The organism is Chitinophaga hostae (assembly GCF_018224885.1).
Classification (GTDB): domain Bacteria; phylum Bacteroidota; class Bacteroidia; order Chitinophagales; family Chitinophagaceae; genus Chitinophaga; species Chitinophaga hostae.
Genome location: NZ_JAGTXB010000026.1, coordinates 1 through 115,343 on the forward strand (window position 1 = coordinate 1; position 115,343 = coordinate 115,343).

Consider the following 115,343-nt stretch of genomic DNA (forward strand, 5'->3'; position numbering starts at 1 on the left):
CTCCTGTTATATTTACTCTGTAGCTGCGGGCTGCGGATGTGGAGTAGCTGCGGGCGCTTTCTTTTCTTCCGCTTCCACCATCCACTGCGTCAGCTTATATTTTGGCAGTATCTCCTGCAACTTTTTCTTTAACCATTTGGAAACGATCTCAAATACGATGAAACCAATAACAATGGAAATAGTCCATTCCATGGTGCTGTAGGTGTGCTTATCCACCACCGTTTTATGCGCGGTAAGTCCCCATAAATTCCGGATGCTGCGGGTAGTGAAATAATGTGATACCAGGCGGGTAGACAACATGCCGATAACAAACCCTAAGAAGTTGCCAACGTAATTGTTATATACATACTCAACAAATTTCCTGACAAGCTTAAATTTCATATAATCGATTATTTATATGCTAAGCTACTGCCTAAATCGGGAAAATGCCAGTGTTCGAAAAAAAAAATAACAAACATTATAAAAAAAATTGCCGCTGTTTGTCCAATTTTTGTTTCCCCGGTACTTATAGTGATAGAAACATTTATCACTGAAACTTATCATCATGGAAACTACTGTCAATCGTTCAACTGTTGCCTTACGCACACGTACTGTTTTCTTCTGGATTGCGACCGGTATTATCGCATTGGAAACCGGGGTAGGCGCCGGATGGGACCTGCTGAAAATACCTTTTGTACGCACCGTGATGGTGCAGCTGGGGTATCCTGAATATATTCTTATCATCATGGGCGCCTGGAAAATACTGGGAGTGCCGGTGCTGCTGGCGCCCGGGCTTCCAAGGCTAAAGGAATGGGTATATGCCGGTTTATTTTTTATCTATACCGGCGCTGCAGCTTCGCACTTGGCCATAGGGCAGGGCGCCGATGCAATTGGTCCTTTTATTTTTGCACTGCTCACTATTACTTCCTGGGCCTTGCGTCCGGCCAGCCGCAGGGATTTTAAGCCCTTGTACACCGGCTTTGCCACTTTCCGCGGCAGGATCATTACCTACTGGATCACCACCGCGCTGGTAGTTTTCCAGCTGGGCTCGGGAGGGATTGCGGATATCCTCCGGCCTTCGTATGTGGTGGAAGGCATGGTACACCTGGGTTACCCGGTTTACTTCTGTGTGATCCTGGGCGTGTGGAAAGTGCTGGGCGCTATTGCCGTACTGCTGCCACGTACCCCGCGGTTAAAGGAATGGGCTTACGCAGGTGCGCTCTTTGATCTCACCGGTGCGGCAGCTTCCCATCTGGCCGCTGGCGACCCGGCACTAAAACTGGTAGGTCCGTTGCTCTTCGCAGGTTTTGCACTGGTATCCTGGGCGCTGCGCCCGGCCAGCCGCCGCGATTTGGCGGTGAGCTAACCACGATATAACGGTGCTCCCCCTACGATTTTTGCAGCGACGAGTAGTGAATAGTCTGTAACCGTCCATCGCCGGTTACATTAAATACTACTTGTTGCGGGGTATGTTGCCCCTGCAGGGTCAGCGTAATTTTATTCGGTCCCTTTTTTAAGGGCACACGGGTGTAGTAGATCGTATGGGGGAGACTTTGCCAGTTCCGGGTATCCGCTTTTTCCGTCAGCACATTTAACAGGTTCAGGGCTTCTCCCAGTGTTTCGTTTTCATTTTTAACCTGTTGCTCCGCCAGTTTCTTTAACGCAAGCCGGGTTAATGCCAGCCCCATCTCTTTTAAGAAGCGTTCTTTTAAAGTACGGAAAGCGAGTTGGTTCACATCCTCCACTTTTTCCAGCGGCAGCGTATAACTGCTGTCACGCTGTATGCTGGCGCCGGTATAGTACAGTGGCTGTTCTACGTATTTGGGAAATGCAATACGGAAGGCGTCAAAATGCTTCCGCAGCTGATGACAGGAATCCCGTGAAAACAAACCGAAATCAAACGGGATGAAGAGCGTGTTATCCGGATCGGTAAAAACAAAATTCCCCGGACCTCTTTCTGTCAGGGTAAAGAAAAAATTAGCTTCCGCTTTAACGGGCGCCAGTCCGTTTTCCCAGAACACCAGTACTTCTCCGCCGTCTTTATCAGGAACAGGCTGATAACTGCGCCCGAACTGTTTTTCGTAATACGCTAACTCCTGGCTGAAACCCAGCAGGGATGCGGTGCGCAGTAGGTCTTCCTGCAGTTGTAATGGCAAGGGGATACCATAATAGGTTTTATCCGGTTGCCGGAGAAAAATATCGGCGGCATTACGATAGGCAATAAATGCGTTGTTGATATCGCCGCCACTTTCATATACCACGCCCTGTATGATCATGGAAAAAGCGTCGCTGGCATATTTATTTTCCTTATTCTTCTTACGGTCGTTGAGTTCATATCCGCTGAGCGATATCCTGCGCGCCTCTACAGTAGCATCTTCCATCATGTTGAGCTGCATGTAGTTGATCGATTTATAATAATGGATCAGCAGCTTTTCAAAATCTTCCCCACGATATTCCTGCATGGCGGGATTGGTAACAAGCCCCAGCGCCTGATCCCACATTTTATTTCTGCCACCGCTGACCAGCAGAGAATCTGCTGCGTTGAAATAACGGTTGCTTTCCTGGTAATGCCCTTGCAGGAAAGTGGTTTTTCCCTTCTCCATATAAAATAACAACCTGTTACGACCAGCTTTTAAAAATTTATTTTGATCCAGCTGCCCGGAAGCTTCGTCAAAACGTCCCTGGGAAATAGCGCCATAATAATGACTGATGGCGCCATTGTAGGTACGGCAGGAAAAAAGAAGGGTCATTACCAACGACAGTGACAGCCGCCACTTCCATTGATCTGTTATCTTGCTCATCAATATTGCTGTTGGATAAAAGAAGCGCCGGCCATAAGGACCGACGCGTAGTGGTACAGATGGTAGGTATTAGTTCTTTACGTATTTCGCAATCTTCTTATTGCCAATCCACACAACTTCGTTGCTTTGCAGGTCCGTCAGCTCCAGGTCTACCTGGTAGTATACCACCATTTGTTTTTTATGAGAGTCAACAATGGAGTTGATACTTCCCTGTAACATGTAGTCGGCGCCCACTTCCAATCCCCATTTTTTCATAGTCGATACCGCGGCATTTTTTTGCTGATCGGCGCGTTCGCCTCTCAGTTCCTCTCTTTTGGCGCCGCCCTGTACCAGCCGTATTTTTTGAGTGGTTACGAAAGAGCGCTCCATATCTTTTACGAAGGTTTCCGCATCAATATGTTCATGGGTTTTGTTGGATACCATACCCACGATCACCACCGGCTTTTTACCGGCATGTTGTTGCTGGAAATCGGGCAGCCAGTTTTCACCCAACACCCTGGTGGTCATTTCTTCTGCGGCAAGACGGGAGTCAGTGTTGTTCCAGCGTCCGCTGATATCTATTTGTTCTTTTTCATCTACCCTGGTTACTTTCCGCGGAGCACATCCCTGCAGTAAAATACCGGCCATAAGAATCCCTGTAAATGCGGCTGCATTAATTTTAAACATTGGGTGGTAAGTTTTATATTGATATATTATCTGAAAAGAATATAGGCGCCTAAAGCCAGCGAGGTAACGGTGGCAATGTCATTCCACCGGAAGCCGCCAGGGTAGTGCCCATAGGTGGGGTAGCTGTAGCCGTAAGGCCTGTTATAGCCAACGGCATAATCGTTATAAGTATAGTCGTTCCAATAGCTGCTGCGTGCCATCCGGCGATCCTGTCGCCATTGCCGGCGTTGTTCCTTTAATGCCTGCTTTGCCTCGAAGTATTGATAGGCGTGATAGGTTTGCTGCAGCGTGGTGCCCTCATTCCTGGTCAGCGAATCGGCCTTGAACAGGTAAGCGTTCATACTTTCCCGGTAGCGGGGATTCTGATCAGGAAGCAACGCCTGCGCCTGTATGCAGGTAGTGGCCGCCACTAAAAAGAGGGTCGCCAGACCCGGCTGCAGTATGCGTTTCAGTAAATCGTTTTGCTTCTTCATACAATCATCAAAAAGCTCTTTTGAGAACTCCTTTCCATTATAGGACGCATGCGATGTAAGGTCCCCCTATACGGGTGCGAAAAAATTACAACCTATTTATGAAATGATCGCAACAGCTTGTCGATATCCTTATCTGCTATGCCTTTCATGATTTTTTCCTGTTGCTTTACCTGCTGCTTGAAAGCACTCAATACCTTGTCAAGCGCTTTTTCTCCATAGCGTGAGGTAATCATTTCGTCAATGCCCCGGTTTTTTATATTGGTTCTGATCTGCTCCTGTTTATCGACCGTTTCCGTAAGCAGGTCAATGAGCTGTTGTTTATCTTCCCCCTTTATATCATGATACAACAGGTAGGATACTTTATAGAGATGAAAACCTATTTGTACCAGCAGGGCTTTGCCCTTATCAGTAAGACTCACCAGTCTGGCCCGTTTATCTGCCGGATCGTTCTTCTCTGTAATCAGCCCTTTTTTCTTCATCCGGTTCAGGATATCAATGCCGGTCGACTGTTCCATCATACTAAGACTGATAGCATCCGTTTTTTTCGCTTCGCGTTTGAAGTTGATCACGTTTAATAAATAAAACCATTCCAGTTCTATGTCGGGGATTTCTTTGACGGCCATCCGGGCATAGGTGGTATGTAAACCGCTGGTTTTACCTATCAACCCCGCCAGTACGCCATCTGCCTCATGGGCCGCACTGGCTTCCTGCACCGTTTTTTCGGGATGCTTTTGCAGGTACTGCCTGCAGAAATCCGCTACGGTAGGCGCCGTGGTGGTGGTGGTGTAATGATCCCATTCCGTGATCAATGCGACTAGGGGTGTTGTCATATAAAACGGTTTCGTTGTAAATTTTAATCGGTTTCGTTGTTTATTTGACGAAAATATCCTTTCTTTACAAATATAAACAACGAACCCGTTCAATAAATTTTTTCTCTATGAATCATATTACACTGGAACAGTTATTTGAAGATTGCACCGCCACAGATGTACCGGCAGCACAAACAGCGATAAAATACCTGGAGCACACCATTGAAAAGCACACGGGAAATAAACAAACGGCGGAAACCTACCAGGCTTTATTCAGCGGCCGGGAAGATTTATTACACCTGCAGCTAACGGCAGCAGACCTGCGCAGCATCACCCGTTTCCTGTTTTTCCTGCTGATGAATTATCCCGACCGCGCCGTTGCTACCGCCAGGTGCCTGGTAAAATGCTACGATAAAACCATGGCCACCGGCATATGCATGGCCATAGAAGCCTACTGGCAGCAAAGCGACGAAACAACCTGCTACCTGACAGATGCCATCACCTATGCCGGCTCGTTTGAAGAATTTGATGAAAGGGTCATCACCTTATTCAGGAAACTGAAACAAAACGGTTTGCCGGAAACAAGGAAAGTAATGTCCGCCAAGTTTGCATACTACAAAAAGTTCTATGCGTTTGAAGAATAATGAGGTAATATAAATTAATTGTCATATTGACATTAATAAAAAAAGCTGTATTTTTCCGTTGTAGTATCCCGGCGTCCGCTTAATCATACCTGCCGGGAATAACCACCACGATTATGAAAAATACAGCAACAGTCATGCCCGGCCAACGGGGGAAGAAGAGCGTAGCCACGGGTTTCATCCGCATCGTATTCGTATTATGTTTCCTCGGGGGACATATCGTTAACGCACAAACGAAGAGTAAAAAGATATCCAAAGATCTCTTTGGTATTTTCTTTGAAGACATCAGCTATGCCGCCGATGGCGGATTGTATGCCGAACTGGTGCAAAACCGGTCATTCGAATATACGCCTGCAGATCGCAGGGAATGGAATCCCTTCACCGCCTGGGAATATCTTACCAAGGGATATGGATATGGAAGGGTATCCGTGGAAAGCAGCCAACCGCTCCATCCCGGCAATCCGCATTACGCAGTACTCCGCATAGATGATCCCGGTCAGGAAGGCGTTGGGCTCCTGAATAAAGGATTCGATGGTATTGTGGTAAAAACCGGTGCGCAATACCGCTTTTCTGTTTTTGCAAGGTTATTGTCAAACACGGCCATCCCGGTATCAGTACAATTACGGGGTAGAAAAGGAACCGTATATGGAGAAGCCGCCATTACCGTGGGTTCGGCAGATTGGAAAAAGTATACAGCAGTATTGGAAGCACAGCAAAACGATGACAGCGCGGTGCTGGTCGTTGTGGCCAAAACAACCGGCGCTCTGGCCATAGATATGGTTTCTTTATTTCCCGCTAATACCTTCCACGGAAGGGAGAACGGCATCCGTGCCGATCTTGGTCAGGCCATTGCGGATCTGCAACCAAAATTTATGCGCTTTCCCGGCGGTTGCCTGGTACATGGCGACGGACTACAGAATATGTATCGCTGGAAAAATACCATCGGTCCCGTTGAAACAAGGCAGGAACAACGGAATATCTGGAACTACCATCAATCCGGCGGACTGGGTTATTTCGAATACTTCCAGTTTTGTGAAGACATTGGCGCCAAACCATTGCCGGTAGTGCCTGCAGCCGTGAGCTGTCAGAACTCCGGCGGCACCTGGGCCATTGGCGGCACCGGCCAACGCGGATTACCACTGGCGGAAATGCCGGATTATATTCAGGAAGTGCTCGACCTGATTGAGTATGCCAACGGACCGGCAACATCTGCCTGGGGCGCAAAAAGAGCTGCCGCCGGTCATCCGGCGCCGTTTCACCTGGAGTACCTGGCCATCGGTAATGAAGACAAACAAACCGATGCCTTCAGGGAACGTTTCAAAATGATCTATGACGTGGTGAAACAAAAACACCCCGAAATTACGCTGATCGGAACCGTTGGCCCTGCACCGGCAGGGGAGGACTTTGATGCCGGCTGGAAATTTGCCAATCAACAATCCATCCCGGTGGTAGATGAACACTACTATGAAAATCCGGAATGGTTCCTGGCCAATAAAAACCGATATAACAGTTACGATCGTACGAAATCAAAAGTTTACCTGGGTGAATATGCTTCCCGCGGAAATACCCTTTTTAATGCCCTGGCCGAAGCGGTATATATGACGGGGCTCGAACGCAACGGGGACGTAGTGTGTATGGCTTCCTACGCGCCACTGCTGGCAAGAACCAGCCATACCTCCTGGAACCCGAACCTGATTTATTTTACCGGCGACAGCCTGCGGCTTACGCCTAATTATTATGTGCAGCAATTGTTTTCCGGTAACCAGGGTGACAGCTATTATCCAGACGTAGTTTCCTGTTCATCTGCCGACGCTGCTGTGGCAGCTTCCTGTGTAAAGGACAGTAAAACAAACGATTTCATTTTAAAACTGGTAAACGCCGGCAATACCGCGGTAACAGCTAAAGCAGACCTTTCCCGTTTGGGCCGATTCGATAGCAACGCCACCCTGACTACTGTTACAGGCGTCGACGGAAAGGCCATGAATGCGGATAAAACAACAGGTACTTACAAAGTAGGTAAAGTGTTGGCCTATGAAATGGCGCCACATTCTTTGTCAGTGATCCGTATTAAAACGAAAAAATAACAGCGTGGTAATAACAGCACACTAAGATAGCTGCGATAACGCACCAAGGGCAATTTCCGCCACTCCCAGATCCAGGCTGGCATCATCGCCATCGTCGAGTATCCAGGTGGCGGAAAGTCCTGCCCATGCCACGATCCATTCCAACAGGTGTTTGAACGGAATACCCGATTCCGCAGAAATAATACCGGCCTGTTTTATCAGCCGGCCATCGGCCAGCGCCGTGTCTATATTCGGGTTGCAGAGAATATTGGCAAAGTCGAAAGCGCGTTCACCGATCAGGCGTTTGGGATCAATGGCTACCCAGCCGCGTGCATCGGAATGAATAATATTTTCATGATGAAGGTCGCCATGCAAAACGGAAACATCGTTTTGCTCCGCCAGCAACCGTTTTGCCATGGCCTCGCAGGTAACGATTAACGGACCGTACTTATCGCCCGCTTTAAACAGGTCGTTAAACCAAATGTTCAGCGGAATCAGCTCCGGCAACGGTTTGGCGGCAGGTGTATGCAGTTGTTTGGCTACACTGCAGATAATCCGGGTAGCTTCATCATCCTGCCCGGCGCGTATCATGTCGCGCAGCGATGGCTGCGTACTGCTGATCCTTTCCAGTAACAACGCCTGCTCATCGTACCTGAGTACGCCGGCCGCACCTTTGCCACCCCACCAGTTCATCAGCACATAACCTTTTCTTTCTTCTTCCTCCATCGCTATTTTTAAAAACGCGGGAGTACCCTCATGTAAAACGGGTTGCAGCAAACTGCAATGGGTGAAAAAAGAATCGCCATCCGGTTTTAGCTTCCATTCATCAAGGTATTGCTGCCGCTGTATTTCAGCGGTCTTTTGCAGGGTTTCCAATTCTTGCAGCATGGTACGAAATTAAGATGTAAATATACGGAGTTCCTGTTTTCCGCCATGCAGTCGTATTACTAATGTAAACTCACTACCCTGGACATTTTCCAGGTGTCGCCCACCTGTTTCCAGATAATAATAAACTTGCTTGCTTTGGAAGGTGTTCCAACCGGCTCCTGGTTGTTATGGAATTTGTGATAACCGATTTCCACAGCGCCATAGTGATGGATGGGGTATACTTCTATACTCCCGGGCACGATCTCCCTCGTTACCTTGCCACAGATATTTCTTTTTATAGAGGCAATCATCTCCTCCCTGGAGGTGTTCACTCCCGTTCTATCGTGATAGAACTCAATGGTATCGGCTGTCATGGCGTCCATCTTTGGCAGGTTACAGGTATTGTAAGTATCAAAATAAAGACTGTCCATCCGGGCAATCGCTTCGTACAACGGCTCTTCGGAAGGATTGTAAGGCATGGGTACATACCGCGCGGCAGGATCATTGTTAAAATGTGTTTTTACCTGGAAATCCATTTCTGTAGTCATTTTCCATTCACCATCCTTTTTCTTCCAGGTACGGGAAAACTTGGATTCTTCTACCTGTTTCTCCTGCTTACCACTAACGGCCAGGTATAAACGCTGTATGCCGGTTTGAATCGCTTCGTCGTTGTTTACGGCAAATGCCTGCAAACTTCCTTTTACAATTTCACGACGCATACGGTTATTCCTGTTGGCACAAAAACGCTGTATGTTCTCAACAAAATTCGCCCTGCTCTGGTCCATGGTCAAACCATCATACCCGTTGTCATGGTAAAAGACAAAGTCTTTCGATAATACCCTGTCCAGGGCCTCCACCTTGCAGGTGTTAAAGGCAATGTTAAACAGGAGACTATCCTTATTCGCCAGGGCCGTAAAAAGCACATCGGATGCTTTCGCCGATTGTGCTGCCGCCCGCCGTGCACCGGGTAAAAAAACAGCTAAGAATAGTGTAAAATTAACTAATATGACCCTTCTTTTCATGATGGTTGATTTTTAAGTCAATGTGACCATAGGATTATTGTTATGCAAAGATATGTGTTTTTAATAGTAGTATGCAATGCATATTAGCTAAAATAGTTAAATATATTACCAGCGGCGATCGATCAGGCTGAATGGTAACTGCCCGTAACCAGACCGGTCCGCACTATCGGCAACGCTTCTTCGCCTGTATCCATCCCGCAAAAAAAACGTTTGATCACATTTGTAAGCAACTGTATCACATTCCGAAAAAACGCTGACCGGGAAAGCTAACCTTGCAAAAAAAACTACGCTATGAAAAAACTAATCCTGATCTTATGTTTATGTCTTTCCGTGTTGGCGTCATTTAGCCAAAGCCTGGTTACCTTCGGGCAGCGGGACAGTATTTATTCCGCCATCCTGAAAGAAAACAGACCACTGTGGATCTATAGCCCTCCGGTGGACACCACGTGGTTTGTAAAACCGGCTTACCCGGTGGTGTATGTGCTCGATGGCGATTTTCATTTTACGTCCATCTATGCTATGATGCAGGAACTGGGGATCACCAACGGCAACACCGCACTCCCGCAGATGATCATTGTTGGCATCCCGAATACAAACGGTAACCGCACCAGGGATCTCACGCCCACGGCAGATACCACACAAGGTAATTCCGGTGGGGGCGAGGCTTTTACCGCGTTCATGGAAAAGGAACTGCAACCTTATATCAATCATAAATACCCGGTAGCGCCCTATAATATCCTGATGGGCCATTCCCTGGGCGGGCTGCTGGTTACCAATACCCTGCTGAAGCATACGTCTTTATTTAACGCATACGTAGCCATAGAACCCAGCATGTTCTGGAACCGGCATCAGCTGCTGATGGCCGCCGATACCTTTTTGCAACAGGATAAATTCAAAGGGAAACGTTTCTTCCTGGCGCTTTCCCATACCATGAAGCCGGACCTTGATACCCAACAGGTAAGAAATGATCCCGACTTCGGCTCCATTCACACCAGCGACATCCTGCAACTGCTGGAGAAACTGAAGAAATACAGCAATAATCATCTCGCCTGGAATTTTAAATATTATGAAGATGATGACCATAACTCCATACCGTTTGTGGCCCTGTACGACGGATTAAGGGCTGCTTTTCCGGGTAACCGTTTTCCCACCTATCTCTACTTTGGAAAAAGCGATGATATCGACTCCCTGAAAACGCTGATCGTTCGCCACTACCAGTCGCTCTCCGCACAAAGAGGCTACCGGGTACGCCCCTCCGAACAAACTTTCAACGAATTTGGCTACCGCCATCTGCAGGAGAAAAATTTTGAAAAAGCAAAGATGTTCTTCCAGCTGAACATCGACTATTTCCCCGAAAGCTTTAATACCTACGACGGGATGGGCGACTACTACAACGAAATACATAATGTGCCACAGGCCATCGTTTACTGGAAAAAAGCACTCGCGCTGCGCAACAGCCCCGAAATAAAAGAAAAGATAGCAAAGGCAGATCCGCATCATCCATAAAAAAAAGTTTTGCATTTAATAGAAAAAGGTAATAGCTTAGCAATGGTATAGGATAGTATAGTATAGGGATGCACTTATGGTATATCGCCTTATATCATTGCTAAAATTCCACATTCACTAAAAGCTAAAAGCTAGAAGCTAAACGCTAAACCGGCATGCGTGATCTCTACGAACAAATACATGAGCTGGAAGGCATTCCCGGCTTATCAAAACATGAGCAGTTTGTGCAGGGAATCATCAATTCCATTAACGCTAAAACGCTTTCCCGGGGCGACTTGCTGCCATCAGTCAACCAGCTGATAGGAGAACTGGGATTTGCCCGGGAAACAATTGCCAAAGGATACAAGGAACTGGTAGCGCGGGGCATAGTGGAATCTAAGAACAGGAAAGGTTTTTTTGTCAGCAGCGACGACACCGGTCAGCAGCTGAAAGTGGCCTTGTTACTCTATGCCTTCGATACATTCCAGGAGGCCTTCTATAAAACATTCCGTGCCCATCTCGGCGATAATATTCATATCGACGTATTTTTTCATCATAACAACATCGAAATTTTTGAGGCCATCATCGGCAATGTAAAAGGCCGTTATGGCATGTACGTGGTGGCGCCGATTCCCCATCCGAAAACAGCCGATATCCTGAAGGTTATTCCCATGGACAAATTCCTGATGGTAGACCGTTTTGAACCTTTGGCGGCTCCCTGTTCGTATGTAGTACAGGAGTTCGGAGATACTTCGTATACAGCGTTTGCGGCGCTAAGCGACACCATTCAAACTTTTAAGGAAATGATCTTCTATTACCGGCCGGCAACAGATACGCCGATCGAAATATTGAAAGCGTTTAAAAAGTTTGTGAAAGACTATAAAATAAAAGGGGTTATTAAAACCGCCTACGTGCCTGGTACCGTTGAAAAAGGAAAAGTATATTATACCATCAACAATACCGAACTTTGGGCCATCCTGAAAGATTGCGTGGAAAAGAAACTGGTACCGGGAACGGATGTAGGTATCCTTTCCCATAACGATGATGTGATCAAAGAAATCATTTGCGACGGCATTACTACTTATTCCACCGACTTTGGACTAATGGGCGGGAAAGCAGCCGCTTTTGTGTTGAACAGGGAAAAGATCCAGGAGATAGTGCCTACCGTTTTAATCAGAAGAAAATCATTATAGCTGTTGATGCATGTTTCAACCATTATAAGTTTTGTTGTTTTTGTGGTGATTGTAACGGTATTGTCCTGGTACATAACAAGGAAGCACCAGCTGAAAACGGCGTCAGATGTGTTTCTGGGCAGTCGCAGCCTGAACTGGATTGTAATAGGAGGGGCGCTGTTCATGACCAATATCAGCGCCAACCAGTTTATCGGCGAAAACGAATCCGTGTTCATGAACAACATGTCTATAATGGCATGGGGAGTGACCTCGGTTCTTGCCATGCTTTTTGTCAGCGAGTTCTTCATGCCCATTTACCTGCGTATAGGCGCTGTTACCACGCCCGATTTCCTGGCAGTACGGTACGACGGCGCCACAAAAAAAATTGTATCCGTGGTATTCCTCGTCAGCTACCTGGTGAACCTCATTCCGGCAGTACTGTACGGCGGCGCCGTGGCATTCAATGGTATCTTTCATCTCAACGAAATACTGCATATCAGCTACTGGTCCGCCATATGGCTGTTGGCCTGCCTGATTGCGATCACCGGCTACCTCTACAACGTACTCGGCGGCCTGAAAGTGATCACCATGTCCGATACGGTACTGGGCGCCGGCATGATTGCCGGTGGCTTATTACTGCCGTACTTCGGGTTTAAATACCTGGGCCATGGCGATGCAGCGGAAGGACTGCGGATCGTATTGGGTACAGATACCGGCCACCTGAATGCCATTGGCAACCGGTATGATGCTGTTCCTTTCTCTACCATCTTTACCGGTATGCTGCTGGTCAACGTTTACTACTGGGGTATGGAACAATTTATTGTACAGCAGGCGCTCGGATCTGTGAACCTGGAACAAAGCCAGAAAGGGATTGCACTGGCCTGTTTGTGTAAACTGCTGTCGCCCCTGATGCTGAATATCCCCGGATTGATAGCGGTGCATTTATACCTGCATCCCCAGAGTACGGCAGAAATTTTTCCGAGACTGGCAGCAGATGCGCTGCCACCCGTATACACCGGTTTAATCGCAGCCGTGGTGTTTGGCGCAGCACTCAGCACGTTTAACGCCGGCTTAAGCAGTGCAGGTACACTTTTTACCATGAACCTGTACAAACCTTATATGTTGAAAAAGAAGGGAGAGATAGCAGAAAAAAAATTGCTCAGCACCACATGGATCTTCCAGGTGATAGTTACTTTAATAGGTATCGGTATTGCACCGTTTATTATGTTATTCAAAGGCGGGTTTTACAATTATATACAGATGCTGTCCGGTTTTTTCAGCATCCCTATTTTTACCATCATGATCGTAGGTATGGCCACCAGGTACATTCCTGCCGTGGCCGCGAAAGTAGGACTGCTCTTCTTTTTTGTGGCGAATATCTTTTTCCAGCTGATCCTGGACACCGGTTTGCACTATCTGCACCTGCTGGCCATCCTTTTCGTGATCACTGCTTTGCTGATGCTGGCTATCGGTAAAATATGGCCGATGGCGGTTCCCTATACACCGGCCACTACACCCAGCGTTACGCTGCAACCCTGGAAAAACCGACACTGGTATAGCGCCGTGCTGATCATCCTCATGGTGCTGCTGTTTGTTCTCTTTTCCCCGATGGGGCTGGCGAAATAATAAATAAGTCAATCATAAATAACAGATGATAATGGGATCGTTTTTTAAATATTGCCGATGCCTGCTGCTCACAACGGCTTTGGGCTGTATCGTGACACACCTGTATGCCCAACAGAACGGGGCCATCAAAAATATAGCCTTTGGAAAAAATAACAGGATCAGTTACAACCTGCAGAATGGAAAATACAACGTATGGGTAAACGGGAAGATCATGATCAAAGATGCTTTCAGCTGGTACCAGGATAAAGGGCAACCGGATACCGCCGCCAACATCCCGCGTTCATTCTCCGTTGCTCCCCTGAAAGATGCGGCAGGTACCGGTAAGCAATATTCCATTACGGCGATCGTCAATGGTGTCAAACAGCAACAGGTCTTTTATGTGTACACCGGCGATAATGGCTTTTATACTTCTCTCGTATTACAGGGCAATGGCGCGCATTCCCGCTCCATGAGTCCCCTGACAACCGACGCCCTGCAATTTGCCGGTAATGATACTATGCATGCGGTACAGGTGCCTTTTGATAATGATGCATGGGTGAAGTATTATGCCGCTAACCTGGACCAGGCGAATTTTACAAGCGCTGAGGTCACCGCTGTTTTCAACACCAACGATAATAAGGGACTGGTCATCGGATCGGTGGAACATAGCAACTGGAAAACAGGCATCGCAATAAAGGGCGTGGGGAAATTAACCGCAGCTTTGTCTGTTCTCGCCGGGTGGACCGATAGTGCGGGTACCCGCGATGTAATCCGCCATGGTATCGTTTCCACCGGTGATACGCTTTGCAGGTCCCCGAAAATATATGTACTGCCGGCGGGCGACTGGAGAACGGGTATGGAGCAATATGCGAGCGCCAACCGTTATGCAGCACCGCGTTACATTTTTAACTGGGTTGCTGCCAAGCCTTTTGGCTGGAACAGCTGGGGAAGCATGCAAACAAAATTATCGCTCCCGAAAGCCAAAGCAGTGGTCGACTTCTTCGCTGATTCCTGTAAAGGATTCCGCAGTGCGGATCATACCTTGTATATAGATCTCGACTCTTACTGGGATAACCTCACCACCAATGGCATGAGCGGCGATTTCAGCCAGCTGGAGGCTTTCAGCGCCTACTGCAAACAAAAAGGATTTAAACCGGGTATTTACTGGGCGCCGTTTGTCGACTGGGGCAAGTCTTCCCGCAAGGTAGAAGGCAGCGAATACAACTATGATGAAACCTGGACGAAGGTCAACGGGAAATATCATGAGATGGATGGCGCGCGTGCCATGGACCCTACACATCCTGCTACAAAAGCAAGGATTGCATTTCTCATGAAGCGTTTTAAAGCAGCTGGTTTTGAAATGATCAAAATAGATTTTATCGGTCATGCTGCCATTGAAGCCGATGCCTTTTATAACCCTGCCGTACATACGGGCATGCAGGCTTTTCGGGAAGGAATGGAGTACCTGGTAGATCAACTGGATGGTAAGATGCTGGTATATGCGGCCATATCGCCCAATATGGCTACCGGCAGGTATGTGCATACCCGTCGTATTGCCTGCGATGCGTTTAAAAATATTGATGAAACAGCCTACACCATGAACGCCACCAGCTATGGCTGGTGGCAGAATATGTTGTACGATTTTTCAGATGCTGATCACGTAGTATTTGAAGGCGCGACAGCAGGGGCCAACAAAGCAAGGTTGCTCTCCGCCATCGTTACCGGCTCCGTTATTACCGGCGATGATTTTTCTGTATACAGCCACGCCTCGGCGGTTGCTCAGCAATGGCTGCAAAACCAGGAGCTGCTCAATGTAGCCAGGCAGGGGGGCGTATTCCGCCCGGTTGATCATCATAACGGAACACAGGCATCCGGCATCTTTGTAAAAAAATCAGGTAGGTATACTTATGTGGCGCTGATCAATTATACACAACAGGCGGCCGCTTTTGAGCTTCCGCTGCAACAGGCGGGATTGCCTGCCAGTGAAGTATACAGGGCAAAAGAATTATTCTCCGGAAAAATATCTTCAGAAAAAAAATCAATACGCGCTGTATTACCTGGCGCAGATGCAATGATTTATCAGCTGGAAAGCAAATAACACCAGGTATAAAACAGGCAGCAGAAGATGTACCTGCTGCCTGTTTCTTTTTTCCTTATCTTTATAAGGCATTATATCCCGATATACCCCTTACTAAGCTTTTCAGAGTAGCCATTATTAATCCTTAACAGACCCTTTATGTTACGCCACTTTAGTCGTATGTCTGCCTGTGTTACGTGTATGTCATTGATGCTCTTTGTCAGTGAATCCAACGCTCAGCAAGCTTTTACAAGACTGCAACAATCCGCCGACAGCACCTATGGTTATGCTGCTGATAACCCGGTCAGGTTGAAAAACGGGAACACCGATAAGAGTATTATTAACGGGATGAATTACCTGTCCGGCCTGGTCACGGCCAACAAGCAACGCCTGGTACTTGTAACACGCAGCGCTGTGCCGGATCCACGGGGAAAGCAGGCAATCGTGAACGACCGTTTTACCGGCGGACCGCTGAATGGTAAAGCGGGCATCCTCGACAAATATGTGTTCCTGACTGCTGATACAAAAGATACCATTACGCTTTTCATTGATATCTACAACAAAGGAGCCGTGATGGTACCGGTTGGATTAAGGTATGAGCTACCATAGGCCGCCATCTGTTCAATAAAAAAGGGGAATAACAATCGTTATTCCCCTGGTAATGAGCTTTTATTTTACTATTCAACAGGTTGTAGGTACTGTGCATACGCATAGCCCTCTTCTCCGGCATCAGTACGGATCAGCCACCACTGATCGCTTTGTTTGCTGATCATGGAAACGATTTCTCCGTGCGCCGCTTTGCCAACAATCGGCTGGTCGGTACCAGGACCCTTACGGATGTTCAGGTTGGTAGATTCGGTTACTACTTTAAGTTTAGCGCCTGCAACAGCAGTAGCCACATTTATATTCATTACTACATCACCGGTGAGGAAGTTGGGGTCAATCTTTCCATAGATGTCCCACAGCTGATCCTTTACAGCGCCGCTCGGTGCTTCACCATCTATATGCAGTACACCATCCTGTTCATTAACCTGAAGATTGCTGGTGCCGGCAGATTTTGCTGCATCGATCAGCTCTTTGTATTTATCCTGTAATGCCATGATTGTTGTATTTAGGGGTGAACATTATTTTACTTTCAAACCGGAAGCATCTACTTTTTTAGGCTTTAATGCATCCAATGCTATTTTCAGCTTTTTCCAACGGTCAGCTTTTGACTCACCGGTAATAGTAATCACACCGTCTTTAACATCAGCGGTGATGCCAGGAAAATCTTTGACAATAGCATCAACACCGGTTTTCAAAGCGGCATCCGCGGTAGCGGCAGCATCAGGTGCAGGCGGCGGCGGTGGTGGCGGGGCAGCCACTGTAATGTTGTTAACAACACTTTTTACACCCTGGGTTACTTTGGCAGCATTCTCTGCAGCATCCTTGTCTGCCTGGTTGGTTACAGTACCGGCAAGCGTTACCACACCATCTTTTACATCCGCACTAATGCCTGGGGTTGACTGTAATGCAGTGGTTACAGTGGCTTGTATGTCTGCGTCCTTGGGTTTTCCCTTGCAGGAAATCATAAACATCAGTCCCGCGGAGAGGAGCACTGTGGTAAGGTGTTTCAGTTTCATAATCATACTGAGGTTTTAGTGATGAAAAATTACTCTTTAAGTTAAGTATCTTTTTTCACCTGGCAATAATGCTGCCATATGTTGTTTATTTTTTAATAAACACGATCCTCGCATGTTTTTTTACCACAACTCCTGATACAGGTGTTACCCTATTAAGCAGGAGGGTGGTGGTAATAAGCTGTTTATCCTGTACCTCCGACAACTGCCATTTCTCCAGTTTTTTACGACGTGCATCCATAATCACCAGCTGCTTTTCATTTTTACGGTACTCCCAAAAGATCGCTATAGTTTCGTAAGTAATGGTAAAAGGGGTGCCGGGTAACGGTGTCGTATATACGTTGCCGAGCGGCATACCGGGCCGCCATCTCGACAACTGGTCATCCGGGATGGTGATATTACCTTTCAGTACTGCCTTGCGGAATGTACCGGTACGATTGCTGTGTAGTTCATAACAAAAATTGCCGGCTGCCCGCACGCTGTCGGCGTTAATTGCCGGCCAGCCGTTCGGGGTCTGTAATTGTATAATAGATTGCCAGGATCCTGTCAGCGGCTCCTCATCCTGGTGAAGCCCCTCTTTTTTACAGGATATCCCGATGATGACTACAATAAAGAACAAGGACAATTTCTTTAACATAGAAATGCTATTATAGGTCTTAAGCTCACAACATTACATTATTACCCCCGAAAAATTACACTGCTTTCCCATCTTGAAAAGAATTTCAAACTTTTTTAACATTCCGTATGGAATTATCTCTCTGCCTGCATCATGCGGCCGGATACAATAACTCATATCCAACTAATTTCTTATTAATAATATGTATATCAATATGTTGTAAATTAAAAATCATGTTATGAAGAAACGATGTAACGGGTAAGCCGCCCGAATAATACATTATAATTACGTATTATATTGACAAATATAAAAATGTATACCTTGAAATTTCTCCTGCTACTGTTGCTATTACCCTGCTGCCTGGCTGCCCAGCATAATAAGGTGGTAAGCCCGGTTTACTCAGACGAATATCACCGCCTCATTATGGCCGATTCCGCATCGCCGGCAGTTACGCCAGGCTCCCGCTATAACATCCTTACCATAAAAAGATGGTTTGACCCAAAATACGGGATGCAAAGCGTTTCTGTACGCAGGAACACCCTCCGGATGCAACCATACTATCCCAGGGTACTGCAGGTCAGCGGAAGCTACAACGCCGGCATGGCGCTTAAAACAACCAACCGCTTGCCGGCACTGCAAACGGCTTATGTACAGGGACGCTCAGAGCAAGGAGCACTGACATGGCGCGGCCCCGAAACCAACGAACTGTTTAGCTTCGGCCCGGCCCGGGCATCACTCGAATTCGACGGACAGCCCTATCCGTGGGATATCAACGGAAAACTGGTTCCCGCCGGTACAGGCAACGGACATAACGCCACCGCCTATATGAATAATATTTTCAGAACAGGCAGCCTCTTTTCCCAGTCCCTCAGTCTCCAGGCCAACCTGCTCGAAAATCATATCCTGGCCCGGGAATTCAGCATCAACCTGGGACAAATCAGCGAAAACACCTTTATCCGTCATCATACTAGCGATACTAAAAATCTCGATGTATCCCTCGGCGCCAGGATTAAATGGCTGCACGTAGCAGGTAAATATACCTATGCGGCAGACCGCTATTCCAATGCCAACAGGAACGGGTTCCTTAACCGCACTTATCAGCAGGCCATACTTACACCAGTTAGCTTCGATAACGGACAGGGATACACGCTGGGAACCGGTCAGCGCAGCTACAGCCGCCTGGCTGATAATGCCGACTTCCTGTTGCTGGATAACGGCAGCTATTTTAAAGCTGACCGGCAGCAGGCCAGTCTGCTGGTAGAACGGAATGAGTACCGCAAAATGAAATACAGGCTTACACAATCCTTCGATCACAAAACAGAAAACAGCAGTGAAGGTTACAAACCCGGCAGCGCAGCTTTCCCCGGCGGCAACCCGCTGCTGAGAAACAAAGAAGACAAACTATACCAGCTGAAAGCGGCCGTCTCCTCCAATATTTCATATGGCCGTTACGATTGGAGCGGCAGTTTTTCCGCTACTTATATTTTTTCAGCGGCCCAATCAGTCATTCGCTATCAGCACCCCTACAACAATTATCTCTACCAGCGCAGTACCCACGAAGCGATTGCCAGCTACATCACCTGGTATGATATGCGCCAATGGCATATAGGCCTCGAACTCGGTAATAAAGTCTATGTATCCAATACCGCAACACACCATAACTTTTTCCTGCCAATGGCTGACCTCTCCGTGAAATACCTGCCACAACACAGTGCTGGCATAGAACTCTTATTTAAAACATCCTTTTCCCGGTCCGATGCAGAGCTCAATATTGACAAATCACTTTCTTATATCAACCTGTTACGCTATAACACTGAAGCAGCCGGGAGTTATTTTCCCGTGCAGGAAGTAAGCAGCTTTGACCAACTGGCGCCGGTACGCCACCGGAACTGGTCAGGCAGTATCGGCGGCAGCTATAAGTCAAGGGTAACATTTACCGCAGGAGTATTCAGCCACCTGGTGGAGCAGGACCTGCTCCCCGTATACGAAATTCAGCGGTGGGTATTGAAAAATGCCGGCAGCTATCAGACCAATGGTATCGACATAGAGGTGAAATTATTCGACCCCGGAAGCCGTGCTCACAAGCTAACGACTGCGCATACACTGGGTTTTTATGCGTATAAAAATAAGGTGACGCGGGTAACGGAAGGCCGCAACTATATACCCATAGCAGGATTCAGTGACGTGTACACTACCTTCATAAAAGGGCAGCCGCTGGGTGTGATCACCGGCAGTACCTGGCTGCGCGATGCTGATGGCCACAGGGTAATAGGACCGGATGGATTCCCGCTGGCAGCAAAAGATCCGGGCATTATAGGAAATCCTAACCCGGATTTTGTGATGAAACTTAACAGCATGCTGCGCTGGAAGAGATTTATGCTCGATGCCGCACTGGAATGGAAAAAAGGCGGCGACCGATGGAATGGTACACAGGCAGTACTCGATTTCTATGGCAGATCACAACAGTCTGCCACAGATCGCACTATCACCAATTATATTTTCCCCGGCGTACAAATGAATGGCGCGCCCAATAAGATCCCGGTAGATTTTTATAACCCCAAACTCCCGGTAGTGGCTAACCGGTGGGTAAGATATGGCTACAGCGGCGTGGCGGAAGATTATATGGAAAAGGCGGACTGGCTTCGTTTGAATGCAGTAAAATTAAGCTACAGCCAGCCATTCAAACGTGTTATACAAAAGCTGACCCTGAGTGCCTGTATCAATAATATTATGTTGTGGACGCCTTATAGCGGTGTAGATCCGGAACAATTGTTATTTGATCAAACCAGCAGCATGGGCCTCGATTTTTTTAATCTCCCCGCTACTAAAACATATGGTTTTAATGTATCCCTTCAATTCTGATAATATGAAAAATATCATCTGTTGCATCGGCATGTTCCTGTTAACCACGTTTACTTGTATGGCACAGCTGCCGGATTATACAAAGTATAAAGAGAAGATCTACATACATACCAGTCATGTATTTTTTCAACCCGGGCAGGATGTATTCTTTAAACTTTACCTGGTCAACGCGCAGGATCAGAAACCGGGGGTACTCAGTAAAGTGGTGTTTGTGGAGGTATTGGATCCCTCCGGCAATGTGGCCAAAAAGCTAACCTATGAAGTAACGGATGGCTTTACGCAGGGCTCCTATACTTTTGAAGACAACGCCCCAGGCGGTATTTATAAACTCCGGGCCTATACTACCTGGATGCGTAACGAAAAAGACAGCTCCTTTTTTGTAAAGGAACTGACCCTCCAAAAGGTTATCGCACCAAGGGTTTTAATGAAGCTCGATTTTCCAAAGAAAGGCTACGGCCCCGGCGATGAAGTGATCGCCGATTATTCCGTTCGCAACTTGTCCGATCAGCCCATCGGCAACTACCAGGCGGAGTATAAGGTGTCGCTGGGCGGTAAGATGGTGCGCACGGAACAGTTAACCACCAACGCGGAAGGAAAAGCACAACTGAAGTTCAGACTCCCTGATACCCTCAACACCACAGATGGCCTGCTAAATGTTACCATCGATTATGATGCGTACAAAGAAGCCATCTCCCGAAGCATCCCGATTGTGCTGAATAAAATAGATCTACAACTGTTACCCGAAGGAGGATCACTGGTAGCAGGGCTCACCGGCAATATTGCATTCAGGGCCATCAACGAACATAGTAAACCGGTTGATATAAAAGGAGAAGTATGGGATGATGCTGGGAATAAAGTGGCGGCCTTCGAAAGTTATTATGCCGGCATGGGTAAGTTTCCTTTTACGCCGGCTGCCGGGAAAAATTATAAGGTGAAAATTATTTCCCCGCTGCATATCGCGCAGCAGTATGCCTTCCCCGCGTTTACGACGGATGGGGTAGTCATGAATTTTGTGAAAACAGGGGAGAAGTTGTTGCTCCATATAGCGGCCAATAGCGCAGAGGAGTTAACGCTGGCCGGACAAACAAAAGGTGTTGTTTATACTGTTAAAGACCTGAGTGTAAAGAAAGGCCGGCAAATCGTTGAAATCGATCAAACACTTTTCCCCGCCGGGATTGCCAGGTTTACGCTTTCCCGGAAAAATGGACTGCCATTGGCGGAGCGACTGGTTTTCCTTAATAAGCATAACACCTTACAGGTAAAAATATCAACAGACAAGTCGCAGTACCTGCCACGGGAGAAAGTAGTGTTAACCCTTAAAACTACCGATAGCAACGGTACACCGCTGCCTTCCAATTTATCGCTGGCTGTAATGGACGATAAGCTCTGGTCTTACGCAGATGATAAACAGGATCACATTCTCTCCTGGTTATTGATGAGCTCCGAACTCAGTGGAAAAATAGAGGAGCCGTTATTTTATTTTAAGCAAGATGAACCTAAAGCGGGTCCTGCGCTGGACCTGGTAATGCTAACCCATGGCTACCGGTATTTTAACTACCTCCCTGAGTTGCAGGGCACACCAACGTTGAAATATCTGCCGGACGAGGGCTATGTGATAAGTGGCAACATTACCAACCAGCAACAGCAACCGATGAAGGCGACGGTATTCCTGGTGAATATGGCGGCGAAGAATAAAGCCCTGCAAATGAATACAACAGAAGATGGTGAGTTTTTTTTCGCTGGTCTGGATCCCCGGGCCAGCTATTATCTCATTGCCAAAGCTGCCGGCAGAAAGGGAAACGTCAATATTAATATTGAGCAGAATGGGATCGACAATAACCGGATCCGGGCCAGGAAATTGTTGGCGGAAGAAGTCAGCTTTAAAGAATATGCCGGTATACGGCCGGCGGCACAGCAGCAGGAATACGCGAGGGCAACGAAAATCATACAGCGGGAGAATGACTCGTTGATGCATCCCTTTGGTAATAATAAGGCCCTCGATGAAGTGGTAGTGGTAGGCTATGGCGCCCAAAAAAAAGAAGTAAGGACCGGATCTGTTGTAATGGTCGTTGCCAATGATATTCAATTGCAGCCCAATGTGCAAACGGCCCTGCAGGGCGCCGTGGCAGGCCTGCAGGTGATGCGGCAGGCCAACCCGGCAGACAACCGGCAATTCGTGATCAGGGGGAACGCTTCGCTCACGGGCAATAACCAGCCACTGTTTATTATCGACGGCGTGGCCTTTGAGGGCATGCTGGAATCCCTCAATCCTAATGACATTGAATCGATCGAAGTGTTTAAAGACGGCATGGCGCTGGCCCTCTTTGGCAGCCGCGCCGCCAACGGCGTGATCCTGATCAGCACCAAAAAAACAGGCGGCCGTATCAGGCTTGGGTTGAATAAGGCTAACTACTACAATACGAAATATGTTCCGGGTGTCAGCAATCAATATTCCGTGGTAAGAATGTTTTATGCACCGCAATATGCCAGCACGGAAACCACCATGCGGGACGACTTCCGCGAAACCATTTACTGGAACCCGGTGGTGCAAACGGACAAGGATGGTAACGCCACCCTGGAGTTCTATAATTCCGATGCTGCCACCACTTTCCGCGCCGTGGCCGAAGGTATTGCCTGGAACGGGAAACCCGGCCGGGCGGAAGCTACCTGGTCTGCAAAAAATGCATTACAGATCGACGCTAAAATACCTCCTTACCTGACGGTTGGCGATCGTGCCCTGGTACCACTGGTGCTTAAAAATAACGGGACTTCCAGCCTGGAACTGGGTATCAGCCTGGAACTGCCGGCGCAGCTGAGTGCCGGTCAGTACGACAAGAAGGTAGTGCTGGTCCCCGCTAGTTCCAGGCAGGTGCTGATTCCATTGGAAGCCATCGGTCCTGCTCACGGAAATATAAAGTTCACGGTGAACGGCGCCACCGGAACAGAAACTTTGTCGTTGCCGATAACGGCCACAGAAAAAGGATTCCCGGTGTTTAACACGTTTTCCGGCGATAAATCGGCCACGCATTCGTTCTACCTGGGAGCGCCTGTAACGGGCAGTCTCAAAACGGAATTGCAGGTGTTTGCCACCCTGGAGGGACAGCTGCTGGATGGCATAGCATCTATGCTGAAGGAACCTTATGGCTGCTTCGAGCAAACTTCCTCCACTACTTATCCCAATATTTTTATCCTTAAATATCTCCGCGAATCAGGTAACTCAAATCCGGAAGTAGTAGCCAAAGCCATGAAATATATAGAAGCAGGTTACAAAAAACTGATCAGCTTTGAAACATCAGAACGGGGCTTTGAATGGTTTGGACATGCCCCGGCGCATGAAGCACTTACAGCTTACGGACTGCTCGAGTTTACCGATATGCAGGCCTTCATCAACGTTGATAAAGAAATGCTGGCCCGCACAAAAGCGTTCCTGCTGGGCAGAAGAGACGGCAAAGGTGGTTTCAAACTCGCATCCGGCGGGTATGACCGGTTTGCATCCGTTCCCAATGCAGTAGCCAATCCATATATTGTATACGCCCTGACGCAGGCAGGAATAGGAAAGGAGATACAACAGGAATACGACACAGCGGTGCAAAGAGCGCTGGCCTCCGCGGATGCCTACCAGATGGGATTAATGGCCCTCGCTGCCAGCAACATGAAAAACAGCAATGACTATCAACACCTGATGCAGGCGTTGAAAACAAGTTATGAAAAAAATAATTTCGCCGCCACTACAACGGTAGTGAATTCCAGGGATGCATCGTTGCGCGTAGAGTCGTTAGCGTTATATGCTATGGCGCTGCTGCGGGATCAGCACCCCGACATGACTACCATTACATTTGTCATCTCTAAAATACTATCCGGGAAAACATACTATGGGTACGGCTCTACGCAGGGAACCATCCTGGCGCTGAACGCCATTGTGGAATATATGAAACTAAAAGAGAGGGCAGCGGCTGCAGGCGCCATTGATTTTGAAGCAAATGCCCGGAAAGTAGCCGCAGGAAACGATTTTGCTTCTTTGCTGAAACCTGGTGCCAATACATTTTCGGTGCACTATAGCAACGACAAAACAGGCGTTCCTTATAACCTGCAATTATCTTACTACACCATGCAGCCGCCGAACAGCGACAAAGCCGATCTGCGTATCAGCACCAGCCTGGCCGATACCCGCACGAGGACCGGTGAAACCGTGCGAATGAAAATTTCGGTGAAAAACGAAAAAGACATCCTGCAGCCTATGTCTATTGCAAAAATCGGTATACCCGCCGGTCTTTCTTTACAGCCCTGGCAACTCAGGGAACTGAAGGAAAAGGAAGCCGTGGCCTATTACGAAATATTTGATAACTACCTGGTGCTGTACTGGATGGGATTCAGTCGTCATGAAACCAAAACGGTCAACCTGGATCTGAAAGCCGATGTGCCGGGTACCTACAAAGCCAAGGCCAGCAACTGTTACCTGTATTACACGCCTGAATACAAAAACTGGAATGAAGGCACGGAAGTAACAATCCTGCCGTAGCCGGGTATTCCTATACCTATTCCTTCCGCAGCGTTATCCCGAAAGGGAGCGCTGCGGATTTTTTTTACCACCTCACTATCTTCTTATCATCATCAAAAAAAAATCCGGATAACCGAAAAATAGCTAATTTAGTATTTAGATAGTTGTCTAAATATATACCAGTGAATAACGTTTTTAAAGCGCTCAACGATAAAACCCGCCGGGATATCCTGGAACTCCTCAAAAAGGAGGACATGACCGCCGGCCAGATTGCCGATCATTTCAACTTTTCAAAACCGACCATCTCGCATCATCTGGATTTGCTGAAACAGGCGGAACTGCTGACCAGCGTGAAAAAGGGGCAATACATTTTTTACTCCCTCAATACCACCGTGATGGACGAATTATTAAAATGGATGTTACAGTTTACCGCAGCTGCAATGCCCCTTACCCCAAAAAAGAAGCCCGGCTATGAAGGAAAATAAATGGTTAAAGGAAATTCCGCTGATCGTGCTGATGCTTTGCCCGCTGGGGGTATACTGGTACCTGAAGCCCCTGTTACCGGAGCTGCTGCCTTCGCACTATACCATCGATCAAAATGGGCATTGGGTGGTGGATGGGCGCATGTCGCCCATAGGCCTGGTAGGAGGGATGCTACTGGTATCCGTCGTTATTTATTTGTTGCTCCACCTGGCACTGGTTGTAAAAAAATGGCAGCCAGCTATCCAGCAACAATCAGCATTGTTGGAACCGGTGATGTATATGGTGAAGGCCGGGTTGGTCCTGTTATTCACGGCTATTCCTGTATATACGATGCTGACAGGTGCGGGGAAATTACAAGGTGGCGCAGTATGGGGTTATATCGGCAGTATTGTATTATTGATATTACTTAACTGGTTTATATACCGGTTGTATTCCGTGATGTACCGTAACAGTGATGATAAGCCGCTCTCGCATCAGCACTATGTTATTATATGGGTGGGCACCCATATCGTAGTGTCCCTGGCTCCCTTGTGTGCGCTGTTGCTGGCAGGAAAGGTGGATTTCGGGAGAATGATACCGCAGTTTATCCTCGTATTCCTGGCGGTATGCGGCAACCTGATGTATAATGTACGGCCCAATACTTACATGGGCATCCGTACGCCATGGACGCTGAAAAATGAAACGGTATGGCGTAAAACACATCGCCTCGGAGGTGTAGTGATGTTTGTACTGGGTACCGCAGGTTTTATTGCAACGTTGCTTGTAAACGAACAATGGGCACATATCATACTGTTGTTGGTATTGATTGTCAGCACCCTGATATCAACAGTTTATTCTTACGTTATCTATAAAAAATTAATCCACCAATCCTGATCATATGAAACGATTCTTTATCCTCATCTTGTTATGGGGCGCAATGTTTACAGCTACTGCGCAGCAAAAAGAAGCCATCGTAAAGGGCTTTTTTGAACAGATGAACACAGGTAATTATGAAGGCGCCAGGAGGTACATGCAAACCAGTATGCTGCAAAAAGTAAATGCAGATATGCTGAAAGGCGTGTGGCAACAACTGGAGCAGCAGTATGGGAAGTGGGAGGCTGTTGTCTCACAAAAAATAATATTTGATGGCAGAAACTATATCATAACTGCCGGCAATAACTTTGAACGGGCGCAGCTGCAGTTCCGGGTGGCATTGGATAGCACCAATAAAATGGTAGGCTTCTTTCTGATAGGTGCAAGGGATAAACAGGTGGTATATGCCCGCAATGAAATGCCGGATACCATTCAAACTACTGATGGCGGCATATTATATGGTACGCTGACCCAGCCGGAAGGAATACAACATACGCCGGTGGTACTCATTATTGCCGGCTCCGGACCCACCGACCGTAATGGCAACAGCTTATTTGACCTGGGCCCCAACGGATTTTCCTACCGGCAGCTGGCAGAAGGCCTGGCGGCCAACGGCATCGCCTCCCTCCGCTACGATAAACGCTGGGTAGGCCAGAGTACCGGGTTTACGCGGGCGCCGGTTTTTACGACGCTCGACGATTATACCGCCGATGCCATCAGCTGCGTACAACACCTGCAACGCAGCGGAAGATTCCCGGCTGTTTCTGTGATCGGGCACAGCGAAGGAGGCCTTATCGGCCTCATGATGGCAAAGGAGATCTCCTTTAAATGCCTGATCCCCTTGTCTACCCCCGGCGAATGCATGGATAAGGTAGTGCTGGAACAACTGAAACCCAGGCTGTCGGATACACTGTACCGGCAGGCAGCAGGTATCTTAAATGACCTGAGGGAGGATAAGGCGCCTGCCAGTGTCCCCGACCAGCTGAACGCTATTTTTAATCCTAATAACTTTACCTTCTGGAAAAGTACGTTCCATTTCGACCCCTGCGCATTGCTGCCGGCAGCCAAAATGCCGGTGCTCCTTGTTGGCGGTACGGCCGATGTACAGGTAAAACCCGCCCAGGTGACGCTTCTTAAAGCGTGTAAACCCGCTACCAATGCGGTAATGATCAACGGAATGACTCACCTGTTAAAAAGCGGCAGCGCCGTTTCCCCGGATAACAAATCACCCTTACCTTTGTCGCCTGAATTATTGCCGGTACTGGTGTCTTTTATAAAGCAATAATTTTTTTTCAGCGATATAAGGGTATCTCCTTATGAAGGTGTATTAATAACGTACAACAGCAAAGAAGGCCTTTGGAGAAAGATAAACTGGCGATACAGATCGAACAATACTTTCATACCTGGTATGAGAGACTGCATCGATATGCCTTTACGATCCTGAAAGATAATGATGATGCAAAAGACGCCGTGCAGGCCGTATTCCTGAAACTCTGGGAGAAAAGAGACACGATAGACGAGGAGCAATCTGTAAAATCATACCTGTATACAGCTGTATACAATTATTGTCTGAATATTAAGCGACATGATAAAATAAAAGCCCGTTATGTATCGGAAAACAGCGGCATAGCCAGCGATCCCGGCAATGAGTTGATGGGCAAGGAAGTCAACCGGCGGATCATGGACCAGGTAGCCGCTCTCTCTCCCCAATGCCGGCTGGTGTTTACAAAAAGCCGGTTTGAAGGAAAGAAGTATGCCGAGATAGCTGCCGAAATGGGGCTTTCTGTTAAAACTGTTGAGGCACAAATGGGCAAAGCACTAAAAATATTACGGGAAAAATTATTGGATCTGTTGATCAGTCTTATTATTTTCTTTCTCCTGTAAAAATATTATTACCAATGAAGAGTCCCGGTCACATACAAGTCGATGATGAATTACTGGCAAAGTACCTTTCGGGGGAAGCTTCCCCGGAAGAGGCCATGGCAGTGGATGACTGGGCGGATGCTTCCGGGAGCAACCGCGCATTATTTGACCAGGCCATGAAGTTATGGGAGCAAACATCCCCCGGCAATACCTGGCAGCTGCCCGATAAACTGGCAGTGCTGGCCGCTATAAGAAAAACGCAAAAACCGGTTAAAATAGTTTCCGTCAACCGGGGCCGCTGGAGTGCGGCCGCGGCTGTATTGCTGCTGTTAACTGCTGCCGGATTTTACGGGCTGCTGCATAAAACAGTTGCTCCGCCAGCCCCGTTATGGGTAACCCGGCAGGCCGATAAGGCCGAATTACACGACACATTACCCGACCACTCCCTGGTAAGCCTCAACAATTCCGCGGCCATCAAATATGTGTCCGGCTTTGCCGGTAATACACGAACCGTTTATTTAACAGGAAACGGCAGCTTTGATGTAACATCCGATCCCGGTAAGCCGTTTATAGTAAACGCCGGCGACATTGCAATAAAAGTATTGGGAACAGTGTTTAAGGTACAACAGGACAGCAGCGCCATCACAGTAGCAGTAACATCCGGCGCAGTGAACATGTACCGGAATAGCAGCAACCTCACGGTAAAGGCGGGGGAAACAGGTATCTATGACCGGCATCTTCAGCAATTTCGTATGGCCGTTGCAGATAGTATTGCCCAACACGGGAAGTCCTTTAATTTTACCAATGCCAGCCTGAAGTCGATAGCAGCTGAACTGGAAAAAGCATATGGGATTACCGTGGTTTTTAAAAATAAAAGGCTGGAAACCTGCACCATGAGCAGCGCCTTCGACAACAAATCAATTGAATTTATTTTTGAGGTTATATCAATTACGTTGAATGTCCAGTACAGGATTGAAAAAGATACCGTATATATCAGTGGTAGCGGATGCAATTAATCGTACAAAATATATTATAGCACTGTTGATCCCCATCGTAGCCGTATCTGTTTGTAGTGCGCAGCAAAACCGGGTGAACCTGCAACAAAAAATTAAGTTGCCCGCAGTTCCCATCCGGTTTGATTCCCTGCTTAGTATGGTCAGCCGCCAAACGGGGGCCAGGTTTTCGCTGAACACCAGTAAATATCCGCCTTCCCGGATTATTCCCATATCCAAAGGCGTTATGCCGGTAGCACAATTGCTCAATACTATTAATGAACGCACCGGTATATACTATACAGTGCTGGGTGGGCATATTATTTTTGTTGATCAGCCGCCCCGGCCTAATAATGTAAAGACCAAAGTGCGTGCAACAGTTAAAAAACAGCCTGTTGAACTCGTGCCGAAACCATTATCAATGCTGCCTTTGGGGGAGGTGCCGCCACTGCCATCGATCTATTTAACTTATAGCGCCGCAGATACATCTTTTAAAGATGTGGTAAAACAAACGCCTCCCGATCCTCTTAAAAAAACGGATTCCACTTTATTATCTAAATACACCGCACCGGATACCGCCAGGCGTGCGGGCGTGTTCACAGGTCGTTTATCACGGCCCTCCCTGCATTGGGGCTGGGGTAGCAGGCAGGAAGATACGCTGGAACATAACGACCTTGTTTTTAAATGGACAGATTCCGCTGAACACATAAACGCCGCAACAACGAGCCAGGCGGCGAAAGCAGTAACGGCAAAAAATACCAATGCTGCTCAGCGGTCATCCATTATATCCGGCATCAGCACTATCCTGCAAAATACATTTTCCAACCGCTATCAAAGACCCGTTGCGCTGGGCTCAGAAGGCCGCCGTCAACAAGGGCCATTTTCCTTTCTTGTAAATGCCGGCGTTAGCGCCGATGAAGTATATTATGCAAATCCTGCTATACAAATGGGCTTTCCTTTCCTGTATGGCATCGGTTCCTGGAGTACCAATTTTAAGGTATCCGGCTTTCGATGGGGTGGTGGTATCTCTGCACGTGTGGCGGAAGACTGGCGTATACATCTGCAGGTAACTACCGGTAATCAGCAGCAATCATATGATACGATGGATATACCGCGGATGTTAAAGACACAGCATCTGAAAGTAGCGCTGCTGGCCGAACGGCAACTGAATGAACGTTTTCGTATACAGGCAGGCGTAGTATGGAATAACCTGTTGATCCGCTATGAAGGCAATGCTCAACTGATGCCTTCAACTCCACAGCAGATGGATGAGTTCTATAAAGAATTGAATCTTATCCGGCCACCTTATACCATCAGCAACAGCTATGGCGAAGGCCGGAATACCAAAGCCTGGCTTGGATTTCAGCTGGGTGTTTTTTATAACATAAATTTTTATCGCAGGCGATAAGGGTTTTTTGATGTTAGGGTGTATTAGTAATGCTTTGGTATGACGGTGATCGCCGTTGTACTTTTTTAAATCATTTTAAGACGGCATTACCATGATTGCATTACTAAAAACGGCAGAGAGAACCAACAATTCATCCTACATCAATAACTACGTTTTTCAACGGCATGTATTCGCCTACAAAGCTGTGCCGCTACAGTGTTTAAAAGATAAGCAAGTGCTGGAACTGGGCTGCGGGGAAGGGTATGGAATGGAGATGCTGGCGCCGCATACGGCCCATTACCTGTCGGTCGACAAAAAGAAACCTGCTGGTCAACTGCCGGCCAATGCTGCTTTCCAGGTATGTAATCTGCCGGTATTAACAGGTATCGCTGATAACAGTTTCGACACCGTGATCTGCTTCCAGGTGATTGAGCATATCCGCAACGACAGTGCCCTGTTGCACGAAATCAGGAGAGTGTTGAAACCCGGCGGCCGCCTGTTTTTAACTACGCCTAACAGAATGATGTCGCTTAGCAGGAATCCGTTTCATGTAAGAGAATACCTGCCCAGGGAGATGTTTGCATTGATGAATGCGCACTTCCCAAAAGTAAAAGTGGAAGGGATATATGGCAATGAAACGGTGATGGCTTATTACGGGGAAAATCAGCGTGCTGTCGACAACATCGCCCGGCTGGATATTTTCCGCCTGCAATACCGGCTGCCGGCTTTCCTGTTGCGCGGCCCGTATACGCTGCTCAATAACCTGAATCGTTTTCTGCTCCTCAAAAAAATAACAGATGTTACGGCAGGTATTGCGCACGACGATTTTTACCAGCACAGTTTACGCGACGATTGCCTGGACTATTTTGTAACTGCGCTTAAATAATGTCTTAACTATAACGGTCATTTCTCCAGGGATATGCCGTATTGGAGTACCCGCGCTCTTCCCAGAAACCTAATTTATTGGCGTTGAGGAATTCAATACGGTGTATCCATTTGGCGCCTTTCCAGGCGTATAATTCAGGTGTAATCATTCTTACCGGGCCGCCATGTTCTTCCGGCAGGGGAGCCCCTTCATAAGTATGTACCAGCAGCACATCGGGTTTCAGGGCTTCCTCCAGCGATACGTTGGTAGTATAGTCGTCATAACCATAACACAGTATATGCGTAGCCGTATCCAGTGGTTGTACCAGTGCCGCCAGATCGAGCAACCGTACGCCTTTCCAGTTCATATTGAGCTTTGACCAGGTGGTTACGCAATGAAAGTCGGAAGTATCTTCTGTTTGCGGCAATGCCATAAAATCTTCCCAGGTAAGCTCCACCGGGTGCGCCACTGCACCATCTACTATCAGGCGCCATTCGGCGGTTGTTATTTCAGGTTGTATTCCGAGATCCAGTACCGGCCATTTATGCGTAATGGTTTGCCCTACGGGCAATACTGGCATCCCGTGACGGTTCGGATTTCCCGAACCCTTGGGCTTGCTGTCGGCCATTGACGGGGTGTCCTGCATCTTCTGTTCGAAGCGGGCTTTTAGCTTCATCCTCGCTTCCACTATGCGCTTTAGCTTGTCTGCGTCTTCCATGATAGCTTCTTTCTATAAAGGTACGCTTTTAACAAAAGGCGCCGATGTTTGGAAAATTGTAGTTTATTTTTGTATTTTGTACGAACAAAGTATCTATTTGTATGTACAATTAGAGGTATCCACGATAAACAATAAAAATCAGACTGCGTTATGGCCTTCTTTGAGATGATATTTCATGAATTAATTTCCTTCCTCGGCATTTCACAACTCATAGAAGTGTGCAGAACGGGTAACTATAAAGTGCTGTTGACATTAAACGGCATATTTTCGGTGATTTCTCCCATACTGCCTTTCCTGTTGCTGCTGGAAATCATAAGGGCAATTTTTTATAAGCGCTTTAAGATCGAAGATTACAAAATGCCTTTCTTCATCTTTGTAGCCAACCGTTTTATTTCCCGGTTTATTTCTATTGCGGCTGTGGTGTTTTGTATCGGGGTGCTGGAAAAGTATGCACTGTTTAATACTTCGTTGAAATGGTACTGGTTTATATACGGCTATGTGATTTGGGAATTTTCCCACTTTATCTATCATTACTTTGGTCACAAGGTGCGGTTGTTCTGGTGTTTACACTCCACCCATCACGCACCGCAAACCATGAACCTTTCTGTGACCTATGCGCATTTCTTCCTGGAAGCGCCATATGCAGATGTGATCCGCACCAGCATCTGTATCCTGATGGGCGTGAATCCGCCCCTGTTATTTATTATCATGTTCATTGACGGCTTCTGGGGCTCGTTTATTCATGCAGGTGAGAACCTGATCAAAGACGGGCGGCTTGGTTTCCTGAACTCCATCATTCTTACGCCTTCGCACCACCGCGTACATCATGCTAAAAATCCGCTGTACATGGATACCAACTTCTGCAACCTGCTCAATATCTGGGATAAGGTATTTGGTACCTTCCAGCATGAAAAGCGTGATATGCAGATCGAGTACGGCATTTCAAGGGAAATGAATCCCAATAATTTCCTGGATGTATATTTCGGTGAACTGTATTGCCTGTGGAAAGATATTCGTAAGGCGCCGGGTGTGAAAAATAAATTGCTGTACATCGTAATGCCGCCGGGTTGGAGCCATACCGGCGATCATAAAACTGCCAAGGTAGTAAAACAGGCATTCCTGCAGCAGGCAAAGGATCAGTCCATCTGATCAAAGAGGTAGTAGAGCGGGCATTCTTCCAGTACTACGCGCACAGGCCCGGTGTCTCCTTTCTGCCATTTGATGAGGCGGATAAACCCGGCCGCAATTTCAATACCGGTGATATCGCCGTCACTAAAACAACAGCAACCGGTGTTGAAGTAGGAGGGATGCGCCATCGTTTTTACAAATTGTTTGCCTGCATATTCTGCTTGTCTTGCTGCTAAAGCTTTTTGTAAGATGCCTGCCTGTTCGCTGTCACCTTTGCTTTGAGCCTTTTCCAGTTGTTTCGTGAGCCGGTCAATATGATCCAGCGAAGCAAACACGGGTTTATGCGTGTGTCCGGAAATTAGAAAAGTGTTTGGGTACTGCATGCTCCACTCATACATGATGATATTGTGGCGATCAGCCAGGTCAAAGGAATCAGACAGGGTATCCGTGCGTACATCAAAAAAGCGTTGTATCGGTGTCCATATCGCTGCAACAAACCATTTGCTGAAAGCGTTGCCATCGCTGCGCATATCGCCCTGGTGGCCATGCGTAAGCAACAGGCGGTATGTTTTGTCCTGGTAGCTGGTTTGCAGTATAAGCCCTTCATATACTTTCAGCTTCTTTCCGAAAATAGGTTTAAGGAACTGCTGCCGCGGCACCTCGTAATGCCATTGCAGATCATGGTTACCAAACACCCGGAAATACCGCTGCTGTTCCAGGAACCGGGCTTCTTCCAGTAATGATGCCCGGTTTTGCTCAATTACTTTTGCCGGTGCACATTCCCATAGCTCCTCGCAGTCGCCCAGGTTAATGAAGGTGAAATCGTGGTCGTAATAGTAACTGAGCGCACCAAGATAGTTTTGCTCCGCCGGCATAAAATCATCAGCGCCATCTTTACCACCCTTATGTTGATCCGAAAAAATAACAAAGCGGGCCTGCTCCTGGTCAAAAGGGAGCAGCAATCCGGTTGGTTGCTTTCCCTGCAAAATATCTTCCTGCAGTCGCGATAGGGAAGCAAATACCTGTTGCCTGTCTGGTTTGGAGGAAAATCTGTTGGAGAGCCAGATAACAGGGCGTTGGAATAGTTTTTTCAGCGGGTGTTGCACTTTGTGATCATTTGGGTACGGTGGCAGCTGGTCCTGACCACGCACAAAAATGAGCGGTTATCCATAACCGCTCAGATCTTATTTATTTCAAAAAGGCCAGCCTGTTAAAACACTGGTGGCTACTGCGGAGGCAGTTGACCTTTTACTTCTTTCTTTACGTTAACGGCACTCGGACCTTTCTGTCCACGTTCTACTTCAAAAGTAACTTTGTCTTTTTCCCGGATCGGTTCTGTCAGCTGGTTAATGTGTACAAACACGCTGTCCTGCGTTTGCTGGTCAATGATAAATCCATAACCTTTGGACTCATTGAAGAACTTTACCACACCTCTGCGGATCAGTTCCGCCGGCTCTGCCGGTTCGTGCCGGGTAGCGCCCAGCTGGATGTCTTCTACGTTAATTTCCTTTCTTTTGCTCGGATCTGGAGGTGTATCAGTGATGTTACCATTTTCATCAATGTAAGCCATCATGTCTTCCAGACTCTTTCCTTTCCCGCTGTTTGCTTTGCGTTCTTCCTTTCTTTCTGCCTTGTCCTGGCGTTGTTTTGCTTTTTTCTTTTCTTTTTCTTTTTTACCAACTGTTTCCTGGGATCTTGCCATATTTTGATAATATATTTGATGTACTGTAAAGATCGGTTTTTTTTTGCGTAAGCTGCCGGAAATATCACGCGCCGCGGGCTTTATACACACTTATTTGCCCCGGGACTCCCTACAGGGGCTAATCTATCTTTTTTGCACATTCGGGAAACGGGTAACAGGGCCATCACAATACCCGAACATCAGGCAGATTGTTTACATATGTGATTAACATTATCTTTTGTCATATTTCCATAGATTAGCATATTGATTTTTAAATCTGCAACAAAAATGAGCGGCGCCCCAGGAAATAGCTGCTCAAAAATCTAAAACGCTTATGATGAAGAAATCCGCCCTGATTTTTCTTGCCGCCATGGCGGGAAAACAGGCCATGGCCCAGGTCGACGCAGGCCTGTTCCGCTATCCCGATGTATCCCGCTCCCAGATCGCTTTCTCTTATGCCAATGACATCTGGATCGTTCCAAAAACGGGCGGCACCGCCATCAAGCTGATCTCCCCGCCAGGTGTGGAAACGTTTCCAAAGTTTTCGCCGGATGGCAGTAAACTGGCTTTTACCGGCAACTACGACGGTAATAGCGATGTATACGTATTGCCGGTAGCCGGCGGCGTACCGCTGCGGCTTACCCAGTATGGCGGCCCCGATCGCGCAGTGGACTGGACACCCGACGGTAAACAGGTACTTTTTGCTTCCGGCAGGGAAAGCACTAAAGAACGTTTCAATCAATTCTATACCATCCCGGAAACCGGTGGCGCCGCCACCAAACTGCCACTGGCCTATGCAGAATTTGGCAGTTATTCCCCCGATGGAAAAAGTATGGCTGTAACCACCCGCACCCAGAGCTTCCGCAATTGGAAACGCTACAGGGGCGGTATGAAAGCGGAGATACATGTATTCGACTTTTCGAAACAGCAATCGGAAAATATCTCTGCCAAAAGTGAGGCCGGCGACGAATTCCCGATGTGGTACAATAATTACATCTACTTCCTGTCAGACCGCGGTACAGAGCAACGCATGAACCTGTGGCGCTATGATACCAATACCAAAGCATACGAACAGATGACACATTATAAGGACTATGATGTGCACTTTCCCTCTATGGGCCCGGAAGACATTGTGTACGAAGCCAATGGCAAATTGTATGTAATGGCGCTCAATACACAGCAGTCTGCTGAAGTGAAAATCACCATCACCACCGATCTGGCTGCCTTGAAACCACGTACCCTGCATACCGTAAAATATATACAATCCACCGGCATCAGTCCCGATGGACAACGCGCGCTGATCAGCGCACGCGGGGATATTTTTTCCGTGCCTGCGGTCAACGGCTATGTGAAAGACCTGACCCGCAGCAGCGGCGTGGCAGAACGTTACCCCGCATGGTCGCCCGATGGCAAAAGCCTTGCCTGGTGGAGCGATAAATCAGGTGACTATGAACTATGGATCGCCCCTGCAGGCAAAGAAAATGAAGCGCGGCAGATCACCCGCTATGGCCCCGGTTTCCGCTATACGCCGTTCTGGTCGCCCGATAGCAAACAAATCGCCTTTATAGACCAGGCAATGAAGATCTGGGTAGTCGACGTAACCAGCGGCAAAACTACCGCAGTAGATCAGGCGCTGCGTTATTCTCCCGATGTACTCGAGGGCTTCCGGTTCAGCTGGACACCCGACAGCAGGTGGCTCACCTATAGCCGCGATCTCAACAATCTCCACGAAGCTGTTTTCCTCTTCGACACCAAAAACAATCAACGTCACCAGGTAACCAGTGGTTTTTATGATTGCAGCAGACCCGTATTTGATGAGGCAGGAAAATACCTGTACATCCTCACCAATCAATCTTTTAAGCCTACTTATAGCAGCATCGACAACACGTTCATCTATGCGAACAGCACCATGCTGGGCGTTATAGGGCTGGAAAAATCAACGCCCTCCCTGCTCGCTACCCGCAACGACGCCGTAGCAGTAAAAGATGAGAAAAAAGAGCCTGCAGCGGCTAAAGAGAAAGCAAAAAAGGATAAAACAAAAAAGGATACCACCGACAAAGATAAAACAACAGCCACCAAAATAGACCTGGATAACCTGGAAGCCCGGATGGAATTACTCCCGGTGCCAGGTGGCCTGTACACCCGTCTCGGCGCGGCAAAAGGAAAGATCCTGTTCCTCAGCAGCACTGCGCCTACCGAAGAGGAAACGAGTGGTGAATCGACCCTGCAGTATTATGATATCGCCACCAGGCAGGTGAAAACGATTATCAAGAATCCAGGCACCTATGAGCTGTCGGCCGACCGGAATAAAATACTCATCAACAGCGGTCCTTACGGCATCATTGATGTAGCGGAAAATCAGAAAATAGATACGGCCATGCGCGTGGAGGAAATGGAAATGACCATAAACCCCAAAGAAGAATGGAAACAGCTGTTCATGGACACCTGGCGCATGGAAAGGGATTATTTCTATGACCCGCACATGCATGGAGTAGACTGGAACGGCGTGAAAAATAAATACCTGCTTTTGCTGGAGGGCGCCCGTACCCGCGAAGAAGTGAGCTTTGTGATCAACGAAATGATCGGCGAAATGAATGCTTCCCATACCTACAATTCCGGCGGCGACCTGGAAGACAGTAAAGTGGAGAATGTGGGCTATCTCGGTGTAGACTGGCAGGCGGATGGCAACTACTATAAAATAAAGCGCATCATCCGCGGCGCGGCGTGGAATGCCGAAGCCCGCAATCCACTCGACGAACCGGGTATCAATATCAACGAAGGAGATTATATCCTGGCCGTAAATGGCGTTCCGCTTACCACTGCACAGGAGCCATACAGCGCGTTTCAATCGCTCGCCGGAAAAGCAGTGGAACTGACCTATAACACCCGTCCTTCCTTTGATGGGGCCAAAACAGCCATTGTAAAAACCATCGGTAAAGAATACCGCCTCCGTCACCTGGCATGGATAGAAAGTAACCGCAAACGTATTGCTGATGCTACCGATAACCAGGTAGGCTACATCTTTGTGCCCAGCACGGGGATCGACGGGCAGGATGAACTGATCCGGCAGTTTAACGGACAATGGGATAAAGCGGCGCTGGTGATAGATGAACGTTTCAATAACGGCGGACAAATTCCCGATCGTTTTATCGAAATGCTCAACCGCAAGCCACTGGCTTACTGGGCGGTGCGGGACGGCCCTCCTTCAGCCTGGCCGGGGTATGCGCACTTTGGTCCTAAAGTAATGCTTATCAACGGCTGGAGTGGTTCGGGAGGAGATGCATTTCCTGATTACTTCCGCAAAACAGGACTGGGGCCGCTCATCGGCACACGCACCTGGGGCGGTTTGATAGGGATCAGCGGCATGCCCGGGTTAATTGATGGTGGCGCAATCACCGTGCCTTCCTTCCGTATGTTCGATGCCAACGGCACCTGGTTCCGCGAAGGACACGGCGTAGATCCTGATATCGCAGTAGATGAAAATCTCGGAGATATGGCAAAAGGAGTGGACCCCCAACTGGAACGCGCCATTACAGAAATAAAAAAGCTGCTGCAGACAAAGCCTTACAAAGAGCCGGCACAGCCGGCTTACGAGGTAAGGTAATAAGCATACAGCTGACAGCCATATGCGGCTGTCAGCTGTATTTTTTTTCGAGTTCCCGCAATATATTGTTCCCCCAGTCAGCATCATCTTCTGCAACAATAATGGTATTGAAGTGATGACGTTCCCCTTCCATACCTACACCCGGTGAATCATCAACGTGCACATCAATATTAAACGCCGGCGGGTATTTGGAAATCAGTGCAGCCCTTTCCCTTAGCGTTTTATCATGCAGGGATTTGTTGATAATCTTCTCCGGAAAAATACCATAAGAAAAAAACAACCGCCGGATATATGCAGGTGATCTGTAAGACGTAGTATAAACAAATATCCTGTGTTCGCGGGCTTTTAATGTTTTCATAAGCGCAATCGTTCCGGCTCTTATTTTTTCACGGCTGAAAAGCCGCTGCCAGATTCCTCTTCGTTCTGTAGGGAATCGTTTTACACCCGGTATAAGGGTATCGTCAAGGTCAAAAGAAATGATCAACGCAAAGGTTTTAATCGGCCAGTTGTTTTAATACCTGTATCGCTTTCTCCGCATCCCACGCGGCCACAAAAATATGATCATGGTAATACGCCGCCACTACATTACAGCTGATACCTTGCGCCGACAAAGTGATGTGATGCCTGTTGTCATAGCTGCTAAGATAACAACTAAATAAACGTATCTGCCCCGCATCGATGAACAGATGCAAGGCAGACAAGCTATTTTGTGAATTTATTAACGCCCCGGCCGGAAATTCCATCTCAAACCGGTGCTGAAGAAATAATTGGTAGCGAGCCGGTGATTCGATTTGTCATTAAACATCTCGGAAAGCTTTTTGTCTTTGAAGCTGATCTGGCTGAGGATGATGCTGCCACCGGATGCAACAAAGTCTATATGCTTGCTCAGGTGCCAGGTGTTTTCCAGTCCCAGGCTCATTTCTGAATAGCCCATCAGTCTTTTTCCGTCAACGCCGTTTTCCACATCATAGGAGGAACCGTTCATACGGAAGGCCAGCGCAAGATCCGTGTGTTTATTCAGTTTACTGGATACGCTTAATTTTTCAGGGAAGTTAATATCTACCCTGATCTTGTTTTCGGTTTGCCATTTGATCAGGAAAGCGGGCAATATCATAGGTGTACCAAAGGTACTGGTAAGCATGGCACCTATGCCATAGGAGAACCTGCGGTTGGGTTGCTTTACGAATAACACGCCACCATTGATAAAAATATCCTGCTGATCAATTTTTTCCATATCGGTGAAAAGCCCTACGGACAACAGGCTCACCATACCCCAGCGGTTACCGATACTGCGGAAATGCTGCAACGCCAGCTGGGTGCCCAGCAGTTCTTCGGGCAGCACGTGATGCTCGTAGTCTTTATTAGTGAGTGTGGAATAGCTGCCGGAAGCCGCCAGGGTCCAGTTTCTTACCTTCCCGGTTGCTGTATCAACATGGCTGCTCAGCATAAAGATGGCGCCAAAGTTATAACGCACCTGCGAAGTAGTGGAACCGGTTTTAACACTGTCCGGCCGGATATAGCGGGATGCTGGTAAATAATCAACACTGATGCCCATGCCCGGACCATTTAATGAAGTGGCGCCCAGCTGTGCCCACAGGCGCTGTGCTGGCGCGAAAGCCAGTAAAGCGAATAATAAACAGCTGTATCCTTTCTTTTGGTGCAATGATGACCGGCGTACTAATCTACGTCTCATAATGATGTACTTTCTTAAAAATGATTTTTTAGAACTTTAGAATACGACAGCATGCCTGCCTGTTACCCCTACGCGATGCCGGTAATTTTTTCGGGAGATAAAAAAAACAATAGGTATCCTGCCGATGGATACGCGGGTCATTACATTGTCATAATTGTTTTGTATGATTTCAAAGCCAGCGGCACAGGTATTAAATTCAGGAAACATTTAGATAAGAGCGCGTAAACAAATAGTATTAACAGTGAACGATGATACCCACGAGTGGACAATATAATGTCAACCAATGAGCCAATTTCAGTGCGCAAACGAGCGGATGTAATATCCATGAGTGAACAACCCGTTTTTTCTTTTTTAACCAAAATATATAGTGCCATGAAACCTACATTCCACCTTCTCCTTGCAGCAGGATGCCTGTCGCTGATGTCCTGTGCCAAAACCAGCTTCTCCTCCGGCGATGCACAAAAAGATATGAAAAAACAACCGCCTGTTACCGCTTCCGGGCTGACAGATATTGCGGTAGCACTGGGCAGCAATGCATGGCTTACACAAAGCAATGCCGGCGCCGCGGAAGTAGTGGTAGACTATGGCCTTGCCAACTGGACCAGCAGTAACTCGGTATTCAGCGCTTACTTCCGCACCAGTGCCAAAGGCACGTTACATCTGGCTTTGCGCGGAAAAGTGGCCAGCGGTACCAGTCAGCTCAGGATCACCGCTGCTGGTCAGTCTAAAACCATTACTGCCACGGGTAGTACTTATCATACTATCGACGTGGGTGATTACAATCTAACGGATACCGGCTATGTGAAAGTAGACTTCCAGGGAGTGTCTAAAACAGGCGGCTATTTCGCTGATCTGTCAGACCTGTATATCAGCGGTGCTGCTACCACAGGGCGGTTAAATTATATACAAACAGATGTATACTGGGGCAGGAGAGGACCTTCTGTACACCTGGGCTATACCCAGCCCGCCGGTAAAAACATAGAATGGTTTTATAACGAGGTTACAGTGCCTGCCGGACAGGATCCGGTGGGATCTTATTTTATGTCCAACGGATTCAGCCAGGGGTATTTTGGTATACAGGTAAACAGTACTACGGAAAGAAGAGTATTGTTTTCCGTATGGAGCCCGGCAGATACCGACGACCCAAACAACATTCCTGATTCATTGAAAATCGAGCTGCTGCGCAAAGGTCCGAATGTACAAACCGGGTCTTTTGGAAATGAGGGCGCGGGCGGTCAGAGCTACTTGGTATACAACTGGCAGGCAGGTACCACCTATCGTTTTTTAACGCGCGCAGTGCCGGTAGCGAATAACAAAACGGAATTCACTTCCTGGTTTTATGCCCCTGAAACGGGCGCCTGGCAATTGATTGCGAGCTTCCGTCGTCCGCAAACAAATACCTATCTGACAGGTTTATATTCTTTCCTGGAAAATTTCTCTACTGAAACAGGTTATAAAGGCAGAAAGGGACAATATGGAAATCAGTGGGCAAGAGATAATAATGGCACCTGGTATGAGTTAACAAAGGCGCAGTTTACCGGTGATGCTACTGCAGCATCGCAGTCGCGCATGGACTTTGCAGGTGGTGTGGAAACAAATAAATTCTATCTGCGTAACTGCGGGTTCTTCTCCCAGTTTATACCAATCAATACACCATTCACCCGCACGGCATCAGGAGTTGCGCCGGTGATTAATTTTAATACCTTACCATAAAAGGGTGTTTGCATTCACCCCTGGGGCTACAGCTTTTTAGCTGCAGCCCCTTTTGGCTTTTTATATTTTCCGGAAGACAACAATGCCGTTATGTCCTCCAAATCCGAAAGTATTGCTCATGGCTACCTGTACGGGTTTTTCTATGGCTGTTGTCAATACGATCTGCAAGCCCGGAGGAATCGCTGCATCCAGCGTTTGTGTGTTGATAGTGGGAGGAATGATACCCTGTTGTATGCTCATCACGCTGGCAATGGCTTCTATAGCCCCTGCGGCGCCCAGTAAATGCCCCGTCATGGATTTGGTGGCACTGATATGTAAATGTGCAGGAGTGGCGCCAAATAGCCTGGCTATGGCCGCAGTTTCACTGAGGTCACCCACTGGGGTAGATGTAGCATGGGCATTCAGATAGTCCACCTGTTCTTTGTTAATGCCTGCATCTTCCAGCGCCTGCTGCATGGCGCGGAAAGCGCCCAGCCCTTCAGGATGGGTGGCGGTCATATGATAGGCATCCGCCGTCATAGCGGCACCGGCTACTTCCGCATAAATATGCGCGCCCCTGGCTTTGGCGTGTTCATACTCTTCCAGTACCAATGCGCCGGCTCCTTCACCCATTACAAAACCGTCACGGTCTGTGTCAAACGGGCGGGAAGCCGCGGTTGGGTCATCGTTGCGAACCGACATCGCCTTCATGGCGCAGAAGCCACCTACGGATGCCGGCGTAATAGGCGCCTCGGAGCCACCGGTCACAATTACTTTTGCCTTACCTATACGGATATACGTTAATGCATCCATAATGGCGGTATTGGAGGTGGCGCAGGCAGACACCGTGGTATAGTTGATCCCCATTAACCTGTACTTGATCGATATCATGCCGGAAGCCATATTGGTGATCAGCTTGGGCACAAAATAAGGACTGAACCTCGGGTTGAAATCGCCTGTAACATATTCGGTTACCTGCTCTTCAAAGGTCTGCATGCCTCCCTGTCCGGAGCCCCAGATAACACCGGTATCAAACGGATCCATGGCGGAGAAGTCCAGGCCTGAATCCTTGATCGCCTGATCAGCGGCTACCAGCGCATATTGTGTGAATGGGTCCGTTTTACGCAGTTCTGCCTTATCCAGTAACGCAGATGCGTCAAAGCCTTTCAGCTCATTCGCAAAGCGGGTGCGGAACCGGCTGGCATCAAAATGCGTGATAGTGGCAGCACCACTTTTCCCGCTTACAAGGCTATTCCAGAAATCCGTAACATTGTTCCCTACAGGAGATACGGTCCCCATTCCGGTAATGACAACTCTTTTCATAGTATATTATTTTTGACACAGATCTTCCATCAGCTGATCCGCAATCCTGCGGAAAGCTGATGGTCCCATTACCCTGGATAAAAGCAGGGAAGACTGTAAATTGGACATGATGATGAGCGCCCGCGCATCTGCCGCTCCCTTGAAATGGAGCCGTTTATTTTTCCGCCCCTGTTCAAGACAATTGGTCAGCCAGGAAACAATACCATTGGCCATTTCCTGCACCTTTGTTTGCATAGGCGGTGAAAATGTTTCAAAGTCGGTGGCTAGTGAACCCATTAAGCAAATATTACCCTGCCCGTTGTGTTTACGGAATACATCCACCAGCTTCGCCAACTGCTCATCTTCTGGCAGGTGCTTCCATTTCGCCGTGCTGCTGTTGAACTTCTCTATTTCCTGTTCAATCACTTCTACACCCAGGTCTGCTTTAGCAGGAAAATGATAATGCACCGCTGCATTTTTAATGTCGAGCGGATCAGCAATATCTTTATAACTAAAAGCATTGAATCCCCTGGTCCGAACCAGGCGGTCGGCCATGGCCACTATTTTATCTTTCGTTTCAGACATATCAGCGCCGTTTGGGCGGTACAAATATACTTACTTAGTAGTAAGTAAGCAAATGAAACGGAAAATTAGGAATTACCGAGTTGGAAGTTTAGGAAAGTAGTTCCATTTGGGTGGCTGTAATAGGCTGGAGGCAGGGTACCGGTGGCAGGCAGGCGCAGCAAAAATGAAGAACAGGAAAATCAACTTATAATGGCGGAAGGAGAAGCGCTGTTCTTCATTTGGCTGCTTTTGAACTGACCGCGACCGGTGTTACAACGGAATGCCTTTGAAAACCTGCTGCTTTTGGCAACCTGGTGTATTCATCAAAGGATGCCCTGCTTTGATCGCTTTGAATAATCGTGTATTAATGGTGAATTGTTATCGCTAAACTAATGACTTCCCGAAATATCCGTCGGGCAAAATGCATATTCGTAGGAGACCAATGTATATTCGTCTTATCTAGTGGTATTCCCGTTAATTTGACCCTGCCGCCATGAAAAAAGCCGGCGAAGGACGCTTGTCAGTGCCGGCTTTTTCAGTATATATCGCTGAAACGCTTATTCTGCCTTTAAACTCTTTACAGGGTTCATCAGTGCGGCTTTTATCGATTGGAAACTAACGGTTAGCAACGCAATGATCATGGCGGCCAGGCCCGCCACCGCAAATACCCAAAACTGGATACTTACCCGGTAAGGGTATTTTTCCAGCCATTGGTCCATTGTATACCAGGCTACCGGGAAAGCTATCAGGGCGGCGATGCCAACCAGCTTGAGGAAGTCGGCCGACAATAACCGGGTAATGCCCGCCACGCTGGCCCCCAATGTTTTACGGATGCCTATTTCCTTTGTTCTGCGTTCAGCAGTGTAAGCGGCAAGGCCAAATAAACCAAGACAACTGATCACTATGGCCAGGGAGGCAAATAACCGGGAAAGCTGCTGCATCAGGGTTTCATTCTCAAACATCGCGTTGAACTGGTCATCCACAAACCGGTAGCTAAAAGGATAAGCCGGGTTATATTGTTTCATTACCTCACCAATTTTAGCGATGGCCGCTTCGTTGTCATTGCCGGTGTTCATCCGTACATACAGGAGGTTCGCTGCTTCCGGTATGCAATAAAACACTACCGGATCAGGCGCGCCATACATGTTGCCATATACATAGTCTTTTACTACACCCGCTACCCTGGAACGGATCACAGAATCGCCATGTGGGGTCAGCAATGTTTTTCCCACCGCGCTTCCTTTTCCCATCAGCTTTTCCAGCGATTGGGTGATCAGCACATCCATGCCATTAGATGCTGCAACAGGCTTGAAATCATTACCGGAAACGATTTCCATGCCGGAAGTACTAATGTATTCCGGACCAATAAGCCGTTGCGAAATGAGGATTTTATCAGTAGCCGGTTTACCTTCCCAGCTGATATCGTTGGTATTGTTACCACCATAAATGGTCGTGTGATCTGCCAGTGCAACGTTTTGTACAGTGCCGGTAGCCAGTAGCGCATTTTTAATGGCGGGAAAATTTTGTACCATATTCCCTTTGATGGGCATCGAAATCAGGTTGTTTTTATTAAAACCCAGGTTCCTGCTTTTAACATGCTGTATCTGCTGGTAAATGATGGCGGTGCAGATGATGAGTATGATGGATATGCTGAATTGTGCCACCACCAGGCCTTTGCGGATGAACGTAGCGTTGCCGGTTTTTATTTTTATTCCCTTTAATACAAAAACAGGATTGAACGAAGACAGGTACAACGAAGGATAACTGCCCGCTACTACACCACAAACGACCGTGATCAACAGCAACCATCCGATATGTGCCGGGTTATTCAGACCCACTGTCAGGTTTTTATCTACCAGCGCATTAAAACCGGGTAAAACCAGGAACAGTACTACTACCGCAATAACGGCTGCCAGCAAGGACATAAACAATGCCTCGCTGATAAACTGTATGACCAGCTTACTTTTACCTGCGCCCATCACTTTGCGGATACCTACTTCCTTTGCCCGTTTTTCACTGCGCGCCGTGGCCAGGTTCATAAAATTGATACAGGCTATAAACAGGATAATCCACGCAATCAGGGAAAACAGGTGCACGTATTCAATTCGTCCGCCGCTTTGCACACCGTTTTCAAACCGTCCCCGTAAACGCCAGTCCTTCATTGAAAATAAAAAGGCATGGCTAATGGCATCGGGGGCATGATCTTTTATAAAATGCTGCAGCTGACGGTTGATAGCTGCAAGATCTGCATTGGGAGCAAGTTCTGCGTAGGTGCTGACGGAATTAGCCCCCCAGTTTTTCAGATAAGGATTTTCACGGAAATATATTTCATAAGGCGCTACCCAGTCAAACCGTATGCTGGAATTTTCCGGTATATCCTTTATCACACCAGTTACCACATACGGCTGTTTATTATCTACCATGACCGTTTTGCCAATCACATTTTTTGTATCACCAAAAAAGTTCTTTGCGGTTTTTTCAGTGATGACAATCGAATATAATTGGGGGAATGCATTAGCAGCATTACCGGCTATAAACGGAAGCGTGAAAATATCAAACAGGCTGGAATCTGCATACATACCTCCCGCATACAATGTTTTATCTCCAATGCTAAACACGGCATTGGTTAAGCCCTCCGAGGCGCGGCAGGTTTGCCGGATACCCGGTAACTCTGCTTTCATAGCGGCAGCCATGGGGGAAGGAGTGGAAGAAAAAGTCCGTACGCCATCGTATTCCCAGTTCTCCATCACCTGGTAGATCCGGTCCCTTTTTGCGTGCATTTTGTCAAATGTCACTTCATCTTCTATCCAAAGAAAGATGACAGCTGTGCAGGTCAGGCCTATGGCTAACCCAAAAATATTCAGGAAGCTGTAAGTCTTGTTTTTCCAGAGCGTTCTTAGTGTGATCTTGACATAATTTCTAAACATCATAGCGGTACACCTTTTATGCGTATAGTGCGGTAGAGACTAGACTAAGATAATGCCATGGTCTTATGTGTTGATAACTAAATACTTATCATATTATCGCTGTCCGATTTTAAACAAAGCGTGTCCGGTTTTGAACAAGCTTTGTCTCCTAACTACGTGGTCCTTTTGGCTTTTTTCAGCGCTATCTTATATTTATCGGGAGTCCCTGAAATATTGAGATTCATAAAGCGCACCTTTTTATCCTTGTCCCGGATCTCAATGGCATCTACCTGGTCTACACTTACTTCCTCCTGTTTCCTGCCAAATAGCGCCTGGAACCCCACCTGCGTCACCATTTTCATGGGAATACGGAGAAAGTAGTTCATGCGCATATCCAGCGACTGGCTGCCGGAAACTTCGATATAACCCAGGGAGGAGTTGATGTTCATATTTGGAATTTCCAATACGCCGTTTTTAAACGTCAGCTTATTGCGGAGGGTATCAAAACGTACCATGCGCAGGTTCTTGTCTTTGAAGTAACCGGCCATGGCCTGCATAGGACCAAAATCCAGCAACGTGCCGTTATGGATTTCTATATCCATCTGCGATTCAGTTTCACTGAGCACGGGTGTAAGGTCCGGGTGCATACGCACATAGCTTTTGATATGGCCGCTCAGCGTACCTTTCAGGTTGTTGTTTAATACAAAGTCCTGCCCGAAATTATCAAATTTGATGAGTAGTTTGGAGATGTCTACCTGCTCCAGGTAGATACCATTTTTAAAGTACAGTTTTTTCGGATCAGCGGCGTTGAACATACCGCGCATGGCTACACGCCCGCCGGCAATATTTACCGAAATGGTGTCTACCTTTATCTTCTGGTCTTCCCGCATATGAATATTGGCGAGCAGGTTTTTTAACCACAACTTCTTGTACTTGATCTTCTTTATATCCACCTGGGCTTCAAATTCGGAGAACGGGATATTGAATATGTTGAATCCTGCTGCGTGAAGGGAGTCGTTCTCTTTTACGGTGGTACGTTTAGCCGGAGCCGTGCTGGCCACGGTATGCTCGCTGAAATCGTAGTTCATCAGCTCGTCAATGTCGAGCATAGCGGATTTCAGCCGGAAGTAGTTGCTGCGCTTTTGCTTGTTTTTACCCGGGCCAACGGCGTAGCGCATATTCAGATCAAAATCCGTGCGACCTACTTTCCCCGTGAGCGTATCCACTACAATAAAACGATTATTGCCATAACGTATCCTGCCCGTTACATTTTCTATTTTAATTGGATGTTGCTGCAGCGTACCGGAAATATTGGCAATGCGGGCATCTATCTTTTTAAAAACAGTATCATACCTGATGGTCATTTTAGATCGCAGCCACACATTATTCGCCTGCTCGTACCAATAACCGGGCGGGATAAATTTACGTCCCCGCTGACTGATCAGGTCATTCACGGCCAGCCGGTCCGATTTGAAGTCGAAAGCGATTTCGGTATTGCCCTTCCTGACTTTATCAAACCAGATCAGGTAGTTGTTTAGCCGGCCTTTGAAAGCAAAGCTGCTGCTGTCGATGTTCCCGCTGAAATTGGATACCCTTAAACTGGTATCGTTAATCATAACAGCCGCATTAAAATCATGCAGGGCATGCGGGTACTGCTGGAACCTGGCATACAGCTTCTCTACTTTGAAAGTTCCTTTAGGCAAGGGGTTGGGATGCAATAGTTCTTTGACGGAAGTTTCAAATGCCAGGCCTATATTGAAACCTGTGATCACTTCTTTTGATAACACCGGATGCGCAGCATCAAATCTGTAAAGTTCTCCCAGCTGTAAACGATTGCTGGAGGCCCCAAAGCTCACCGCTACCCGCTTATTCTGCTGATGAAATAATGCCGGCACATCACTCACGGCCCCATGTGCGCGTATATCGGAGCTGCCTATACGAAAAGCAATGGAGTCCAGCTGCAATTTTCCCTGCTGTATCTCCGCATGGATATTCATATTTTTAACCGGTAAATGATAGCCGGGAATACGGAACTCGAGGTTTTTTACAGTGAGCTCACTCTGCACGCCTTCTTTCAACCTGGCCAGGCTCTCTTCGGGAATGCGCATGTCTACCAGCTCACGGAAGTTCATATTCAGCTTTATTTCGCCGCTGATCTGCTCCAGGTCTTTGATCCCCAGGAATTCGCCTACAAACCGCAGGTTGAGCTCTGAATACAGTTGCATGATGATCTGCGGATCGGTAAAATTTTTCATTACAAAATTCCCTTTGAAGATGCCGGTGCCCGGTCTTGCATTGAAATTTAGTATATGCAGTTCAGAGGTTTGCAGGTTATGCGCCGCTCCGTTGGTATAATAACCTTTAAAGCCCAGCTGGTCCACTTTACGGTCCACCTTTTTATTCTGGAACCATACATTTTCGCAGCCAAAATTAAACTCCACGAGCGGCATAATGCCTTTGCCTATTTCTCCTTTAACGATGCCATCGAAGAAAATACGGCCGTCATGTTTATACTTTTCCATCATACCGGCCACATCTTTCGGTACCAGTGCCAGCAGGAGATTCATATCGGGTTTATCGCCTTTTAGCTTGAGGTCTGCATAGTGTTCGCTGACGGTTCCCTGCAATTGCAGCGAGGCCTCTTCCAAACGGATAGTGCCGGGAGGGAGGGTTAACAGCTTTTTTTCTTTGTCATAAACGGCGCTTAACTTAAACGCCAGCTGCTTATGACGGAACAGGGTAGAATCGGTTTTTCCTGTCACATCTATCAACAGCTTGCTGTCAAGATCTATAGCGATGCGCGCCGAATCCATGGCAAAAGCAGTTTTTATTTTATCGATATGTGAGGATACCTTCCAACCGGAAGCCCCGTCGAGGTAAGTAACGTCGATGTTTTTCAGGATAACTTTTTTCAGATCCAGGTTCAGTGTTTCCGAAGAATCGGCGGGCGCCGAAGGGCCGCTGCTTTTGAATTCATGCGCTTTGATCAGGTCTACATCACCGTTGACATACCGCTCCATATGTACGCGGCCATTGGCCAGCACAATGATGCGCGCATTATAGTGCTGCTGCAAAACATCGGGCAAACTAAAGCCAACGTATAAACGCTCTACCTGGTACAATGGTGTTCCCTGCATTTTTTTATCTCTAAAAAAACGGACATCATGAAGGGCAATAGAGATATATGGAAAGTTGCTGAAAGGAGAAATACTGCTGCGTGTAATGACCAGCTCTCCCGTAAACTGTTTGTTCAGTTCTTTTACGGCCATCTGGGTGAGCCGCTCCTGTTGACTATATAAGATCCCGCCAGCTATGATGATCAAACCCAGAAATATACCTGCAATGATCAACAACAACCTGATGATTTTTTTTCCCCGCTTCATGTAAAATGCCTTTCTATGCGATAAAAGTATGAAAAAAACATGTCGAAAATTTATCATCTCTAGAACGCCACGCGAATTTTATTATTTTTAACGATTCATATTAATTGTAGTTACATGAAAAGAATAATAGCCCTGTTATTATTGGCAGGAAGTACACAGCTTAGTATCGCGCAGCAGAAAATGCTGGATAAATTATCCGGTAACCCGGTATTCCCGGGCTGGTACGCTGATCCGGAAGGAGTCGTGTTTGGTAAACAATACTGGATCTATCCTACCTGGTCCGATGTATATGAACGACAGGTGTTTTTTGATGCCTTTTCTTCTCCCGATCTTGTTAACTGGACAAAACATCCGCAGATACTGGATACTGCTGCCGTAAAATGGGCCAAACGCGCGATGTGGGCGCCGGCTATCGTGGAAAAAGAGCATCGGTTTTATTTATTCTTTGGCGCCAACGATATACAAAGCAATGCGGAAACCGGTGGTATCGGTGTGGCGGTGGCTGATAATCCTGCAGGCCCTTTTAAAGATTACCTCGGCAAGCCCCTGGTGGATAAGATCATCAACAAGGCGCAACCGATCGATCAGTACGTTTTCCAGGACAGCGATGGTAAATATTACCTCATCTATGGAGGCTGGGGGCATTGCAATATTGCACAGCTGACAGCTGACTTTACCGGTTTTATTCCTTTTGCAGACGGCACCACCTTCCGCGAAATCACTCCCGAGAAATATGTGGAAGGACCTACCATGTTTAAAAAGGATGGTAAATATTATTTTATGTGGTCAGAAGGCGGCTGGACAGGCCCAGATTACAGCGTAGCCTATGCCATCGCTGACTCGCCGATGGGGCCGTTTAAACGGATCGGTAAAATACTGGAACAGGATCCGGCCATCGCCACCGGCGCCGGCCATCACTCAGTGATCAGCATTCCAAAAGAAAACCGCTGGTATATTGTGTATCATCGCCGCCCGCTGCATGAAAAGGCCGCCAATTCCCGCGAAACCTGTATTGACAGGATGTATTTTGATAAAGACGGACATATTAAACCAGTGAAAATTACCCGGGAAGGGGTTACCAAAGCGGTAATCCGTTAGACAATTTCCCTATCGCGTAAATAATATTCCCGATACGAGTATAAAACCGGTGCTGCCTGCTCCAATTTTGCACCATCAAAAAAAAGTAAAATATGATCAGGCAGACCGGCTTTTTATGGCTATTAATGACCCTTCTTTTTTCACCTGCTTTGCTAAAGGCAGAAGAGGAGAATGGAGGGACTATCAGGGGAAAAGTGGTGACTACAGATGGCAGGGCCGCCGCCGACGTGGTAATTCTACTCCAGGAAACCGATGAATCAGCGATATCAGAAACAGATGGGTCTTTTACATTTGCACATATCAAACCCGGAAGCTATCATCTTATTGTAACGCTCATGGGGTATACTCCCATAGAAGAACAGGTGGTAGTGAACGCCGGGAAAACCACTAACATCAGGCTGCAGCTGGCGGTTACCAGTAAGGCCCTCAAAGAGGTAGTGGTAACCGGCAATCATAACAAATTGATTAAAACCTCCAGCGTGGATGTGGCGAAAATGCCGCTGAAAAACCTGGAGAATCCGCAGGTATATACAACTATTACCAAAGACCTGTTACAACAGCAGGTGATATTTTCGGTAGATGATGCACTGAAAAATGCTCCCGGTCTCGCCAGGATGTGGGACGCTACCGGCAGAGGCGGCGATGGTGGCGGTTATTACAACCTCCGTGGATTTATTACCCAGAGTAAACTGCGTAATGGCCTGGCAGGTAATGTGACCGCTAAAATTGATGCTTATAACCTGGAACAGGTTGAGGTGATCAAAGGGCCATCCGCTACCTTGTTTGGCAACAGTCTTACTTCCTACGGAGGACTCATCAACCGCGTTACCAAAAAGCCTTACGATCACTTTGGCGGAGATGTTACCTACTCCATGGGCAGCTATGGTTTTAACCGCATCAGCGCCGATGTAAACACACCGCTGGACAAGGAGAAAGATGTGTTACTGCGGATCAACACCGCTTACAATTACGAAGGCAGCTGGCAGGATTATGGCTTCAACAAAAACTTTGCATTTGCGCCCAGCTTATCTTACCGGGTGAACGACCGCTTGTCTTTCCTCTTTGATGCGGAATTCTCTACCGGCCAGAATACCGGCCTGGGTGTGTTTTTCTTCCCCTATATGCAGCCTGTTGCCGATCTGGGCACTGATCGCGCCGATGGACTGAAAATAGATTATAAACGTGCCTACGCAAAAAATGATTTGTACCAGACTGCCCGAAACACCAATATTTTCGGACAGATGAAATACAAATTATCTGAACAGTGGAACATGAGTACCAACGTGAGTTCTACCAACAGTTTTTCAAACGGTCCTTCTCCCTATTTCTATCTCCTCTCAGATGCAGCTGCCACCGGGGTTGCCGGCGCTAAAGGAAGCAACTATATTTCACGTAACGATCAGTTTACCGACAACAGCAGGGATGCTATCCTGGAAATACAACAGAATTTCAACGGAGATTTTATGATAGGTAGCCTGAGAAACCGGTTCGTAGGCGGACTGGATTACTTTCATCATAATGCCAACCAGTTCTTTGGCGGCGGTACCTATGATACCATCCCTTCCCATGGAGATATTCCAACTTATGCTAATTTCAATCGCCGGAACCTGGATACGTTGTACAATAATCACGGGCTGGCATTTACCTTTCCCATTCGTAATCTTACCAACACCTACAGCGCATATGTATCTGATCTCCTGAACCTGACAGATAACCTGATGGTAATGGCAGCATTGAGGGTGGATTACTTTGATAACAAAGGCAGCTACAATGATGTAAAAGGTATTTATGAAGGAGGCTACAATCAAACCGCATTTTCTCCCAAATTGGGAATCGTTTATGAGCCGTTGAAAGACCGGATCTCTATATTCGGTAACTACCAGAACGGATTTACCAACCAGGTAGGTACATCTGCCGGAGGCAAAGCGTTTAAACCTGAACAGGCCAACCAGTTGGAAGGTGGTGTAAAACTGCAGTTGCTGAACGGCCGTATTAACAGCACGCTCAGCTACTACAGCATCAAAGTAAAAGATGTACTTCGTCCTGATCAGGCAAATCCCAATTTCTCCGTACAGGATGGAACACAGGTGAGTAAAGGGTTTGAGGCAGAAGTAATTGCCAATCCTTTCCAGGGACTTAATATCGTGGCGGGCTTTGCTTACAACGATTCCAAATATGAAGCGGCTGCCAAAGATGTGGAAGGCCTTCGCCCTGCTACTGCCGGTTCACCAACCCTCGCTAACCTCTGGATCAGTTATCGTATATCCGCCGGCGTTGCAGACGGTCTCGGATTTGGATTTGGCGGTAACTATGCAAGCGACAATAAAATATTGAACGACAGAACCGTGGGAACATTTATATTGCCATCCTACACGGTATTAAACGCAAGTATTTTCTACGACCAGCCTCGTTTCCGCGTAGCGTTTAAGATGGATAACATTACCGATAAACATTACTGGATTGGTTATACCACCGTGAATCCGCAGAAGCTGAGGAGCTTTACAGGAAGCCTGGCGTTTAAATTCTAACGATGATTCATGTGATGAATGTGATTATCGTGATGAGATAATCACATTCATCATCGTTTTCCGATACTGAACAAATATTACAGTGGTCGCCACCCCGGCCAATCCCGCCACCAATACCGTGAGCCTTGGGCCTATGAAGTGGGCCAGCAAACCGGTGAGTAAGCTCCCTACCGGTATAATACCCTGAAATGCCATGATGTAGTAACTGATAGCCCTTGCCCGCATCGCCGGAATGGCATGTGTTTGAATGTAGGTGTTGATAGATGCGGTTTGCGCCATCATACCAATACCGGAAAGCATCATGAATACCAGTGCAAGGGGTAACCAGCTGGAGAACGAAAGCAACAATACACTCAGCGAAAATACAAGACTGGCGGTTACCATTACTTTTACGAGATCTTTACCTGGTTTTAGTTTGGCCATGTAAATGGCAGACAGGATAGAACCCAATCCTGCTGCACTTTCAAACCAGCTGAATGTTTTAGCATTGCCATTGAAAATATCTTTTGCAAATACCGGCATCAGCGTGTTAAATGGAATCACCAGCAGGCTGCTGGCGGAAAGCATCAGCAGGAGGGAGGCCAGGTCTTTGTCGCCCGATATATAGTGAAAACCTTCTTTCAATTCTGCCCATATACTCCGCTCTGATTTTATAACAGGAGGTAATATGATCTTCATCATCCAAAGCGAAATCAATACCGGCACATAACTGAGAAAGTTGCTCACAAAACAGATATCTTCCCCGAATGTGCTGAGTATAATGCCTGCTAATGCCGGGCCTGCAATACGGGCGAAATTCGACATCGTGGAGTTAAGCGCTATGGCGTTGGGCAGGTCGTCCCTGCTTTCCACCATTTCCACCATCAGCGACTGCCGGCAGGTAACGTCAAAGGCGTTGATCACACCCTGTACGAGCGACAGGAAAATAATACCCGGTATATTATAGTTGCGCAACAGGATCATCAGCGCCAGGGCGCCCGCCTGCAGCATGGAAATGACCTGCGTGATCATCAGTATGCGGTAACGGTTATGACGGTCGATATAGCTCCCTGCATAGGGCGCCAGTAACAGCGAGGGAATAAGACTCACAAAGCTCACCACGCCCAGTAATACGGCCGAATTGGTGAGACGATAGACCAGCCAGCATACGGCGGTTTTTTGCATCCAGGTACCTATGAGGGAAATTGATTGTCCATAGAAGAAGAGCCGGAAATTCCGGGATTTTAAAGCACGAAAAGTATCCATCTGATTAACATGTTAGGGGCAGTTGCCTGTTTTATAATCTGCTGCAAATTTCGGGAAGATGGGTATATTTGTTAAATAGATTGTTTTAATGATATTCATTGATAAAAACGATTGAAAATGGAACTTCGTCAATTGATGTATTTCGTGAAAGCTGCGGAACTGGCGCATTTCACGGAGGCCGCTGCTGCGTTATACATCACACAATCCACCTTATCGCAACAGATCAAGCAATTGGAAAATGAACTGGGGATGCTGTTGTTTGATCGTATCGGTAAACATGTACACCTGACAGAAGCAGGAAGCGTTTTCCTGTTGCATGCGCGACAGATACTGCTTGACGTGGAGAAAGGGAAACAGGCAATACAGGATCTGCAGAATATGCTGAGCGGCGATTTACGTATAGGCGTTACGTATGCCTTTACATCTTTCCTGTTACCTGCGCTCACTACCTTTCCTGTTAAGTACCCGGGCATTAAGATATACATCGAATATGGCACCACTGAAATGCTGGAGAGTAAGCTCCGGGCTTCAGAGCTGGACCTGGTACTGGCTTTTCATAAGGATATTTTTTACAGAGACCTGGAAACACGGGAGCTGTTCCGCTCCAAAATAGTTGTCGCCGTATCAAAAAAGCATAAGCTGGCAACGCTAAAGAAGATCAATCTGCAAAGCCTTACCGGTGTGGATCTGATTTTTCCATCCAGGGGATTTAGTGCGCGCGACTCATTGGATGAAGTGTTACAGCGGAATAAGATACAGCCGGCGGTAAGGATTGAAATGAACGATGTGCATTCCATTTTGTCGTTGGTGGAGAAAGGGCATTGGGCCACTTTGCTTAATGAGCGGGCATTGCTGGGCTGGAAAAACCTGGTGGCTATTCCCATTGAGGGAAAGGAGTTACAGCGTCGTGCATTTATTATATGGCAGAAAGGAACCTATCATAAAAAAGCGGCGGATCTTTTTATACAGGAGCTGCTGAAGGGCCTGCCTGTATGATTAAATGGCACTCAGCAGCGGTAACATACCGCCGCCGGGTGACCACTTATAAGGGGTTATTGTGCCTTTCGCAAATCAGCGATGGTGCATTTATAATATTGTTCGAACGATGCCGCAAGTTCTTCCCAGCTATTGTGTTTGGTCAGCGTGGAAATGTAGGTCAGCGTATGATTTGTTTCGGTGATCATTTTAAAAGCAATGGCCATATTTTCCTGCAGTATCAGTTCTTCCACTGAAATAAGGAATTCCTGTTCAAAGGGCGTCTCCAGGAATTCGGGTACTACGCCGAATTTGTCGCAGAGCGTTTCTTTGTTACGGGCTTCGGCCGGATGCTGGATAATATATTGTGCAATCTCCTTCAACTGTTGGTGGTGGCTGTCTCTCAGCATCAGGGGAGTTGTAATGCCCAGGTAGCGCAGATAGCTCATGTAAAAGTCGAGCGCGTTTCGCCGGAAGAAATATTCCGCTGCTGTTCCGACCAGTTTACACCGGAGCATCCTGTTAATCACCTGATAGTTGGCGTTGTTGACCTGGAAGGGCAGCCTGTTGGTGGGATTTTTGGCTTCCTTTTTTCCCAGTTTTTCAATGATGCCGAAAACGGGAAATTCTGCCGCCAGTCCTTTTATGTAATTGGTGTTCACATTTACGTTAAAGCTCACTATAAACTCCTTTTCCGAAATCACGGCGTCGGCATTGGCTGCGGGATTTAAAATGGCGCCGCCTTTTTTGCTCAGCAACAGTTTCAGGGGATGGGAAGGATCATTTTCCGTAAACCCGGATACACAGGCAGAAATGTAGTATTCATCAGCAGGCACGGTGGTGAGCGCCACGCCTTCCCTGAGGTGTATCAGGTGATAGAAAATGCTGAGCTCTTGCAGCTCTATTTTCTGATCAATAATGACCCCATTGTCGTCGATATCCGTATAACATTTGGCATAAGGGATCAGCTGAGGGTGAAGATAACTGGGAATGTGTTCATAGGTAGTATAAACATCATCATACCGGTTAATCAGGAGGTACTTTTGGTCTGGTTGCTTCATGGTTACTTGCCTTTGATATTGCTTACTATTTGAAATGCAGCGTACTATCCGCCGTAAAATAATAATCAGTACCGGTAGTGGCTTTGATCCCTTCCAGCAGGAAGCCGATAGGTGTTTTTTTGTCCAACAGGCCGGTAAAGGTTCTGCTGGCGAGACCGGGGTTGTCCAGAGAGGCATGGACCCCGTACCAGCGGAAAATAGCATTACATATTTCATCCAGATGTGTATCTGAAAAACAATAGAGTCCTTTCTGCCAGCCCAGTTCAACCGTGGCATTGAATGGTTGTGTATCGAGTGTGGCGTTTTGTTGGTTGAATACAGCCTGTTGGCCAGGTTTCATCGTAACGGTTTTTTTGCCGGCTTTCATGCGGACTTTACCATCTACAAGGGATACTTTCACGACTGCGCTGTCGTAACTGTTGATATTAAAGCTCGTACCCAGCACTTCCACTGTGCTGTTGGGCAGGTGTACCAGGAAAGGTTTTCCTGCCTGCCGGGCTATTTTAAGATAAGCTTCGCCATTCAGGGTGATTTCCCGGCCGGCGCTTTTGAAAGAGGACGGAAAGTCCATCCTGGTGGAAGCATTGAGTGTTATAACAGACCCATCAGGAAGGGCTACTTCATAGCTTTTTCCCTGTGGCACTATCAGCGAACGAATACCTTCCGGCAGTTCGTCCATGCTGTTGAGAAATAATGTATTGTCCTTATTTGCAATTTGTTTGCCTGCAATATTGATGATACCGGTGGATTTTGTGAGATTGATACCGGGTTGTCCGTTCACCTCCAGCATCACATCCGGGATGACTATTGCGGCCACAGGCGCTTGTTGATGAGGAAAGAACGTTTCCCATTTCCAGACGCCAACCGCAATGAATGCCAGCACCGCTGCCGCCGCTGCCCAGGGCAGTAACATGCGCTGAATGGATCGCTTTGGTTTGAAATCAATTACCTCCAGCCAGGGAGCAGGGGGCGGAGGTATAGGAATCATGGAAAGTTGCTCCCACTTTTCCCGTACGGCTGCATGCTCTTCGATAAGGTCCTCCAGCAATTGATCATCTGTTGCGGAGATGGTCCCCGCAAGCTTTTCAGTCATTAACCTGTATATTTCTTCTGCGCTGTTCATGTACACTATTAACCGTTTTTTTAATTGGCCGGGGTATCTAAAAAAGGATTTTTTTTAAAGATGCCCGCAAAGTTTTCAGCGCGTTGGCTACTTGTTTTTTGACAGTTTCTTCACTGGTGTCCATGAAGGCTGCAATTTCTTTACGTGTTTTGTGCTCCTGGTAAGCCAGTCTGAAAGCGATTGACTGGCGTTCCGGTAACTGACTGATGGCGGTTTCCAGCTGCTCTTTCAGTTCATTGTTCTCAAGCCGGTTTTGAGGATATGTGTAGTTGTCAGACAGCATAATGTCTTTCAACCGTTTTAATCGCGTGTTATCTTTTGATATACTGTTAAGGCAGCGGTTCCGGATGCTGACAAACAGGAAATTTTTAAGGGAGTTGGTAGTACTCAGATCAATCCGCGTAGCCATATTTTTCTGCCAGAAATCAACGAAAAAATCCTGCACCAGTTCCTGTGCCTCCGTTTCGTTCCTGAGTATGGATACAGCAGTTACGTACAGCCACTGACGGTAGGTGGTGTAGAAATGCTGGAAAGCATCAGGACTGCCCGTCTTCAGTTGTGCAAGCAATTCAATATCGTTGATAGATGCACTCATGCTGAGATTTAGTTGATAATGGCAGCCCCGGTGTCCGGCTGCTGTTGTTTCAAGGGTGTTGTTACGCGGTTCATTAATGGTAAAAAAACTGTCAGGTAAGTTGACGCAGGGCATTAATTGCCCCACCAGGTGACCTTCCGAATGACAGTTGATTGGCAATACAATTGCATGCACTACAGCTTATATTCGATCCAATTGGTTGCATGGTTTTTTATTTATAAGCTAAGTTTGTTAACGATTTGTTATTCCGCTACCCGGCGGGTTCAATTTGGGGTTGTCGCAGTAAAATAAAATATTATATCCTGGTGGGGCAATGGCGTCGTTTGCCGTGTGGGGTGGGGGAACCAGCGGAGTATATTTCCCGGCGCCCCTTTGCTGGTTAGCAAAAAAGCGCCGGTATTGCTTTGCAGCTATTTCTTTTTAGCGCCCCTCTTTTTAGGCTTGCCATATTTCAACATCATCTTTTCTTTATGCGACACCTTTTTGTTGGTCTTCATATTCTTGGCCAGCTTCTGATGGAACGCAGGCCCCGCATCTTCCCGCTTCGGCGCTTTTACCAGCACATTGCGCATGTGTACTTTCGGTTTTTCATCTTCCGTTAATACATCCGAAATGGTGAGGTCTTCCGGTAACGGCTGTTCCGGGATGGTATAGTTCATCAGGCTTTCTATCCGCTCCAGGTTTTCCGTTTCCGCATCTTTGGTAAACAGGATGGAAATACCTTTCTTATCCGCTCTACCGGTTCTGCCTATACGATGGATATAACTCTCCGGTACCTCCGGCGTGTCAAAGTTGATCACATGCGTCACCTCCGCAATATCCAGTCCGCGGGCAATAATATCTGTGGCAATCAGGAAACGGTATTCACCCGCCTGGAATTTGCGGACGGTATTGAAACGATGATTCTGTTCCTTGTTGGAGTGGATAATACCCACTCTGCCCGGAAACTCCTTCTCCAGTTGCTCATGCAGGTCATCCGCCAGCTGTTTGGTAGCTGCAAAAATCAGGGTCTTTGTCATACTGGGATCATCCGTAATCAACATCTCCAGCAGATTTACCTTCGTATAAAAGTTAGGCACCTTGTACACGATCTGGTCAATATTTTCCAGTGGAGTGCCGGTAGGTGCAGCTTCAATGCGCTGCGGATTCTCAAAATGAGTCTCAATCATTTTTTCCACGTCTTCCGTAATAGTAGCGGAAAACATCAGGTTTTGCCGTTTAGGCGGCAACAGGTCCATGATATTTCTTAACTGCGTGCGGAAGCCCAGGTTCAGCATTTCATCCACCTCGTCAATGATCAGGCGTTTTACAGATTTTACCTTCAGCGCACCGCTGAGAATAATATCATAAAGGCGTCCCGGTGTGGCCACCAGGATGTCCAGTTTGTCCTTTACGGCTTCCATCTGGGGATTCATATTTACCCCGCCATATACGCCCAGTACGGACACATTCATATAAGTGGTGAGCTTCTTCACGGATTCCACCACCTGCACAACCAACTCTCTTGTAGGAACAATAATCAGTACGGATGGATATTTCTCTTTCGAAAATTTGAACTGACGAAGCGTAGGCAACAGGTAGGCAAACGTTTTACCGGTGCCGGTTTGCGCAATGCCGCACACGTCCTTGCCGGACATGATAACGGAAAATGCACGCTGCTGTATAGTAGTAGGTTGTTTGTAGCCTAATTCATCTAACGCATTTAATAAAGGAGTATTGAGGTTTAAATCACCAAAAGTCATGATACTGCTATAATATAATATGAGCGGCAAAGATAGGATTTTTTGCCGGTTAGCTTTTAATGGTGGCGGTTAACGGCAGCCGCACAGATGAATAGCTTATATTCCCGATGGTTTATGGCTTCCTGAAATTGTTTAAATTAGCTACAAAAACATTTATGAAAAACCTCCACATACCAGCCATTTGCGTGCATGCCTACGGAGGCCCGGAGCAATTACAGCTGGAAGAGGTGCCGGTACCGGCGCCTGCTAAAGATGAGGTACTGATAAAAGTCGTCGCCAGCGGCGTGAATCCTATCGATTGGAAAGTCAGGGAAGGGTTTATGCAACATCCCCTGCCTTACATACCAGGTGTGGAAGCTGCTGGTGTTGTAACCGCCATCGGGGAAGGAGTATTCGGAAAAAAAATCGGGGATGAGGTATACGGGTCGGTCGACGGCTCCTATACATCCTATGCGGTTGTTTCAACGGAAGTACTGTTCAGGAAACCTGCGCATATTTCGTTTGAGGAGGCAGCTACTATGGCTGGCGCCAGAACGGCCTGGGGCGCATTGTTTGATGTGGCGAGGCTCACAAAAGGACAACGGATCCTGATCCACGGCGGCGCAGGAGGTGTAGGACATTTTGCCGTGCAGCTGGCCTATAACGCCGGCGCATATGTGATTGCCACGGCCAGCCCGGAAAATATTGATTTTGTAACGGCATTGGGCGCCAACGAAGTGGTGGACTATAAAGCAGCCCCTTTTGAAACGCAGGTAGATCCCGTTGATATTGTATTTGATACCGTTGGTGGCGATACCACCAACCGCTCTGTTGCAGTGCTCAAACCCGGCGGCCTGCTCCTCTGTATCGTTGAGATGCCCGATCCGGAGAAAATTGCAACAGCAGGTGTCCGCGCTTTATGGGGCGGCACCAAAACACTGGCGTCCATGAAGGAAGTGCATCAGATGCTGGAAAGGGAACTCATCAAACCATATGTGCGCAAAGTATTTCAGCCACTGTCACAGGCTGCCGCGGCACAGGAATACAGTAAAAGCGGGGGCCCCGGAAAAGGGAAAATTGTACTGAAGATCTCTGAAGAATAAATAACAAAAGGACGGAGCTAACCTCCGTCCTTTTGTTGCGGGGAACACCTTATTTTCCCAATATCTTTTTTCTATGTTGTATGCCCCATTTTTGTAAGGCCAGTATCACGCTGTCGAGCGTAGCGGCATAGGGCGTGAGCGTATATTCCACTGTTACCGGCTGGGTATCGTAAACGGTACGTTTTACCAGCTTATGGGTTTCCAGGTCTTTCAGCTCCTTCGACAATACCTTCGACGTGATTTTCGGAATGCTGCGCTCAATATCCCGGAAACGCTTATGCCCCCTGGATACCGCAATAATGATAGGGAGTTTCCATTTACCACTGATCACATCAAGGGCATCTCTTACCGGCATAATCACCTTATGGCAGTCTGTATGACTGTTTTCCGTCACCTCTTTCCCGCAGTCGACAGTTAACTCTTCTGTTTTCATCTGTATGTAGTTGGTTACCTATTGTAAAGCGCTTACTTTAAGGTAACTGGTTACTTTCTGATAGCAAATATATTAACTTTACAGCTTGAACCTAAATAAAAGATATGAAAGTAGAAATATGGTCTGATATCATGTGTCCGTTCTGCTACATTGGTAAACGGCGATTTGAGGCAGCCCTGGAACAGTTCCCGGGAAAAGACAAGATCACAGTAGAATGGAAGAGCTTTCAGCTGAACCCTTCCCTGCAATCGCAACCTGGCAAAGATGTATACGATTACCTGGCCGAAATAAAAGGACAGTCACGCGAGTGGTCCGTTGCTATACACGACCAGATGACCGGCACTGCTAAAGACGCTGGTCTTACTTATAATTTTGACAAAGCAGTCATCGCCAACTCCTTCGATGCGCACCGCCTGATCCAGCTGGCAAAGAAGCATCAACTTGGTGATGCGGCGGAAGAACGCCTTTTTTATGCTTATTTCACAGAAGGCAAAGACGTGAGCAATCATGCAACCCTGCTGGAACTGGGCATTGAAATTGGTTTGGATAAAGCAGAAATAGCAGCCGTATTGGAATCGGAAGAACTGGCAGTAGCCGTTAACAAAGATGTAAACGAAGCGCAGCAACTGGGCATCAGGGGAGTACCGTTTTTTGTACTGGATCGCAAACTCGGCGTATCCGGCGCTCAACCGGTAGACGCATTTTCCCAGGCACTGGAACAGGCTTTTACTGAATGGAAAAAAACACAGCCGCTGACAGAACTGGAAACAATATCAGGCCCGGTTTGTACACCGGATGGCGCGTGTAATTAAATTTTTCTCTCTTACCTTTACGCCACAAATATCCATTTATGGCGCTTCTGAAGAGAATCAACCCTTTTTCCAGACCAAACAACGACACCGGCTTTGGCACGAATGCCAATGGCTATGGTGGCCGCTTTATTAACCGTGACGGAAGCTATAATATACGTCGGGAAGGACGTTCCTTTATGCACCGTTTTAATATTTATCATGCCCTGTTGAACGTGCCCGCCTGGCAGTTTGCGGTGGTCATCCTGCTTTTTTATTTTTCTATCAACTTGTTGTACTCGGGTATTTACTGGTGGTTGGGCGCGGATCAGTTCCAGGGTATCATTGGTAAAACTGCCTGGGAGCGGTTCAAAGAAATCTATTTCTTTAGCACGGAAACCTTTACTACTGTAGGATACGGGCGGGTAAACCCGGTTGGCGACGGTGTTAACGTGGTAGCCGCGGTGGAAGCGATGACAGGTTTTCTTTCCTTTGCGGTTGCCACAGGTCTTATCTACGGCCGGTTTTCCAAACCACGGGCACACCTGCTGTTCAGCGATGATGCACTTGTTGCACCCTACCAGGATAAGTCAGCGCTGATGTTCCGCTTTGCCTCGTACAAAGAAAATCAAACCCTTAACAATGTGGAAGTGCAGGTAACACTGGGCCTTCAGGTACAGGAAAATGGCAATGCCGTCTATAAATTTTATACCCTGCCACTCGAAAGGAAAATGGTGGACAGCCTGGCAATGAACTGGACAGTAGTACATCCTATTGATGAAGACAGCCCCCTGCTCGGGTTTACGGCGCAGGATATGGAAACTGCCGATGTGGAATTGTATGTAACTGTAAGAGGATTTAATGATGTATATGCCAATACGGTGATCCAGCGAACATCTTATACCTACCAGGAAATTTTATTCAACCGGAAATTTGTACCCATGTATCGTGAAAGCGATAACGGGAAAACAACAGTGCTGGAGCTGCATCACCTAAGTAAAACAAAGGAAGCAGAATTGCGGTAAGCAGAAGGCAGAAAGCAAAAAGCAAAAAGCTATTGGGGCGATTGAATAAAGCGGAGGGGAACGCCTTCGGCGTTTGTCTTTGGGCAGGATTAGTATGATTATAATGATTATGCTGATTTTAGCTTTATCTGATCTATGTCTTTATCCTGTTGGTAAACACATTTGAAGAAGAAGTAAGCTTCTTTCAAAAAAAGAAATAAAATCAGTACAATCATTATAATCATACTAATCCTGCCCAAAGACAAACGCCGAAGGCGTTCCCCTCCGCTTTTAAGCCTTCTGCTTATCGGAAATCAGTAATAAACCAATAAAGGTGAACAGGCCGTTAATGATCAGCAATTCCAAACCTATCTGGAAGCTGCCGAAAAGGGATTTTTGATAAATATCCACCACCAGGCAAAGCAATGGAGCTGCCACACAAACCACCGGCACCAGCGCATCCTTTACCTTTCGTTTTGTTAAAATACCAAAGGCAAATAACCCCAGCAAAGGACCATACGTATAGGTGGCTATCTTCAGGATAACACCTATCATACTCGGGTTATTCACCCACTCAAAAACCATTACAAACAGCAGGAATATAAATGCCATCAGGAGATGTATACGCTGACGATATTTCTTTTTCTGCACTTCTGTCCAGTCGGTTCTCTTTTGCATATCAAGGATATCAATGCAGAGGGAAGAGGTGAGCGCGGTCATAGCCCCATCGGCACTGGGGAACAATGCAGAGATCAACGCAATGATAAAGATCACGGAAATCACCGGCGGCATATGTTTCAGTGCCAGTTCGGGGAACAGTTTGTCGCCGGTAGCCGTCACCTGCTGTTGCGCGCCATATAAGTGAAGCAGGCCTCCCAGGAAGAGGAAAAATCCAATTACAATCACCATAATAAAGGCCAGCGTAACCATATTCTTTTTGGAATCCTTTAAAGTTTTTACAGAGATATTTTTCTGCATCATCTCCTGATCCAGGCCGGTCATGGTGATGGTGATGAAGGCCCCCGCGAAGATCTGTTTTAAAAAGAATAGTTTGTCGTTCGGGTCTGTATTAAAAATAGTGGTAAGTCCCCGTTCGTGCATCGCCGTAAAACTTTCGCCAAGGGTCAGGTGCATGGTATGCAATATAAATCCAACACAGATCACCAGTCCTGCCAGCATACAGCTTGTTTGCAAAGTATCGGTATACACAATGGTTTTAACGCCGCCCTCATAAGTATACAGCAATATCATAAAAAGAATAATGAGGGTGGTAAGCCAGAAAGGTACCCCGAAACTGGAGAGGATAGCATCCTGTAATATTCTTACCACCAGGTATAACCTGGCGGTGGCGCCAAGTGTGCGGGAAAGAATAAAGAACGAGGCGCCTGTTTTATAAGAACTTTTTCCAAAGCGGCTGTCGAGATAATTATAGATAGAAGTAAGGTGAAGCCGGTAATACAGTGGTATCAGCACATAAGCGATGGTGATATACCCGATAAAATAACCCAGGGTGATCTGCATGTAAGAGAAGGCATCCTTTCCTACGGCGCCGGGAACGCTTACAAATGTAACGCCGCTGAGGGAAGTGCCTATCATACCAAAGGCCACCAGCATCCAGTTACTGTTACGATTGCCAATAAAAAAAGAGTCATTGTTGGAATTACGACCCGTATACCATGCTACTACCAATAATATGATAAAGTAGGCAACAACGAAGGAGAATAATAAACCTGACGACATAAATCAAATTTGATCAATATACTACTTTACATTTAAGGAGCAAAGCAGCAAAGAGGCAAAGATAACGATCTTCCGGTCTTTGCGGCGATGGGAAATAACGGCTTCATTTATTGACGTGGATCAATTTTTACGGAACATGTTAACATGATCTTTGCGCCATCAAAATAAATGATATGTCTGTTTTAACAATGAAAGCTCCGCCGGCGGCGGAACCGCCGCAACGGCGAACCTGGGCTGTAAAGGCTGCAGTGATCGGCATCTCCCTGATCCTTTTTATGGTAAACCTGGATACAAGTATTGTAATAGTAGGATTGCCGGTACTGATGAAAGCCCTGCAGGCTTCTTTTGCTGCAGCCCAGTGGGTGGTATTGAGTTATATGCTATTGCTCACGGCACTGATTGCAGGCGCCGGCCGGCTGGGGGATATCTTTGGAAAAAAGAAATTATACCTCCTGGGCATCGCCCTGTTTACGCTGGCATCCCTGGGTTGCGGCATCGCGCCAGGTATTGGCACACTGATCGCATGCCGTGCCCTGCAAGGGATAGGCGCCGCCTTTTGTTTATCGCTCAGCTTCGCCCTGGCGGGCGACCTGGTGCCCAAAGCCCATCTGGGCCGCACCATGGGCTGGCTTACGATGATGGTGCCTTTGGGTATTGCTTCGGGGCCTACCTGTGGCGGCATCCTGGTATCTACACTCGGGTGGCAGTCGATGTTCCTGGTGAATATTCCCATTGGGATACTGGCCTATGGCCTGGTGCGCAAATATGTACCGGTAACAGCCAAAGGAAACCCGCAGCAAACCGACTGGACGGGTATGATCCTGCTCGCCGCAGTATTGGTTTGCTACTGCTTAGGCATGACCTTTATGGAGGATCAGGGGCTGTGGAGCCAGCCGGTGTTGCTGCTGCTGGCCGGTTTTACCGGTGGACTGGTACTGTTTGTCCGTTATGAAAAACGGGTGAAGCAACCGTTCCTGGATATGCGGTTGTTCCGCAATCCGTTGCTGAGTGCCAGTTTGATCGCTGCTTTGCTGGTATACACCGTAATCATGGCCACCGTAGTATTATTGCCTTTTTATCTCACCAACGAAGGGCACTATACGCCGCTGGAAACGGGGTTGCTGATGTCTTTTGGTCCGTTGGTAACCGCCGTGCTCAGCGTATTTGCCGGCAAGGCAGCGGATCGCTTTCATGCACGTAAAGTGATGCTGGCCGGCGTACTGGTGATGGTGGCCGGCTGTGTGGCTATGAGTACGCTGTCGCCGGACCAGGGGATCATCGGTTTCTTATGGCGTATTGGTTTGATCCAGGTGGGACTAACCTTCTTTCAAACACCCAACAATACCGCTGTGATGGAGCTGGCCGCACCGGAACAACGCGGCCTGATGAGTGGATTACTATCTTTGTCACGCACCACCGGTCATATAACGGGAACGGCTGTACTGGGAGCCATATTCGCATTACTCATCAGACAGGACTCCGTTACACATGCTATATCTGTGATATTCCTGGTGGCCACCATCCTGACAGGAGTAGCCGCATTATTAATATATTTGGTGCTGAAACAGCAGGGACGCCGAAATAACGCATAAGCATGTACGATCAGCTAACTACTTTTATTCTCAGCAAAATAAATGTAACGGATGCGCAACTGAGCGCGATACTATCTCATTTCAAATCCTTGAAAACCACGCGCCACCAGCTGTTACTGACGGAAGGAGAGCTGTCTAAGAATATCTTCTTTGTGAGCAGCGGATGTGTAAGGGTTTATTTTATAGATGAAAACGGACAGGAAGCTACCCGGTACCTGGCTTTTGAGAATAATTTTGTGAGTGGACTTATGAGTTTTATTTCCCAGCGCCCCTCTCATGAATTTATCCAGGCGGTAATGCCCTCCCAGTTGCTCGCTATTTCCCGCAACGATTTCTATTACCTGCTGGATACCATCCCGGCCTGGGAAAAGTTTTACCGGCACTACCTGGAAAACGCCTACGTAGTCAATACCAGCCGGTTGATGAGCTTTATCACCCAAACCGCGGGAGAAAGATACCGGCAACTGCTCCTCGAAGCGCCGCATATCGTACAACGGCTTCCGAATAAACTGGTGGCTTCCTATCTTAATATTTCCCAGGAAACACTGAGCCGCCTCAAATCAAAACGGTAACAATCCCCGCAAAATCCGGCAGATTGCCGGCCTGACAGGCGTAAAACAGCTGTAAATAAATGCTTGACTTTGGCAAATAATAAATTTGCTTTTGTCAAGTATTTATTTATTTTTGTACTGAAAAACAGTCACCTATGTCCAATGAATCCCAGGTAGTCAGTGATATCCGTAGTTTTAACCGCTTTTATACGGGGATGATTGGTTTACTAAACCAGCATATCCTCGATAGTAATTTGTCGCTCTCGGAAGTGAGGGTGTTATATGAAATCGGGCAGCTGGGAAAATGTACCGCCGGACAGCTCATCAGTATCCTGAAGATCGATGGCGGCTATCTCAGCCGCATGTTAAAGAAATTTGAGAAAAACGGCTGGCTGACCAGGCAACAGTCTACCGCCGACGGACGTACGTTTTTTTTACACCTCAGCGCCTCCGGGAAAAAAATGCTCGCAGGACTGGAAGAAAAATCCACCGGGGAAATACGGACCCTAACGGCTCCCTTGTCGGAGAAACAGCAGCTGCAGGTAGCGGGCGCCATGAAAACCATACAACAGGTATTATCAGCAGGAGAGGGAGCGCCGGTTTCGGATATTCATATCCGTTATAACCTGCTTCCGGGAGATGTAGGCTATCTTATTTATTTACATGGACAGTTGTATGCCCGCGAATCGGGTTACAACCTTGAATTTGAAGCTTATGTATGTAAAACGTTCTATGAATTTCTGCCCACCTATAATCCCGCCAAGGATCGTATGTTCCTGGCCATAGCCGACAACCAGATAGTGGGTTCCGTAGCCATTCTCGGCTCTTCCCGGCACCTGGCCCAGCTTCGCTGGTTCCTGATACATCCGGATTACCGGGGCAGGGGGCTGGGGAAAAAATTACTGGAAGAAGCGCTCCTCTTTTGCAGGGAGAAAGACTACCAGAAAGTATACCTGATGACGACCAGTATGCAGGAAACAGCTATCGCCCTTTATAAGAAAGCAGGTTTCCGTAAAACGGGAGAGAAACACCTGCAGCTCTGGGGACAACAGCTGTACGAGCAACGTTATGATATGGACCTGTTCTAGGCGTATTTATGCAGTAATACAATCTGCCCCAGGTGGTAGGCGTCGTGCTCTGCAAGCCCCTGCAGGTAATAAATAGCTTTGTGTTCAGTGCCCGGAAAAGCATCAAATAATTCCTTCTCCGGAAATTTGCGGATCGACTCCGCCATTTGCGCAAAAGAATGCAATAACCGGTGCCTGGTGGCCTGCCAGTTTTCTTCCCCGTGGTTTTCAGGCATGTAAAAGTCCGGTAAGTCCCCGTCCTGTTCCGGCGCCTCATTATGCATAAATCGTTGTGCACGTTGATGCCAGAATATAACGTGGTTCACAATTTCCCAGATGTTGTTGGACTCCCCAAATGCCTTCGTGGCCTGCTTTGCATCTATGCGGGAAAGATGTTCCATAAAGGTGACGTCTATCCACGGCTGGCCATTATAAAGGTTCTCCAATGACGTAGCTAAGTGTTCCGTTAATAATGACATACAAGATGATTTTTATTTTTTAAAAGATATCCGTATCTCTTTTAAATAGGTATTTACATAACCGGCACGCATCTGTATAAATAAGAAGTATAACCCCGTTAATCATAATAATCGTCTAATAGTGGGGAACCACGAAGCCCGGTAGCCGTAATTTACTGAATTCTTTCCCTTATTTTTAAAGAATATAAAAACCATCGTTATGGATCAGCAGCAACTGGAAAACAACAAGAATGAAGATGCTATGCGGATGGCAATCAGCACCATGAAACAACGTCTGGGATTGATAGAACAGGGCGGGGGAAAGAAAAGCCTGGAGAAAGTGCGGCAACGTGGCAAGCTAACTGCCAGGGAGCGCATTCAGTACCTGGTAGACAAAGATTCGACCTTTACAGAAATAGGCGCCTTTGCTGCCTACGACATGTATGAGGAATATGGTGGCTGCCCGGCCGCAGGTACGGTAGGCGGCATCGGTTATGTAAGTGGCCGGCAGTGTATGATCGTGGCCAATGATATGACGGTAAAGGCAGGGGCCTGGTTTCCGATGACCGGCAAAAAGAACCTCCGTTTACAGGAAATCGCCATGGAAAACCGGCTCCCGGTTATTTACCTGGTAGATAGCGCCGGTGTATTTCTTCCTATGCAGGACGAAATATTTCCCGATAAAGAACACTTTGGACGCATCTTCCGCAACAACGCCCGGATGAGCGCCATGGGCATTACACAAATTGCGGCAGTAATGGGTAGCTGTGTGGCCGGTGGTGCTTACCTGCCTATCATGAGCGATGAAGTACTGATGGTGGAAGGTAACGGCTCCATTTTCCTGGCAGGCCCTTACCTGGTGAAAGCAGCCATCGGGGAAGACGTAGATGCGGAAACGTTAGGAGGCGCAGTCACCCATACAGAGATCTCCGGAATCGCAGACTACAAATTTAAAACAGATGAGGAATGCCTCGACCAGGTGAAACGGATAGTGAGTAAGCTGGGACACCAGCCCCTCGCCGGTTTTGACCGCATAACGCCGGCAGCGCCGCTGAAATCAGGTGAAGAACTCGACAGCGTATTGCCCGCCGATAGCTCCCGGCCCTATGATATGCTGGAAATTATTGAACGCCTGGTAGACGGATCCGCTTTTGACCAGTATAAACAAGACTATGGTAAAACCATTCTATGTGGTTATGCCCGCATAGACGGATGGGCAGTAGGTATTGTAGCTAACCAGCGGAAAATAGTTAAAAGCCGCAAAGGCGAAATGCAGATGGGCGGTGTTATCTATAACGACAGCGCCGATAAGGCGGCACGTTTTATCATGAACTGTAACCAGAAAAAAATACCACTGGTATTTTTACAGGATGTTACGGGTTTTATGGTAGGCAGCAGAAGCGAACATGCCGGTATCATTAAAGATGGCGCCAAGCTGGTAAATGCAGTGGCCAACTCGGTAGTGCCCAAAATCACCATCATCGTTGGTAACTCCTATGGCGCCGGCAATTATGCTATGTGTGGTAAAGCCTATGATCCGCGTTTTATTTACGCATGGCCTTCCGCTAAAATCGCAGTAATGGGAGGCGATCAGGCCGCGAAAACATTGCTGCAGATCCAGGTGGCATCACTCAAAGCAAAAGGACAGGTGATCACACCGGAGGAAGAAGCCCGCTTGCTGAAAGAAATCACAGATAAATATTACGCGCAAACAACGCCCTATTATGCAGCGTCCCGTCTTTGGGTCGATGATATCATCGATCCTGCCGATACCCGCCTCCGCATCGCGGAAGGAATAAAAGCAGCCAATAATGCACCTGTTGAACAGGTATTTAGTGTAGGGGTAGTGCAAGTGTAGCTTTTAGCTTTTAGCCATTAGCTTTTAGCAAGCGGAGCACCGATAGTTGAAAGCTAATGGCTAATAGCGGCGTTACCTTCGCGCTGTTTAAAAGCTAAAAGCTAACTGCTAAAAGCTGTTGTTATTCCTTATCTTCGCGCTGCTTTAAAATTGAACATGGCTGAACTGGTAGTATATACTGATGGTGCATCCCGCGGCAATCCAGGCCCGGGAGGATATGGCGTAGTCCTCATCTGGGGAAATATCCGGAAGGAAATGTCGCAAGGGTATCGTAAAACCACCAATAACAGGATGGAGCTCCTGGCGGTGATCGTAGCACTGGAAGCCCTGAAAAAAGATGGGGTGCCCGTCACCATTTTTACAGATAGCAAATATGTGGTAGACAGTATCGAGAAAGGATGGTTATGGGGTTGGGTAAAAGTGAATTTCAAAGACAAAAAAAATAAAGATCTCTGGTTGCGTTTTATTCCCCTTTATAAGAAGCACCGTATAAAAATGCAGTGGGTGAAAGGTCATGCCAGTAATCCATTTAATAACCGCTGCGATGAATTGGCTACACAGGCGGCCGACAGCGGAGACTGGCTCGTTGATGAAGGTTTTGAAAGCGGCCTGATGTAGAATAACCTGTTTTCTTCCGAACCAACAGGAATGCATAATTGTAATATAAGCGCAATCTCAACTTCCGCTTATGCTATCCTGGTTGATTGAAACGTTACAAAAGTATCCTGAAATAGCCGTGATGTTAACCCTGTTAGTAGGTTACCTCATCGGCAAAGCCCATATAAAAGGTTTTACGCTGGGTACCGTTACCGGTGTATTGCTGGTAGGTATCGCCATTGGTAGCTTCCATATCGCTATTCCTTCGGAAACCAAATCAATTTTTTTCCTGTTCTTCCTGTTTTGTACCGGCTATGGTATCGGTCCGCAATTTTTCCAGGGACTAAAAAAAGACGGGTTACCCATTGCATTATTTTCTTTTATTGTTTGCTGCAGCAGTTTATTGTTCTGTTGGGGACTGGCTTCTTTATTACGCTTCGAAACAGGTACCACCGCGGGTTTGATGTCCGGCGCCAATACCTGTTCTGCTATTATCGGCGTGGCCTCTAATACTATTAATGAACTTGATCTGAACGACGATGATAAGGCCACGCTCATCAACCAGATTCCCGTGGCCTATGCAGTAACCTATATTTTCGGTACCGCCGGTACCAGCTGGTTCCTGTCTGTAGTAGGGCCCTGGTTTATGTCGGGCAGCAGGGCGAAGCTGATAGCCGAAACAAAGGAAATGGAAGGCAGAATATCAGATGCCGCTACAGAAGGAGAGGAAAATATTACCACTGCATATGACCATGTCGCCTTCCGCGCATATCTTGTGAACGGTGAACTGGCAGGAGATGGTAAAACAGTGAGAGAGATTGAAAACACGTTACACGATAAAAAGAGGTTGCTCTATATCCACCGCGTAAGAAGAAACGGAAAAATGGTGGAAACCAGCCCTGATTTTGTTATTAAACCGGGAGATATTGTGGCGATAGGAGGCCAGCGCTCTGCGGCCATTGCGTCGGAGGCTTTATTGGGCAAAGAGGTAGCCGATGCGGAACTGCTAACCTTCCCGGTGCAGTCGGTGAGCGTGATCATTACCAACAAAGCCGCCTGTAATAAACCCCTCGGAGCCCTCGGTTTGCATGCGAAGTTTCATGGTATCAGCATCCGGAAAATTACCCGCAGTGGTATTGAAATGCCACTCAGGAGCGCTACTGTTATACAGAAAGGAGATGTTGCAGAAATGGTAGGTATCCAGGAGGAGTTGGATAAAGCAGTGGCCGTTTTGGGATATAAGGAAAAAGGCGGCGTGGAAACCGATATCGTTTACCTCGCCGGGGGTATTGTAGCAGGAACATTGTTTGGCAGTCTTAGTGTGCGCCTCGGCAATGTACCCGTGGAACTCAGCACCAGCGGCGGCGCACTGATCGCCGGTCTTGTATTTGGCTGGATGCGCGGAATGCACCCCCGCTTCGGTTATATTCCGGCTGCTTCACAATGGGTGCTGACAAAACTGGGCTTACACGTATTTATTGCTATCGTTGGATTAAGCGCCAGTGAAGGTTTTTTAAAAGGGCTAAAGGAAGAAGGAGTGACGCTATTCCTGGCAGGTGTGGTATTAAGCCTGCTGCCGATGATACTGGCGCTGTTCCTGTCGAAATACGTATTTAAATTTCATCCGGCAATAGGTTTGGGGGCCTGCGCAGGCGCGCACGATGAGTCTGCCCCGCTGCTCGCAGTGCAGGATGCGCTGAACAGCAAAGTACCTGCATTAGGATATACAGTCGCCTACGCCGTAGCCAATATCACCCTCACCACTTCAGGTGTTATTATTGTACTGTTAATGCACAAAGGAGGGTAAAATTATCCGTTCATCACATTTTATTTCGCTGAAACCCGCTCGCATACAGGAAACCTATTTTTATGCCCGGTTGGATCTGCAACTTTTTTAACATTTCTTTTGTTTTGTTCTCGTAAAGCATATAGCTTTGCGTCCCATTAGTCTATAGGAGTTATAGGATAATAAGATCGGAAAAATAAAAAGAAAGCTTATGAGAAGGAATACCCAACCATATTTTGTACGCAACCATTGTTGTTGCGATTATTAAACCAATCATCATTAAACCAATAGCATCGAAGAATTTGTCTGCTTAACCACATCGCTGTGACAGCAGGTTACAACAATCATTAACTGTTCCCGAAACGCCGCCTGTTCCCGGCATATAACATCAATGAAAAAAACTGCCAGGCCTGTTTAACAACAGGTATGACTGCTTATTGCCATGAAAAACCAAACTGCTCACTTCAACATTTTATCTATGTTACAACGACTACTGCTAGTACTATTGCTATTCGGCCCGATAGCCGTATTTGCCCAAACAAGGACTGTCACCGGACGTGTTGTTTCCGCAAAGGATAACATACCATTGCCGGGAGCTTCGGTATTGATAAAAGGAACCAGTACCGGTGCTGTTAGCGATCCTGACGGAAATTTCAAATTGCAGGTGAACGACCCTGCAGCCACTACTTTAATTGTACGCTTTATCGGCATGGAACAACAGGAAGTGCCGATCAGCAACAGCCCTCTTAATGTTGCACTCCGCTCGTCCGGAAAAGATTTAGGTGAAGTGGAAATTGTGGTGGCATACGGTGTGGCAAAAAAGAGTTCTTATACCGGTTCGGTATCGCAGATTAAAGGCGATGAACTGGTAAACAGACAGGTATCCAGTGTATCCAAAGCATTACAGGGACTTGCAGCAGGTGTGCAAAGTACTGCTACCAGCGGGCAGCCCGGTTCTGATGCAACCATCCGCATCCGCGGGGTAGGGTCTATCAATGCTTCTGCGGATCCGTTGTACGTATTGGACGGGGTACCTTACGGCGGTAGTCTGAATGCTATCAACCCATCTGACATCGAATCTATCAGCGTATTAAAAGATGCGGCATCCAGCGCACTATACGGCTCCCGTGGCGCCAATGGCGTTATCATCATCACCACCAAAAAAGGCCGTAAGCTGGGAACCACCATCGATGCGCGTGTTAGCCAGGGCTTCTCCAAAAGGGCCGTAAAAGATTATGAGAAAGTAAGCACCGGTCAATATTTCGAAATGTACTGGGAAGCCCTCCGTAATGCCGGTTTAACAAACGGACTATCGCCCGCTACAGCCGCCACGCAGGCGAGCAGCAATTTGGTCAGAAGAGTCGGTATTAACCCTTATGGCGCTGCATTTCCGCAACCGGTAGGCACCGACGGCAAACTGGTGGCAGGCGCTAAAACATTGTGGAATGACGATTGGAACGACGCCATGCAACGCACCGGTCAACGCACACAGGCGGACCTGAGCATCAGCGGCGCTACTGAAAAAAGCAGGTATTATATTTCCGGTGGTTATCTTAACGACCAGGGTATTTATCTCGGCTCCGGTTTCAAACGCTATAATGTACGCAGCAATGTAGAGATCGATGCAAAGAAATGGCTGAAGATCGGGTTAAACCTCGGCGGCGCACATTCTGATCAACAGGCGCCTCCGTCTGAAGACAGCCGCTCCGACAACTACGTGAACTACGGTCGCCTCATGTCCAGCTTCTATCCGATTTATCAGCGCGACAGAACCACAGGCGCCTATCTGCTGGATGCCAACGGGAACAAAATGTTTGACTACGGCAGTTACCGCCCCAGCGCCGCCAATACAAACAGTAACCTGGTGGGTACATCTGCTATCGACAAACATAACCTGTCCAGGGATGACATTTCTGCACGTATTTATGGTGAAGCAAACCTCTGGAAAGGACTGAAGTTTAAAACCAGCTATAACGCGGATTATACCGCCAGAAACCAGCATGAATATACCAACCCCGTTTATGGTTTTGATGCAGAAGTGGGAGGAACCGTGGAGAAGATTTCTACCCGTACCTTCAGCTGGACTTTCAATAACATCCTGACCTACGAACAAACCTTTAACGAAAAACATCACCTGAACCTGCTGGCAGGACAGGAAACCTATAAGTTCACCAACACGTTCATGGATGGTCAGCGCTCAGGGTTCTCCCTGCTGGGCCTCGATGAATTATCGGATGCTTCATTGATCAAAGACCTGCAGGGCTATACAGATACGTATAACCTTTACAGTTACCTGGGCCGTGCAGAATATGATTACCTGGGGAAATACTTCCTGTCGGCATCAGTGCGTTCAGACCGGTCGTCCCGCTTTGCGCCGGATCATGCCTGGGGCACTTTCTGGTCCATCGGCGGATCCTGGAAGGCCACAGAGGAAGACTTCCTGAAAGGCAGCAGCTGGCTGAACCTGTTGACTCTCCGCGCCAGCTACGGCGCACAGGGAAATGATAACCTTGGAGAGGATTCCTATTATAACTATTACCCGCTGCTGAATGTAAACAGTAACCTGGGTGAAGGAGGAACCTACCGCAGGTTTTTATATAACAAACTATTGAAGTGGGAAACCAATCTGAATCTGAATATTGGCGTCGATTATTCGATGTTCAACAACCGTTTCGGTGGTACTATTGAGTTCTTCCAGCGCAAATCAAAAGACCTGCTCTATTCCAAACCGTTGCCACCATCCCTGGGTTATTCTGCGATAGACCAGAACGTAGGCGCACTGAAAAATACAGGCGTTGACGTTACCCTGCATGGCGTACCGGTGAAAACGAAAGACTTTAGCTGGGTGGTAGATCTCAATATGACCCACTATAAAAATAAGATTACCGAATTACCGCAAAAAGAAATCATCAGCGGCACCAAGAAGCTGATGGTAGGAAGATCCATCTATGACTTCTGGATCCGCGAGTGGGCAGGGATAGATGAAAAAACCGGGTTGCCGTTATGGTATATTAACAATGCCGATGGCACCAAAGGTACTACCAGCAACTACAGCGCCGCTTCACAATATTACAATAGCTCCTCTTTGCCGGATCTGTACGGCGGACTTACCAATACCTTCAATTACAAAGGATTTTCGCTGTCGTTCCTGATTGCGTATAGTCTTGGGGGTAAAGTGCTGGATCAGGACTACCTGTTCCTGCTGGGTACCGGTACCTCCGCAGGACGGCCTTTTGCAACGGAAATGCAGCACCACTGGACACCGGAGAATACAAAAACAGATGTACCTAAGCTGACTACCATCCAAACCAACTGGACACAAACGTCAAGCCGCTTTTTGTATGATGCCAGCTATGCCCGTTTAAAAACGGTGAACCTGAGTTACAATCTTCCAAAATCACTGATGGAACGCGCGCATCTTAACAATGTGCAGGTCTATCTGCAGGGAGAAAACCTTTTCACCCTCTATAAGCATAAGGGATTGGACCCTGAACAATCAGTCGGTGGTACTACCTATTATCGTTACCCGGCCATCAAATCTTTATCTGCCGGTATTAACCTGAGCTTCTAAAAATTACGACCATGAAAAAGAACTTATTTATAATCATCATCGCCGTGTTTGCACTGGGATCCTGCAGCAAGGACTTCCTGGAAACCAAGCCTACCAATGCAGTGCCCGACGACGAGGTATTCAATACGGTAGATAATGTGGAAACAGTTATCAATGGTACCTGGGCTTATATGTTTGAAGAGTTTTTTACCTATGCTGTTCCCGGTTACAAGTCTATTCATCTTACCAGTGATGCAATGGGCAGTGATGTTGCAGTAACAACGGTTTACGGTTTGAGAGATTCCTATGGTTTCACAGAAATGACCGACAATACTAAAAACCGTGTAAACGCTTTCTGGACCATTCTTTACAAGGTAATCGACAACTGTAATAACATTATAGCAAGAATCGATAATGCTACCGGGGATGACAGTAAGAAACAACGCATTAAAGGCCAGGCATACGCCCTGCGCGCTAACTGTTACCTGACCCTGGCTTCTTATTACCAGTTTAACAGAACCGGTACAGAAAAAGCAGTGCCCATTTACCTGGAGCCAACCAGTGCCACGTCGGTGGGTAAACCCAAATCTACCATCACACAGGTATATCAACAGGTGATTGCCGATCTGCAGAAAGCCTTGCCATTGCTGAAGGATTATGAACGTAATCCTGCACAGAAATGGAAGATCGATCTGAACGTGGTGAATGGATTGCTGGCACGTGCCTACCTGTATAATCACCAATGGACACAGGCCATCAGCAGTGCAGTGGCGGCGCGCAGCGGCTATCCGCTGATGTCGGGCGACGACTACAACAAAGGGTTTAATGACCTCAATAATGTTGAATGGATCTGGGCTCATGGTCAAACGCCTAACCAGAGCAACGCCAGCTACAACTTCCATTACCTGGATGTGTCTACCCCCGCAGCCTATTACCAGAGCTTTATGGCGGATCCTTATTTCAAGAACTTCTTTGATAGTGCAGATGCACGTTTCCGCTTATTTGACTGGGATACCTTGCCTGACCAGGAAGGTTACCTGCGGTACAAGAAATTCCGCTTCCGTGATGCCAGCGCACTGGTAGGCGACCTGGTACTGATGCGCTCCGCAGAAATGTACCTGATTGAAGCAGAAGCATATACCCGGAACGGCAATAACGCAAAAGGCGCAGAAGCGCTGAACGCACTGCGTACCGCCCGTAATGCGGTGCCATACAAAGGTGGTGGAAGCCTGCTGGATTCCATACTGATAGAAAGAAGAAAGGAATTATGGGGAGAAGGATTTGCACTGTCGGACATTATTCGTACAGGCGGTACCGTAGTGAGGAAGCCTTTCCTTTCCTATACCGGGGAAGACAGTATCATTAACGTGATCCGGGCAGATGGCAGCACTTTAAAAGTGGCTGCACAGGGACACCTGACGCTGAAACAACCGGATGGACAGCCTTTCACGGCATATAGTCCTTACTACCTGTTTGCTATTCCCATTTCTGAAGTGCAGAATAATCCGAATCTTAATAACTAGCGGGAAGCAGAACGCTAGCGGAGGGGAACGCCTTCGGCGTTTATCTTTGGGCAGGATTAATATGATTATAATGATTGTACTGATTTTAGCTTTTTCTGATCTACATCTTTATCCTGTTGGTAAACATGTTCGATAGAAAGTATGCTTCTTTCAAAAAAGAAATAAAATCAGTACAATCATTATAATCATATTAATCCTGCCCAAAGATAAACGCCGAAGGCGTTCCCCTCCGCTAGTAGATCCACGGCAGTATCCTGCTGGTATGCTTCATGTAGTCAGTATATTCTTCCCCGAATTGTGCTGTCAGCATTTTTTCTTCCACATTCATCCGGTAAATAAAAACGGAGAGCACCGGTATGAAAACGATGGCAAGCGCCAGCCAGTTATTCACCGACAGGCCAAATCCAAGGAAAGACAAGAGGGAGCCGGCATAGGAGGGATGCCGCAAAATGCCGTATAGGCCATTCTTTTTTATGTGATGGTCTTTACGGATGGTAACCACTACCGTAAATAACCGGCCCAGCTGAGCAATGGACACAAAACGCAACAGCATGCCCAGCAGTATAACTGATAAGCCTATACGATTCATAAGCGGCCCCGGTGAAATAATGAAAGGTGTTTTAATCGCCACAATGGCGGCGATATTGATACATACAATGATAACGATCCAGATAAAGGCAAGACTTCCTTTGTCCTGCTTCTTTTTATCGGCCTGATCGCCGCCGCGCAGAATGCGGTGAAGCAATATTTCAGATAAAAACCAGACCAGGTAGATGACGGATGATAGCGAGTTCATATAATAAAGGATGTGGGACAGTATATACGTAATATATGTTATATTTTCTGATCTTCAAAAAGGTACGTAATTTGTAACCGCAATTAAAACGTGTGCTATGGAAAACCTGCAAACAATATTGCAATCTCCTACTCCGGTATTGATCGATTGTTTTGCCACCTGGTGCGGCCCCTGTCAGATGGTGCCACCCATTTTAAAAGAGGTGAAAGAAAAGCTGGGAGATAAACTGAGAATTGTGAAGATAGATATCGATAAAAACCAGCAGCTGTCGGCCCAGTGGCAGATCAGCAGTGTGCCCACCTTATTGCTTTTCCGTGAGGGCAGGATGATCTGGCGCCAGAGCGGGGTGGTACCGGCACATCAGCTGTTGCCGATACTGAACCAGCATTTGGGGTAAGCGTAAAGCGTAAAGCAGAAAGCAGAAAGCTACCGGCAAGAATGAACCAAGTGGATGTAAATCTCCGCATTAATCATTCCTGCCGGTAGCTTTTAGCTTTCTGCTTTCTGCCTTACGCTTTCACAAATTGTTCCCTGAATAAAAACTTTGCAGGTCCCTCGCCAGTACATCATAGATGGGGCGGGTAAATTCCATGAAAAGATCGGTAGGAGGTGGAGGTGGCATATCCCGCCCGCCAATGAGCAGTTTATCTTCATCGCTCAGCGCCCTTTCATCACCGCGGAATGTCCCAAACTGGTTCAACCAGGTATAGCTTCCCGGGATGCGGTCGGTTCGCAGCACCTGACCGTTAGTGGTATTGGTAATGCGGTAATCCAGCAGCCCTTTTGATACCACGGTTTTTTTGGTGATATACAGGGTAGCCTTTACCGTTTTATAGATATTGATTTCTTTTCCGCTGGTGTCTTTTGAAGTACCTACTATTATCTCTTTTGAAACTTCGCGTTCTGTGCGGTCTACATAGGTTTGTCCGACTACAAAATCAAAAAAGCGCAGTTCTATGTATTCATCCGGGCGCAGGTTTTCGCTGCGGGCAATTCTTTCATCGTAAAACTGCACAAACTGGTTGATATTGCGCTGTTGCAGGTTCCTAACCAGGTAGTCCCTGAACTGGTCTGCGGAGAACTGGAAATAGGGGGAGCGTACTTCAATTTCGCTGACTACTACATTGATAACGCCCAATTGGTAAGCTTCATCCCGTTTTTGTTTGGTATCGCGGTAACCGGGAATGAGCTTGAGGGCGGCACTAAATTCTTCATAGGCCTGTCGTGCGCTGGCTTTGTCGCCCCTGTTAAGCAGCGACATGCCGCGGTCGTACCGCATCTCCGCCGCATTTTCCTGGGCGCCGGTAATGGCGTCGCGGTAGTCTTTGGGTTGTACCAGCTTTAGCGCAGCAGGAGAGTTGTGTATGCTGTTATAAAGACTTTGGAGTGCCTTGTATTCGTTGCGTACAGCTTCCCACTTGAGTTGGTTATTGGACCGGAGATATTCATTAACCCGGTCTTCCCGGGCCAGCTGGGCCTGTTTATAGGCGTCCGGCAACATCCGGGTAGCGGTGGCATCCTGGGGTTTGCGTTGGAGCTTTTTTACAAAAGCCACTACTGCCTGGTCGTACCGGCCTTTATTGTATAATTTTTCGCCTGATTTGCAGGAAAGGAATAAGGAGTAAAGGAGAATAGCGGCTACACTGAGCAGCGGCTTCCATGATGGCTTTTTCAATGGGATTAATTTTATAAGGATATGTCTTCTGCCTGCTACAGCCCTGTTCCTCTCTATTTGAATTGTCTTCTCAGTTCACGGTCAGCCTCTCTGGCTTTAATGGAATCACGTTTATCGTGCAGTTTCTTTCCTTTACCAACACCTATTTCGATTTTGGCAAGGCTTTTATCTGTGATAAATATGCGCAGCGGTACAATGGTGTAGCCACGTTCCTTGATTTTGTTTTCAATTTTTCTCAGCTCCCGCTTTGTCAGCAGCAACTTACGCTCACGCAAGGGGTCATGATTAGCGGATGTGCCATGGCTGTATTCGGCAATATGTAAGCTTTTTACAAATAATTCTCCTTTGGAAAAATAGCAGAATGAATCATTAAAACTCACCTTATTAGCACGTACAGATTTGATCTCCGTTCCCAGCAATACCATCCCGGCAATATACTTATCTTCTATTGCGTACTCAAAATATGCCGATCTGTTCTTTAATTCTGCCATTATTTAGTGGTTAGCGTTTAGCTGATAGCTGTTAGCGGCTGGCAGGCAATAGTATTACTGTGCCGGGGCCGTCGCTAACAGCTATCAGTTCAAAGCTAGTTTTTGAAAATGGTCAGCAAACTTGCCAACCTCGTCTTAAGTTCTTTTCTATCCATGATGAAATCCAGGAAACCGTGTTCCAGCAGGAACTCTGCGCTCTGGAAGCCAGCAGGTAAATCTTTTTTAATGGTTTCTTTGATGATCCTTGGACCGGCAAATCCGATCAGTGCACCCGGTTCTGCTATATTCAGGTCGCCCAGCATAGCATAAGAAGCGGTAACACCACCCGTGGTAGGGTCGGTCATTAAAGAGATGTAAGGCAGCCTGGCGTTGGCCAGCTGTGTAAGCTTGGCAGCCGTTTTGGCCATCTGCATCAGGGAAAATGCACTCTCCATCATACGGGCTCCCCCGGATTTGGAAATGATCATCAACGGCATTTTGTTAACGATACAATAGTCAATAGACCGGGCAATCTTTTCACCTACTACCGAACCCATGGAGCCTCCAATAAAGTTGAAATCCATACAGGCCACTACCAGGTCGTTGCCCAGCACTTTACCGGCACCCACCGTCATTGCGTCTTTCAGACCGGATTTCTTCTGTGCATCCTTGAGCCTGTCACCATAAGGCTTCAGATCTTTAAAGCCCAGAAAGTCCGTCGGGTAAATATTTGGGAACAGTTCCTCGAACTGGTTGTTATCAAATATAATCTCAAAATACTCTGCAGAGTTGATACGGTTGTGATAATTACATTTATCACAAACGTAGAAATGCTCTTTCAGATCCTTTACAGTGGTGGTTTTTTTACAGTTAGGACACTTGTGCCACAAACCATCCGGTGCTTCTTTCTTTTCACTGGTGGTGGTAGAGATGCCTTGTTTAATTCGCTTAAACCAGCTTGACATATTTTACTATTAGATTAGAAAATAGTGGTGCAAGATACGAATTATCGTATAAAGCCAAAAACATAAGAAGAAAAAGCTTAAAGCATAAAGGAAAAAGCAAAAAGCTATTGTAGCGAAGATGACAATATATCGTATTAAAGTATATATTATCGCTTTTGTCTCCGCTGCAATAGCTCTTTGCTTTTTCCTTTATGCTTTAAGCTAAGCCGATCTTACGCATTCCTGTTGATGCAGTTCAGGTCTCTGAACGCTTCTTCCAGGCGCTTAACAAAGGTTTCTTCGCCTTTGCGCAGCCATACGCGTGGATCGTAGTATTTTTTATTTGGCTTGTCTGCGCCTTCCGGATTACCCAGCTGGCCCTGCAGATAGTCTTTTTTCGCTTCGTAGAAATCATGGATACCTTCCCAGAATGCCCACTGCATATCTGTGTCGATATTCATTTTGATAACACCATAACCCAGTGCTTCTGTGATCTGGTGTTTTGGAGAACCGCTACCACCATGGAATACATAGTATACCGGTTTAGCAGCCGTTTTATATTTTTCCTGGATGAACTCCTGGCTGTTGTGCAGGATCACCGGGCGCAGTTCTACGTTGCCGGGAGAGTATACACCATGTACGTTACCAAATGCGGCAGCTACCGTGAAACGGGGACCTACCTTTGATAAAGTTTCGTAAGCATAAGCTACTTCTTCAGGCTGTGTATACAGTTTAGCGTTATCTACACCGGAATTGTCAACGCCGTCTTCTTCACCACCGGTTACACCCAGCTCGATTTCGATGGACATACCCAGTTTATTCATTCTCTCAAAATATTTATGAGAAATTTCGATGTTTTCAGCAATAGGTTCTTCGGAAAGATCCAGCATGTGAGAGCTGTACAGCGGTTGACCGTGTTGTTTGAAGAATTGTTCGCCCGCATCCAGCAAACCATCGATCCATGGCAACCATTTTTTAGCGGCATGGTCCGTATGTAATACTACCGGTACGCCATAATATTTAGCTACTTCATGTACGTGTTTAGCACCGGAGATACCACCCGCGATGTTAGCCTGCAGCTTGTCGTTCGGCATACCCTTACCGGCAAAAAATTGTGCACCACCGTTGGAAAACTGAATAATAACCGGTGAATTTACTTTAGCAGCTGTTTCCAGTACCGCATTCACGGAGTTAGTTCCCACAACATTCACGGCAGGCATAGCAAATCCGTTGTCTTTGGCATCGTTATACAGCGCATCCAGCTCTTCGCCGAATAATACGCCAGCTCTGTATTTTCCCATACTCTGATATGTGTTTTATTTTTTTGGAAAGCAAATATAAGGAGTTAAATAGAAGATTTATAGCGAAAAGTAAGTGCTTATGTATTAAATCTACCAATAGAAAAACGTATTTTACCCGATCTTAACCTGCGTCAGCATGAAACCATTCTTTGCCCTGTTTGCCTGGATATTATTGCAAATGCCCGCTACTATTGCGTTTGGTGCGAGCGCAAACGATTCTCTCCTTTATTATACTTCTTTTGATGGTACCCGGATTCACTACACGGTAAAGGGTACGGGTAAACCCATATTATTGGTACATGGCTTTATTGCGGATGGGGAATCGTGGAAAAAAACTGCTTTATATGATTCACTCCTGTTGCACGGATACAAGGTAATAACGCTGGATATGCGCGGGAATGGGGCTTCAGACCATCCGCACGATAGTACGGCTTATCTTGGCGACGCTGAAGCAAAGGATATTATGGGACTCATTACTTTCCTTGGGCTGAATAGCTACCAGGTGGTAGGTTATTCCCGTGGCGCCATTATCACGGCCCGTTTGCTGCTGCTAGACAATCGTATCAGGAGTGGTGTATTGGGTGGTATGGGTACCGGTTTTACCGATCCGGCCTGGCCCCGCCGTCAACGGTTTTATGAGGCGCTTTCCGGCAAAGACGTACCGGAACTCGCGGCGATGGTAAAAAATGTTCAGAAAGCCGGCCTGGATCAGCGTGCCTTGGCGCTGATGCAATTTGGCCAACCGGCTACTACACCGCAGGAACTGGCCAGGGTGCAACAACCGGTGCTGGTGATAGGAGGGGATAAGGACAGCGACAATGATACCGGCGGCTCACTGGCAGCCATGATGCCGGCCGGTATGCATGGTACGGTTACAGGAGATCATAACAGTGTAGTCCGCTCGGCACCATTCGCCGCCTGGGTACTGGATTTCCTGCAAAATCATTAAACGACAGTCAGTACGCCGCCATCCACTTTAATAGTAAAGGGTGTCAAAGCAGCGGTGGCAGGCCCATTGCTTACTGCGCCGGAGGTGGTATAACGGCTGCCATGTCCGCAGGGTGCATTACATTCAATTAGTTTGCTGCTGTTGTTGTAGGTCGCTACAGTACAACCCTGATGCGTACAGGTGCTGGATAGCGCGGTAAAGTTACCTGCTGTACTGCCGGCACTGGTACGGATAATAATAACGCCATTAGAGATCTTAAAATCGCCGACGTTTGGAAGATCACTGCTGAGGTTGAGTGTCAAACGGGCATTACCTCCTCCGCCGCCGGGAGGATTCGGAGCAGGATTGTCACTTCCTCCTTTGCTGCAGGCCGCCAGCCCTGCGGTACAAGCTAATACCAGCGTTAATCCAATGTTGGAAACAAAATCTCTTCTTTCCATAAATATGCGTTTTTTGTTGATCGATATCCTGTTTACGCAAACGAAAAGAAGAAGGTTGCCTGATGATTAAAAGGTAAGATTTTTTAAATAGGTACTGGCCTCCAGTAAACGGCTGCCATACCAGGAAAACATTTCGCCGTCAACCAGCATAATGCGCGCAGCCGGCAGTATTGCCCGCAATTCAGCGATATGTTTTTCACGGAAAGGATAGGGCTCGGAAGATAGTAATACCAGTTCACATCCGCTGCTGGCCAACTGCGCCGCAGTTACGGCAGGATAACGCAGCTCCCCCGCAAATACGTTGTGCAGCCCGCATACGCCTAATATTTCATGGATAAAAGTATCGCCACCCGCCACCATCCATGGATCACGCCATATCAGGTAGGCTGTTGGAACCCGGTTTGCCTGTACCGGCAACGCGGCAAAACCCGCTTTTATCTGCGTGAGTAATGCAGTGGCCGCAGCTTCACGATGGGTAATAGCGCCAATACCGGTAATCATTTCATATGCGTCTTCCAATGTTTGGATATTACTCACCCATACCGGGTAATCCTTCATCAGTGGCTCCACATCACTGGCCAGGTTCTCTTCCTTATTGGCAATAATGAGGTCAGGCTTCAGCTGGTCAATAATATGGCGGTGTATATTTTTGGTGCCGCCCACCCGCGTTTTTTCACGGAACCACGTTAACGGATGTACGCAGAATTTTGTAATGCCCACCACCTCTTTGTCGAGTCCCAGGGAATACAATAGTTCGGTTTGTGAGGGTACCAGCGAAATGATCCGCTGTGGCGGACGTGCTAATGTAATGGATCTGTTAAGCTGATCAGAAAAAATCATTGAAAAAGTTTTCGTTGCATTCATTCAAATGCAACGAAAACTAACAACATCTCCTTCGCTGCATTTACTAAAAGCTAAAAGCTAAAGGCTAAAAGCTTCTCTAACGCCCCAGCGCCTGGATAATATCATACTTCGTAACAATATGGTGGTTGCCGCTATCATCTTTGGTAAGTACTGCGCCGTTTTCCCGGTTAATATAGACCGATAGTTTTTCTATCGGCGTATCCTGGCTTACCAGCGGGAACGGCGATTGCATCACTTGCCTGATCAGCGCGTCTTTCAGGTTGGCATCATCAATCAGGCGGTTAAATAATCCGTTTTCAGAAATGGAGCCGATAATGTCGCCGCCCTGTTCTACCGGGATATGTTCGATGTCGTATTTCTTCATGCGTGCAATGGCTTCGCTTACCTTTTCATCGGCGCTGATCGTCACCAGTGGCTGGTTACGGCGACCGTTCACCACATCCTTCACGGTTTTAACATCCAGGAAACCACGTTCCAGCATCCATTGGTCGTTATATATTTTTCCTACATAGCGGCTGCCATGATCATGAAATATAACGACCACTACATCTGTCGGCTTCAGGGAAGTCTTCAGCTGTAAAAGTCCGGCGATGGCGGATCCTGCGGAGTAACCCACAAAAATGCCTTCTTCCTTGGTAATGCGGCGGGCCATTACTGCTGCATCTTTATCGGTTACTTTTTCAAATTTGTCGATCACATTCATATCGTAGTTCTCCGGCACAAAATCTTCCCCGATACCCTCCGTGATGTAAGGGTATACTTCACTCATATCCAGGACGCCGGTTTCAAAATATTTTTTCAGCAGGGAACCGTAGCTGTCGATAGCCCAGACCTGTATATCCGGATTTTTCTCCTTCAGGTATTTCCCGGTGCCCGTTACCGTACCTCCGGTACCTGTTGCCACTACCAGGTGGGTGATTTTCCCGTCCGTCTGTTCCCATATTTCAGGGCCTGTTTGCTCGTAATGGGCATCCCGGTTGGCCAGGTTGTCGTATTGATTAACGTAAAATGAATTAGGCACTTCTGTTGCCAGTCTTTTTGACACCGAATAATAGGAGCGGGGATCTTCCGGTTCCACATTGGTAGGACACACAATTACTTCAGCACCTACTGCTTTCAGTATATCGACTTTTTCCTTGGATTGTTTATCTGTAGTGGTAAAAATACATTTGTAGCCCCTGATAATAGCGGCCAGTGCAAGTCCCATCCCGGTATTACCGGAAGTGCCTTCAATAAGGGTGCCCCCTGGTTTCAGCCATCCGTTTTGTTCAGCTACATCCACCATTTTAACGGCCATGCGGTCTTTTATGGAGTTGCCGGGGTTAAAAAACTCCACCTTAGCCAATACCGTACAGGGGAGGGAAGCGGTTACGCGGTGCAACTTTACCATCGGGGTATTTCCTATCGTTTCGAGTATGTTATCACAATATTTCATATAAAAGTGAGGTTGTATAATTACGAAAATACGGAATTGGGCCCATACATGCAGAGCGGGGAAGATCGCCTCCGGCGATTGTCTTTAGCAGGATTAGATTGATTATAACGATTCTGATGATTTTATTTCTTTTATAGACAGAAGCTTGCTTCTTTTCATCGGTCTTTCAAATGAACAGCTGGATTTATTGATTTTATAAACTACGGGATTATGATTATTAAATTATTAAAAAACTGAAATCATCAAAATCAGTCTAATCCTGCTAAAGACAATCGCCGGAGGCGATCCACTCCGCTCTTTCTCACTATATTTGCGGCGATGAGTGAACGAATTTTTATAACCGGCATAGGCACCGGCGTGGGAAAAACCCTCACCGCGGCCTGTATTACCGAAGCATTGGAAGCAGATTACTGGAAACCTGTACAAACGGGTTTGATGGAAGGTACGGATACCGACACGGTTGTATCCTTACTGTCTAATAACGTGTCAGTTTGTCACCCTGAGGCCTGGCGGCTGCAGGCGCCTGCCTCCCCGCATCTGGCCGCGCGGCTGGAAAATACCAGTATAGACACCAACCGGATCCTGGAGCTGTCGGGACAATACCAGCCGGCCAACCGTCCCCTGGTGATGGAAGGCGCCGGCGGGCTGATGGTGCCGGTCAACGAAACGGTTTTTACGCTGGATCTCATCCTGGCATTGAAGGCCAGGGTGGTGGTGGTAGCACAGAATTACCTGGGAAGTATTAACCATGCCCTGCTGACTGCGAGGATGCTGCAACATACAGGCGTTCCCGTTATTGGATGGGTATTTAGCGGAGCTGAGCATAGCAATGAAGAAGATATAATACGCTGGAGCGGTTATCCCAAAATAGGACATATCCCGCTGACAGAACAGGTAGATAAGGCATTCGTAAAACAACAGGCACAGTTGTTGACTACCCCGCTGCATACTTTATTGGCATGACCACTAAAAAGGATATACGAAAACATTTCCTCGAAAAGCGCCTGAACCTGGACGACGCCACCTCGCTGACGCTAAATGAGCGTCTGCTGGCCAACTGCCGGCAGCTGGATTACGGTCGTTTCAGGCTGGCACATATTTTCCTGCCCATCTCCGAAAAAAAAGAAGTAGATACCTGGCCCCTGGTAAAGTGGATGAGGGAGCAGCAGCCGCAAATAGCATGGGTGCTTTCCCGGTCGGATATGAAAACAGGCGAAATGACCCATCATCTCTGGAAAACAAATACCATCCTTGTAAAAAATAAATTTGGTATTCCTGAACCGGACCAGGGGGAAATAGTACAGCCGGAAGATATAGACCTCGTGTTTGTACCCCTGCTGGCTTTTGACAGGGACGGACAGCGGATAGGCTATGGCAAAGGGATGTACGACCGCTTTCTGCAGCAATGCAGTCCGCAGGTACGTACAATCGGCCTGTCGCTGTTTGAACCCGTTCAGAAGATAGAAGATACCGATCCCTGGGACATCCCGCTGCAAACGGTGGTTACCCCGGATCATATTTATCAATTTAAATAATCAACAGTGCTCAGATATCTTAATTTCCTTTTATACCCCTTTTCACTGCTGTATGGCCTGGTGATGTGGCTGCGCAACCGGTTTTATGATAAGGGGCTCCTTACTGCTGTGGAGTTCGACCTGCCGGTAATAGCCGCCGGCAACCTTTCCGTAGGTGGTACCGGCAAAACGCCGCATGTGGAATATATGATCCGCCTGCTGAAAGACCATCTGAAGGTAGCCACGCTCAGCCGGGGGTACAACCGGCGCACCAGCGGATACCTGCTCGCCGATGAAAAAAGCACAGCGGCAGATATCGGCGACGAACCTATGCAGTTTCACGATAAATTCCCGGATATCAAGGTTTGTGTAGGGGAAGAACGGATGCTGGCTATTCCCCAGCTGCTGGGCGATGAGCCGGATACCCAGGTAATACTGCTGGACGACGCATTCCAGCACCGTTCTATCAAACCGGGGCTGAACATCATGATCACCGATTACAGCCGCCTGTTTACCCGTGATCATGTGGTGCCCTTCGGCCGCTTAAGGGAAGGCCGTGCCGGTTATCACCGTGCCGATTGCATCATCGTATCCAAGTGTCCGCCCGCTATGAGCGTGGCAGAGAAGCTGGCCCTGGAAAAAGAAATTAATCCTTTGCCACATCAGCGGCTCTTTTTCACTACCTTGCAATACGGTGCCTTGTCCGATATGATGACCCATCAGCCGGTGGAAATCCCCAAATCAGCAACAGTATTGCTGGCGTGCGGTATAGCAAGGCCCGAACCATTGCTCGAAGAATTGAAACGACGTTACGAACAGGTATACCTCTTGTCTTTTCCCGATCATTATTATTATGCGGAGAAGGATATTGCAAAAATTAAAAAAGAATGCAGCGATTTGCCAGGCTCCCAAAAGATTGTCATAACTACCGAGAAAGATGCAGTACGCCTGCATTTGCTCAAGGGAGCGCTGACAGAACAAAACCTGCAGATAGCTGTTATGCCTGTGGAGATTTCATTTCTCTTCGGGGAAGCAGAATTATTTAATAACTTTATTTTTGACTATATAGGCCGGCATCTGCCAGCCCCCGGTCAATGATAACTTACGACTAACATGAGTAGAAAAAAGAAAAATAAAAAAGGCGGTAATAGTAACTCCAACCCAAACACCCATCACCATAACAGCCCGAAGAAAACCTTTAAAGGCGTATTGGAAGTGACCCGGTCAGGAATGGCCTTTGTGATTGTAGATGGCCTGACAAAGGATATTATGGTGAAGCAGAAGAACCTGCATACTGCCCTTGACAAAGATGAAGTGCTGGTAGATGTACTCAAAGCAGCCCGTAACGAAGGCCGCATGGAAGGCATTATAACGGACATCCTTAAACGAAATAAAACTGAATTTACCGGCACCCTGCAGGTCAGCAAAAGTTTTGCTTTCCTTATCCCCGAAAAGGGATTGTTTATGCCGGATATCTATATTCCCGCCAACTCCCTTGGTAACGCTAAAAGCGGCGACAAAGCCGTGGTGAAAATAGTGGCCTGGGGCGAAAAATCACGTAAACCGGTAGGAGAGATCGTGGAAATCCTGGATGCCAGCGATACCAACGATCTGGCCATGAAGGAAATCCTTATCGAAGCCGGATTCCCGCTTAACTTCCCTAAAGAAGTAATGGATGAACTGAGTGCCATCCGGGAAAATATTTCGGAAGAAGAAATCGCCAAACGTAAGGACATCCGCAAAATCCTCACCATGACCATCGACCCGGTGGATGCCAAGGATTTTGACGATGCCATTTCCCTGCGCCTGCTGAAAAACGGGAACTATGAAATCGGCGTTCACATCGCAGATGTAAGCCATTATGTGCTGCCTGGTACAGAGCTGGACAAGGAAGCAGATAAACGCGCTACCTCTGTATATCTGCCGGATCGCGTGCTTCCTATGCTGCCGGAAAAGATATCCAACGAACTGTGTTCCCTGCGCCCGCATGAAGATAAACTGACTTTCTCCGCCATGTTCCAGATGAGCAGCAAAGGAGAAATAAAACAACATTGGATCGGCCGTACCGTTATCCATTCCGATCACCGCTTCACCTATGAAGAGGTACAGGAAGTGATTGAAAAAAAGGAGGGACCCTTCAGGAACGAAGTACTGTTGCTGAACAAAATTGCCCAAACCCTGCGTGCGCAGCGTTTCGCCCATGGCGCCATTAACTTTTCCTCACAGGAAGTACGGTTTAAACTCGATGAAACAGGTAAGCCTATTGGCATCGTGGTGAAGGAAAGCAAGGAAGCACACCAGTTGATCGAAGAGTTCATGCTGCTGGCCAATAAAACCATTGCGGCCTATGTAGCTAAATTAAGAATCAATAAACAACCGATACCTTTCCCTTACCGCGTGCACGATACCCCCGATCCTGAAAAGCTGAAGGTGTTTGCCCTGTTCGCCGGGAAATTCGGGTATAAATTTGACCTCAGCACACCTGAAAGTATTGCCGGTTCCTTCAACAATATGTTGTTGCAGGTAAAAGGCAGGCCTGAACAGCCGGTGCTGGAAACGCTGGGTATCCGTACCATGGCCAAAGCGATTTACACAGTAAATAATGTGGGACACTATGGTCTTGGTTTTGAAGACTACTGTCACTTCACATCTCCCATCCGCCGTTACCCCGATGTACTGGTACACCGGGTGCTGGCAGAATGCCTGGCCAACAGCGTACGACCGGATAAGAACATGGAACAGAAGTGCAAGCACAGCTCTGAAATGGAACGTAAAGCCATGGAAGCTGAAAGAGCCGGCAACAAATACAAGCAGGTAGAATATATGCAGCAGTTCATTGGCAGCACCTTCGAAGGGGTGATCAGTGGCGTGGCACATTTTGGTTTCTGGGTGGAAACCGTTGATACCAAGTGTGAAGGACTGATCAGTATTCATAACCTGAATAAACGGGAAGAATTCCAATATAATGAAGGCGAATATGCGCTTGTAGGGCAGGGCACCGGCCGGAAGTTTCGTATAGGCGAAAAAGTGAGTATCCGTGTGGTATCCGCTAACCTGGCCAAACGTCAGCTGGACTACGACCTGGAAGATGAACTGACAGGCACCGGTACTGCAAGGCCCGAGTTTCAGCCTAAACGCCGGGAAGACCGTCGTGATGACCGCAAAGATCGTCGCCGGGATGAACGTCGCGAGGACCGTAAGAAGAAGAAAGAAAAACACCGTGGCGATTATGCACAGCAGAAGCCATGGCAACGTGATAATAGGGAAGCGCCGCAGGTACCCCAGGTGCCAAGGCGTGAGCCGGAACCAGTGCCGGTAGTAGACCAGGTAGTGGTGGAAACACATGTGGTTCCGGTAGCACCGGTAACCACACCGGATCCGATTCCTGCACCAATGAAGAAAAAGGTGAGGGAAACGCCGGCCAAACCTGCACCTAAAGAAACAGTCGCGTCGGCAGAAAAGGCATCAGCGCCTGAAGCCATCCCGGTGGAACAAATACCGGCGCCGGCTAAGAAAGCGCCGGTTAAGCCAGCAGTTATCAAAACAACTACAGCAAAGGCAGCTACCCAACCGGCGCCAGCAGCAAAAGCACCTGTTAAAAAAGCAACAGTAGCGGCACCGGCGAAGAAGGCAGCCGCTAAACCGGCACCAGCTGCAAAAGCCCCTGCAAAAAAAGCGGTGGTAGCGGCCAAACCAGCGAAGAAGGCAGCAGTTAAACCCGCACCGGCAGCAAAAAACCTTGCAAAAAAAGCGGTGGTAGCAGCCAAACCAGCGAAGAAGGCAGCTGTTAAGCCGGCACCGGCGAAGAAAGCCCCTGCTAAAAAAGCGGCGGTAGCGGCCAAACCAGCAAAGAAGGCTGCTGTTAAGCCGGCACCGGCGAAGAAAGCCCCTGCAAAAAAAGCGGCGGTAGCGGCCAAACCAGCAAAGAAGGCAGCTGTTAAACCGGCACCGGCGAAGAAAGCCCCTGCAAAAAAAGCGGTGGTGGCGGCCAAACCGGCAAAAAAAGCAGTTGTTAAACCGGCACCGGCAAAGAAAGCCCCTGCAAAAAAAGCGGTGGTGGCGGCCAAACCGGCAAAAAAAGCAGTTGTTAAACCGGCACCGGCAAAGAAGGCGCCTGCTAAAAAAGCAGCAGTAGCAGCTAAACCGGCGAAGAAGGCAGCAGCCAAAACGCCCCCGGCTAAAAAGGCGGCAGACAAAAACAAATCAAAGAATAAGCGTAAATAATAAAACACGAGCCATCAGTAATGCAATCATTTCAGGATTTAATAGCCCAGTTTAGTCAGCATTTTGAGAAACAACATTTCCCGGAACAACCCGGTAAGTTATACGGCGCCGCTTCGCATATCCTGGAGATTGGCGGTAAAAGAATCCGGCCGGTATTGTGCCTGATGGGCAATGAATTATTCGATACCCTGCGCCCGGACGCTTTTGAAGTGGGAACCGCGGTAGAACTGTTTCATAATTTTACACTCCTGCACGACGATATCATGGACAAAGCGCCGCTGCGTCGTGGTAAAGCCACGGTGCATACCGTGTATGGCGAGTCTGCCGCTATTCTTGCCGGCGACGTAATGCTGATCAATGTGTATGAGCATCTTAATAAGGTAGACCCGCATTACAAACAAAAAATCATTGCTGTTTTTAACAAGGCCGCCATTGAAGTATGCGAAGGACAGCAACTGGATATGGATTTTGAAGGCATGGATCCGGAACAGGTGCAATACGATGACTATGTGTACATGATAGGCCTGAAAACGTCTGTACTGCTGGCGGCGAGCCTGCAGTTGGGCGCTATTATCGGTGGCGCGGGCGACGGCAACCAGCAGCACATTTATTCTTTTGGTAAAAACATCGGTATCGCCTTCCAGATCCAGGACGATTACCTCGATGCTTTCGGAGATCCGGAGAAATTTGGCAAACAACAGGGAGGCGATATTTTAGCGAATAAAAAAACTTTCCTGCTCCTCAAAGCGCTGGAACTATGCAGCCCGGCACAGCGGGAGGAATTGAAATTACTGCTCGAAACCTCTCCGGCCGATAAAGTGGAACGTGTACTGGAGTTGTTCCGCAGTTGTAAAGTGGATGAATGGGCAGAGAAGGAAAAAGAGCGTTTCCAGCAACTGGCGTTCCAGAGCCTCGACAACATCGCCGTACTTTCCAACCGTAAAGCCCCGTTGATGGAATTGGCAAACTACCTCTTAAACCGTCAGCAATAAGGTTTGTATTTAAAATCACATTATATTCGCGCTTGTCTTATTCAGGATGAAGTGATATGATATGCTGATTGCACTGATTTTTTCTGAAAGATTTAATCAGCGCAATCAGCATTCTTATTTCAGCAGAGTAAGATGGTATATTTGACAAATCTAAACACAACTGTAACACGTAATTCCATCGCCAATGTCTAATTCGCTGTTTCGAAAAAAGTCGCTTGCCAACATTATAAAAGACGCCCAGGCCGGTTTGGCGGATGGTCATGAAACAGGAGGAATGCACAAGGTGTTAAAGGTGAAAGACCTTACCGCTATGGGGATTGCTGCCGTAATTGGCGCCGGAATCTTCTCTACCATAGGCGAAGCATCGTTTCATGGTGGTCCGGGCGTTTCCCTGCTGTTTGTGATAACCGCCGTCACCTGTGGATTCTCTGCACTTTGTTATGCCGAATTTGCCTCCCGTGTACCGGTATCCGGCAGCGCCTATACTTATTCCTACGTTACTTTTGGAGAACTCGCCGCCTGGGTTATAGGCTGGGCCCTGATTCTCGAATATGCTATTGGTAATATTGCGGTTGCCATCTCCTGGAGCGGGTATTTTAACAACCTCCTGAGCGGGCTGGGGTTAAGTTTACCGTCCTGGCTGGCCAGCAACTACGACAGTGCCTCACCGGAAGTAATAGCGGCAGCGCCCCATATTGCCGGTATCCCTGTTATCCTCAACCTGCCGGCCTTTATGATCGTGGTATTAGTTACCTACCTGGCTTATGTGGGGATACAGGAAAGCAAACGAAGCGCAAATTTTATGGTGGCCCTCAAAATCCTGGTTATCCTGTTTGTAATTGTGGTGGGCTTCTTTTACGTAAATAAGGCCAATTGGAGCCCTTTTATGCCCAATGGCTTCTCTGGTGTGCTAAAAGGGGTATCGGCGGTATTTTTCGCTTATATTGGCTTTGACGCGGTAAGTACTACTGCGGAAGAGTGCGCCAACCCGCAGCGGGATCTGCCTAAAGGTATGATCTATTCCCTGATTATCTGTACCGTTTTATATATCCTGATCTCCTTTGTATTAACCGGGATGGTGCCTTTTTCCAGTTTAAAGGTAGATGATCCACTGGCCTTTGTTTTTGACCAGGTACATCTGCCATGGATCAGCTATCTTATTTCGGTGAGCGCGGTGGTAGCCACTACCAGCGTATTGCTGGTATTTCAGATCGGTCAGCCGCGGATATGGATGAGTATGAGTCGCGACGGGCTGTTACCCAAACGTTTCAGTAAAATACATCCGCGGTTTAAAACGCCTTCCTATGCAACCATTATCACTGGTTTCCTGGTAGGTATCCCGGCCTTGTTCCTGAATCTGACCATTGTAACAGATCTAACCAGTATAGGTACCCTGTTTGCCTTCATCCTTGTTTGCGGCGGCGTACTGATACTGCCGAGGGAAGAAAAGGCGACGGTAAAACGTTTCCAGTTACCTTATATCAACGGGCAGTTTATTATACCGGGTATCATTGTGTTATTATTCGTCCTGTTTAACCGTGAAATCCTGGTGAAGTTTTCCATGGAAGGCGGCTGGGAAGTATGGAAACACAATATTCCTTTCTACCTGTTTGCTGTGGTAACCGTGGCGATTACTTATTTTTCCGTTACACGCAAACTATCGCTTATACCCGTACTGGGAATGCTCAGCTGTTTTTACCTGATGACAGAAATTGCATTGAAGAACTGGATCGTTTTCTCGATCTGGCTGTTGCTGGGATTAACCATTTACTTTGGATACAGTTATACCAACAGCGCCTTACGGAAGAAAGCATAAAGCGTAAAGCATAAAGCAAAAAGCTATTGTGCCGGAGATACTGGAGGAATAATTACCCTCTTATCTCCGGCACAATAGCTTTTTGCTTTATGCTTTACGCCTTCTGCTTAATTTCGTAACTTCATATCAGCTCTTTGATCCTAAAATTTATATTTTATGAACATGCTACAACGAGTTGAACACTGGGGTGACACACATAGCCCCAACTGGCTGAGTGCCGTAAGGATACTGCTGGGTGTATTTCTGATGGGAATGGGCGTGCTGTTTGTAATGGAACGCGATTCCCTGATCTCCATGATCAATCAGAAGCCGGCCCTTGCCACCTTGTCCATCCTCCTGGGACACTACATCGTATTTGCCCACACGGTTGGCGGGTTATTCATTGCCATGGGACTGCTTACCAGGGTTTCTGTCCTGGTGAATATCCCGATACTGCTGGGCGCCGTTTTCCTGATTCATTCTCCTTCCGGGTTGTTTACCGTGTATCCGTTTATGGCATTATCAATCCTGGTGCTTTTCCTCTTAATTTTCTTTTTAATCGAGGGGAGCGGCCGTATCTCTGTAGATGAGTATATGCGCCGGCATCCGGAAAAACCACGTAGCCGCAAATACGTTGACTTTTAAGAGCAACTACTGGTAACAGTTATGTATAATGCTTCATCAGATAAATCTCTTCCGCGCATATCCCTTCAAAATTCTATTTTTGCACTCAGAAGAATGCAATTATGAAATACCAAATAGGCGACAGGATATTGCTGTTGAGTTCAAAAGAAGAAGGAACGGTTGTAGAACTTGTGAATGATAATATGGTGATGATAGAGGTAAAAGGAACATCATTTCCTGTATATCTCGACCAGATTGATTTCCCGTATTTCCATCGTTTTACCCAGCAGAAGCTGGTGAAAGACAAGCCCAAACTGATCCCCGGGGATGAGATTAAAGTTGACAGAAGTAAGTACGAAGTATTCAAAACAGATAAGGGAATGTTCCTGTCTGTTTTACCGGTATACCAAATGGATGGCCTGGACGAAACGGTGAAGCTGATGAAGTTTCACCTGTTCAACGACACGCCGCATGCCATGCGTTTTTATTTTCAGATCTGGCTGAATAACCAGCTGGATCTGGAAATAAAAAATGAGATCCAGCCGTATAATCATTTCTACCTCGCGGATCTGATCTTCGAATCCCTGAACGATAATCCACGGTTCGAATTTACTTTCTTCCTGAAAGAACCTCAACCCAAGCTGGCCACCTCTGTACAAAAAACCTGGAAAATCAAGCCCCGGCAAATGTTTGTGCAGCTGGAGCAGTTACGTACCAAGGAAGAAGCCACCATTACTTATCCTCTTTTTGATAAATTTCCCGAAAGAGCGCCCGAGCCGCCGGCACCGGTGGAAGCAGCCAAAAAGAAGGCGCCTGTTACTACGCTGGGTTCCGGAAATTTTGCCAGTCTTTTAAGTAAAATTCAACTGCAGCCGGAAACATCTCTTACACCTAAACAGGAGGTAGATCTGCATATTGAAGCACTGGAGAAGAACTGGAAAGGGTTAAGCAATATTGCCATCCTGGCTATACAACTGAATGCGTTTCAGCGTTACCTGGAGCTGGCAATCAGCCATCACCAGCACAACCTCGTCGTTATCCACGGGGTAGGCAAAGGGAAACTCCGGGATGAAATTCATGCGATACTCAAACAAACACCGGAAGTAGCCACTTTTGTAAACCAGTATCATGCAAAATATGGCTATGGTGCTACGGAAATAACATTTAGATAGAAAGAATTAGGAATTAGGAATTACGAATTACGTCTGTCGTAATTCGTAATTCCTAATTCCTAATTCGTAATTCTTTTCTATCTTCGCGCCTCAACTACAAACCGTGCTATCGTTTCACTGCCTTGCGCAGTGGGAAGGAAAGTCCGGACAGCGCAGAGCAACGCACCACCTAACGGGTGGGGCCCGGTGCAAGCCGGGAACAGCAAGTGCCACAGAAAATAACCGCCCCGCTTCGGCGGGGTAAGGGTGAAAATGTGGGGTAAGCGCCCACGGTGCAGGCAGGTAACTGTTTGTGCGGGTAAACCTTGCGTGCTGAAATGCCATGTATACGGTCGATTGAGGGCTGCTCGCCCGATGACCGAGGGTAGGCAGATACAGGCAACGTGCGAACGTTGCCGCAGATAAATGATAGCAGCCCCGTCAACGGCGGGGAACAGAATCCGGCTTACAGGTTTGTAGTTTTTTTCTTCCCTTTTTTGATATGCTAAAATAACCTGCTAACTTCCCATTAATATTAATCTCTATTTTATGAACCAGAAAGATGAAAATACCTGGGGAACCCTCATTCACCTTGGTGGCCTTATTGGTATGGCCGTATTACCTACGGTAGGTAACATTATCGGCGTACTGATACTGTGGCTGATAAAACGTAGTGAATCTGCTTTTGTAGATCAGCAAGGCAAGGAAGCCATTAATTTCCAGATCACGCTCAGCATCGCAGCAGTGATAGTAAACCTGATCAATAATATTGCAAATGGATTCTGGTCACTGACCAATTTCTGGCGTCATACGCGCGGGGAGTTTTACATTTCCTGGGGCTGGACAGATCTGTTGGTGGTGATATGGCTGATCAACGTTATTTTCAGCATCATTGCGGCAGTGAAAGCAAGTAAGGGAGAGTCTTATAAATATCCGCTGAGCCTGCGTCTTGTTAAATAGAGCAAAATGCATAAAGTAAAAAGCTAAAAGCTATTGTGCAGAAGAAATACGGGAAAATTATCCGCCCGAGGTTTTTCTGCACAATAGCTTTTAGCTTTTTACTTTATGCCTTCAGCTATATATCAGTTCTTTTTGATAGCTTTTACTTTCGCTTTGCGTTGTTTCTTACCCTTCACATTTTCTCCTTTTATCGTAGCAGCCAGCTTCAATGCTTCATAGCTGTTTACCATTCCCCCGGTTACTGACAGATCTGCAAAATTCACTTTCTCATCCTGGGATCCTGGCTTGTTCACCATGGTGCTTCCATCAGGCAGTGGGGTGGCACTTTTTTCCAGTACGTATTTCAGTTGCTTTGCGCTGAGCTCAGGATAGTAGGAGAGTACCAATGCTGCTACGCCAGCCACTACAGGGCTGGCCATACTGGTGCCGCTGGCGCTGCCGTATTTATTGCCGCCAGGAATGGTAGAATAGATCTGCACACCCGGTGCAAAAAGATCTACTCCTTTTTTACCATAGTTGGAAAAACCTGCTATTTTATCATTGCCTGTGCCATTACCGCTGGCGCCAACAGTGATGAAGTTGGCAGCAGTAGTCCCATCCAGGTAATTGGGGTTGGGATAGTTCGGAACAGAATCATTGTTGTTGCCATCGTTGCCGGCGGCATGTACAAGTAATACGCCTTTCTCTTCCGCATATTTAATAGCCGCATCCACCCACTCTTTATGAGGTGAAAATGGCTTGCCAAAGCTCATGTTGATGATCTGGGCGCCGTTGTCCACTGCGTAACGAATGGCCAGGGCTACATCTTTATCCCTTTCATCCCCGTCCGGAACAGCTTTTACTGCCATAATACGTACGTTGTCGGCCACGCCGTCCATACCTACGCCGTTGTTCCTGGAGGCGGCTATAATCCCGGAAACATGCGTGCCATGAAATCCGAAAGATCCCATCACATCATTGTTGCCGTACTTATTGTCGTTGATGTCTTCGAGGTTATCGCCTACAATTCTTTCCCTGTTTGCGTTAGGCATTACTTCTGTGCTTTCGGCCTTACGTTTCAGTTCATTCATGTACTCGTCGAATTCCATTTTAAAATCCCCGAAAGTAGCAGGTTCGTCACCGGCGCTTTTCAGTAAGCGGGTCATGAAGTTGCGCGCCAGCAGTACATCCTGGTTGGTAGTTTGAATACTGTCCAGCTGTGCTACGTTAAAGTCATCCTTCCCGAGATAGGTTTTCAGGATAGACTCGCATTTATTAACGTTTTCCTGCAGTTTGGCCATGCTTTTATATTGCATCTTAAACTGGGAAGTAGGTTTTTCTACTTTCGATTGCAATTGTTGCCAGGTGCTGTATTCCTTAGAGTCCTTAGCCAGGGCTGAATCCGGGTTGCCATATTTGGTTTTATAGCGGTAGTATTCGCGGGCAGCTTCTTCCGAATCTTCTTTTAAACTGCTGCCATCTTTACCACCCAGGAAGTTCCATCCATGAATATCATCCACAAAGCCATTGTGGTCATCATCCTTGCCGTTACCGGGGATCTCACGGGGATTGGTCCACAGGATCCCTTTCAGGTCCTCATGGGTGGTATCAATACCGGAGTCAATCACCGCCACAATTACGGGGGTGCTTTTCTTCCCTTTTAACAGTTCCTTATAGGCTTTTTCTGTAGATGTACCAAACACACTGTCGGTATCATAACTCAGCAGATGCCAGTTTTTGGGAACCTGGACTTTGCTTTGCGCGGTAGTATTTGTTGTAAAAGCAGTCATTAATGCAACACACCCTGCCAGGACTGCAACCTCTCGACTAAACAATTTCATGTTCAATAATTTTCCCGATATAAAAAACAACTAAAAATATCTTGATGGTAGCGATAAAGGTATAGAAAAAGTGGTATAACATTAAATATTAATGATAAGCGCGCTATTTGTTGGTTGATTGGGAGATTGGGGGTATGTGAGAAAAGCTAAGGTCCTGGTCCACAGTATGCTTTGTTATACCGTTCTTATCATGATCGGATTGTTTGCCATGCCCGGTTGCCACCTGTCACAATCCGCTTTGCCGATCATCAGGGCTGTCCTAGTTTTGGGTTGTTCGTTACTTCATATATACTCCTCATCTGACCAAATCTTCTTCCGGGATTTTACGGTATCATTTTTTTCAATTATTTATTTAAATCCAACAATCATGTTGAAGACTCTTTTCATGGCCACCTTGCTGGCTACCGGTACACAGGTGCTTGCTACAGAGCCTGAAGTAACCACCATTATTTTCGTGAATGCAGCTGAAATGGAAACATCTCCATCCGCCGATCCTGGTTTAAGCACTACCGGGCAGGAACAGGCAACACAGCTGGTATCTTCCCTGCAGGGAGTGGATATTAACGCTATCTATACCACTTTTCTTAACCGGGCCGTGCAAACAGTTACCCCGCTGGCCCAGTCCCACCAGCAGAAGCTGGATTATTTCCGACTGAACGGCGATCCGGAGCTGACTTCCAGTATCGTTAAAGACATGATCAAGAAAAATAGCGGCAAAACCATCGTTATTTGCAGCGATCCTGAAAATATTACTGCATTGATACGGCAGGCCGGCGTAAGGGGTAAAGACGTTAAAACCCTTTATGACAGGGGCTGTGCACAGGTTTTGGTAGTGAAGCGCACAGGTAACAGTACCCCCGTAGCACAAAAGTTGAATATGAATATTCAAAAAAAAGTCTAATATTTATGTCTGGAAGAGTATTTAATGGCTTCCCGCTATTACTTACTTTTCTCATAAGCATGGTTTCCGTTTAACGAAAAGCGGGGTTCTCTAACCTCGCTACTATTTTTAAAAACCATGTCATCGGTGTATGTAGAGAAGCAGTTTAGGCTGTGAAGGATTTTATCAACCGCTTTTAAAAATCTGATCGGGTAGCATTCCTGTCATGAAAATTAAAAGCTCCGGGGCAAGGGCCTCGGAGCTGGACAAATCAGGAATTATTTCTTCTAAAACATATTGATAACAACGTTAATAAATGAAAACGGAGAACATACTTAGTGTTCTCCGTTTTCATTTTATTTATCCGGCTTAAAGATCAAATTTGATGCCCTGTGCCAGTGGAAGGCTATTGGAATAGTTGATGGTGTTGGTTTGCCTGCGCATATAAGCTCTCCATGCATCGGAGCCGCTTTCACGGCCGCCGCCTGTTTCTTTTTCTCCTCCAAAGGCGCCGCCTATTTCCGCACCGGATGTACCGATGTTAACATTGGCGATACCGCAATCGGATCCTGCCTGGGAAAGGAACTGTTCTGCTTCCCGCAGGTTGAGCGTCATAATAGCCGAGGAAAGTCCCTGTGGCACATCATTCTGCATGGCAATGGCTTCTGCCAGTGTTTTGTATTTCATCACATACAGGATCGGCGCAAATGTTTCATGCTGTACAATGTCGTATACATTTTCAACTGTGGCAATGCAAGGTTTTACATAGCAACCGGATTCATAGCCCGGTCCTGACAATACGCCACCCTCCACCAGGAAGGTACCGCCCTGCTGTTTCACCTGTTCAATGCTGCTGAGGTAGGCGTCTACAGCTGCTTTATCGATCAGGGGACCCACATGGTTGTGTTGATCGAGCGGGTTGCCAATGTGCAGCTGCGCATATGCTTTCACCAGGCGTGCGGTGAAGTTATCGTACACGCTTTCATGGATGATCAGGCGGCGGGTAGAGGTGCAGCGTTGTCCGGCTGTACCTACTGCGCCAAATACAGCGCCGATCAGCGACATGTCCAGGTCAGCATCCTGGGAGATGATAATGGCATTGTTGCCACCCAGCTCCAGGAGGGAGCGTCCCAAACGTTCGCCCACCGCAGCGCCTACTGCTTTGCCCATACGGGTAGAGCCGGTGGCTGAAACAAGCGGTATGCGCTTGTCGTGTGCCATCCATTCGCCGGCGTCACGGCCGCCGGTAACCAGGCAGCAAACGCCTTCCGGAACATGATTGGCGGCAAATACCGCTTCAACAATACGTTGGCAGGCCAGCGCCGTTACCGGTGTTTTCTCTGAAGGTTTCCAGATACATACGTTTCCGCAAACCCATGCCAGCATAGCATTCCAGCTCCAAACGGCTACCGGGAAGTTAAACGCGGAGATGATTCCGGTAATACCCAGGGGATGCCATTGCTCATACATCCGGTGTCCCGGACGTTCAGAGTGCATCGTTAATCCGTGCAGCTGGCGGGACAGGCCCACTGCAAAGTCGCAGATATCTATCATTTCCTGTACTTCTCCATATCCTTCCTGCAAGCTTTTTCCCATTTCATAGGATACCAGCTTGCCCAGTTGTTCTTTATGTTCCCGCAGGGCTACACCTATTTGTCTTACTATTTCGCCTCTTTTAGGTGCAGGCCACAAACGCCATTCTTTGAAAGCCTCCTGGGCCACTGCTACCACCCCGTCATAATCCTCACGGGAAGCGCTTTTCACGGTGGTAATCTTTTTATTATTTACCGGTGAAACAGAGGTGATATCGGCTCCATGTGCGGGCAACCAGTTTTTGCCGGTGCTGATACCACTTTGTTCCGTAGTAATGCCAAATGCTTTTAAGATGTCTTCCATTATTGGTGTATTATTAAACGAAATTAGGAACTTTTTTTTGTTTGGGTGGCGTAGGTGCTTTCGAAGATCTTATCGGCGTTGCCGGCTTCAAAGCCTTCCCGTCTGTGTTCCCGGCGGATTTCACCGGCGGGCAGATGTGCGAATTCAGGCAATACCTTGCGCTCTGCAAACTCCACATAGGATCCGGCAATACGGAACTGGTCGCCGCCTGCAAATTCGGCTGTGATCATACCCGCTACGGTAGCGCTTTGCAGCAGTCTGCCATCAGGGCTGGTTTTGATTTTGCCGCCGGCATCGTTTAACTGAAAACCATGTTTTTCCAGGAATACGTTGAAATCAGCCACCGTATTATATCCCGATGGCAGATTATGCACGCTTACCGTAAAATGGTTGAGGTAGTAACGGTTGTAGATCACCCAGGCGGCATATTCGCTTTCGGCCGCCAGCAGCTGGTAATCGGCCAGGGTGGGCGTGCGCCAGAGGGAACTATGTAAGAAGCTGTCTACCGCAACGGCATCATCAAGATTCAGTGCATTTACCGGGTCAGATTTTACTTCACCGGTATAACTGTGAATGATCTGTTGTGCGGCAGGACTCAGCGCTTCTACCAGTAATTCGCTGATAAAAATGCGTGGATATTGCGGGGCTGGTGGCGCATACCACCAGGCATCCAGCTTTTTGGCAGGGAAGTGATACTTCTCCATTTTCGTATAGCCGTAATGGAGAAATATTTTTTCCAGCGACTGTACGCCCAGCTGGGGAACACCCATGGTCCTGAAGGCGATATGGTCATTCTCGATATCCTCCGCCTGCTGAATGATACCTTCTTTTATCATGGCTGCAATCACTGCCGCCACATCCGGTACCCGCTGCTGATAGCGTTCCATCAGCCCATTTAATACATCTTTTAACATGAGATGAAGCTTTTTAGCAATTAGCTGTTTGTGTTATTAATAAAGAGGCCCATCTTTAGCACAATTTACCAATTGCACGCGTGAAATCACTAATTATAATATACCGCGAAGCGGTTGTTAATCAGATCGCTGAACACAACGTCTTCCTGGCGAACAAACCCGTTGGCCGGTAACAGGCCTTTGGCATGCAGGTCTATTACCGCGCAGGCGGCGCCGGCGGTGGTGAGCTGGATAGCGGTAAAATCCTTGCCCGCTATTGCCTGGTTATAGATTTTACGGGAATAGGAGCGTTGTACGGAGCGGCCGTTGACCATGCCCGAAACAGACACAAAAACCAATACCACATCCTGTGGGGTGAAGGGTATGCTGTCTTCCATAATCTCTTTCAGCACATCTCTTCTTTTATTGAGCTTCAGTTCATTCAACAATATTTTCATCAGGTTGCAATGCCCCGGATAACGTACGGTTTTATAGTCGAGATTATATACTTTACGGTCCAGTATTTCGGCCAGGGCGCCCAGTCCGCCGGAGGTATTAAAGGCTTCATACTCCACACCGTCAAGTGCAAAGCGTTCGTAGCCCTCCATTGGCATTACTTCTTTTCTTTCGCCTTCGTAGATGGCATCGCAGGGGTTGCAGTATTCATTGATCAGTCCATCGGTACTCCAGGTAAGATTGTACATCAGGCTGTTGGTCGGGAATTGCGGTAAGGCGCCTACACGTAACCGAACGGCATCCAGCGAATCAAACTGTTTGGCAATATCATAGGCGGCAATGCTGATAAAACCCGGCGCCAGACCACATTGTGGCATAAAGCTCACATTGGCATTTGCGGCTATTTCACGGATGGCATTGGTTGTAGCTACATCTTCCGTTAAATCAAAATAATGGGTATTGGCTTTGGCCGCAGCGGTAGCAATTTTTACATTCAGGAAAAAAGGACAGGCACTCAGTACTATGTCCTGGTCCTGTAAAGCTTTTTGCAGGGCCTCTGCGTCGTTTACATCCAGTATTGTTTTGCGGATACCGGCGTCTGTACATTTTTCCAGTAAGGCGTTGTTGCTGTCTGCCAGCGTTACTTCATAGTCGCCTGACTGTTGCAAAAGAAAGGCGGCGGTTTCGCCGATCTTGCCGGCGCCGATAATCATTACACTTTTCATAATTTGTTTGGAATTATAGTGATGTGGGAGCATGGTTTGCCCCCGGATACGAAATAAATACATAGCCGTATCCTGTATGTTACGTATAGCCGTTAACGTTATATATCAGACATGTATATTTTCTGACTGGCACAATAAACCAATACAAAAAATAATGACGGCAGCCGGAATTAACGGCATATGTCAGCGAGGCTGAAACATAACACAGCAGGCCGCAAAGCGGCAATACAGGAAAGAAGTGTCGGGAAATTAATAGCCCCTTGTGCTACCTATGGCACATGGGAGCAGGTGCTCCGAAGATAGGAGAGTAGAGAAAGCTGTATGTTTAACAGGTAGTTCATTCAACTTGCAAAAGTGCGAGGCGAATATAGGTAAAAATTGTGAATTACAAATTGTAAATTACGAATTATGAATTACGAATTTGGAGGTTATCTATCCACAACTCCGTAATTCATAATTCGTAATTCTCTTTAATATTGTTCGTTTTCGTTCGGGAAATCCTTGGTTTTTACATCATTGATGTAAGCCTGGGTGGCGCCAAATATCTGGCTGTAAAGGTCGAGATAGCGACGCAGAAAACGTGGTTTAAAATCTTTGTTGATACCCAGCATATCGTGCATCACGAGTACCTGTCCATCTACATAGCGTCCGGCGCCAATACCGATAATCGGAATCTCAACTGATTCCGCCACCGTTTTCGCGAGTGCCGCAGGGATCTTTTCCAGTACAATAGCAAAACAACCTGCTTCCTGCAGCAGTTTCGCATCCTGGATCAGTTTATTAGCTTCGGCTTCCTCTGTGGCGCGTACGGCATAGGTGCCAAATTTGTAGATTGACTGTGGTGTTAATCCCAGGTGCCCCATTACCGGCACGCCTGCGGAAATAATACGTTTTACGGATTCAATGATTTCTTCGCCGCCCTCAATTTTGATGCCATGGGCGCCGGTTTCCTTCATAATGCGTATCGCGGAACTAAGCGCCTCTTTGGAGTTTCCCTGGTAAGAACCAAATGGAAGATCCACCACTACAAAACAGCGTTTAATTGCTCTTACTACAGAAGCGGCGTGATAGATCATCTGATCCAATGTAATAGGAAGGGTAGTTTCATGACCTGCCATTACGTTGGACGCGGAATCACCTACGAGTATTATATCAATCCCTGCATCATCGAAAATGCGGGCCATGGAGTAGTCGTATGCAGTGAGCATAGATATTCTTTCTCCGTCCACCTTCATCTTCTGCAATATATGCGTAGTGATGCGTTTTATTTCTTTATTCACAGACATAAGCAGTAGCTTTTAGCATTTGGCTGTTAGCAATAACCGCAAAGGTGGTAATATAAAAAGATAAAAGGAAATGTTTTTTTAGCGGTTAGCCATTAGCTTTTAGCTTTTAGTAAAAAATGCAGCGGGTATGATCTTTCCGGGGACTAATCTGATTTTACCGATTGTAGGATGATATTTTACAGAATTTAAAAGATTAGTGAAGACAGAAGCGGATACTTGTTTCACCTTCGCCAATCTTTTAAAAACGTCAAAAAAAAATCTATAATCAACAAATTCAGATTAGTCCCCGGAAAGATCATACCCGCTGCATTTTTTACTAAAAGCTAAAAGCTAATGGCTAAAAGCTAGATCGCTATTTCCTCATATAGCGCGTGGATAAGACCGTCGGCTAATCCTATTTTGGGTACGTAAATTTCCGGGGTATCGGCCCAGCGCATAATATTTACGTATATCTGTAACGCTGGTACAATAACGTCGGCGCGGTCTTCCCGCAGGTTATACAGGTGAATGCGTTCTTCTACCGTGAAACTGCTGAATTCCTTGTAGTAGTCTTTCAGGGTGTCCAGCGATAAAGGCTTACCTTCTTTACGTTTGGAGAGAGAGAATATTTTATTGATGTTGCCTCCTGAACCGATAGCGATAACAGGGCCAACATTTTTTAGCTGTTGCTTGAGGAAATCCTTCATCTGCTGCCATTGCGCTTCAGTAACCTGTTGCTGCAACAAACGGATGGTGCCGATGTTAAAAGATTCTTTGAAAATCTGTTTGCCGGCGCCAAAGAGCGTAACTTCCGTACTGCCACCGCCTACATCAATATACAGGTAGGACTTGGTTTTATCCATGTTTTCCGCCACATGGTTCTCATAGATGAACGCTGCTTCTTCCTGACCGGAAATGATTTTAATGTCAATACCGGTTTGCGCTTTTACTTCCTGCAGAATTACCGCACCGTTGCCTGCATCCCGCATTGCGGAAGTGGCGCAGGCCTTGAGATATTTTACTTCGTATACGTCCAGCAGCAGTTTGTAAGCTCTGATGGTATCTATCAGATGAGCTGCTTTTTTTTCTGAAATAATATTGTTGTTAAACACATCAAATCCAAGTCGCAGGGGCACCCTTACCAGGTTTAATTTGGTAAAGTCCATTACTCCGGTACTGTTTGGCGATGCTTCTGAAATGAGCAGCCTGGCAGCATTGGAACCTATATCAATCGCAGCTAATTTCATCTGTCAGTCATTAGATCAAAGCACAAAGTAAAACATTTTAAAGTTACAGGTACTGTTTTTCGTGCAGGTATTTATAGATTTCCAGCTGTGTGCGTATTTTTTTGTCGCCATCCTTGCGGTACAGGTTCCTTTGCTCGTTGTCGAGCACACGGGCTTTGACATTGCCGCTCATCTGTATGTTCATAATGTCGATCAGTTCCTGCCGTATAGCCGGGTCCGTTATGGGCGCAGCGGCTTCTACGCGGTGATCCAGGTTTCTTATCATCCAGTCGCAGGAAGCAATGTATACTTTTTCCTGGCCGCCATGGTGAAAAATGAATACACGGGCATGTTCCAGGTATTCATCCACGATACTGACACCGGTAATATTTTTCTTCCATTTCTTGTTTTCCGTATAAGCACAGCAGATGCCCCTGATCACCATTTTAACATCCACGCCGGCTTTGGCGGCTTCATAGAGCTTGGCAATAAGCGTGGCGTCGGAGAGGGAGTTCATTTTGATGGTGATAGCTGCCTTCTTTTTATGCTTGGCATTTTTTATTTCGCGGTCTATCAGCCGCAGGAAAGTGTCGCGCATATTCAGCGGACTAACCGGTAATGTTTTGCAACCCTCCAGTATTTTGATATCGTGGCGGGGGCTTTCCAGGTAAGTGAACACGCGGTTTATATCTGCAATGATGGCGCGGTTGGTGGTCAGCAGACAGTGATCGCCGTATACCCTGGCGGTTCTTTCATTGAGGTTACCGGTGCTGACAAAACCACACTGGATGGTTTTGGTGCCAATGCGTTTCTTGATCACACAAAGCTTGGCATGTATTTTCATATTCGGAATGCCCAGCAATACTTTCACTCCTTCTTCCTCCAGGCGCGATTTCCAGTCGAGATTGGCGGCTTCGTCGAAGCGGGCGCGCAGCTCCAGTACCACGGTTACCTGTTTCCCGTTACGTACAGCATTCACCAAAGCATTTACTATTTTGGAATTACGGGCAAGCCTGTACGCAGTTATTTTTATAGAAGATACGTTAGGATCTATAGCCGCTTCCCTTAGCAGGTCAATGATGGTATCAAATGAATGATAGGGGAAATGGAGCATTACATCCTGGCGCTGTATCACATGCATTACGCTGGGTGCGTTGAGGAACAGCGGATGTATAAAGGTTTTACGGTGCAAATGGGGTGGGAAGATGGATTCGGGAAAGTCCATAAAGTCCTTGAAATTATGGATACGCGCGCCCGGAATCAGGTTATCTTTCCCGGATAATCCTTGTCTGCGCATCAGGTATTCGAGTAGCAGCGGATCAATATCTTTATCGTACACAAACCTTACCGGCTTGCCTTTACGCCGGTCTTTCAGTCCTTTTTCGATCTGGTGTATAAGGCTGTCGGAAATATCATTATCTATATCCAGTTCCGCGTCGCGGGTTACTTTGATGATGTGTGCGGAAAATTTATCATAGCCAAAATATACAAAGATATTAGGCAAACAGAAACGCACCAGGTCTTCCATCAAAATGATATCATGTTCTCCGGGTTTGGAAGGGAGAATGATAAAGCGGGGGAGTACGCCGGTGGCTATTTCGATCAGGGCAAACTTCTGCCGTACGGAATTATCCTGGCGGGCAAGTACGATGGCGAGGTAAATGGATTTATCACGCAGGATAGGGAATTGCTGTATGCTTTCAATCATCAACGGGATGATGTTGGTGCGTACTTGTTCGTTGAAATAATTGAGTACAAATTTTTGCTGTTCCTTATTGAGTTGCTTTTCTGTCCGCAGGAAAATATGCTGGGCCTCCATTTCGGCGACAATGTCTTTCCATACCAGGTCAAACTCACGTTGTTGCTCAATTACCCGGGATTGAATTTCGTCGAGTATTTTGTCAGGATTTTCTTCGAGATGCATTTTGGCTGATTTGCCGAAAGACATCATTCTTTTGAGGGTGGCTACGCGGACCCTGAAAAACTCATCGAGGTTATTGGAGAAGATACCGAGGAAGCGGATGCGTTCATGAAGGGGAACTGATTTATCGGCGGCTTCCTGCAGCACTCTGGCGTTGAAGGAAAGCCAGCTGATATCCCTGGCAATCATTTTTTTCTTTTCAGCCTGGGGCTTTTTTCTCGTCGTTTTCTTGGCTACTGTTGCATCGGGCATAGTCATAATATCAAGGTTCTCACCAATCGGCAAACGCATATAAACAGATTTACATTCAAAAAATTCACATCATCTAAAATACGATGATACGGTTTTCACTTTAATTGGTGTATTAAATTAAAGTTAAAGAAAAGCGGGGAGAACGCGAAGTTAGTCTTGCCCGGGATTAAACTGATTTCGACGATTTTTAAGATTATACTGCTGCAGGATTTAAAAAAGATTAGCGAAGACAACGCACCTATGCGCTTCTGTCTTCGCTAATCTTTTTTAAATCATCAAAGAAAAAATCCTAAAATCGTCGAAATCAGTTTAATCCTGGGCAAGACTAACTTCGCGTTTCTTTTTATTGTAAACGGGCAATGCCACGAGGCTGACAAAGCCGAGAAATATCACCAGCAGGGTTTGGGCCACCCAGATGATCCAGCCAAAGGCGAAGCCGATGGCAGAGGGGATGCTGTATATTTCCAGCGTTTTTTGTACCAGTGGCTGATAGGCGCCGATGCCGCCCGGCATAACGATCATGCCTACACTACCGATCATGAGTACGGCGAGTGCGGCGCTGATGCCGAGGTGGTTGGTTTCCTGCAGGCAGAAAAAGCCGATATACACCTGTGACAGGTAGCATGACCAGATAAGCACGGAGTGGATAAAGAACCAAACCTTTTTCTTTCCTTCCATTTTGCCGATGGACAGGAATCCTTCGGCGATGCCCCGTATCAGGTTTTTAACGGTGATAGCTACTTTGGATCTGGCAAAGCGGCGGAGCAGCCATCCCAGCAGCACAATAAACAGCGCAAGTACCACGATGCCGATAAGCAGCTGAATACCGTTGGCATGGGCTATTTTGTCCGATACCGGTTGAAAGATAGTTTCATTTACCAGGGAACCAAGGAGATCCAGCTGGGTGATAACGGTGATCACCATGAGCAGGATGAGGCAAACCAGGTCTACTGCTCTCTCTGCGATCATGGTGCCTACCAGTTTGTCGGCAGGTACTTTTTCATATTGTGCGAGGATTCCGCAGCGGGTTACTTCTCCCAGGCGTGGAACGGCCAGGTTGGCGAGGTACCCCACCATAACGGCAAAGAAGGTATTGAGAGTGGAGGGTTGATGCCCGAGGGGCTTCATCAGAAGTTTCCAGCGCACGGCGCGGAACCAGTGACTGGCGATACCGATGGTCATAGTGGGGATGAGCAGCCAGTAATTGGCTTTTCTCAAAGCAACCTTGATCTGTTCCCACTCATCTGCTTTGATATTCCTGGTGAAAAGCCATATCAACAGCACTCCTATACCGAAAAAGCAAACAAACTTAATGACGTTCTTAAGCGTTTTGGGCATCCAAAGTTGTTTTAGGGCGTTAATAAAAACAGTATACGGGCTTACAATTTATTTCCCTCTTTCGGGAAAATGGCAATAGGTGTATATTTTTTGGCTTCTTCAAAATCCATCGTGGCATAGGAAATAATGATCACTACATCACCCGGGGCAACAAGTCGGGCGGCCGGACCATTCATACATATTACACCGGAACCGCGCTTGCCTTTAATAACATAGGTTTCGAGTCTTTCTCCGTTATTAACGTTCAGTACCTGTACTTTTTCGTACTCAATTAAACCAGCGGCATCCATCAGGTCTTCGTCAATCGTAATGCTTCCAACATATTGCAGATTGGCTTCCGTAACTACCGCGCGGTGAATCTTACACTTTAAAATTTCGATTTGCATAATTTATACTGGCTTAAACGCTGTAAAGAGCGTTTGCAAAGCTAGGAAAAAAATATGGAAGATCGAACAAGGCATGCAGCGGTAATGCAGTGTTTGCTGAATGCCTTGTCCGGCAGGCTAGAGGCTGCCCTGCAGTATCATGTTATCGATCAGTCGTACCCCATCGAGCCAGGCGGCAACCGCCACAATAATGGTAGCATTTCCGGGTGGCTGATCCAGTGGGCGCAGCAGGTCGTTGTCCAGTAGAAGAAGATCTACATATTCCGGTTCGAAGCCCTGTTTTTTGAGATCGTCGAAGGCTTCGTGGGCGCCTTCCATAAAATGAAGTCCTTTTCCGAAGTTGTTTTTGATGTGGAGAAGCGCCTGGTAAATGGCGGTGGCCTTTTTCCGGGCGGAGGGAGAGAGCCGGGTATTGCGGCTGCTCATGGCCAAACCGTCTTTTTCACGTTCGGTAGGACAAATAACCAGTTTTACGGGAGAATGAGTAACAATCAGCAGTTTGCGTATGATCAGGCATTGCTGCAGATCCTTTTGGCCCATAAAAAGCTGGTCAGGTTGCACAATATCAAGTAACTTGTGAACGATGCGGCCCACCCCCTGGAAATGTCCCGGACGAAATTTGCCTTCGAGGATCGTTTCCAGGTCGCCAAAATCGTAATGCAGATCACTTTTCAAGCCTTCCGGATACATCTCTTCTACGGATGGTAAAAAAAGAATATCTGTCGATACGTTATTTAATTTTTTAATATCCTCTTCAATAGTTATAGGATATTTTTCAAAATCTTTTGGATCATTAAACTGAGTTGGATTGACAAAAATGCTGCAAACGACCACATCATTTTTTTCCCTGGCCGCCTGAATAAGTGACAGGTGTCCATCGTGGAGAGCTCCCATAGTGGGCACAAAACCAATGCTTTTGTTGCTTTTTCTTACCAGGTCCAGGTGCTTCTTCAGGTCCGAGCTGCGCTTAAATAAATACATAAATCATTGCTTAAAAGGATGTTAAAACTGACAGATTGACCAATATTCCGTAAAAAATCCGTAATTTTGCAAGCCAAATTAAAAATTACTGCATTAATAATCAGCGTTAAATGTCCACAAAGAAAAGAATTCTTTTTATTGCCCAAGAGATGTCGCCGTACCTTGAATTGAGTGATTACGCGGCAATGGTCAATAAAATGGCAATTAAGTCCAATGAGGCGGGCCTGGAAGTGAGAGTGATCATGCCTAGATTTGGAATTATTAATGAGAGAAGACACCGTTTGCACGAGGTCGTAAGATTGTCGGGGATCAACATTGTGATTGACGGGGATGATTACCCGTTGATTATCAAGGTGGCCTCACTTCCCAATGCCCGCCTGCAGGTTTACTTCCTGGATAATGAAGATTATTTTAAGCGTAAGACGGTTTTTGCCGACGAAAACGAAGAATTTTTCGACGACAACGCAGCCAGAGCAGTCTTCTTTTGCAAAGGAGCCCTTGAAACGGTAAAAAAATTCGGATGGCCTCCGGACATCATTCATTGTAGCGGCTGGATGACCTCCCTGATACCGATGTATCTGAAAACGGCCTACAAGAAAGAACCGGTTTTTGCCAATTCAAAAATCATATATTCGTTGACGCCCAACACGTTCAAGGAAAAATTAGGCACCACCTTTGTTAAGAAGGCCACGATCAGCAACCAGATTAAAGAAAAGGATATGGAGCTGTTTAAGGAAGGTACCAATACCGCATTGAACAGAGGTGCAGCTAAATACGCAGATGCTGTTGTACTGGCTGGAGATAAGCTGGAGAAAAAAGTGGTGGATGAAGTGAAAGCGGAAAAAGGTAAGATCATTTTACCTTACAAAAAAGATAACGAGGATCTGGGCGATTATCTGCAACTGTACAACCAGTTGCTGGGTAAGTAGCTATTAAAGTAAGTACGGGCAGTTAACACAATACTCACTAACAACATAACGCGTGAAGATCAATTTCAGGAACCTTAGCTTCTTAGCTACCTATATTACTCTACTGTACGGTGCGACCGGTTGTAACAAATCCACGCTGTTAGGTGGTGGCCTTATTCCTCCGGGCGATTTCGTGAATGCACAGGATACTACCATTTCAGGTATCATTGCCAATAACATCCTCCGGTATGATTCCACTATCAGGAATGGAAATACCGGCTACACACATATACTGGGTTCCATTACCACGGACCCGGTTTTTGGTAAAACACATTCTTTCCTGTATACACAGGTATCTTTACCCAAAAGCGCCTTCACTTTTGAAGGTACCGGGCAAACACTGGATTCGGTGGTACTATCGCTGAGCTATACCGGGTACAGTGGCGATTCGGCGGCTCCGCAAACATTCCGGGTATACCGCATGTCGGATCCTAAATTTACCATTGATTCCAACTATGCTTACGATAAACCACAGGCTTACAACCAGGGCGAGTTGCTGGGTACCGCTACGGTAACCCCGTTGTCGCTCCGCGATTCCGTAAGTGTATATGGCACCAAGGAAACAGCGCAGCTGCGCATTAAACTGAGCAGTGCGTTTGGTAATTCGTTGCTGAGCCAGAAATCTGATGGCGCATTTGCCACAGATTCCGCCTTCCGGGCTTATCTGAAAGGTTTTGCCGTAGTACCGGATACCAACCTGGGTACCAACCGCAACATGATCTATGTGAATCTGAACAGCACGAATACAAAGCTGACCGTATTTTATAAAAATACCGAGAATGATTCGCTGCGGACTGTTATGGCATTTAATCAGTATGCAAGCGCGCATGCCACTTATTTTGCACGTAATTACAATGGTTCACAGGCAGGCCGGTTTATCAATACCAATAATCCTAAAGGCGACAGCATCCTGTTCCTGAATGCCAGTCCTGGCCTGTATACCAGGCTAACGATACCTAACCTGGAAAACTTCCCGGCAGTGTTGATCAACAAAGCAGAACTGGTCATTACACAAATTACTTCTGGTGTAAGTGACATGAATAATATTTTTATTGAACCAGGAAGCTTATCTTTACGGCAGTACGGAAACGGAGACTCCACCAAACTCCCGATGGACTATTACACCAGTGGCGGCGCTGCCTACTACGGCGGTACACGTCAGGTGATAACTAACTTTGGAGGTGTACAGGTTGTTCAGTATACCTTTAATCTTGCCAACACCGTACAACGTTTTATTAAGAAGCTGGACACGAACAACGGCTTCAAACTGGAAGGTCTTTCCTCACTTGACATGGATGTGAATCGTGTGAAGGCGGGTGGAAGCAATCTTTCCCAGTATAATGTTAAGCTCAGAATTATTTACACTAAACCTTAAAACAACTAATCCCGGTTTTTTATGCCTTATTTATTTACATCTGAATCCGTTTCAGAAGGACAT

The 115,343-nt window shown here is 47.2% G+C and carries 95 protein-coding genes and 1 other RNA gene (1 of these 96 running past the window's edge); 50 read left to right on the plus strand and 46 right to left on the minus strand.

Annotated elements, in window-relative coordinates; all coding sequences use genetic code 11:
• Positions 1–12: 12 nt before the first annotated feature.
• On the minus strand, positions 13–381 hold the full coding sequence (locus tag KE626_RS31285; RefSeq protein WP_211977021.1) for a hypothetical protein: 369 nt from the start codon (positions 379–381) through the stop codon (positions 13–15).
• A 163-nt stretch (positions 382–544) separates the two neighbouring features.
• On the opposite strand from KE626_RS31285, the gene KE626_RS34785 reads away from it, so the two are divergent.
• Positions 545–1,345: a DoxX family protein gene (locus KE626_RS34785; protein WP_249207835.1), complete on the plus strand. Its 801-nt coding sequence runs from the start codon at positions 545–547 to the stop codon at positions 1,343–1,345.
• Positions 1,346–1,367: 22 nt separating this feature from the next.
• Here KE626_RS34785 and KE626_RS31300 read toward each other — a convergent pair whose 3' ends face one another.
• The 4 genes from KE626_RS31300 to KE626_RS31315 all read right to left on the minus strand — a co-directional run bounded on the left by KE626_RS31300 (position 1,368) and on the right by KE626_RS31315 (position 4,749).
• Positions 1,368–2,780, minus strand: coding sequence for a COG3014 family protein (locus KE626_RS31300; protein ID WP_249207836.1), 1,413 nt, complete (start codon positions 2,778–2,780; stop codon positions 1,368–1,370).
• A 69-nt stretch (positions 2,781–2,849) separates the two neighbouring features.
• On the minus strand, positions 2,850–3,446 hold the full coding sequence (locus tag KE626_RS31305) for a penicillin-binding protein activator LpoB (RefSeq protein WP_211977022.1): 597 nt from the start codon (positions 3,444–3,446) through the stop codon (positions 2,850–2,852).
• A 26-nt stretch (positions 3,447–3,472) separates the two neighbouring features.
• Positions 3,473–3,919 carry a hypothetical protein gene (locus KE626_RS31310; RefSeq protein WP_211977023.1) on the minus strand — a complete coding sequence of 149 codons (447 nt, stop codon included), beginning with the start codon at positions 3,917–3,919 and terminating at the stop codon, positions 3,473–3,475.
• Between the two features lie 92 nt (positions 3,920–4,011).
• Positions 4,012–4,749, minus strand: coding sequence for a MarR family winged helix-turn-helix transcriptional regulator (locus KE626_RS31315; protein ID WP_211977024.1), 738 nt, complete (start codon positions 4,747–4,749; stop codon positions 4,012–4,014).
• 107 nt (positions 4,750–4,856) lie between these two features.
• Between KE626_RS31315 and KE626_RS31320 the strand changes: the two genes are divergently transcribed.
• Both KE626_RS31320 and KE626_RS31325 read left to right on the plus strand, forming a co-directional pair.
• The gene (locus KE626_RS31320) at positions 4,857–5,372 is read left to right on the plus strand and encodes a hypothetical protein (RefSeq protein ID WP_211977025.1); all 516 of its coding nucleotides are present in this window, start codon (positions 4,857–4,859) and stop codon (positions 5,370–5,372) included.
• A 113-nt stretch (positions 5,373–5,485) separates the two neighbouring features.
• Positions 5,486–7,453, plus strand: coding sequence for an alpha-L-arabinofuranosidase C-terminal domain-containing protein (locus KE626_RS31325; RefSeq protein WP_249207842.1), 1,968 nt, complete (start codon positions 5,486–5,488; stop codon positions 7,451–7,453).
• Between the two features lie 21 nt (positions 7,454–7,474).
• On the opposite strand, the gene KE626_RS31330 is transcribed toward KE626_RS31325, so the two are convergent.
• Both KE626_RS31330 and KE626_RS31335 read right to left on the minus strand, forming a co-directional pair.
• Entirely contained in the window at positions 7,475–8,320 is an 846-nt protein-coding gene (locus KE626_RS31330) for an aminoglycoside phosphotransferase family protein (protein WP_211977026.1), read from the minus strand.
• Positions 8,321–8,379: 59 nt separating this feature from the next.
• Entirely contained in the window at positions 8,380–9,321 is a 942-nt protein-coding gene (locus KE626_RS31335) for a nuclear transport factor 2 family protein (protein ID WP_211977027.1), read from the minus strand.
• A 291-nt stretch (positions 9,322–9,612) separates the two neighbouring features.
• Here KE626_RS31335 and KE626_RS31340 point away from each other — a divergent pair, with 291 nt between their 5' ends.
• From KE626_RS31340 to KE626_RS31360, 5 genes are all read left to right on the plus strand, one after another.
• Positions 9,613–10,827 (plus strand): alpha/beta fold hydrolase, encoded by a 1,215-nt coding sequence (locus KE626_RS31340; RefSeq protein ID WP_211977028.1) that lies wholly within the window; start codon positions 9,613–9,615, stop codon positions 10,825–10,827.
• A 155-nt stretch (positions 10,828–10,982) separates the two neighbouring features.
• Entirely contained in the window at positions 10,983–11,999 is a 1,017-nt protein-coding gene (locus tag KE626_RS31345; protein WP_211977029.1) for a GntR family transcriptional regulator, read from the plus strand.
• Positions 12,000–12,005: 6 nt separating this feature from the next.
• Positions 12,006–13,604 carry a solute:sodium symporter family transporter gene (locus KE626_RS31350; protein ID WP_211977030.1) on the plus strand — a complete coding sequence of 533 codons (1,599 nt, stop codon included), beginning with the start codon at positions 12,006–12,008 and terminating at the stop codon, positions 13,602–13,604.
• 31 nt (positions 13,605–13,635) lie between these two features.
• Positions 13,636–15,681 (plus strand): alpha-amylase family protein, encoded by a 2,046-nt coding sequence (locus tag KE626_RS31355; RefSeq protein WP_211977031.1) that lies wholly within the window; start codon positions 13,636–13,638, stop codon positions 15,679–15,681.
• Between the two features lie 138 nt (positions 15,682–15,819).
• On the plus strand, positions 15,820–16,269 hold the full coding sequence (locus tag KE626_RS31360; protein ID WP_211977032.1) for a hypothetical protein: 450 nt from the start codon (positions 15,820–15,822) through the stop codon (positions 16,267–16,269).
• Positions 16,270–16,337: 68 nt separating this feature from the next.
• Here KE626_RS31360 and KE626_RS31365 read toward each other — a convergent pair whose 3' ends face one another.
• The 3 genes from KE626_RS31365 to KE626_RS31375 form a co-directional block, all read right to left on the minus strand.
• Positions 16,338–16,760: an SH3 domain-containing protein gene (locus KE626_RS31365; RefSeq protein ID WP_211977033.1), complete on the minus strand. Its 423-nt coding sequence runs from the start codon at positions 16,758–16,760 to the stop codon at positions 16,338–16,340.
• Positions 16,761–16,784: 24 nt separating this feature from the next.
• Complete coding sequence (locus tag KE626_RS31370) at positions 16,785–17,282, minus strand: BON domain-containing protein (protein WP_211977034.1); 498 nt, start codon at positions 17,280–17,282, stop codon at positions 16,785–16,787.
• An 85-nt stretch (positions 17,283–17,367) separates the two neighbouring features.
• Positions 17,368–17,916: a hypothetical protein gene (locus tag KE626_RS31375; protein ID WP_211977035.1), complete on the minus strand. Its 549-nt coding sequence runs from the start codon at positions 17,914–17,916 to the stop codon at positions 17,368–17,370.
• A gap of 291 nt (positions 17,917–18,207) precedes the next feature.
• On the opposite strand from KE626_RS31375, the gene KE626_RS31380 reads away from it, so the two are divergent.
• From KE626_RS31380 to KE626_RS31420, 9 genes are all read left to right on the plus strand, one after another.
• Positions 18,208–20,757 (plus strand): SusC/RagA family TonB-linked outer membrane protein, encoded by a 2,550-nt coding sequence (locus KE626_RS31380; protein ID WP_211977036.1) that lies wholly within the window; start codon positions 18,208–18,210, stop codon positions 20,755–20,757.
• A gap of 4 nt (positions 20,758–20,761) precedes the next feature.
• A complete protein-coding gene (locus KE626_RS31385; RefSeq protein WP_211977037.1) occupies positions 20,762–25,276 on the plus strand; it encodes a TonB-dependent receptor plug domain-containing protein in 4,515 nt (1,504 codons plus the stop codon).
• Between the two features lie 161 nt (positions 25,277–25,437).
• Entirely contained in the window at positions 25,438–25,740 is a 303-nt protein-coding gene (locus KE626_RS31390; protein ID WP_211977038.1) for an autorepressor SdpR family transcription factor, read from the plus strand.
• Positions 25,727–26,611, plus strand: a complete 885-nt coding sequence (locus KE626_RS31395) for an SdpI family protein (RefSeq protein WP_211977039.1) — start codon at positions 25,727–25,729, stop codon at positions 26,609–26,611. The genes KE626_RS31390 and KE626_RS31395 overlap by 14 nt, the downstream gene beginning before the upstream one ends.
• 4 nt (positions 26,612–26,615) lie before the next feature.
• Positions 26,616–27,875 (plus strand): serine aminopeptidase domain-containing protein, encoded by a 1,260-nt coding sequence (locus KE626_RS31400; RefSeq protein WP_211977040.1) that lies wholly within the window; start codon positions 26,616–26,618, stop codon positions 27,873–27,875.
• A gap of 71 nt (positions 27,876–27,946) precedes the next feature.
• Complete coding sequence (locus KE626_RS31405; protein WP_211977041.1) at positions 27,947–28,474, plus strand: RNA polymerase sigma-70 factor; 528 nt, start codon at positions 27,947–27,949, stop codon at positions 28,472–28,474.
• A gap of 14 nt (positions 28,475–28,488) precedes the next feature.
• Positions 28,489–29,469, plus strand: a complete 981-nt coding sequence (locus KE626_RS31410) for a FecR family protein (protein WP_211977042.1) — start codon at positions 28,489–28,491, stop codon at positions 29,467–29,469.
• On the plus strand, positions 29,411–30,853 hold the full coding sequence (locus KE626_RS31415) for a hypothetical protein (protein ID WP_211977043.1): 1,443 nt from the start codon (positions 29,411–29,413) through the stop codon (positions 30,851–30,853). Before KE626_RS31410 ends, KE626_RS31415 begins: the two co-directional genes overlap by 59 nt.
• Before the next feature lie 91 nt (positions 30,854–30,944).
• On the plus strand, positions 30,945–31,718 hold the full coding sequence (locus KE626_RS31420) for a class I SAM-dependent methyltransferase (RefSeq protein ID WP_211977044.1): 774 nt from the start codon (positions 30,945–30,947) through the stop codon (positions 31,716–31,718).
• A 4-nt stretch (positions 31,719–31,722) separates the two neighbouring features.
• On the opposite strand, the gene KE626_RS31425 is transcribed toward KE626_RS31420, so the two are convergent.
• Positions 31,723–32,415 (minus strand): sulfite oxidase-like oxidoreductase, encoded by a 693-nt coding sequence (locus KE626_RS31425; RefSeq protein WP_211977045.1) that lies wholly within the window; start codon positions 32,413–32,415, stop codon positions 31,723–31,725.
• Between the two features lie 150 nt (positions 32,416–32,565).
• Here KE626_RS31425 and KE626_RS31430 point away from each other — a divergent pair, with 150 nt between their 5' ends.
• Positions 32,566–33,564: a sterol desaturase family protein gene (locus tag KE626_RS31430; RefSeq protein WP_211977046.1), complete on the plus strand. Its 999-nt coding sequence runs from the start codon at positions 32,566–32,568 to the stop codon at positions 33,562–33,564.
• Here KE626_RS31430 and KE626_RS31435 read toward each other — a convergent pair.
• Complete coding sequence (locus tag KE626_RS31435) at positions 33,552–34,694, minus strand: metallophosphoesterase (RefSeq protein WP_346344512.1); 1,143 nt, start codon at positions 34,692–34,694, stop codon at positions 33,552–33,554. The genes KE626_RS31430 and KE626_RS31435 overlap by 13 nt on opposite strands.
• Positions 34,695–34,768: 74 nt before the next feature.
• A complete protein-coding gene (locus KE626_RS31440; RefSeq protein ID WP_211977047.1) occupies positions 34,769–35,245 on the minus strand; it encodes a cold-shock protein in 477 nt (158 codons plus the stop codon).
• 313 nt (positions 35,246–35,558) lie between these two features.
• Between KE626_RS31440 and KE626_RS31445 the strand changes: the two genes are divergently transcribed.
• Positions 35,559–38,828: a S41 family peptidase gene (locus KE626_RS31445; RefSeq protein ID WP_211977048.1), complete on the plus strand. Its 3,270-nt coding sequence runs from the start codon at positions 35,559–35,561 to the stop codon at positions 38,826–38,828.
• 31 nt (positions 38,829–38,859) lie between these two features.
• On the opposite strand, the gene KE626_RS31450 is transcribed toward KE626_RS31445, so the two are convergent.
• The 3 genes from KE626_RS31450 to KE626_RS31460 are packed head-to-tail and all read right to left on the minus strand — an operon-like array spanning position 38,860 to position 40,521.
• Positions 38,860–39,312, minus strand: a complete 453-nt coding sequence (locus tag KE626_RS31450) for a hypothetical protein (protein ID WP_211977049.1) — start codon at positions 39,310–39,312, stop codon at positions 38,860–38,862.
• A 10-nt stretch (positions 39,313–39,322) separates the two neighbouring features.
• Entirely contained in the window at positions 39,323–39,529 is a 207-nt protein-coding gene (locus tag KE626_RS31455; protein ID WP_249207846.1) for an ACT domain-containing protein, read from the minus strand.
• A 17-nt stretch (positions 39,530–39,546) separates the two neighbouring features.
• On the minus strand, positions 39,547–40,521 hold the full coding sequence (locus KE626_RS31460; protein WP_211977051.1) for a DUF6268 family outer membrane beta-barrel protein: 975 nt from the start codon (positions 40,519–40,521) through the stop codon (positions 39,547–39,549).
• A 372-nt stretch (positions 40,522–40,893) separates the two neighbouring features.
• Between KE626_RS31460 and KE626_RS31465 the strand changes: the two genes are divergently transcribed.
• Positions 40,894–42,234, plus strand: a complete 1,341-nt coding sequence (locus KE626_RS31465; protein WP_211977052.1) for a DUF3472 domain-containing protein — start codon at positions 40,894–40,896, stop codon at positions 42,232–42,234.
• Positions 42,235–42,294: 60 nt separating this feature from the next.
• Here KE626_RS31465 and fabF read toward each other — a convergent pair whose 3' ends face one another.
• The 4 genes from fabF to KE626_RS31485 all read right to left on the minus strand — a co-directional run bounded on the left by fabF (position 42,295) and on the right by KE626_RS31485 (position 50,368).
• The gene (gene fabF, locus KE626_RS31470; protein WP_211977053.1) at positions 42,295–43,536 is read right to left on the minus strand and encodes a beta-ketoacyl-ACP synthase II; all 1,242 of its coding nucleotides are present in this window, start codon (positions 43,534–43,536) and stop codon (positions 42,295–42,297) included.
• A 6-nt stretch (positions 43,537–43,542) separates the two neighbouring features.
• Entirely contained in the window at positions 43,543–44,100 is a 558-nt protein-coding gene (locus tag KE626_RS31475; protein WP_211977054.1) for a TetR/AcrR family transcriptional regulator, read from the minus strand.
• Positions 44,101–44,636: 536 nt separating this feature from the next.
• Complete coding sequence (locus KE626_RS31480; protein WP_249207848.1) at positions 44,637–47,009, minus strand: ABC transporter permease; 2,373 nt, start codon at positions 47,007–47,009, stop codon at positions 44,637–44,639.
• A gap of 149 nt (positions 47,010–47,158) precedes the next feature.
• Positions 47,159–50,368, minus strand: a complete 3,210-nt coding sequence (locus tag KE626_RS31485) for an AsmA-like C-terminal region-containing protein (protein ID WP_211977055.1) — start codon at positions 50,366–50,368, stop codon at positions 47,159–47,161.
• 114 nt (positions 50,369–50,482) lie between these two features.
• Here KE626_RS31485 and KE626_RS31490 point away from each other — a divergent pair, with 114 nt between their 5' ends.
• Both KE626_RS31490 and KE626_RS31495 read left to right on the plus strand, forming a co-directional pair.
• Positions 50,483–51,466, plus strand: a complete 984-nt coding sequence (locus tag KE626_RS31490; protein ID WP_211977056.1) for a glycoside hydrolase family 43 protein — start codon at positions 50,483–50,485, stop codon at positions 51,464–51,466.
• A 92-nt stretch (positions 51,467–51,558) separates the two neighbouring features.
• On the plus strand, positions 51,559–53,994 hold the full coding sequence (locus tag KE626_RS31495; RefSeq protein WP_211977057.1) for a TonB-dependent receptor: 2,436 nt from the start codon (positions 51,559–51,561) through the stop codon (positions 53,992–53,994).
• A 24-nt stretch (positions 53,995–54,018) separates the two neighbouring features.
• Here the strand turns inward: KE626_RS31495 and KE626_RS31500 are convergent, their stop codons facing one another.
• Positions 54,019–55,239, minus strand: a complete 1,221-nt coding sequence (locus KE626_RS31500) for an MFS transporter (protein ID WP_211977058.1) — start codon at positions 55,237–55,239, stop codon at positions 54,019–54,021.
• 117 nt (positions 55,240–55,356) lie between these two features.
• On the opposite strand from KE626_RS31500, the gene KE626_RS31505 reads away from it, so the two are divergent.
• The gene (locus KE626_RS31505) at positions 55,357–56,235 is read left to right on the plus strand and encodes a LysR substrate-binding domain-containing protein (RefSeq protein ID WP_211977059.1); all 879 of its coding nucleotides are present in this window, start codon (positions 55,357–55,359) and stop codon (positions 56,233–56,235) included.
• A 56-nt stretch (positions 56,236–56,291) separates the two neighbouring features.
• Here KE626_RS31505 and KE626_RS31510 read toward each other — a convergent pair whose 3' ends face one another.
• The 4 genes from KE626_RS31510 to KE626_RS31525 form a co-directional block, all read right to left on the minus strand.
• Complete coding sequence (locus KE626_RS31510; RefSeq protein WP_211977060.1) at positions 56,292–57,275, minus strand: helix-turn-helix transcriptional regulator; 984 nt, start codon at positions 57,273–57,275, stop codon at positions 56,292–56,294.
• 25 nt (positions 57,276–57,300) lie between these two features.
• On the minus strand, positions 57,301–58,368 hold the full coding sequence (locus tag KE626_RS31515) for a FecR family protein (RefSeq protein WP_211977061.1): 1,068 nt from the start codon (positions 58,366–58,368) through the stop codon (positions 57,301–57,303).
• A 67-nt stretch (positions 58,369–58,435) separates the two neighbouring features.
• Positions 58,436–58,993: an RNA polymerase sigma factor gene (locus KE626_RS31520; protein WP_211977062.1), complete on the minus strand. Its 558-nt coding sequence runs from the start codon at positions 58,991–58,993 to the stop codon at positions 58,436–58,438.
• A 410-nt stretch (positions 58,994–59,403) separates the two neighbouring features.
• Positions 59,404–60,735, minus strand: coding sequence for a DEAD/DEAH box helicase (locus KE626_RS31525; RefSeq protein WP_211977063.1), 1,332 nt, complete (start codon positions 60,733–60,735; stop codon positions 59,404–59,406).
• Between the two features lie 155 nt (positions 60,736–60,890).
• Between KE626_RS31525 and KE626_RS31530 the strand changes: the two genes are divergently transcribed.
• Positions 60,891–61,817: an NADP-dependent oxidoreductase gene (locus KE626_RS31530; protein WP_211977064.1), complete on the plus strand. Its 927-nt coding sequence runs from the start codon at positions 60,891–60,893 to the stop codon at positions 61,815–61,817.
• Positions 61,818–61,866: 49 nt separating this feature from the next.
• Here the strand turns inward: KE626_RS31530 and KE626_RS31535 are convergent, their stop codons facing one another.
• Positions 61,867–62,250, minus strand: a complete 384-nt coding sequence (locus KE626_RS31535; RefSeq protein ID WP_211977065.1) for a winged helix-turn-helix transcriptional regulator — start codon at positions 62,248–62,250, stop codon at positions 61,867–61,869.
• Between the two features lie 104 nt (positions 62,251–62,354).
• Between KE626_RS31535 and KE626_RS31540 the strand changes: the two genes are divergently transcribed.
• Together KE626_RS31540 and KE626_RS31545 are read left to right on the plus strand one after the other, a co-directional pair.
• Positions 62,355–63,062, plus strand: a complete 708-nt coding sequence (locus KE626_RS31540) for a DsbA family oxidoreductase (RefSeq protein ID WP_211977066.1) — start codon at positions 62,355–62,357, stop codon at positions 63,060–63,062.
• A gap of 38 nt (positions 63,063–63,100) precedes the next feature.
• Positions 63,101–64,063: an ion channel gene (locus KE626_RS31545; RefSeq protein WP_211977067.1), complete on the plus strand. Its 963-nt coding sequence runs from the start codon at positions 63,101–63,103 to the stop codon at positions 64,061–64,063.
• A 270-nt stretch (positions 64,064–64,333) separates the two neighbouring features.
• Here the strand turns inward: KE626_RS31545 and KE626_RS31550 are convergent, their stop codons facing one another.
• Positions 64,334–65,782, minus strand: coding sequence for a sodium:solute symporter (locus KE626_RS31550; RefSeq protein ID WP_211977068.1), 1,449 nt, complete (start codon positions 65,780–65,782; stop codon positions 64,334–64,336).
• Between the two features lie 173 nt (positions 65,783–65,955).
• On the opposite strand from KE626_RS31550, the gene KE626_RS31555 reads away from it, so the two are divergent.
• The 3 genes from KE626_RS31555 (at position 65,956) to KE626_RS31565 (ending at position 69,013) form a co-directional block, all read left to right on the plus strand.
• Complete coding sequence (locus KE626_RS31555; RefSeq protein ID WP_211977069.1) at positions 65,956–67,374, plus strand: MFS transporter; 1,419 nt, start codon at positions 65,956–65,958, stop codon at positions 67,372–67,374.
• Between the two features lie 2 nt (positions 67,375–67,376).
• A complete protein-coding gene (locus tag KE626_RS31560) occupies positions 67,377–67,946 on the plus strand; it encodes a Crp/Fnr family transcriptional regulator (RefSeq protein WP_211977070.1) in 570 nt (189 codons plus the stop codon).
• Between the two features lie 134 nt (positions 67,947–68,080).
• A complete protein-coding gene (locus KE626_RS31565) occupies positions 68,081–69,013 on the plus strand; it encodes a bifunctional helix-turn-helix transcriptional regulator/GNAT family N-acetyltransferase (RefSeq protein ID WP_211977071.1) in 933 nt (310 codons plus the stop codon).
• Here KE626_RS31565 and KE626_RS31570 read toward each other — a convergent pair.
• Positions 69,010–69,471, minus strand: a complete 462-nt coding sequence (locus KE626_RS31570) for a DinB family protein (RefSeq protein WP_211977072.1) — start codon at positions 69,469–69,471, stop codon at positions 69,010–69,012. The genes KE626_RS31565 and KE626_RS31570 overlap by 4 nt on opposite strands.
• 199 nt (positions 69,472–69,670) lie before the next feature.
• Here KE626_RS31570 and KE626_RS31575 point away from each other — a divergent pair, with 199 nt between their 5' ends.
• The 5 genes from KE626_RS31575 to KE626_RS31595 all read left to right on the plus strand — a co-directional run bounded on the left by KE626_RS31575 (position 69,671) and on the right by KE626_RS31595 (position 78,764).
• Entirely contained in the window at positions 69,671–71,308 is a 1,638-nt protein-coding gene (locus KE626_RS31575; RefSeq protein WP_211977073.1) for an acyl-CoA carboxylase subunit beta, read from the plus strand.
• Between the two features lie 156 nt (positions 71,309–71,464).
• Positions 71,465–71,926 (plus strand): ribonuclease HI, encoded by a 462-nt coding sequence (rnhA, locus tag KE626_RS31580; RefSeq protein ID WP_211977074.1) that lies wholly within the window; start codon positions 71,465–71,467, stop codon positions 71,924–71,926.
• Between the two features lie 70 nt (positions 71,927–71,996).
• Positions 71,997–73,712, plus strand: a complete 1,716-nt coding sequence (gene aspT / locus KE626_RS31585; protein WP_211977075.1) for an aspartate-alanine antiporter — start codon at positions 71,997–71,999, stop codon at positions 73,710–73,712.
• Positions 73,713–74,169: 457 nt separating this feature from the next.
• Positions 74,170–77,262, plus strand: coding sequence for a SusC/RagA family TonB-linked outer membrane protein (locus KE626_RS31590; RefSeq protein WP_211977076.1), 3,093 nt, complete (start codon positions 74,170–74,172; stop codon positions 77,260–77,262).
• 11 nt (positions 77,263–77,273) lie between these two features.
• Positions 77,274–78,764, plus strand: coding sequence for a RagB/SusD family nutrient uptake outer membrane protein (locus tag KE626_RS31595; protein WP_211977077.1), 1,491 nt, complete (start codon positions 77,274–77,276; stop codon positions 78,762–78,764).
• A 232-nt stretch (positions 78,765–78,996) separates the two neighbouring features.
• Here the strand turns inward: KE626_RS31595 and KE626_RS31600 are convergent, their stop codons facing one another.
• Complete coding sequence (locus tag KE626_RS31600) at positions 78,997–79,560, minus strand: methyltransferase family protein (RefSeq protein WP_211977078.1); 564 nt, start codon at positions 79,558–79,560, stop codon at positions 78,997–78,999.
• Positions 79,561–79,657: 97 nt separating this feature from the next.
• On the opposite strand from KE626_RS31600, the gene trxA reads away from it, so the two are divergent.
• On the plus strand, positions 79,658–79,957 hold the full coding sequence (trxA, locus tag KE626_RS31605; RefSeq protein WP_211977079.1) for a thioredoxin: 300 nt from the start codon (positions 79,658–79,660) through the stop codon (positions 79,955–79,957).
• A gap of 120 nt (positions 79,958–80,077) precedes the next feature.
• Here trxA and KE626_RS31610 read toward each other — a convergent pair whose 3' ends face one another.
• The 4 genes from KE626_RS31610 to fbaA all read right to left on the minus strand — a co-directional run bounded on the left by KE626_RS31610 (position 80,078) and on the right by fbaA (position 83,950).
• Positions 80,078–81,235: a hypothetical protein gene (locus tag KE626_RS31610; protein ID WP_211977080.1), complete on the minus strand. Its 1,158-nt coding sequence runs from the start codon at positions 81,233–81,235 to the stop codon at positions 80,078–80,080.
• Positions 81,236–81,288: 53 nt separating this feature from the next.
• Positions 81,289–81,726 (minus strand): SsrA-binding protein, encoded by a 438-nt coding sequence (gene smpB / locus KE626_RS31615; protein WP_211977081.1) that lies wholly within the window; start codon positions 81,724–81,726, stop codon positions 81,289–81,291.
• Positions 81,727–81,821: 95 nt separating this feature from the next.
• A complete protein-coding gene (gene accD / locus KE626_RS31620; protein WP_211977082.1) occupies positions 81,822–82,670 on the minus strand; it encodes an acetyl-CoA carboxylase, carboxyltransferase subunit beta in 849 nt (282 codons plus the stop codon).
• Between the two features lie 212 nt (positions 82,671–82,882).
• Positions 82,883–83,950, minus strand: coding sequence for a class II fructose-bisphosphate aldolase (fbaA, locus tag KE626_RS31625; RefSeq protein WP_211977083.1), 1,068 nt, complete (start codon positions 83,948–83,950; stop codon positions 82,883–82,885).
• A 136-nt stretch (positions 83,951–84,086) separates the two neighbouring features.
• Here fbaA and KE626_RS31630 point away from each other — a divergent pair, with 136 nt between their 5' ends.
• On the plus strand, positions 84,087–84,899 hold the full coding sequence (locus tag KE626_RS31630; protein ID WP_211977084.1) for an alpha/beta fold hydrolase: 813 nt from the start codon (positions 84,087–84,089) through the stop codon (positions 84,897–84,899).
• Here KE626_RS31630 and KE626_RS31635 read toward each other — a convergent pair.
• From KE626_RS31635 to KE626_RS31645, 3 genes are all read right to left on the minus strand, one after another.
• Positions 84,896–85,339 carry a QcrA and Rieske domain-containing protein gene (locus tag KE626_RS31635; protein WP_211977085.1) on the minus strand — a complete coding sequence of 148 codons (444 nt, stop codon included), beginning with the start codon at positions 85,337–85,339 and terminating at the stop codon, positions 84,896–84,898. The two genes, KE626_RS31630 and KE626_RS31635, sit on opposite strands and share 4 nt — an antisense overlap.
• 66 nt (positions 85,340–85,405) lie before the next feature.
• Positions 85,406–86,179 carry a helical backbone metal receptor gene (locus KE626_RS31640; RefSeq protein ID WP_211977086.1) on the minus strand — a complete coding sequence of 258 codons (774 nt, stop codon included), beginning with the start codon at positions 86,177–86,179 and terminating at the stop codon, positions 85,406–85,408.
• Positions 86,180–86,279: 100 nt separating this feature from the next.
• Positions 86,280–87,638: a pyridoxal-phosphate dependent enzyme gene (locus tag KE626_RS31645; RefSeq protein ID WP_211977087.1), complete on the minus strand. Its 1,359-nt coding sequence runs from the start codon at positions 87,636–87,638 to the stop codon at positions 86,280–86,282.
• 318 nt (positions 87,639–87,956) lie between these two features.
• Between KE626_RS31645 and bioD the strand changes: the two genes are divergently transcribed.
• The 10 genes from bioD to KE626_RS31695 all read left to right on the plus strand — a co-directional run bounded on the left by bioD (position 87,957) and on the right by KE626_RS31695 (position 98,898).
• Positions 87,957–88,601 (plus strand): dethiobiotin synthase, encoded by a 645-nt coding sequence (gene bioD / locus KE626_RS31650; protein WP_211977088.1) that lies wholly within the window; start codon positions 87,957–87,959, stop codon positions 88,599–88,601.
• Positions 88,598–89,173: a 5-formyltetrahydrofolate cyclo-ligase gene (locus tag KE626_RS31655; protein ID WP_211977089.1), complete on the plus strand. Its 576-nt coding sequence runs from the start codon at positions 88,598–88,600 to the stop codon at positions 89,171–89,173. The genes bioD and KE626_RS31655 overlap by 4 nt, the downstream gene beginning before the upstream one ends.
• Positions 89,174–89,179: 6 nt before the next feature.
• A complete protein-coding gene (gene lpxK, locus KE626_RS31660) occupies positions 89,180–90,250 on the plus strand; it encodes a tetraacyldisaccharide 4'-kinase (RefSeq protein ID WP_211977090.1) in 1,071 nt (356 codons plus the stop codon).
• A gap of 15 nt (positions 90,251–90,265) precedes the next feature.
• Positions 90,266–93,376: a ribonuclease R gene (rnr, locus tag KE626_RS31665; RefSeq protein ID WP_211977091.1), complete on the plus strand. Its 3,111-nt coding sequence runs from the start codon at positions 90,266–90,268 to the stop codon at positions 93,374–93,376.
• 20 nt (positions 93,377–93,396) lie between these two features.
• The gene (locus KE626_RS31670) at positions 93,397–94,368 is read left to right on the plus strand and encodes a polyprenyl synthetase family protein (RefSeq protein WP_211977092.1); all 972 of its coding nucleotides are present in this window, start codon (positions 93,397–93,399) and stop codon (positions 94,366–94,368) included.
• Between the two features lie 184 nt (positions 94,369–94,552).
• Entirely contained in the window at positions 94,553–96,184 is a 1,632-nt protein-coding gene (locus tag KE626_RS31675) for an amino acid permease (RefSeq protein WP_211977093.1), read from the plus strand.
• Between the two features lie 162 nt (positions 96,185–96,346).
• Positions 96,347–96,808 carry a DoxX family protein gene (locus tag KE626_RS31680; RefSeq protein ID WP_249207850.1) on the plus strand — a complete coding sequence of 154 codons (462 nt, stop codon included), beginning with the start codon at positions 96,347–96,349 and terminating at the stop codon, positions 96,806–96,808.
• A 101-nt stretch (positions 96,809–96,909) separates the two neighbouring features.
• Entirely contained in the window at positions 96,910–97,959 is a 1,050-nt protein-coding gene (locus tag KE626_RS31685) for a Smr/MutS family protein (protein WP_211977095.1), read from the plus strand.
• Between the two features lie 93 nt (positions 97,960–98,052).
• Positions 98,053–98,423, plus strand: an RNA gene (rnpB, locus tag KE626_RS31690) — RNase P RNA component class A.
• A gap of 64 nt (positions 98,424–98,487) precedes the next feature.
• Complete coding sequence (locus KE626_RS31695; protein ID WP_211977096.1) at positions 98,488–98,898, plus strand: DUF4870 domain-containing protein; 411 nt, start codon at positions 98,488–98,490, stop codon at positions 98,896–98,898.
• Between the two features lie 122 nt (positions 98,899–99,020).
• Here the strand turns inward: KE626_RS31695 and KE626_RS31700 are convergent, their stop codons facing one another.
• A complete protein-coding gene (locus KE626_RS31700; RefSeq protein WP_211977097.1) occupies positions 99,021–100,718 on the minus strand; it encodes a S8 family peptidase in 1,698 nt (565 codons plus the stop codon).
• Positions 100,719–101,085: 367 nt separating this feature from the next.
• Between KE626_RS31700 and KE626_RS31705 the strand changes: the two genes are divergently transcribed.
• Complete coding sequence (locus KE626_RS31705; protein WP_211977098.1) at positions 101,086–101,619, plus strand: histidine phosphatase family protein; 534 nt, start codon at positions 101,086–101,088, stop codon at positions 101,617–101,619.
• Between the two features lie 348 nt (positions 101,620–101,967).
• Here the strand turns inward: KE626_RS31705 and amaB are convergent, their stop codons facing one another.
• The 9 genes from amaB to panC all read right to left on the minus strand — a co-directional run bounded on the left by amaB (position 101,968) and on the right by panC (position 112,937).
• Positions 101,968–103,494 (minus strand): L-piperidine-6-carboxylate dehydrogenase, encoded by a 1,527-nt coding sequence (gene amaB / locus KE626_RS31710; RefSeq protein ID WP_211977099.1) that lies wholly within the window; start codon positions 103,492–103,494, stop codon positions 101,968–101,970.
• Between the two features lie 23 nt (positions 103,495–103,517).
• Positions 103,518–104,408, minus strand: coding sequence for a DUF1338 domain-containing protein (locus KE626_RS31715; protein ID WP_211977100.1), 891 nt, complete (start codon positions 104,406–104,408; stop codon positions 103,518–103,520).
• An 89-nt stretch (positions 104,409–104,497) separates the two neighbouring features.
• Positions 104,498–105,568 carry a saccharopine dehydrogenase family protein gene (locus KE626_RS31720; RefSeq protein ID WP_211977101.1) on the minus strand — a complete coding sequence of 357 codons (1,071 nt, stop codon included), beginning with the start codon at positions 105,566–105,568 and terminating at the stop codon, positions 104,498–104,500.
• A gap of 470 nt (positions 105,569–106,038) precedes the next feature.
• Complete coding sequence (gene panB, locus KE626_RS31725; RefSeq protein ID WP_211977102.1) at positions 106,039–106,854, minus strand: 3-methyl-2-oxobutanoate hydroxymethyltransferase; 816 nt, start codon at positions 106,852–106,854, stop codon at positions 106,039–106,041.
• Between the two features lie 344 nt (positions 106,855–107,198).
• The gene (locus KE626_RS31730) at positions 107,199–108,080 is read right to left on the minus strand and encodes a Ppx/GppA phosphatase family protein (RefSeq protein WP_211977103.1); all 882 of its coding nucleotides are present in this window, start codon (positions 108,078–108,080) and stop codon (positions 107,199–107,201) included.
• A gap of 43 nt (positions 108,081–108,123) precedes the next feature.
• Complete coding sequence (gene ppk1 / locus KE626_RS31735) at positions 108,124–110,271, minus strand: polyphosphate kinase 1 (RefSeq protein ID WP_211977104.1); 2,148 nt, start codon at positions 110,269–110,271, stop codon at positions 108,124–108,126.
• Positions 110,272–110,541: 270 nt separating this feature from the next.
• Positions 110,542–111,570, minus strand: coding sequence for a lysylphosphatidylglycerol synthase transmembrane domain-containing protein (locus tag KE626_RS31740; protein ID WP_211977105.1), 1,029 nt, complete (start codon positions 111,568–111,570; stop codon positions 110,542–110,544).
• A gap of 41 nt (positions 111,571–111,611) precedes the next feature.
• A complete protein-coding gene (panD, locus tag KE626_RS31745) occupies positions 111,612–111,956 on the minus strand; it encodes an aspartate 1-decarboxylase (protein ID WP_078672978.1) in 345 nt (114 codons plus the stop codon).
• A gap of 117 nt (positions 111,957–112,073) precedes the next feature.
• Complete coding sequence (panC, locus tag KE626_RS31750) at positions 112,074–112,937, minus strand: pantoate--beta-alanine ligase (RefSeq protein ID WP_211977106.1); 864 nt, start codon at positions 112,935–112,937, stop codon at positions 112,074–112,076.
• 110 nt (positions 112,938–113,047) lie between these two features.
• Between panC and KE626_RS31755 the strand changes: the two genes are divergently transcribed.
• The 3 genes in view from KE626_RS31755 to metK are tightly spaced (at most 52 nt apart) and all read left to right on the plus strand, a layout consistent with a single transcriptional unit that may run on beyond the window.
• Positions 113,048–113,866 carry a glycogen/starch synthase gene (locus KE626_RS31755; protein ID WP_211977107.1) on the plus strand — a complete coding sequence of 273 codons (819 nt, stop codon included), beginning with the start codon at positions 113,048–113,050 and terminating at the stop codon, positions 113,864–113,866.
• A gap of 52 nt (positions 113,867–113,918) precedes the next feature.
• On the plus strand, positions 113,919–115,280 hold the full coding sequence (locus KE626_RS31760) for a DUF4270 family protein (protein ID WP_211977108.1): 1,362 nt from the start codon (positions 113,919–113,921) through the stop codon (positions 115,278–115,280).
• Positions 115,281–115,301: 21 nt separating this feature from the next.
• A protein-coding gene (gene metK, locus KE626_RS31765; RefSeq protein ID WP_211977109.1) for a methionine adenosyltransferase crosses the window boundary here: on the plus strand, positions 115,302–115,343 show its start. Its footprint extends 1,215 nt past the window's final position; only the first 42 of its 1,257 coding nucleotides appear in the window; it begins with the start codon at positions 115,302–115,304; its stop codon lies off the right edge, out of view.

Bases quoted from the DNA above. Each gene is read 5' to 3' on its own strand.
- KE626_RS31545 (WP_211977067.1), top strand. From the start codon at position 63,101: ATGGCGCTTCTGAAGAGAATCAACCCTTTTTCCAGACCAAACAACGAC.
- KE626_RS31560 (WP_211977070.1), top strand. From the start codon at position 67,377: ATGTACGATCAGCTAACTACTTTTATTCTCAGCAAAATAAATGTAACG.
- KE626_RS34785 (WP_249207835.1), top strand. From the start codon at position 545: ATGGAAACTACTGTCAATCGTTCAACTGTTGCCTTACGCACACGTACT.
- KE626_RS31380 (WP_211977036.1), top strand. From the start codon at position 18,208: ATGTATACCTTGAAATTTCTCCTGCTACTGTTGCTATTACCCTGCTGC.
- rnhA (WP_211977074.1), top strand. From the start codon at position 71,465: ATGGCTGAACTGGTAGTATATACTGATGGTGCATCCCGCGGCAATCCA.
- KE626_RS31510 (WP_211977060.1), bottom strand. From the start codon at position 57,275: ATGAAGCAACCAGACCAAAAGTACCTCCTGATTAACCGGTATGATGAT.
- bioD (WP_211977088.1), top strand. From the start codon at position 87,957: ATGAGTGAACGAATTTTTATAACCGGCATAGGCACCGGCGTGGGAAAA.
- smpB (WP_211977081.1), bottom strand. From the start codon at position 81,726: ATGGCAGAATTAAAGAACAGATCGGCATATTTTGAGTACGCAATAGAA.
- KE626_RS31565 (WP_211977071.1), top strand. From the start codon at position 68,081: ATGTCCAATGAATCCCAGGTAGTCAGTGATATCCGTAGTTTTAACCGC.
- KE626_RS31595 (WP_211977077.1), top strand. From the start codon at position 77,274: ATGAAAAAGAACTTATTTATAATCATCATCGCCGTGTTTGCACTGGGA.
- fabF (WP_211977053.1), bottom strand. From the start codon at position 43,536: ATGAAAAGAGTTGTCATTACCGGAATGGGGACCGTATCTCCTGTAGGG.
- KE626_RS31465 (WP_211977052.1), top strand. From the start codon at position 40,894: ATGAAACCTACATTCCACCTTCTCCTTGCAGCAGGATGCCTGTCGCTG.
- KE626_RS31410 (WP_211977042.1), top strand. From the start codon at position 28,489: ATGAAGAGTCCCGGTCACATACAAGTCGATGATGAATTACTGGCAAAG.
- KE626_RS31315 (WP_211977024.1), bottom strand. From the start codon at position 4,749: ATGACAACACCCCTAGTCGCATTGATCACGGAATGGGATCATTACACC.
- KE626_RS31340 (WP_211977028.1), top strand. From the start codon at position 9,613: ATGAAAAAACTAATCCTGATCTTATGTTTATGTCTTTCCGTGTTGGCG.
- KE626_RS31670 (WP_211977092.1), top strand. From the start codon at position 93,397: ATGCAATCATTTCAGGATTTAATAGCCCAGTTTAGTCAGCATTTTGAG.
- KE626_RS31520 (WP_211977062.1), bottom strand. From the start codon at position 58,993: ATGAGTGCATCTATCAACGATATTGAATTGCTTGCACAACTGAAGACG.
- KE626_RS31285 (WP_211977021.1), bottom strand. From the start codon at position 381: ATGAAATTTAAGCTTGTCAGGAAATTTGTTGAGTATGTATATAACAAT.
- KE626_RS31635 (WP_211977085.1), bottom strand. From the start codon at position 85,339: ATGGAAAGAAGAGATTTTGTTTCCAACATTGGATTAACGCTGGTATTA.
- KE626_RS31705 (WP_211977098.1), top strand. From the start codon at position 101,086: ATGTTGAAGACTCTTTTCATGGCCACCTTGCTGGCTACCGGTACACAG.
- KE626_RS31485 (WP_211977055.1), bottom strand. From the start codon at position 50,368: ATGAAGCGGGGAAAAAAAATCATCAGGTTGTTGTTGATCATTGCAGGT.
- trxA (WP_211977079.1), top strand. From the start codon at position 79,658: ATGGAAAACCTGCAAACAATATTGCAATCTCCTACTCCGGTATTGATC.
- aspT (WP_211977075.1), top strand. From the start codon at position 71,997: ATGCTATCCTGGTTGATTGAAACGTTACAAAAGTATCCTGAAATAGCC.
- rnr (WP_211977091.1), top strand. From the start codon at position 90,266: ATGAGTAGAAAAAAGAAAAATAAAAAAGGCGGTAATAGTAACTCCAAC.
- fbaA (WP_211977083.1), bottom strand. From the start codon at position 83,950: ATGGGAAAATACAGAGCTGGCGTATTATTCGGCGAAGAGCTGGATGCG.
- KE626_RS31600 (WP_211977078.1), bottom strand. From the start codon at position 79,560: ATGAACTCGCTATCATCCGTCATCTACCTGGTCTGGTTTTTATCTGAA.
- KE626_RS31500 (WP_211977058.1), bottom strand. From the start codon at position 55,239: ATGGATACTTTTCGTGCTTTAAAATCCCGGAATTTCCGGCTCTTCTTC.
- KE626_RS31355 (WP_211977031.1), top strand. From the start codon at position 13,636: ATGGGATCGTTTTTTAAATATTGCCGATGCCTGCTGCTCACAACGGCT.
- KE626_RS31385 (WP_211977037.1), top strand. From the start codon at position 20,762: ATGAAAAATATCATCTGTTGCATCGGCATGTTCCTGTTAACCACGTTT.
- KE626_RS31675 (WP_211977093.1), top strand. From the start codon at position 94,553: ATGTCTAATTCGCTGTTTCGAAAAAAGTCGCTTGCCAACATTATAAAA.
- KE626_RS31575 (WP_211977073.1), top strand. From the start codon at position 69,671: ATGGATCAGCAGCAACTGGAAAACAACAAGAATGAAGATGCTATGCGG.
- KE626_RS31415 (WP_211977043.1), top strand. From the start codon at position 29,411: ATGTCCAGTACAGGATTGAAAAAGATACCGTATATATCAGTGGTAGCG.
- amaB (WP_211977099.1), bottom strand. From the start codon at position 103,494: ATGGAAGACATCTTAAAAGCATTTGGCATTACTACGGAACAAAGTGGT.
- KE626_RS31645 (WP_211977087.1), bottom strand. From the start codon at position 87,638: ATGAAATATTGTGATAACATACTCGAAACGATAGGAAATACCCCGATG.
- KE626_RS31375 (WP_211977035.1), bottom strand. From the start codon at position 17,916: ATGTTAAAGAAATTGTCCTTGTTCTTTATTGTAGTCATCATCGGGATA.
- KE626_RS31460 (WP_211977051.1), bottom strand. From the start codon at position 40,521: ATGAGACGTAGATTAGTACGCCGGTCATCATTGCACCAAAAGAAAGGA.
- KE626_RS31680 (WP_249207850.1), top strand. From the start codon at position 96,347: ATGCTACAACGAGTTGAACACTGGGGTGACACACATAGCCCCAACTGG.
- KE626_RS31325 (WP_249207842.1), top strand. From the start codon at position 5,486: ATGAAAAATACAGCAACAGTCATGCCCGGCCAACGGGGGAAGAAGAGC.
- KE626_RS31350 (WP_211977030.1), top strand. From the start codon at position 12,006: ATGCATGTTTCAACCATTATAAGTTTTGTTGTTTTTGTGGTGATTGTA.
- KE626_RS31320 (WP_211977025.1), top strand. From the start codon at position 4,857: ATGAATCATATTACACTGGAACAGTTATTTGAAGATTGCACCGCCACA.
- KE626_RS31310 (WP_211977023.1), bottom strand. From the start codon at position 3,919: ATGAAGAAGCAAAACGATTTACTGAAACGCATACTGCAGCCGGGTCTG.
- KE626_RS31550 (WP_211977068.1), bottom strand. From the start codon at position 65,782: ATGTCGTCAGGTTTATTATTCTCCTTCGTTGTTGCCTACTTTATCATA.
- KE626_RS31505 (WP_211977059.1), top strand. From the start codon at position 55,357: ATGGAACTTCGTCAATTGATGTATTTCGTGAAAGCTGCGGAACTGGCG.
- KE626_RS31655 (WP_211977089.1), top strand. From the start codon at position 88,598: ATGACCACTAAAAAGGATATACGAAAACATTTCCTCGAAAAGCGCCTG.
- KE626_RS31515 (WP_211977061.1), bottom strand. From the start codon at position 58,368: ATGACTGAAAAGCTTGCGGGGACCATCTCCGCAACAGATGATCAATTG.
- KE626_RS31685 (WP_211977095.1), top strand. From the start codon at position 96,910: ATGAAATACCAAATAGGCGACAGGATATTGCTGTTGAGTTCAAAAGAA.
- KE626_RS31715 (WP_211977100.1), bottom strand. From the start codon at position 104,408: ATGTTAAAAGATGTATTAAATGGGCTGATGGAACGCTATCAGCAGCGG.
- ppk1 (WP_211977104.1), bottom strand. From the start codon at position 110,271: ATGCGTTTGCCGATTGGTGAGAACCTTGATATTATGACTATGCCCGAT.
- KE626_RS31755 (WP_211977107.1), top strand. From the start codon at position 113,048: ATGTCCACAAAGAAAAGAATTCTTTTTATTGCCCAAGAGATGTCGCCG.
- KE626_RS31740 (WP_211977105.1), bottom strand. From the start codon at position 111,570: ATGCCCAAAACGCTTAAGAACGTCATTAAGTTTGTTTGCTTTTTCGGT.
- KE626_RS31475 (WP_211977054.1), bottom strand. From the start codon at position 44,100: ATGTCTGAAACGAAAGATAAAATAGTGGCCATGGCCGACCGCCTGGTT.
- KE626_RS31395 (WP_211977039.1), top strand. From the start codon at position 25,727: ATGAAGGAAAATAAATGGTTAAAGGAAATTCCGCTGATCGTGCTGATG.
- KE626_RS31495 (WP_211977057.1), top strand. From the start codon at position 51,559: ATGATCAGGCAGACCGGCTTTTTATGGCTATTAATGACCCTTCTTTTT.
- KE626_RS31445 (WP_211977048.1), top strand. From the start codon at position 35,559: ATGATGAAGAAATCCGCCCTGATTTTTCTTGCCGCCATGGCGGGAAAA.
- KE626_RS31570 (WP_211977072.1), bottom strand. From the start codon at position 69,471: ATGTCATTATTAACGGAACACTTAGCTACGTCATTGGAGAACCTTTAT.
- KE626_RS31490 (WP_211977056.1), top strand. From the start codon at position 50,483: ATGAAAAGAATAATAGCCCTGTTATTATTGGCAGGAAGTACACAGCTT.
- KE626_RS31430 (WP_211977046.1), top strand. From the start codon at position 32,566: ATGGCCTTCTTTGAGATGATATTTCATGAATTAATTTCCTTCCTCGGC.
- KE626_RS31555 (WP_211977069.1), top strand. From the start codon at position 65,956: ATGTCTGTTTTAACAATGAAAGCTCCGCCGGCGGCGGAACCGCCGCAA.
- KE626_RS31540 (WP_211977066.1), top strand. From the start codon at position 62,355: ATGAAAGTAGAAATATGGTCTGATATCATGTGTCCGTTCTGCTACATT.
- KE626_RS31695 (WP_211977096.1), top strand. From the start codon at position 98,488: ATGAACCAGAAAGATGAAAATACCTGGGGAACCCTCATTCACCTTGGT.
- KE626_RS31330 (WP_211977026.1), bottom strand. From the start codon at position 8,320: ATGCTGCAAGAATTGGAAACCCTGCAAAAGACCGCTGAAATACAGCGG.
- KE626_RS31730 (WP_211977103.1), bottom strand. From the start codon at position 108,080: ATGAAATTAGCTGCGATTGATATAGGTTCCAATGCTGCCAGGCTGCTC.
- KE626_RS31360 (WP_211977032.1), top strand. From the start codon at position 15,820: ATGTTACGCCACTTTAGTCGTATGTCTGCCTGTGTTACGTGTATGTCA.
- KE626_RS31300 (WP_249207836.1), bottom strand. From the start codon at position 2,780: ATGAGCAAGATAACAGATCAATGGAAGTGGCGGCTGTCACTGTCGTTG.
- KE626_RS31420 (WP_211977044.1), top strand. From the start codon at position 30,945: ATGATTGCATTACTAAAAACGGCAGAGAGAACCAACAATTCATCCTAC.
- KE626_RS31590 (WP_211977076.1), top strand. From the start codon at position 74,170: ATGTTACAACGACTACTGCTAGTACTATTGCTATTCGGCCCGATAGCC.
- KE626_RS31535 (WP_211977065.1), bottom strand. From the start codon at position 62,250: ATGAAAACAGAAGAGTTAACTGTCGACTGCGGGAAAGAGGTGACGGAA.
- panB (WP_211977102.1), bottom strand. From the start codon at position 106,854: ATGTCTGTGAATAAAGAAATAAAACGCATCACTACGCATATATTGCAG.
- KE626_RS31305 (WP_211977022.1), bottom strand. From the start codon at position 3,446: ATGTTTAAAATTAATGCAGCCGCATTTACAGGGATTCTTATGGCCGGT.
- KE626_RS31440 (WP_211977047.1), bottom strand. From the start codon at position 35,245: ATGGCAAGATCCCAGGAAACAGTTGGTAAAAAAGAAAAAGAAAAGAAA.
- KE626_RS31345 (WP_211977029.1), top strand. From the start codon at position 10,983: ATGCGTGATCTCTACGAACAAATACATGAGCTGGAAGGCATTCCCGGC.
- KE626_RS31425 (WP_211977045.1), bottom strand. From the start codon at position 32,415: ATGGAAGACGCAGACAAGCTAAAGCGCATAGTGGAAGCGAGGATGAAG.
- KE626_RS31640 (WP_211977086.1), bottom strand. From the start codon at position 86,179: ATGATTTTTTCTGATCAGCTTAACAGATCCATTACATTAGCACGTCCG.
- panD (WP_078672978.1), bottom strand. From the start codon at position 111,956: ATGCAAATCGAAATTTTAAAGTGTAAGATTCACCGCGCGGTAGTTACG.
- KE626_RS31630 (WP_211977084.1), top strand. From the start codon at position 84,087: ATGAAACCATTCTTTGCCCTGTTTGCCTGGATATTATTGCAAATGCCC.
- accD (WP_211977082.1), bottom strand. From the start codon at position 82,670: ATGTCAAGCTGGTTTAAGCGAATTAAACAAGGCATCTCTACCACCACC.
- KE626_RS31370 (WP_211977034.1), bottom strand. From the start codon at position 17,282: ATGAAACTGAAACACCTTACCACAGTGCTCCTCTCCGCGGGACTGATG.
- KE626_RS31335 (WP_211977027.1), bottom strand. From the start codon at position 9,321: ATGAAAAGAAGGGTCATATTAGTTAATTTTACACTATTCTTAGCTGTT.
- KE626_RS31365 (WP_211977033.1), bottom strand. From the start codon at position 16,760: ATGGCATTACAGGATAAATACAAAGAGCTGATCGATGCAGCAAAATCT.
- KE626_RS31400 (WP_211977040.1), top strand. From the start codon at position 26,616: ATGAAACGATTCTTTATCCTCATCTTGTTATGGGGCGCAATGTTTACA.
- KE626_RS31720 (WP_211977101.1), bottom strand. From the start codon at position 105,568: ATGAAAAGTGTAATGATTATCGGCGCCGGCAAGATCGGCGAAACCGCC.
- KE626_RS31530 (WP_211977064.1), top strand. From the start codon at position 60,891: ATGAAAAACCTCCACATACCAGCCATTTGCGTGCATGCCTACGGAGGC.
- KE626_RS31700 (WP_211977097.1), bottom strand. From the start codon at position 100,718: ATGAAATTGTTTAGTCGAGAGGTTGCAGTCCTGGCAGGGTGTGTTGCA.
- KE626_RS31525 (WP_211977063.1), bottom strand. From the start codon at position 60,735: ATGACTTTTGGTGATTTAAACCTCAATACTCCTTTATTAAATGCGTTA.
- KE626_RS31480 (WP_249207848.1), bottom strand. From the start codon at position 47,009: ATGATGTTTAGAAATTATGTCAAGATCACACTAAGAACGCTCTGGAAA.
- panC (WP_211977106.1), bottom strand. From the start codon at position 112,937: ATGTATTTATTTAAGCGCAGCTCGGACCTGAAGAAGCACCTGGACCTG.